At 44.9% G+C, this 115343-nt stretch carries 108 protein-coding genes, 2 tRNA genes, 2 pseudogenes and 1 riboswitch (2 of these 113 running past the window's edge); of the genes and pseudogenes, 55 read left to right on the top strand and 57 right to left on the bottom strand.

Features of this window, described 5'->3' with window-relative positions:
* The 3 genes from Q369_RS0117025 to Q369_RS0117015 all read right to left on the bottom strand — a co-directional run.
* Positions 1–46, bottom strand: the beginning of a protein-coding gene (locus tag Q369_RS0117025; protein ID WP_031528991.1) for a hypothetical protein. It extends 464 nt beyond the left edge of the window; the window shows 46 of its 510 coding nt (coding positions 1–46); it begins with the start codon at positions 44–46; its stop codon lies beyond the left edge, outside the window.
* 89 nt (positions 47–135) lie between these two features.
* Entirely contained in the window at positions 136–933 is a 798-nt protein-coding gene (locus Q369_RS0117020; protein ID WP_031528990.1) for a (Fe-S)-binding protein, read from the bottom strand.
* Between the two features lie 30 nt (positions 934–963).
* On the bottom strand, positions 964–2289 hold the full coding sequence (locus tag Q369_RS0117015; RefSeq protein ID WP_031528989.1) for a 4Fe-4S dicluster domain-containing protein: 1326 nt from the start codon (positions 2287–2289) through the stop codon (positions 964–966).
* 239 nt (positions 2290–2528) lie between these two features.
* On the opposite strand from Q369_RS0117015, the gene Q369_RS0117010 reads away from it, so the two are divergent.
* Together Q369_RS0117010 and Q369_RS0117000 are read left to right on the top strand one after the other, a co-directional pair.
* Positions 2529–2601: transfer RNA gene (locus tag Q369_RS0117010), tRNA-Phe, on the top strand.
* Positions 2602–3001: 400 nt separating this feature from the next.
* Complete coding sequence (locus Q369_RS0117000) at positions 3002–3259, top strand: hypothetical protein (protein ID WP_031528988.1); 258 nt, start codon at positions 3002–3004, stop codon at positions 3257–3259.
* Here Q369_RS0117000 and Q369_RS0116995 read toward each other — a convergent pair.
* Entirely contained in the window at positions 3256–3828 is a 573-nt protein-coding gene (locus tag Q369_RS0116995; protein ID WP_031528987.1) for a hypothetical protein, read from the bottom strand. The genes Q369_RS0117000 and Q369_RS0116995 overlap by 4 nt on opposite strands.
* A complete protein-coding gene (locus Q369_RS0116990) occupies positions 3818–4633 on the bottom strand; it encodes a hypothetical protein (RefSeq protein WP_051664104.1) in 816 nt (271 codons plus the stop codon). Before Q369_RS0116990 ends, Q369_RS0116995 begins: the two co-directional genes overlap by 11 nt.
* Before the next feature lie 155 nt (positions 4634–4788).
* On the opposite strand from Q369_RS0116990, the gene ubiE reads away from it, so the two are divergent.
* The 6 genes from ubiE (at position 4789) to Q369_RS0116960 (ending at position 10829) form a co-directional block, all read left to right on the top strand.
* Entirely contained in the window at positions 4789–5511 is a 723-nt protein-coding gene (gene ubiE / locus Q369_RS0116985) for a bifunctional demethylmenaquinone methyltransferase/2-methoxy-6-polyprenyl-1,4-benzoquinol methylase UbiE (RefSeq protein ID WP_031528985.1), read from the top strand.
* Positions 5460–6194 carry a type IX secretion/gliding motility protein PorT/SprT gene (gene porT, locus Q369_RS0116980; protein ID WP_051664103.1) on the top strand — a complete coding sequence of 245 codons (735 nt, stop codon included), beginning with the start codon at positions 5460–5462 and terminating at the stop codon, positions 6192–6194. The genes ubiE and porT overlap by 52 nt, the downstream gene beginning before the upstream one ends.
* Positions 6195–6301: 107 nt before the next feature.
* A tRNA-Val gene (locus Q369_RS0116975) sits at positions 6302–6379 on the top strand.
* Between the two features lie 734 nt (positions 6380–7113).
* Entirely contained in the window at positions 7114–8289 is a 1176-nt protein-coding gene (locus Q369_RS0116970; protein ID WP_031528983.1) for a DNA-methyltransferase, read from the top strand.
* Complete coding sequence (locus tag Q369_RS0116965) at positions 8279–9241, top strand: CfrBI family restriction endonuclease (protein ID WP_031528982.1); 963 nt, start codon at positions 8279–8281, stop codon at positions 9239–9241. The genes Q369_RS0116970 and Q369_RS0116965 overlap by 11 nt, the downstream gene beginning before the upstream one ends.
* A 52-nt stretch (positions 9242–9293) precedes the next feature.
* Positions 9294–10829: a hypothetical protein gene (locus tag Q369_RS0116960; RefSeq protein WP_031528981.1), complete on the top strand. Its 1536-nt coding sequence runs from the start codon at positions 9294–9296 to the stop codon at positions 10827–10829.
* 201 nt (positions 10830–11030) lie between these two features.
* Here Q369_RS0116960 and Q369_RS0116955 read toward each other — a convergent pair whose 3' ends face one another.
* The 8 genes from Q369_RS0116955 to Q369_RS0116920 all read right to left on the bottom strand — a co-directional run bounded on the left by Q369_RS0116955 (position 11031) and on the right by Q369_RS0116920 (position 18655).
* Positions 11031–11753, bottom strand: coding sequence for a hypothetical protein (locus Q369_RS0116955; RefSeq protein ID WP_157488220.1), 723 nt, complete (start codon positions 11751–11753; stop codon positions 11031–11033).
* 359 nt (positions 11754–12112) lie between these two features.
* Complete coding sequence (locus Q369_RS0116950) at positions 12113–13111, bottom strand: IS110 family RNA-guided transposase (protein ID WP_031528979.1); 999 nt, start codon at positions 13109–13111, stop codon at positions 12113–12115.
* A 224-nt stretch (positions 13112–13335) separates the two neighbouring features.
* Positions 13336–13686 (bottom strand): tetratricopeptide repeat protein, encoded by a 351-nt coding sequence (locus tag Q369_RS29905; protein ID WP_031528978.1) that lies wholly within the window; start codon positions 13684–13686, stop codon positions 13336–13338.
* Complete coding sequence (locus Q369_RS0116940; RefSeq protein WP_031528977.1) at positions 13683–14321, bottom strand: hypothetical protein; 639 nt, start codon at positions 14319–14321, stop codon at positions 13683–13685. Before Q369_RS0116940 ends, Q369_RS29905 begins: the two co-directional genes overlap by 4 nt.
* A gap of 189 nt (positions 14322–14510) precedes the next feature.
* Entirely contained in the window at positions 14511–16025 is a 1515-nt protein-coding gene (locus Q369_RS0116935) for a hypothetical protein (protein ID WP_157488218.1), read from the bottom strand.
* Positions 16026–16036: 11 nt separating this feature from the next.
* Positions 16037–16303 (bottom strand): helix-turn-helix domain-containing protein, encoded by a 267-nt coding sequence (locus tag Q369_RS29900; RefSeq protein ID WP_084165769.1) that lies wholly within the window; start codon positions 16301–16303, stop codon positions 16037–16039.
* 105 nt (positions 16304–16408) lie between these two features.
* The gene (locus tag Q369_RS0116925) at positions 16409–17305 is read right to left on the bottom strand and encodes a hypothetical protein (RefSeq protein ID WP_031528975.1); all 897 of its coding nucleotides are present in this window, start codon (positions 17303–17305) and stop codon (positions 16409–16411) included.
* Between the two features lie 114 nt (positions 17306–17419).
* Entirely contained in the window at positions 17420–18655 is a 1236-nt protein-coding gene (locus Q369_RS0116920) for a site-specific integrase (protein ID WP_031528974.1), read from the bottom strand.
* Between the two features lie 737 nt (positions 18656–19392).
* Between Q369_RS0116920 and Q369_RS0116910 the strand changes: the two genes are divergently transcribed.
* On the top strand, positions 19393–20442 hold the full coding sequence (locus Q369_RS0116910) for an acyltransferase family protein (protein ID WP_084165768.1): 1050 nt from the start codon (positions 19393–19395) through the stop codon (positions 20440–20442).
* A 35-nt stretch (positions 20443–20477) separates the two neighbouring features.
* On the opposite strand, the gene Q369_RS0116905 is transcribed toward Q369_RS0116910, so the two are convergent.
* The 5 genes and pseudogenes from Q369_RS0116905 to Q369_RS29515 form a co-directional block, all read right to left on the bottom strand.
* Positions 20478–20996, bottom strand: coding sequence for a hypothetical protein (locus Q369_RS0116905; protein ID WP_031528971.1), 519 nt, complete (start codon positions 20994–20996; stop codon positions 20478–20480).
* Positions 20997–21118: 122 nt separating this feature from the next.
* Positions 21119–22024, bottom strand: a complete 906-nt coding sequence (locus tag Q369_RS0116900; RefSeq protein WP_229206873.1) for a sugar phosphate isomerase/epimerase family protein — start codon at positions 22022–22024, stop codon at positions 21119–21121.
* A gap of 11 nt (positions 22025–22035) precedes the next feature.
* Positions 22036–22818 (bottom strand): Gfo/Idh/MocA family protein, encoded by a 783-nt coding sequence (locus Q369_RS27800; protein WP_374754356.1) that lies wholly within the window; start codon positions 22816–22818, stop codon positions 22036–22038.
* Positions 22816–22995, bottom strand: a pseudogene (locus tag Q369_RS29685) (Gfo/Idh/MocA family protein); the annotation flags it as partial. The gene Q369_RS27800 and the pseudogene Q369_RS29685, both read right to left, overlap by 3 nt.
* Before the next feature lie 24 nt (positions 22996–23019).
* A complete protein-coding gene (locus tag Q369_RS29515; RefSeq protein WP_229206871.1) occupies positions 23020–23193 on the bottom strand; it encodes a Gfo/Idh/MocA family oxidoreductase in 174 nt (57 codons plus the stop codon).
* Between the two features lie 70 nt (positions 23194–23263).
* Between Q369_RS29515 and Q369_RS0116890 the strand changes: the two genes are divergently transcribed.
* From Q369_RS0116890 to Q369_RS0116860, 7 genes are all read left to right on the top strand, one after another.
* On the top strand, positions 23264–25363 hold the full coding sequence (locus tag Q369_RS0116890; RefSeq protein ID WP_031528969.1) for a bi-domain-containing oxidoreductase: 2100 nt from the start codon (positions 23264–23266) through the stop codon (positions 25361–25363).
* Between the two features lie 233 nt (positions 25364–25596).
* On the top strand, positions 25597–27264 hold the full coding sequence (locus tag Q369_RS0116885; protein WP_169739256.1) for a heparinase II/III family protein: 1668 nt from the start codon (positions 25597–25599) through the stop codon (positions 27262–27264).
* Positions 27265–27266: 2 nt separating this feature from the next.
* Complete coding sequence (locus tag Q369_RS0116880) at positions 27267–28511, top strand: glycosyltransferase family 4 protein (protein WP_031528967.1); 1245 nt, start codon at positions 27267–27269, stop codon at positions 28509–28511.
* A 131-nt stretch (positions 28512–28642) separates the two neighbouring features.
* Positions 28643–29947 carry a 4Fe-4S binding protein gene (locus tag Q369_RS0116875; protein WP_035333593.1) on the top strand — a complete coding sequence of 435 codons (1305 nt, stop codon included), beginning with the start codon at positions 28643–28645 and terminating at the stop codon, positions 29945–29947.
* 27 nt (positions 29948–29974) lie between these two features.
* Positions 29975–30496: an NADH-quinone oxidoreductase subunit J family protein gene (locus tag Q369_RS0116870; protein WP_031528965.1), complete on the top strand. Its 522-nt coding sequence runs from the start codon at positions 29975–29977 to the stop codon at positions 30494–30496.
* Entirely contained in the window at positions 30493–30804 is a 312-nt protein-coding gene (gene nuoK / locus Q369_RS0116865; protein WP_031528964.1) for an NADH-quinone oxidoreductase subunit NuoK, read from the top strand. Before Q369_RS0116870 ends, nuoK begins: the two co-directional genes overlap by 4 nt.
* 39 nt (positions 30805–30843) lie before the next feature.
* On the top strand, positions 30844–31290 hold the full coding sequence (locus tag Q369_RS0116860) for a DMT family transporter (protein WP_031528963.1): 447 nt from the start codon (positions 30844–30846) through the stop codon (positions 31288–31290).
* Positions 31291–31343: 53 nt separating this feature from the next.
* Here Q369_RS0116860 and Q369_RS0116855 read toward each other — a convergent pair whose 3' ends face one another.
* Both Q369_RS0116855 and Q369_RS0116850 read right to left on the bottom strand, forming a co-directional pair.
* Positions 31344–31859: a DUF6265 family protein gene (locus tag Q369_RS0116855; RefSeq protein WP_031528962.1), complete on the bottom strand. Its 516-nt coding sequence runs from the start codon at positions 31857–31859 to the stop codon at positions 31344–31346.
* Between the two features lie 102 nt (positions 31860–31961).
* Positions 31962–33854 carry an amidophosphoribosyltransferase gene (locus tag Q369_RS0116850; protein WP_031528961.1) on the bottom strand — a complete coding sequence of 631 codons (1893 nt, stop codon included), beginning with the start codon at positions 33852–33854 and terminating at the stop codon, positions 31962–31964.
* A gap of 296 nt (positions 33855–34150) precedes the next feature.
* On the opposite strand from Q369_RS0116850, the gene recO reads away from it, so the two are divergent.
* Positions 34151–34846: a DNA repair protein RecO gene (gene recO, locus Q369_RS0116845; protein WP_031528960.1), complete on the top strand. Its 696-nt coding sequence runs from the start codon at positions 34151–34153 to the stop codon at positions 34844–34846.
* Between the two features lie 72 nt (positions 34847–34918).
* Entirely contained in the window at positions 34919–35623 is a 705-nt protein-coding gene (locus tag Q369_RS0116840) for a DUF4488 domain-containing protein (protein WP_031528959.1), read from the top strand.
* A 351-nt stretch (positions 35624–35974) separates the two neighbouring features.
* Here Q369_RS0116840 and lptB read toward each other — a convergent pair whose 3' ends face one another.
* The gene (lptB, locus tag Q369_RS0116830) at positions 35975–36706 is read right to left on the bottom strand and encodes an LPS export ABC transporter ATP-binding protein (RefSeq protein ID WP_031528958.1); all 732 of its coding nucleotides are present in this window, start codon (positions 36704–36706) and stop codon (positions 35975–35977) included.
* A gap of 15 nt (positions 36707–36721) precedes the next feature.
* Entirely contained in the window at positions 36722–38446 is a 1725-nt protein-coding gene (gene recJ, locus Q369_RS0116825) for a single-stranded-DNA-specific exonuclease RecJ (protein ID WP_031528957.1), read from the bottom strand.
* A 115-nt stretch (positions 38447–38561) separates the two neighbouring features.
* Between recJ and ruvX the strand changes: the two genes are divergently transcribed.
* From ruvX to Q369_RS0116810, 3 genes are read left to right on the top strand one after another with little or no spacing between them, the layout of a single operon-like run.
* A complete protein-coding gene (gene ruvX / locus Q369_RS0116820; RefSeq protein WP_031528956.1) occupies positions 38562–38999 on the top strand; it encodes a Holliday junction resolvase RuvX in 438 nt (145 codons plus the stop codon).
* 12 nt (positions 39000–39011) lie between these two features.
* Positions 39012–39593 carry a peptide deformylase gene (gene def, locus Q369_RS0116815; RefSeq protein ID WP_031528955.1) on the top strand — a complete coding sequence of 194 codons (582 nt, stop codon included), beginning with the start codon at positions 39012–39014 and terminating at the stop codon, positions 39591–39593.
* A 38-nt stretch (positions 39594–39631) separates the two neighbouring features.
* The gene (locus Q369_RS0116810) at positions 39632–40423 is read left to right on the top strand and encodes an amidohydrolase (protein WP_031528954.1); all 792 of its coding nucleotides are present in this window, start codon (positions 39632–39634) and stop codon (positions 40421–40423) included.
* A 6-nt stretch (positions 40424–40429) separates the two neighbouring features.
* On the opposite strand, the gene gatC is transcribed toward Q369_RS0116810, so the two are convergent.
* Positions 40430–40717: an Asp-tRNA(Asn)/Glu-tRNA(Gln) amidotransferase subunit GatC gene (gene gatC / locus Q369_RS0116805; protein ID WP_031528953.1), complete on the bottom strand. Its 288-nt coding sequence runs from the start codon at positions 40715–40717 to the stop codon at positions 40430–40432.
* 624 nt (positions 40718–41341) lie between these two features.
* Between gatC and Q369_RS0116795 the strand changes: the two genes are divergently transcribed.
* From Q369_RS0116795 to Q369_RS0116765, 6 genes are all read left to right on the top strand, one after another.
* Positions 41342–42181, top strand: coding sequence for a MotA/TolQ/ExbB proton channel family protein (locus Q369_RS0116795; RefSeq protein ID WP_031528952.1), 840 nt, complete (start codon positions 41342–41344; stop codon positions 42179–42181).
* A gap of 62 nt (positions 42182–42243) precedes the next feature.
* The gene (locus tag Q369_RS0116790; protein WP_031528951.1) at positions 42244–42858 is read left to right on the top strand and encodes an ExbD/TolR family protein; all 615 of its coding nucleotides are present in this window, start codon (positions 42244–42246) and stop codon (positions 42856–42858) included.
* 37 nt (positions 42859–42895) lie between these two features.
* The gene (locus tag Q369_RS0116785; RefSeq protein ID WP_031528950.1) at positions 42896–43477 is read left to right on the top strand and encodes an ExbD/TolR family protein; all 582 of its coding nucleotides are present in this window, start codon (positions 42896–42898) and stop codon (positions 43475–43477) included.
* A gap of 31 nt (positions 43478–43508) precedes the next feature.
* On the top strand, positions 43509–44333 hold the full coding sequence (locus Q369_RS0116780; RefSeq protein ID WP_031528949.1) for an energy transducer TonB: 825 nt from the start codon (positions 43509–43511) through the stop codon (positions 44331–44333).
* Positions 44334–44554: 221 nt separating this feature from the next.
* The gene (locus Q369_RS0116770; RefSeq protein WP_031528947.1) at positions 44555–45511 is read left to right on the top strand and encodes a substrate-binding domain-containing protein; all 957 of its coding nucleotides are present in this window, start codon (positions 44555–44557) and stop codon (positions 45509–45511) included.
* Positions 45512–45599: 88 nt separating this feature from the next.
* Positions 45600–47348: a tetratricopeptide repeat protein gene (locus tag Q369_RS0116765; protein WP_229206870.1), complete on the top strand. Its 1749-nt coding sequence runs from the start codon at positions 45600–45602 to the stop codon at positions 47346–47348.
* Between the two features lie 71 nt (positions 47349–47419).
* On the opposite strand, the gene Q369_RS29510 is transcribed toward Q369_RS0116765, so the two are convergent.
* Positions 47420–47623: a hypothetical protein gene (locus tag Q369_RS29510; protein WP_031528945.1), complete on the bottom strand. Its 204-nt coding sequence runs from the start codon at positions 47621–47623 to the stop codon at positions 47420–47422.
* 113 nt (positions 47624–47736) lie between these two features.
* Here Q369_RS29510 and Q369_RS0116755 point away from each other — a divergent pair, with 113 nt between their 5' ends.
* Complete coding sequence (locus Q369_RS0116755; protein ID WP_229206869.1) at positions 47737–49110, top strand: BatD family protein; 1374 nt, start codon at positions 47737–47739, stop codon at positions 49108–49110.
* A gap of 2 nt (positions 49111–49112) precedes the next feature.
* Positions 49113–50192, top strand: coding sequence for a chorismate synthase (aroC, locus tag Q369_RS0116750; RefSeq protein WP_031528943.1), 1080 nt, complete (start codon positions 49113–49115; stop codon positions 50190–50192).
* Between the two features lie 383 nt (positions 50193–50575).
* Here the strand turns inward: aroC and Q369_RS0116740 are convergent, their stop codons facing one another.
* Both Q369_RS0116740 and Q369_RS0116735 read right to left on the bottom strand, forming a co-directional pair.
* Positions 50576–51919, bottom strand: a complete 1344-nt coding sequence (locus Q369_RS0116740; protein WP_031528942.1) for a Gfo/Idh/MocA family protein — start codon at positions 51917–51919, stop codon at positions 50576–50578.
* Between the two features lie 27 nt (positions 51920–51946).
* Positions 51947–52933 (bottom strand): formylglycine-generating enzyme family protein, encoded by a 987-nt coding sequence (locus Q369_RS0116735; RefSeq protein WP_031528941.1) that lies wholly within the window; start codon positions 52931–52933, stop codon positions 51947–51949.
* Between the two features lie 139 nt (positions 52934–53072).
* On the opposite strand from Q369_RS0116735, the gene Q369_RS0116730 reads away from it, so the two are divergent.
* Both Q369_RS0116730 and Q369_RS0116725 read left to right on the top strand, forming a co-directional pair.
* Positions 53073–54956 (top strand): ABC-F family ATP-binding cassette domain-containing protein, encoded by a 1884-nt coding sequence (locus Q369_RS0116730; RefSeq protein WP_031528940.1) that lies wholly within the window; start codon positions 53073–53075, stop codon positions 54954–54956.
* 51 nt (positions 54957–55007) lie between these two features.
* On the top strand, positions 55008–55643 hold the full coding sequence (locus Q369_RS0116725; RefSeq protein ID WP_031528939.1) for a DedA family protein: 636 nt from the start codon (positions 55008–55010) through the stop codon (positions 55641–55643).
* Here the strand turns inward: Q369_RS0116725 and Q369_RS0116720 are convergent.
* Positions 55640–56161 (bottom strand): gamma carbonic anhydrase family protein, encoded by a 522-nt coding sequence (locus Q369_RS0116720; RefSeq protein WP_031528938.1) that lies wholly within the window; start codon positions 56159–56161, stop codon positions 55640–55642. The two genes, Q369_RS0116725 and Q369_RS0116720, sit on opposite strands and share 4 nt — an antisense overlap.
* A gap of 150 nt (positions 56162–56311) precedes the next feature.
* Here Q369_RS0116720 and Q369_RS0116715 point away from each other — a divergent pair, with 150 nt between their 5' ends.
* A complete protein-coding gene (locus tag Q369_RS0116715; RefSeq protein ID WP_031528937.1) occupies positions 56312–56872 on the top strand; it encodes a YqgE/AlgH family protein in 561 nt (186 codons plus the stop codon).
* Here Q369_RS0116715 and Q369_RS0116710 read toward each other — a convergent pair.
* Positions 56869–57051: a hypothetical protein gene (locus tag Q369_RS0116710; protein WP_035333628.1), complete on the bottom strand. Its 183-nt coding sequence runs from the start codon at positions 57049–57051 to the stop codon at positions 56869–56871. The genes Q369_RS0116715 and Q369_RS0116710 overlap by 4 nt on opposite strands.
* 196 nt (positions 57052–57247) lie before the next feature.
* Between Q369_RS0116710 and Q369_RS0116705 the strand changes: the two genes are divergently transcribed.
* The 3 genes from Q369_RS0116705 (at position 57248) to gcvP (ending at position 61828) form a co-directional block, all read left to right on the top strand.
* Complete coding sequence (locus Q369_RS0116705) at positions 57248–58504, top strand: metallophosphoesterase (protein ID WP_031528935.1); 1257 nt, start codon at positions 57248–57250, stop codon at positions 58502–58504.
* A 93-nt stretch (positions 58505–58597) separates the two neighbouring features.
* Complete coding sequence (locus Q369_RS0116700; protein WP_031528934.1) at positions 58598–58801, top strand: hypothetical protein; 204 nt, start codon at positions 58598–58600, stop codon at positions 58799–58801.
* 132 nt (positions 58802–58933) lie between these two features.
* Entirely contained in the window at positions 58934–61828 is a 2895-nt protein-coding gene (gene gcvP, locus Q369_RS0116695; RefSeq protein WP_031528933.1) for an aminomethyl-transferring glycine dehydrogenase, read from the top strand.
* 79 nt (positions 61829–61907) lie between these two features.
* Here the strand turns inward: gcvP and Q369_RS0116690 are convergent, their stop codons facing one another.
* The 15 genes from Q369_RS0116690 to Q369_RS0116620 all read right to left on the bottom strand — a co-directional run bounded on the left by Q369_RS0116690 (position 61908) and on the right by Q369_RS0116620 (position 78219).
* Positions 61908–62426, bottom strand: a complete 519-nt coding sequence (locus Q369_RS0116690) for an NADH-quinone oxidoreductase subunit J family protein (RefSeq protein WP_031528932.1) — start codon at positions 62424–62426, stop codon at positions 61908–61910.
* A 33-nt stretch (positions 62427–62459) separates the two neighbouring features.
* Entirely contained in the window at positions 62460–63053 is a 594-nt protein-coding gene (locus Q369_RS0116685; RefSeq protein WP_031528931.1) for a NuoI/complex I 23 kDa subunit family protein, read from the bottom strand.
* An 18-nt stretch (positions 63054–63071) separates the two neighbouring features.
* Entirely contained in the window at positions 63072–64151 is a 1080-nt protein-coding gene (nuoH, locus tag Q369_RS0116680) for an NADH-quinone oxidoreductase subunit NuoH (RefSeq protein ID WP_031528930.1), read from the bottom strand.
* Positions 64152–64175: 24 nt separating this feature from the next.
* Positions 64176–65291 carry an NADH-quinone oxidoreductase subunit G gene (locus tag Q369_RS0116675; protein ID WP_031528929.1) on the bottom strand — a complete coding sequence of 372 codons (1116 nt, stop codon included), beginning with the start codon at positions 65289–65291 and terminating at the stop codon, positions 64176–64178.
* A gap of 32 nt (positions 65292–65323) precedes the next feature.
* Positions 65324–66664, bottom strand: a complete 1341-nt coding sequence (gene nuoF, locus Q369_RS0116670; protein WP_031528928.1) for an NADH-quinone oxidoreductase subunit NuoF — start codon at positions 66662–66664, stop codon at positions 65324–65326.
* Between the two features lie 29 nt (positions 66665–66693).
* Positions 66694–67191: an NADH-quinone oxidoreductase subunit NuoE family protein gene (locus tag Q369_RS0116665; protein ID WP_031528927.1), complete on the bottom strand. Its 498-nt coding sequence runs from the start codon at positions 67189–67191 to the stop codon at positions 66694–66696.
* Positions 67192–67220: 29 nt separating this feature from the next.
* On the bottom strand, positions 67221–68447 hold the full coding sequence (gene nuoD / locus Q369_RS0116660) for an NADH dehydrogenase (quinone) subunit D (protein ID WP_031528926.1): 1227 nt from the start codon (positions 68445–68447) through the stop codon (positions 67221–67223).
* An 18-nt stretch (positions 68448–68465) separates the two neighbouring features.
* Positions 68466–68966 (bottom strand): NADH-quinone oxidoreductase subunit C, encoded by a 501-nt coding sequence (locus tag Q369_RS0116655; RefSeq protein WP_031528925.1) that lies wholly within the window; start codon positions 68964–68966, stop codon positions 68466–68468.
* Between the two features lie 5 nt (positions 68967–68971).
* On the bottom strand, positions 68972–69514 hold the full coding sequence (locus Q369_RS0116650; protein ID WP_031528924.1) for an NADH-quinone oxidoreductase subunit B: 543 nt from the start codon (positions 69512–69514) through the stop codon (positions 68972–68974).
* A gap of 26 nt (positions 69515–69540) precedes the next feature.
* Positions 69541–69915, bottom strand: coding sequence for an NADH-quinone oxidoreductase subunit A (locus Q369_RS0116645; RefSeq protein WP_031528923.1), 375 nt, complete (start codon positions 69913–69915; stop codon positions 69541–69543).
* A gap of 196 nt (positions 69916–70111) precedes the next feature.
* The gene (locus Q369_RS0116640; RefSeq protein WP_031528922.1) at positions 70112–72247 is read right to left on the bottom strand and encodes a sialate O-acetylesterase; all 2136 of its coding nucleotides are present in this window, start codon (positions 72245–72247) and stop codon (positions 70112–70114) included.
* Positions 72248–72408: 161 nt separating this feature from the next.
* The gene (locus Q369_RS0116635) at positions 72409–75486 is read right to left on the bottom strand and encodes a T9SS type A sorting domain-containing protein (protein WP_229206868.1); all 3078 of its coding nucleotides are present in this window, start codon (positions 75484–75486) and stop codon (positions 72409–72411) included.
* 171 nt (positions 75487–75657) lie between these two features.
* Positions 75658–76665 carry a GTPase ObgE gene (gene obgE / locus Q369_RS0116630; RefSeq protein ID WP_031528920.1) on the bottom strand — a complete coding sequence of 336 codons (1008 nt, stop codon included), beginning with the start codon at positions 76663–76665 and terminating at the stop codon, positions 75658–75660.
* A 28-nt stretch (positions 76666–76693) separates the two neighbouring features.
* On the bottom strand, positions 76694–77269 hold the full coding sequence (locus Q369_RS0116625; RefSeq protein WP_031528919.1) for an adenylate kinase: 576 nt from the start codon (positions 77267–77269) through the stop codon (positions 76694–76696).
* A 149-nt stretch (positions 77270–77418) separates the two neighbouring features.
* Entirely contained in the window at positions 77419–78219 is an 801-nt protein-coding gene (locus Q369_RS0116620; protein ID WP_229206867.1) for a T9SS type A sorting domain-containing protein, read from the bottom strand.
* A 171-nt stretch (positions 78220–78390) separates the two neighbouring features.
* Between Q369_RS0116620 and Q369_RS0116615 the strand changes: the two genes are divergently transcribed.
* From Q369_RS0116615 to Q369_RS0116600, 4 genes are all read left to right on the top strand, one after another.
* Positions 78391–80208 (top strand): sensor histidine kinase, encoded by a 1818-nt coding sequence (locus tag Q369_RS0116615; protein ID WP_031528917.1) that lies wholly within the window; start codon positions 78391–78393, stop codon positions 80206–80208.
* 75 nt (positions 80209–80283) lie between these two features.
* Positions 80284–82926, top strand: coding sequence for a valine--tRNA ligase (locus Q369_RS0116610; RefSeq protein WP_031528916.1), 2643 nt, complete (start codon positions 80284–80286; stop codon positions 82924–82926).
* A 119-nt stretch (positions 82927–83045) separates the two neighbouring features.
* Positions 83046–84383 carry a DEAD/DEAH box helicase gene (locus Q369_RS0116605; RefSeq protein WP_031528915.1) on the top strand — a complete coding sequence of 446 codons (1338 nt, stop codon included), beginning with the start codon at positions 83046–83048 and terminating at the stop codon, positions 84381–84383.
* Positions 84384–84452: 69 nt separating this feature from the next.
* Positions 84453–85196 carry a tetratricopeptide repeat protein gene (locus tag Q369_RS0116600; protein ID WP_051664099.1) on the top strand — a complete coding sequence of 248 codons (744 nt, stop codon included), beginning with the start codon at positions 84453–84455 and terminating at the stop codon, positions 85194–85196.
* A 73-nt stretch (positions 85197–85269) separates the two neighbouring features.
* On the opposite strand, the gene Q369_RS0116595 is transcribed toward Q369_RS0116600, so the two are convergent.
* Both Q369_RS0116595 and Q369_RS0116590 read right to left on the bottom strand, forming a co-directional pair.
* A complete protein-coding gene (locus Q369_RS0116595; RefSeq protein WP_031528913.1) occupies positions 85270–86349 on the bottom strand; it encodes a DUF5074 domain-containing protein in 1080 nt (359 codons plus the stop codon).
* Positions 86350–86393: 44 nt separating this feature from the next.
* Positions 86394–88307: a TonB-dependent receptor plug domain-containing protein gene (locus Q369_RS0116590; RefSeq protein WP_229206866.1), complete on the bottom strand. Its 1914-nt coding sequence runs from the start codon at positions 88305–88307 to the stop codon at positions 86394–86396.
* 78 nt (positions 88308–88385) lie between these two features.
* A riboswitch (cobalamin riboswitch) is annotated at positions 88386–88585 on the bottom strand.
* A gap of 62 nt (positions 88586–88647) precedes the next feature.
* Here Q369_RS0116590 and Q369_RS0116585 point away from each other — a divergent pair.
* From Q369_RS0116585 to Q369_RS0116570, 4 genes and pseudogenes are all read left to right on the top strand, one after another.
* Positions 88648–89571 (top strand): DMT family transporter, encoded by a 924-nt coding sequence (locus Q369_RS0116585; protein WP_229206865.1) that lies wholly within the window; start codon positions 88648–88650, stop codon positions 89569–89571.
* 43 nt (positions 89572–89614) lie between these two features.
* Entirely contained in the window at positions 89615–90175 is a 561-nt protein-coding gene (locus Q369_RS0116580; protein WP_031528910.1) for a thioredoxin family protein, read from the top strand.
* A 131-nt stretch (positions 90176–90306) separates the two neighbouring features.
* Positions 90307–90471, top strand: a pseudogene (locus Q369_RS29895) (type II toxin-antitoxin system HicA family toxin); the annotation flags it as partial.
* Positions 90468–90860 (top strand): hypothetical protein, encoded by a 393-nt coding sequence (locus Q369_RS0116570; RefSeq protein WP_031528909.1) that lies wholly within the window; start codon positions 90468–90470, stop codon positions 90858–90860. The pseudogene Q369_RS29895 and the gene Q369_RS0116570, both read left to right, overlap by 4 nt.
* A gap of 5 nt (positions 90861–90865) precedes the next feature.
* Here the strand turns inward: Q369_RS0116570 and prfA are convergent, their stop codons facing one another.
* Complete coding sequence (gene prfA, locus Q369_RS0116565; RefSeq protein WP_031528908.1) at positions 90866–91939, bottom strand: peptide chain release factor 1; 1074 nt, start codon at positions 91937–91939, stop codon at positions 90866–90868.
* 117 nt (positions 91940–92056) lie between these two features.
* Here prfA and Q369_RS0116560 point away from each other — a divergent pair, with 117 nt between their 5' ends.
* The gene (locus Q369_RS0116560; RefSeq protein ID WP_031528907.1) at positions 92057–92644 is read left to right on the top strand and encodes a hypothetical protein; all 588 of its coding nucleotides are present in this window, start codon (positions 92057–92059) and stop codon (positions 92642–92644) included.
* Between the two features lie 14 nt (positions 92645–92658).
* Positions 92659–93591, top strand: a complete 933-nt coding sequence (locus Q369_RS0116555) for an SAM hydrolase/SAM-dependent halogenase family protein (protein ID WP_084165765.1) — start codon at positions 92659–92661, stop codon at positions 93589–93591.
* A gap of 10 nt (positions 93592–93601) precedes the next feature.
* Here the strand turns inward: Q369_RS0116555 and Q369_RS0116550 are convergent, their stop codons facing one another.
* Together Q369_RS0116550 and Q369_RS0116545 are read right to left on the bottom strand one after the other, a co-directional pair.
* Complete coding sequence (locus Q369_RS0116550; protein ID WP_031528905.1) at positions 93602–94477, bottom strand: aldo/keto reductase; 876 nt, start codon at positions 94475–94477, stop codon at positions 93602–93604.
* Positions 94478–94508: 31 nt separating this feature from the next.
* Positions 94509–94868 carry a hypothetical protein gene (locus tag Q369_RS0116545; protein ID WP_031528904.1) on the bottom strand — a complete coding sequence of 120 codons (360 nt, stop codon included), beginning with the start codon at positions 94866–94868 and terminating at the stop codon, positions 94509–94511.
* Positions 94869–95101: 233 nt separating this feature from the next.
* On the opposite strand from Q369_RS0116545, the gene Q369_RS0116540 reads away from it, so the two are divergent.
* A complete protein-coding gene (locus tag Q369_RS0116540; RefSeq protein ID WP_031528903.1) occupies positions 95102–95437 on the top strand; it encodes a single-stranded DNA-binding protein in 336 nt (111 codons plus the stop codon).
* Positions 95438–95500: 63 nt separating this feature from the next.
* Here the strand turns inward: Q369_RS0116540 and Q369_RS0116535 are convergent, their stop codons facing one another.
* Positions 95501–96985: a xylulokinase gene (locus tag Q369_RS0116535; protein ID WP_031528902.1), complete on the bottom strand. Its 1485-nt coding sequence runs from the start codon at positions 96983–96985 to the stop codon at positions 95501–95503.
* 316 nt (positions 96986–97301) lie between these two features.
* Between Q369_RS0116535 and Q369_RS0116530 the strand changes: the two genes are divergently transcribed.
* From Q369_RS0116530 to Q369_RS0116520, 3 genes are all read left to right on the top strand, one after another.
* Entirely contained in the window at positions 97302–98765 is a 1464-nt protein-coding gene (locus Q369_RS0116530; protein WP_031528901.1) for a M28 family peptidase, read from the top strand.
* A 10-nt stretch (positions 98766–98775) separates the two neighbouring features.
* Positions 98776–99585 carry a 4-(cytidine 5'-diphospho)-2-C-methyl-D-erythritol kinase gene (ispE, locus tag Q369_RS0116525; RefSeq protein WP_031528900.1) on the top strand — a complete coding sequence of 270 codons (810 nt, stop codon included), beginning with the start codon at positions 98776–98778 and terminating at the stop codon, positions 99583–99585.
* Between the two features lie 81 nt (positions 99586–99666).
* The gene (locus Q369_RS0116520) at positions 99667–100278 is read left to right on the top strand and encodes a cytochrome c oxidase subunit 3 (RefSeq protein ID WP_031528899.1); all 612 of its coding nucleotides are present in this window, start codon (positions 99667–99669) and stop codon (positions 100276–100278) included.
* Here Q369_RS0116520 and Q369_RS0116515 read toward each other — a convergent pair whose 3' ends face one another.
* The 5 genes from Q369_RS0116515 to ettA form a co-directional block, all read right to left on the bottom strand.
* Complete coding sequence (locus Q369_RS0116515) at positions 100279–101490, bottom strand: TCR/Tet family MFS transporter (RefSeq protein ID WP_031528898.1); 1212 nt, start codon at positions 101488–101490, stop codon at positions 100279–100281.
* A gap of 51 nt (positions 101491–101541) precedes the next feature.
* The gene (locus Q369_RS0116510; protein ID WP_031528897.1) at positions 101542–103125 is read right to left on the bottom strand and encodes an OmpA family protein; all 1584 of its coding nucleotides are present in this window, start codon (positions 103123–103125) and stop codon (positions 101542–101544) included.
* 17 nt (positions 103126–103142) lie between these two features.
* A complete protein-coding gene (locus tag Q369_RS0116505; protein ID WP_031528896.1) occupies positions 103143–103739 on the bottom strand; it encodes an LOG family protein in 597 nt (198 codons plus the stop codon).
* 18 nt (positions 103740–103757) lie between these two features.
* Positions 103758–105143: a UDP-N-acetylmuramate--L-alanine ligase gene (locus Q369_RS0116500; RefSeq protein ID WP_031528895.1), complete on the bottom strand. Its 1386-nt coding sequence runs from the start codon at positions 105141–105143 to the stop codon at positions 103758–103760.
* Positions 105144–105311: 168 nt separating this feature from the next.
* Positions 105312–106979, bottom strand: coding sequence for an energy-dependent translational throttle protein EttA (gene ettA / locus Q369_RS0116495; RefSeq protein ID WP_031528894.1), 1668 nt, complete (start codon positions 106977–106979; stop codon positions 105312–105314).
* Positions 106980–107050: 71 nt separating this feature from the next.
* Between ettA and Q369_RS0116490 the strand changes: the two genes are divergently transcribed.
* On the top strand, positions 107051–108331 hold the full coding sequence (locus Q369_RS0116490; protein ID WP_031528893.1) for a DUF349 domain-containing protein: 1281 nt from the start codon (positions 107051–107053) through the stop codon (positions 108329–108331).
* 30 nt (positions 108332–108361) lie between these two features.
* On the opposite strand, the gene Q369_RS0116485 is transcribed toward Q369_RS0116490, so the two are convergent.
* Entirely contained in the window at positions 108362–109381 is a 1020-nt protein-coding gene (locus Q369_RS0116485) for a LacI family DNA-binding transcriptional regulator (RefSeq protein WP_031528892.1), read from the bottom strand.
* 278 nt (positions 109382–109659) lie between these two features.
* On the opposite strand from Q369_RS0116485, the gene Q369_RS0116480 reads away from it, so the two are divergent.
* From Q369_RS0116480 to Q369_RS0116460, 5 genes are all read left to right on the top strand, one after another.
* Positions 109660–110271, top strand: coding sequence for an RNA polymerase sigma-70 factor (locus tag Q369_RS0116480; RefSeq protein ID WP_031528891.1), 612 nt, complete (start codon positions 109660–109662; stop codon positions 110269–110271).
* A gap of 174 nt (positions 110272–110445) precedes the next feature.
* Entirely contained in the window at positions 110446–111651 is a 1206-nt protein-coding gene (gene uxuA / locus Q369_RS0116475) for a mannonate dehydratase (protein ID WP_031528890.1), read from the top strand.
* 1 nt (position 111652) lies between these two features.
* Entirely contained in the window at positions 111653–113077 is a 1425-nt protein-coding gene (uxaC, locus tag Q369_RS0116470) for a glucuronate isomerase (RefSeq protein ID WP_031528889.1), read from the top strand.
* Positions 113078–113225: 148 nt separating this feature from the next.
* A complete protein-coding gene (locus Q369_RS0116465; protein WP_031528888.1) occupies positions 113226–114221 on the top strand; it encodes a sugar kinase in 996 nt (331 codons plus the stop codon).
* Positions 114222–114257: 36 nt separating this feature from the next.
* Entirely contained in the window at positions 114258–114932 is a 675-nt protein-coding gene (locus Q369_RS0116460; RefSeq protein WP_031528887.1) for a bifunctional 4-hydroxy-2-oxoglutarate aldolase/2-dehydro-3-deoxy-phosphogluconate aldolase, read from the top strand.
* On the opposite strand, the gene Q369_RS0116455 is transcribed toward Q369_RS0116460, so the two are convergent.
* A complete protein-coding gene (locus Q369_RS0116455) occupies positions 114898–115173 on the bottom strand; it encodes a Uma2 family endonuclease (RefSeq protein ID WP_051664096.1) in 276 nt (91 codons plus the stop codon). The two genes, Q369_RS0116460 and Q369_RS0116455, sit on opposite strands and share 35 nt — an antisense overlap.
* Positions 115174–115234: 61 nt before the next feature.
* On the bottom strand, positions 115235–115343 hold the end of the coding sequence (locus Q369_RS0116450) for a tagaturonate reductase (RefSeq protein ID WP_035333586.1). Its footprint extends 1388 nt past the window's final position; 109 of the gene's 1497 nt are visible here — the last part of the coding sequence; the start codon falls outside the window, past its right edge; the stop codon is at positions 115235–115237.

Here is a 115343-nt window from a genome sequence, read left to right as displayed (position 1 = left end):
TCCAGATTCTCGCCTTAAGATCTATATCGCTGAATGGAATGTACATGGTTTCACTTCAATTTATGTTCTGACAAATGTCGTCGTCAAATTTCAACAATGAATAATCTTACTAAGTTCTTACAGTAAAAAGGCGCTTTATAGCCCATTTGCCTGTGCTACCAACTCTGCAAGATCATAGATTTTGACAGAATCCTCCCTTTCCTTGTTTTTCAAACCGTCGGTCATCATAATCATACAAAACGGACAAGCTACGGCAATCGTATCTGCGCCGGTTGCAAGTGCTTCTTCAACCCGCTCGATATTGACGTCTTTGTTGCCTTTTTCGGGTTCTTTAAACATCTGGGCACCGCCTGCACCACAGCAAAGTCCCTTGGCGCGCGAGCGTTTCATTTCGGTAAGATCTGCATCGAGCGTTTTAAGAACGTGACGCGGCGCCTCGTAAATGTCGTTGGCACGACCGAGGTAGCAGGAGTCGTGAAAAGTTATTTTCTTCCCTTTGAATGGAAGTCCGTCTTCCGGCCTGATTCTTCCTTCATCTATGAGTTGCTGTAAAAACTGCGAATGGTGTATAACCTCGTAATTCCCTCCGAGCTCCGGGTACTCATTTTTGAGTGTATTGAAGCAATGCGGACAAGCTGTCACAATCTTCTTTACTCCATACATATCCAGAACCTGGATGTTGGACATAGCCAGCATTTGAAAGTTAAATTCGTTACCAGCGCGTCGGGCGGGATCTCCTGTGCAGCTTTCTTCGGTTCCCAACACAGCGAACCTGATCTTCGCTTTGTTCAATATCTTCACGAATGCGACTGTGACCTTTTTATATCGGTCGTCAAAAGAGCCGGCGCAACCCACCCAGAACAGTATCTCGGGCGATTCATTGTTCGCCGCCATTTCCGCCATTGTTGGCACCCGGTATTCTGCTTGTTCCATATTCGGACTTTTTACAATTCCTGATTAAACTTACCGCACAGCATCGGCCCAATTAAACCGATCACCAGGAGAAAATTTCCAGGGCGCCTGGTTGGTTTCCAGATTTTGAAACATCGCATTCCACGAGCCAGGTGCCTGCGCTTCGTCCATTACTTTGTACCTCCTCAGCTGCAATATAATATCGAGTGGGTTAATCAATACAGGACATTCCTGAACACACGCATTGCAGGTTGTACAAGCCAGAATCTCTTCTTCCAAGATGTAATCCCCGATCAGACTCTTGTTATCGGGCACGAATTCACCTTTGTTGGCCTGCATGATCCTGCCTACATCTTCAAGCCGGTCACGCGTGTCCATCATGATCTTGCGAGGCGATAATTTTTTGCCGGTAATATTTGCGGGGCAAGCGGCGGTGCATCTGCCGCATTCTGTACAGGAATATGCGTCCATCAGGTTTTTCCAGGATAGATCAGTCACATCTTTTGCACCAAAACGCTCCGGCACCACGGCATCTGTATTCTGATTTTCAAGGCCCAGCATTACTTTTACCTCGCTTGTAATTTCCGGCATATTATTCATTTCGCCTTTCGGTTTAAGTCGGGCGAAATACGTGTTTGGGAATGCGAGAATAATATGCAGGTGCTTGGAGTAAGTCAGATAAACTGCGAAGCCCAAAATCCCCACGATGTGCAGCCACCAGGCAATACGCTCATAAATCACCAGCGCATCCGTATTCCAGTTTGAAAATATAGGTTGTAAAAGACTGCTTACAAGAAAGTCGCCTGTTGCGGTGTAATGCGAATGTCCGGCTTTCTGCAGAACGCTATCTGCTGCATTCATGGTCAGGATTGCGATCATGAGCACAATTTCGAGGACCAATATCAGCTTACCGTCGAGTTGCGGCCACCCATTCATTTCCCGGTGGCGCGCAGGTTGGAGCCGCTGTACGCCTGGGTTGTATCTGCGGATCAGGAAGATAACGCAGGCGATCAGAACGCCAGTTGCTAGGATCTCGAAAAAACTGATCAGGTAATTGTAAAAGCTGCCTAGCAATGGAGCCAGGATCCTGTGCTTACCCAAAATACCGTCTAAAATAATTTCAAGTACTTCGACATTGATCAAAATGAAGCCGATATAAACTGCAAAGTGAAGAACGCCGATGAGCGGCTTGTCAAACATTTTCTTTTGTCCGAAAGCAATGCGCATCATGGTAGAAAAACGTCTGGAAGGCTGATCGTGCCGATCTTCTTTTTGGCCAATCGATATGGTTTTTCTGATCAGACGAACCCGTCTAGCCAGTATCCAAAAAACGGCGGCTAAAACCAATATGAATGCAACTTGCTGTATTAAGGTCATCTATGCCATCGGATTTAATTCCACTATCAATAGTATGCAAGCATACCATAACAAATATGACAAAAATGTATTTCGATGCAAACGGTTTTGAGAGAAATTATAGTTGTGGAAGTCTAAGTCTCAGGAAATGAGGCAAAAGGCTCTTTTGCGCCCAGTTTCAAAGAAATATTTTTGAAAATAATTTGTAAACCAAAACCAAACTTCTAATTTTGCAGTCCCAAAGGGAACCAATTGAGCCTGGTGATGTAGCTCAGTCGGTAGAGCAAAGGACTGAAAATCCTTGTGTCGGCGGTTCGATTCCGTCCATCACCACAAATTAAAGCCGCTACGAGCAATCGCAGCGGCTTTTTTTTTCTTGGCCTCTGCCGCGCGTACCGAAGGTTTGAATTTTGCCTTCCAGGTCAATGTCCGGCATCGGTTGCCAATTCTAATTTATGTTCTCAGGTTGCGACTGTTGTAATAACCTTAATTAACGCTCCCTGCTTTAAGTTCTTTTTAGTTTAGAAAATCGATTAAATCTAAACTAAAAAGTTTCTTAGTTTAGATTTTATAGTAAAAACTAAACTAAGTAAAGTGTAAGTTTAGTTTTTGGGTATAAGCTAAACTAAGCTCTGTTTCAAATAAATTCTTACGGTACAACTGATCCGTTGTGCACAATCCTATATTACTGATCTACATTCGGAAAAATCTTTTCAGCAACTATATACATCCTATGAACTTTAAAATCATTCATCTCCCTGAAAGACAAACCGAAATCTGCCTCCATCGCGATTGCAATGAAGCAGGGGACGAAGTTGTTTGTATCAAAACATTCGTGACCAATTCTGATGGTATCGAGTTGATGTTGGAAACCCAGGCGAAATTTGCGAATGCAAAATCTGCGGAGTGTTTTGTCAGCGGTTATTCTGAAATGTCAGCGAAGAGTTTTCTACAACATTGTCTGAAACAAGACAAAATCTGGACGAGCTAACCTCCAAAAATCCGCTTATCCGTGACTGCCTCCCGGTGCGTTTCCAGAAATTCACAAAATGACTTAACCTGCATTTCCTGCAATGAAAGATCGAGCCCGTGATCGTAATCTTCCTGGTAAACCTGCTGGAAGTCGGTGATGATGTAGCGCAGGCTGCGTACACCTTTTGCCCTTAATGCAGGGAGATAGAAGTTCTGGTGATTTTGACTGTACTGTCCTGGTTTATAGTTGCTTGTAGTTTTAATGTCCGCCGCAAACATTTTACCCAAAACATCTACATAACCGTAGAGCAGTACATTGTTCAGCTGGTACTCGCAGTAAAATTGGGTCCGTAGCATTGGCCGGGGAAGTAATGCACGCACCTTGTCCAGCACTTCGGGATCAAACATTTCTTCGTCTGTTCCTTTAATAACGGCTTCTTCAAACGAAACCCCTCTTTGCTGCGCTTCTGTTTGCGGCACAGGAATGCGGTTGATCCGGTCAATTAGCTCTTGTTCAGTTAAATGGCCTTTTTCAAACCGGTCGAAACAATTAAGAATAGAGGGATATAGCTTGTAATTAATTGCCATTTTTGCTGCGTTGCTGCTTTTTACTCAGTTTGCCGAAGTGGTAAGTAAGTGAAATTCCCAGAAAACTGAACTTGTCATTCGGAGTGTCGCTGTAAGACTCGCTTTCTTCCGGATTGATCAGCCTTCGTCCCGATGTCGCGTCCATTTTATCTGTTCTCACAAAATAGAAGCGATAGTCGGCACTTATTTTCAATGCAGGCAACAATGCAAATTCCAAAGAAGTGCCCAGCGGAAGCATACCCTCTCTTGTCCTTTTGATACCTGTCGGTCCGCTTGCGGGTCCCCAGCGCAGGAATAGCGGGTTTCGTGCACTTAGCTTGCTGTTGGTAAACCGCAGCAGCTTGCCGTTGTCCAGGTCGTAAGCATTCGCACTGAAATAGATTTGACCGATGCCGCCGTACACCATCCAGTGCAAAGGTCCGGGTTCGAACGTGCTGAACTGTTCTGTTAGATCCCATTTAGCCAGCAGCTCAATGGAGTTGTACTCATTTAAAAAGTACGAGTTGAAAAAGGGCAATTGTTCCCCGCCAATTTTTCCAGCAGTAAAATTGATTACGACCGAAAATTCTTTGGTTAGTGCTTTTCCAATATTCACACCCAGCATACTCCGCATATCCTGTCCATTCAGCTCTCCGAAGAACTGCGTAAGGCCGCTGCCGGCTCCGATGAAAATGTCGCGTTCCTGTTTCCGGTTGTAACTCTTCTTCCCGCTTATCCCATTGGAAGAATAAGGGTGCAAAGGTTTCTGACAGTAAACATCCAGTTGCAGAAAGCAGAGGATCAGGAGCAGATACAAGTGGTGCATGAGAATGGGATTTTAGATGTGAAAAGATTGCGTCCCCATTTAGACGACGGTTTACGCTTTTCGTCAGCCACTTACCGTAAATACAGCACTCCCGTCAACGCGAAACCGCAATTATCTGTTAGTTTTGTTCATAGTTGCATTTATCAGAAAAGAAAATGAGTGTAGTACCTTACAAGGACAAGGAGGGCAGCAAAAGAGAGCAGGTTGCCGAAATGTTCGACAACATCTCGCCAAAATACGATTTGCTTAACCACGTACTCAGCGCGGGCGTGGATATATATTGGAGAAAACGAGCGATCAAACTGCTGAAAAAGCAGCAACCAAAGGTTATACTGGACATTGCCACTGGTACTGGCGACTTCGCTATCGAGGCGCTTTCGCTGAATCCGGAGCGTATTATTGGCGTAGATATCTCGGAAGGAATGCTCGCCGTCGGACGCGAGAAAATTGCCAAAATCGGCAAGCAAAATGTGATCACGCTGCAAAAGGGCGACTCGGAAAGTTTGAGTTTTGCGGACAATTATTTCGACGCAATTATCGTTTCGTTTGGAGTACGGAATTTTCAGAATTTGCTGGCTGGTCTGACAGAAATGAACCGCGTGATGAAGCCGGGAGGAAATTGCGTGGTAGTAGAGTTTTCAAAGCCGCGCAGCTTTCCTTTTAAGCAGTTTTATAATTTTTATTTCAAATACATATTACCAATCATAGGAAAGACCGTCTCAAAGGATAGTTCGGCTTACACATATCTGCCCGAATCGGTCCAGGCGTTTCCCGACGGAGAAGCTTTCCTGGAAATTTATAGAAAAGCAGGTTTTACTAATACCAAATGCATATCACTTACCTTCGGGATTTGTTCAATTTACATCGGGCAAAAGTAATATTAGGAATGCTCATGCTGCTGATCGCGGCGCAGGATTGCATGGCGCAGGGTATAGGTTACAGGAGAAAGCACCTGGAATATTACGACGACAAGCCCATTCATTACGGAATACTGTTCGCGGTACCATTCACTCGCTTTAATATCAGGCACAATAACAATTTTTTGCATAAGGATTCTGCATTTGTCATTCAGTCTCCTACGCAGGCGTCCTTTCGAATGGGATTTATCGTTAATGCATTCCTGACCGACCATTTTGACCTTCGTACAACCCCATCGGTTTCTTTGTATGAGCGACAGGTTAAGTTCAGTTATCCAAATGCTGCGGACCGGATAGAAAAGCGGGAGTCGACCTGGATAGAAGTACCATTGCTTTTGAAATACAAATCGCTGCGTCGGGTCAACTCGCGCATGTATATGCTGGCAGGGGTTACTTTCGGAGTTGAGACCAACGTAAAGCGAAATCGCGGAGGCGGCTCGGGAAAGCTGGACACTAAGTCGACAGACTTCTCGATAGATTATGGAGTAGGTTACGAGCAGTTTTTTGAGTTCTTCAAATTCGCCCCTGAACTGCGATTTTCGCATGGTTTGACAAATATGTTTCAGCCAACTCAAAATTCTGTCGGATCGGGCATAAGTAGAATGTCAACTCACACGGTGACGCTCTATTTGAACTTCGAGTAGGTATATTGATTTTCAATTGCTTGTAAAATTTTTTAAATTTTTTTCTAAAAAAGTTTGCAGACCTAGATTTAGTCGCACATATTTGCACTCCCAAACGACGGGAAAAAGGGAGTTTAGCTCAGTTGGTTCAGAGCATCTGCCTTACAAGCAGAGGGTCGGGGGTTCGAATCCCTCAACTCCCACCAGATAATCAAGCACTTACGAGACAAAACTCCTAAGTGCTTTTTTATTTTCAAACAATTTCACAAACAGAGGCATTTATATCCTTATTGATGTTTTCGAATTTAGGTATAGTAATCTAGATGGTCAAGCATCGATTTGGTTAGAACGATCAGTGTGATTTCTTTTGTCTGGCAGGCTTTTAGCATCCAATCTTGATGCTGCCTTAGCTCGGTTCGTAAAACAGCCGTAGATCGATAGTTTAAGCTGCTCTCACCTACTTTAATAAGCACATTTGCTATAATATTCAGTAAGTTGGTAGGTTTATTTTTCAAAACCTTGTTTGAAAAGTCATTTTATCCGTTACACCAATCTCTTTTCACACAAACCTGGGGGGCACACTCCGATCCGTAAATACTGATGGGGGGTTGTTCATTAAGGGGTACGCCCCTTCATATAGACGCACCCCTCGGCTTATTAGTAGTATGCTCAGCAGCATAAGATTATAGAGTTTGACAAACCCGTAAGAGTCCTTTTAAATACTTTTTATCAATATCACACGCACCTTATGCTGGCACAATTCTATAACTTAGACCCGGAAGTTCTAACATGCGTAAGTATCTGTTGATATTGATGAACATGAGAGCTTATCGTCTTAGCCGCATATCCAATGTATTGATGCGAATGGATCAAAAACCTAACATATTCTTAAATACAAATGGCCTAAAAGCCTCATAGTCAAAATTATATAATCGAATAGATGGCATTAAAGTTTGAAAGAGGCACAACGAACAGAGCTAGGAACATAGCTTTAAAATGGGTGGAGGAAAATTTACCTGAGTATTCTAACTTAATTACAACTGGTTTACCTGAGTATGACGATAGAACAGATCTATGGAGAGTACCCCTAAATACAAAAAATTCCAAGCTTGTCCTTATAGGGGAGGTTTGTATTACCAGAAATGTCGACAGAATAACTGATACTACTCAAAAAGACATTATTGTAGAGCGAGTTAAAGCTCACAAGAACCCTGAAAAGAGCGAAACAGCATCCAAAGATAAAACGAGACTATTTTACCCAGCGCCTGTGCCTAATAAAGTAATTTTAGGAAATAGTATAGACGTGTTAGACGAATTTCCGCCAGATACGGCACAATTAGTATTTACGTCTCCGCCGTACTACAATGCAAAGCCTGAGTATTCAGAATACGTTGATTATCAGGAATACCTCGACTTTTTACGTAGGATATTTCTCCGATGTACCTCCATATTATCTGAAGGTAGGTTTTTTGTTGTAAATATATCTCCCGTTTTGATCAAACGAATATCAAGAAGTACTTCGTCAAAGAGAATGGCGATACCTTTTGATATCCATCGAATTCTAGAAAGTATAGGGCTGGAGTTCGTTGACGACATTTTCTGGGTAAAGCCCGAAGGTGCTGGTTGGAATATTGGAAGAGGAAGACGGTTCGCAGCCGATCGACAACCATTACAATACAAACCCGTACCAGTAACTGAGTATATTTTAGTCTATCGAAAGAAAACCGATAAACTTATCGACTGGAATATCAGGAATCATTATGATCAGAACTTGGTAAAGGACTCCAAAATACTGGGGGAATATGATCGAACAAATATCTGGCATATCCACCCAAGTTTCAATAAATTTCACCCTGCAACTTTTCCAGAGGAGCTTGTTGAAAAGGTTATAAGATACTACTCATTTATTGATGATTTAGTATTGGATCCTTTCGCCGGGTCTGGAACGGTGGGAAAAGTTGCGCTTAAAATGGGGAGAAGGTTTCTATTAGTAGATAGAGAAGTAAAGTACTTTAAATTGATGAAGGACTCAATTTCAAAAGTAAATACCTCAAACATCCGAGTTGATTTCAATATCGATGAGGAGTTTACCGATTTAATCAAAGATGGAATATAACGTTGCTACTTACAAAAGATGGCTTGACGATAATGTAACGCTATCCAACGCCTATTCGAATGGAGCTCTAAGAGAGCTGACCGAGCACATCCTTATGGGAAAAAATTATCGATTACTGACAGAAAAGAACACCAAGGAAAAATTGCTACTCACGTATCTCTGGATAATGGACGTAGTTCAATCTGCCAAGACTCAATTTGGGCAAGGGGCTTGGCAGGAGTCTTTGCTAAAAGACCTTCAGCAAACAAGATCTAAAACCACTGAACAAAAGAATTTAATCTTTTGGCTGTTAGGGATAACAGCTAAAACGTCTACAAATCTTGGGCTATCATCTGCCGAGTATCCAGAAGTATTAAGAAACCTAGCAGCGGACATACAGCTGCTGTTTACAAGAATTGATCGTGAGGATAGTGCAGATCTAGCCTGGCTATTAATGATTGGCGGCGCCGCAACACTTAACATTAGGGGTTCCGATAAATCAAAAGTTGGCAAGCAACTAGAAAAAGTTGTAATAAAATCATTATTAACAATTTTAGGATTTACGGAGGGCGAAAATTTTTGGATTAATATTGGTAGAGATAATGAAGTAGAACGTGAAGCTGATGCTGAGGTAGAGACCAAACGTGGAAGAGTAAGGATCGAGGTTGGGCTGATTGCTGCTGGTAACCAGGAAGTCATAGAAGACAAAATTGGAAGAATGGCCAGAAACGACATTGTGCTATATGATGTGGTGGGGCCGAGGTCAAGAATCCATGAAACTGCCAAAAACGCAAATGTGAATTTGGTTCAAATACGAAATGGTGAGCCACTATTCCAAATTCATAGGCTGCTTAATGGATTGACAAAATTCCCATTAAAAACTCCACCCCGGAACGCCGTCGAAATAAATCAGGCAGTCTTTGCCTTGCCCGATACAATATTTGACATCGCACATCTCGAAGATATCCTATAAGCGTTTCAACGAAGCTTTACCGCTCATAATATAGATTTACATAGCAGCAACGATGACCCTGCGTCAAAAAAAACAGCACTTTGAGTTACTACTTCAGGCTATTTCGATCGAGGAAGACTTGGTGATCTTAAATGAAGTAAAAGTATGCTTTCTCGCTAACGCTAATCGAGCTGCATATATACTTACATGGATTTCTATAATTGAGTTTTTAAGAAGACGAATCGGTGAATATGAAACTCTTGGTGAGGCGAATGCAAAGTCCGCCTATGAAGCAATATTGAGACAGGAGAGCCAGAAAAAATCAGCTGATATGTTGATTGTTGAGAAAGCAAAATTGATTTCAGTAATCTCGGAACTTGAAAATACAGATCTAGAGTACTGTTGGAGTCAACGTTGCATATTTGCACACCCGTACGAATTACAGCCATCCAATGAAGCGGTGCTACACATAATCCGCATTGCTGTAGCAGTTATCTCAAAACCATTATTCTATAAAAAGCCCCACATAACTAAACAGATTTCTGATCTTTCAAACAAAGCATACTTATATCCGTCTGAAATTGCGGGAATTCGCTTGGCAGCCCAACCATTTATTGTTCGTATTGACCCTGCTATACAGCAATGGTCCTTCAACACTCTTTTGTATGAGCTAGGTAAAGATATTGAACCGACAAACCCGTTACTTGAATCAGCTAGCCCTGAAATCGATTTTAATATCGCGAAGAGATTTAGATCCTATCTTATCGAATTACTGATTCATTTAGGCCCTGAAGGATGCGCAAAACTTCCCTTATATAATAAAGCCATTGATTTTCCATTTACAGTCTGGTATGGATGTATAGATGACGAAACCTGGAATCTTTTTGATTCGGAAACTAAGAAAGTGCTAATAAGATACTTTCAATTAAAAAACTGCTTACAGCCCCTTACACTTATAAAAATAGTTCATAAAATTGAATTGAAAGGGTTGCTTGATAAAGAAAGCTCAGAGATATTCCAAGAGAAGCTGAGCGAATTTCCATTGCAAAATGTGTATAGATATTATCCTGATCAAAGTAAGGTTTTTGAAAGAACACGAGCACTCTTAGACACTTCAAGCTATGCTAATAATGGACTGGCAATTGACTTCTTATTGTCAATTGATGTGATTGATTATTTCAAACCACAGCAGAGCTTAGATCTTGGGATACTAATAGGTCAATGCATTCGGAACAATGCTACTCGTGCATCCAACTACGTTAATCACCTAATTGAAACCAATGCTAGTGAATACTTAATTGAAGGAATAGTTACAGCTTTAATTTTTCAAAATAGTAATATTCTATCATTTGATAAAAGGTTTCCAAAGTATTTTGTCAAACTAGCAAATAAATCTGGCTTAGGAGAAAGTCACTTAGTTTCTATTGTACAGAAAGTTAATGATTTTTTTGTGAACGGCGAACACGTCCTTCTTTTTGAGAGTGTCGAGAATCTACGGCAGACACGAGATACAATACAGAAGGAAGTAAATAATCCTCGGTATCTCATTTGGATGAATGAGATTATTCAAACCATCAACGAAAACCGTAGATATCTCGAGGATGATTGAGCGCAGTCTGAAGTAGAAATCAGAAATTGAATGATAACTTGCTAGTGACTTTCAGGATGATAATTTGGTTGTCACAAGTTACATAACTATAAGGTAATTGGCACTGATAGCTGCAATAATCAGATTTAATTAAAAGTAATTAAATCTGATTAATTTGATTATTAATTCAACGATTAAGCCCGTAAGCTTTTATTTCGTTGTTTATTGATCATAGTCATCCCAAGCATCTTTTTGACCATCGAAGGCATCATCAAAAATATCCTTAACCCAATCATTATTTCCGGTCGATGAGTATTCATAAAACTCATTTAACTCATCACGAGAGCGTCTAGAATTTGGAATATAGATATTTTTTTTAGAAGGAGTGTTTGACTGTTCTGGCAAGCCGTCAAAGGACTTTGAGTATCTAATATGGTACTTCTTGACTGCCTTCATCTCCGCTGTATTGACCTTTCCGTTACCTAAACTTTCCCCAACTTTAAAGTACTCCGGGTATAAGAAACATCCGTCAAGGTGATGCTGTAATTGCAGAGGTAAGCCACTATCACGGTTTAGCACAAAATCTGGCATAAAGTATGTATTAACGTCAGTAGACAGCCGAACATTAATTCTACCAAATTTATGAAAGAAACCTACATCGACTATTTTCTCAAAAGGTAAAAGTAAATCCGACTTGGCAATTTTTTGTTTTTCCAGAGAATCCTGGAGCTGAATACTATATATGGGATCTAAAAATTTCATTTTTTCATCAGAATGCGGGTAGGCAATTTTGCCACTTCTATCCACACTGTACGTAACAAACAACCCAGTTAATAATTCCAGCTCATTGACGTTAACGCCAGTTTGTTGCTGCAAAGTCTCCGAAGAGACAACGAGATGCTTGAGTGAATTCAAGTCTAATGAAACGAACATTTTCTTATTCATAAGCAAACATCTTATCCTAACGATTCTGCTCGTTCTAGCGCTGGTGTATATATCTTTCATAGACGTGGTCCTAGACAATAGGGTTTACGATTGAAAATTTAAGGCACTCTTCAAAGAGTTAATATTTAAAAATTTAATTTCACTGAAGGTCGGTATGTAATCTTCTTTCTACCTTCGGTACATTTCAAATATCCGGAGGTTAAAGAGGGTGACCCGCAACTCGATGATTACTGTTAAAGCCCGCAGGTTATACCTATTCTTTTTTATAGTATATCACGTCATCATTGCACTGCGTACGGTAAGCTTATAATAAATCTAGGTTACACCTTCTACCTGTGATAGCAATTCGTACGCATAGGTCACATGTCATTCGTATCTTGAAACATTTGCCCCTTTTCGACACAAGCAAATATTCGATGTATGATCTTGTTCCTGATGGCATTCAGGACGCTCATCCGGTTTTTGCCTTCTGCTGTTTTCCGGAGATAGTATCGTCCTAATGAATACTTATCGCTCCGCGCATAAATCAAGGCAGCGAGATGAAGTAAGCTTTTTAATTCCTTTCCCGCAAGAGGAGATACCTTATTTCTTCCCAACAAGCTTGTCCCTGATTGCCGTTTAAATGGAGCGACTCCACAATACGAGGCAAACTTGCGAGCACTTGTAATTGTTTTGAACTCGTTAGTACTAACTATTATTTCAAGAGCTGTGATCTGCCCTATTCCGGGAACAGATGTTACGATCTCGAACAGCCGACGCAAAGAAAGGTCTTCAGAAATGATTTTTTTTATTTGGACGTTGACCTTATTGATATCATGAGCCACAGCCGTTACCGAATTCTCAGAAAATTCGCGCAACATTCCAGACTGTTCCTTTGGCAAAAAGAAGGTATCTATTTTGTCACTGTTAGTAAGCATTTTAAAAACTTTCTGAAGCCTTTTCCTAATTGTAGACAGCGACTTTAACGATTGAATGCAAGGGCGTGGAGGCTCCCATATTCTCGCATCCTTAAAGTTTCTACGAGCATATCTGGCGATTTGAAGCGCATCATACGCATCTGTTTTAAGCCTTTGAATTCCCAATGAGCGCTTTATGCGCAACGGTGACTCAAGCCACACCGAAAGTGTCTTGTCTTGCGCTACTGCCATTAAGTGCGTCGCATAGACACCCATATCTTCCGCACAAATCAGACATTCCTTAGGTCGGACATTATGCGTCCGATGCAATCCATTGAAAAATTGTTTTATCGTAGAATAATTATTCTCTAGCTTGATTGCTAATAGGCAGTTCTCCGACAAATCTAACAAGGCTAGATCCAAGGAAAGCTTCGAGATATCAATGCCGAGAAAGAACCTCATAACAATGATGATAAACGACGATATTTGACCATTCTAATAAGCTTGCCAGAGCGGAGTGCTTTAATACCCAAAGCTCATCTCACGTTTATGGAGAGCAACATGTCAAAAATAATAATCTATACTGATCTCGACGTCGTTAGGTTAGTCGTAATAAGCAGATTTGCATTTAATGCCCTCATTTGTTCATTCTGAGCGGCGTATCTGCACTTGATCGTTAATTACCATCAATTTAGTTTGCTGATCATGTGCAGGCATTTTTCGATATTACCGTAAGCCCTAACATTAATCGACCTACTCGGTTCAAATTCGACACTTTTTTGAAAGTCCGCTAATGCTTCTGTAAACCTGCCAAGTTGATACTTTACCTCGCCTCTATTATTCCAGAGTTGATAGTGTCTGGGAGCAGATTCCAACCCCTTTGTATACTGATGTATCGCTTGGACATAGTCGCCGTTATCGTGATACTCATTAGCGAGGTTAAACGCGTTCTCCACAGTAACCGTAGATTCATCCAGGTGTTTGTAGTATAGATAGACAGCTATTCCTATCACAGCTATGACTAGAATTGTTATCATGAGATAAGATTTGGTATTTCCATAAAAAGATTAAACATAACTTCTCGGTGAAGAAAGTCGAGCTTTTCAGCAACGACTTGTGCTAACTTATGATTGACTTTATTGGAGTAGTCGTCATTTGGATCTAAGTTCCCTAAATGGCACAAAGGGAAGTAATATGCTAGATATAACGGCTGAAACGGTAAGACACGGCGCGGCCCAAAGAACTCGTTGAAGTAACGTGTATAAAAATAGTCACGCGTTTGAATGAAGACATTGACATCTTCAACTGCTGCATTAATGCTATCGCGATGTTTGGTATCGTTTGCAGTCTTCCTTGATGATTGAAGATCGTATGTTGCGACCCTAAACATCTCACTCCTGCGAATCTTGGCAATCTCGTAATAGGGATGCTTCAGAAATGCGGCACATATTTCTTCTAGATCTGGTATGAAGCCCAATTGGCGAAGCTCCCATAAGGTGAAGTATGATACAAGGAGCCTGATCTCTAATCGAGAATGAAGGACATGATTCTCCTTGAAATCGAACGGCACTGACAATTGCTCTGTCAGTGTCCATAAGTGGTTGGCAACCCGCAAAATGCGATTTCCATCAGAAGGTGGGGGTTGAGGTGAAATTAGTTCTGATAAGCTCATAAAAAACGTGGAACGTTACATTTACTTCGTCCAACACGGCTCTGGTAAGCCTTCACGACAAAAGCAAAGCAACGCCCACGTATATCGTAGGCGCCGAACTTTACTCCCTGTCGTGTCGAAAATTTACCAGATTTTGTTGGACAGGACTTTTAGCTACAAGCGAATAAAAAAATTATATCTTAGTTCATTTCAATCTTTTAAAATCATATCTGGACTCCACATTTCCGTCTTAAGAGCACAGGAAACACCAGTTTTTTCTAATATCACCTCATACATAATGTTCTGCACCTCATCTACGAACTCTTCAAGCGTGATAATGCTGTCATGCAGCGTAAAGATAGGAATATCGCCACATCTTTCAGAAATTCTTGGTAAAATGCAGTCGAGAAAAATGTGCGCTTCTACTCTTTGTAAGAGCATAGGTAGATTGCTTTCTCCGAGTTCGCGCCATCCATTCAATATCGCACCGATAGTCGGATAGCACTCATCAAATAAGGTTTTCTTGAAAAGTATCGAATCTCGAGTTTCGTCTGAACGACAATAAAGAACAAGAAACATTAGGTTTTTGACTTGCTCCCTCGAATAATACACGTCATGGTACTCTGCGAAATGTGTCACCATTGTTTCGTAAAATTTACCACTAGTGACAATATTTGAAAACTCCGCCAACTCCTCTTCAATTGCGGGAGTTTTTAAACTCCCGCACATAATAGAATATAAATACTTATCAGTATTAATATCGAAGAATTTCAAATTATATAAACTCTCTGAGTTTATATTTTTAAACGTTACCAAATTGCTTTCAGTCTCCTCATAGAAATCCAACCTTAAAAGCATTAAAGTTATCAACGCCATAGTGTTTGATAGATCAATCGACACTAGTCTACAGCCTTGATATTTTAGAAAGTGCCTGTACTCACTCTTAATATTTGTCAAGTTGGAGTGTATTCGTCCAGAATAATCATCTCTGCCAATATATATATTCTTGTCAAAAAAATTTTTTATCATCACTAGGAAAGAGTTGTATCTCAGGTGAATAGCCGCATGTTTTTTCTCCTTTGACTTTTCAATTTCAGACGCTCTACAGTCATTTAAATATTGCATAGCTCCAGTGTAATCGAGTTCCAAATTCATTAAGAGATCATATTGGACTTTCAGGGTTGAGTCTACTAGTACATCGTCGCGAAGTTTTCTCGTATCATCAAAGAGGTTCGGTTCATCTATCGGCTGTAATCTTCCGGAAGTTCTGTAAGTACTGGTAAGCCTATATCCTTTTGACTTTCCTCCAACGATATATTGGTTATCACACTCCAAAACTCCAGCATCAATTAGATATTCTAGATACATTTGATAGTTATGGATTTTAGGTTTCAATATTTGAGAGGAAAGTGAAACAAAGCTCAGGTACTCATCTATACCACTCGACCCAATACGTCGGTTTCGCGCATGCATTTCACTTAAAAGTCCTACTAGATAATATAATCGATCGAGTGTTGGCCTAAATCCCTTAGGCTTTATATTCTTAACTAAGCTATCTAGATCTAAATTTTGTGGCACCACCGCGCTTCGCTTCTTAGGGACATTTTCTGACTTCGTCTGATTTACGACTACAGGCGGAACAAACTGACTGTCTCGGCTTGTTCTAAATAATTGGAGAGCTTCTTCAAGCTCTTCGAATCCGTTTCGTGTTCTTTTGTCAAACATACCCTTTTTTGTTAATCTCTTAGACAAGGTCTTGATCCAGCCTTTACCCATTCGAGGAGTGCAGATTCTTCAAAAAGCAGTTTGTTCCCATTTTTGTGATGAGGTATTTTGCGACGAGATACTAATCCATAAACTGTATGGACTGATTTGCAAATTAAATCAGCTGCTTGGTCAATAGTTAGGAGGCGTGTGGAGCTGGACTGAGCTTGGCTAACGGCGCCAACGAGACTTTCTAGAAGTGCCAGAATCTGATCTAGCTTTTGTTCTTCGCTTTGCATAAAACATTTTTAAACACATTCTTCGTTGAATGATGGTTCAAAAATATCCAGCTTTTCAATGTAGGGTTTTTGGTACTTTTGGTGAACTTTTGGTTTCTAAGTAATTCACTGACTTTCATCAAGATAATGGTATCCCTTTGGTTTTGGTTTCGCGAAGTTTTTTGCCAGTACTTCTGGTACTCTTTCTTTCATTTTATCGAAATATGTTTTCAAATACCGAGCTAGGGTGATCCGCATGGTAGGAGTATCATCATTCAATGCTTCCGCTAAAAGTGAAAATGAGTATCTCAGCGATTCGCCCGAGATTCTTGGAGTTTTAAAATTGTATACCTTGGGGGCTTCGTCTCCCGGTAGAATTGTTTTTAGTAACGAGTCTTTAAACTGAAGGTATTCTGCCGGTGTAAGATCGCCAGGTAAGCCGGAGCTTTTTTGGGTTAAATGAGCAAATATTCTGTCAATGTGATGTGACACAATGGTTTCTGTATTGACTGTCGAATAGTTTGATCGAGTTTGCAAAGAAGATTCAGGCTCTGCTCTTAATCCATAGTGTCTCTCCATGAAATTTTCGAAGCTTCTTAAAGTTTCCCATATAATGTCGACATATGGTAAGAAAACTACTTCCGACTGACATCCTACTGCAAGCAGTTTTATATTATGGCATATATAATTGACAAGTTGTTGTTTATACAAATCTGACGCTAAATTTTCGGTGAGTTTATTCTGTGAAATTCTCGTTAACTTCCGAATATGAGTGTTAAGAGTTAATCTTAAAGCTAGTTTTGGTTCAATTGGAGCTTTTGACAGGTAGGTGCGAATTGAGTCTGTGCTGTCCTGCGACGTGGGTATGGATGAGAAATGTTCGGCGTCTTCGATCAGTGCGAGAAGTAAATTGTTTTCATAGTCACTTTCTGCAGTCAGTAGCCACCTTTTGAAGTTGGTAGGAGTAAAAAAGGTGTCAATGTCTTCCAATACCTCATCAATCTCGTTTAACTGAGGTGTCATAATTATAGAGAAGTTAGAGTTACTCACCAAAATCAAGAAACCGAAAATACAAAACACTTTAAGACAAAGTGTGATGCAATTTCCCGTTTCTCGTTTGAGGTATGAAATCTGGTGTCAGAACGCGACAAGAAGCTTGCCATAACGCTCCAATTCTTCTTCTTCGAAGCTGTCAAGATAGTGCTGAGTCGTTTTCCTGTCCTTGTGACCAAGACTTTCGGATATATAATCAATCGAAACCTCATTGCTCCGTTTCAAGACTGTGCTATATGAGTGCCTTGCCACGTAGGTGGTCAATATGCCATCAAAACCAAGTGCCTTGCCTATCCGTGCCATATGCTTGTTCACGTTCCTTGTGACATTCTGAACTATTCGCCTTTCATCAAAAGCATTTCTTGAATCATTCAGGAAAGGAAAGACAAAATTATCCTTAGTATGTTCCAAATTTCCCCATTTGTTAATGATGTCGAATGCTTCCTTTACTGGCTTAACAACGATTTGAGCTAGATTACCTCTTGAGGTACGCTCCGTCTTAGCTCTAATGAAAGTAATTGTAGACTTGTTGATGTCCCGGTATCGCAGTCGGCAAATATCCTTGATATTCATTCCGTTACACAGATAGGAAAACAACCAAATGTCTTTTGCCCTGTCTTCATTTGTCCCCGAGACAGTAGGATAATTGAACAATTTTTCAATTTGGCTGATTTTCAATGCTTTCTTAATATTTCTGCCGCCAGGAATCTGAAATCGAGTCTTTGAAAATGGATAATCGGATCTATGGATATAGCCTGCTTCAATAGCTCTGTTGACAATTGTTCGAAAGCATCGCAGATAGATACTAATCGTTGTTGTAGATTTTCCTTCCCTTAACATATGCTGCATGTATCCTTCGAGAAATTCCTTGTCAATTTGATCATATCGAAGATTTTTTGCGAATGAGCGAAATGAGCCAAGGGAAGTTTGGTAACAGCTGCTGGTGGAGACCTGTTGCTTAGTCTTAAGCTCGCCAATATATTCTTCCATTAAATGGTAGATACTCTGCTTAGCCTTCTGTGTTGTGCCTTCAAATAAAACCTTCTCAAAGTTTTTGAATGAGAAAACAGGGAGTTTTCTGACAATATCATTAGCTTCACTTTCTTTCGCTTGAAGGATAAGACGGGTTTCGCGCAGCCTATCGTTTCGATTTCTACCGCCCACCATTTGCCTAAAATCTTCTTCCGTCAAATCGATTCCTAGTCGATAGTCTTTGTACGTCCTTTGAAAGGTTACTCTAAGTTTAAGAGGGTAGGTGCCGTTTTGCTTGACACGTCTTGTGTCGTGAACGACCTTTGTCGTAACTTTTGATTGTTCCATAGATTTGATATTGATTATTAGGATTTGCAAACGTTTTTACAAACACCGCTTACAACGGATAACTAATATTTGCTATGAAATGTTTGGTTTTTTGATGTTAAGTTACTTGTAATGAGCGAAATAGGCCAATAGTAACTATCGCTGATAAACACTGATAAATACTGAGCCTACGACTTACAAGCAGAGGGTCGGGGGTTCGAATCCCTCAACTCCCACAGATAGAAAAGGCACTAGAAAAGTGCCTTTTTTTGTTTGAAACGGCATTAAGATTTGCCTTCCAAGCAGAGGGTCGGGGACGGTCGGCCGCTGCCGTTCGAATCCCTCAACTCCCACAGATAAAAAAGGCGCTAGCAATAGTGCCTTTTTTTCGTTTGAAACGGCATCAACATTTGCCTTACAAGCAGAGGGCCGGGAACGGGCGGCCGCTGCCGTTCGAATCCCTCAACTCCCATGATTACAAAAGGCGCTAGCAATAGCACCTTTTTTTCGTTTAAAGCCGTGCCAACATTTTTGTTTCTCGCAATCTGATTTCCTGCCTGTAATACAACATTGGAGCCATCGCTGCGGACTGCGCCCATCTCACTTTAATCTTGCAATTCCCGAACTGCAAAAGCCAGTCAAATGCATCTGATTTTGACTTGTACAATCACCTTGATCTTGATGTAGCATTAGGTTGTGTAACTGATATTCAACTTATTTGATATCTTTGAAAAAAGAACCTCCATCAACAATAATACATGCATAAATATCTACACTCATTAGATTATCTGAGAGGTCTGGCAGCGCTTTTGGTGTGCTTTTATCACTTTACAGATAGGGCGGATTTCTTATCAGACACAAACGTGTTGAAAGCTCTTTTTAGGCATGGACATTACGGGGTAGAAATCTTCTTTATCATCTCCGGCCTTGTAATTCCGTATTCAATGGCGAAAGCGTCCTACACATTTAGCCAGGCCTGGACTTTCCTCAAAAAGCGTATTGTCAGAATTGAGCCGCCGTATCTCATTTGCGTGCTACTGGCGTTGTCCCTGAATTACTTAACTACCACTACCCCATTCTATGTAGGAAAGGCATTTTCAATCGACTATGCTCAGGTCTTTGCCCATGTAGGTTATTTGAATGCCTTTGTCGGAAAAGATTGGCTTAATCCTGTTTTCTGGACTTTGGCGGTCGAGTTTCAGTATTATATAGTGATCGCATTGATCTTCCCATTAATCAGCAGCCGGATTCCCGTAGTTTGGATCACTACATTAATCCTGTTCAACGGCCTGTCTTTTTATTTTGATAGAAATTACCTTTTCAACTTTTCGGTTTTTTTCAGTACCGGCATTATCATCTATCGTTTACTTGTCGACAAGCTGACTTTAACCAATTTCGCGATTTGTGGTGCAGTGCTGATTGCATTTACCTTATATAGGTATAGTTACTTTGAAGCGCTGGTAATTCTAGCCACATCAACCCTTATCTTAATACCACTTCGGCCCACATCACTCACCACTTTTTTTGGCAACATTTCCTATTCACTTTACTTGCTTCATTTTTTAGTCGGATTGAGGGTAATTAATATAACCCAGCGGTTTGTTGATAATGAAGTGCTCAGGAGCGCTGCGGTTTTTGCAGCGCTCCTGGTCTCCGTCTTTGCAGCTTATTTATATTACAGGTTAATTGAAAAACCATGTAAAGAAGCTTCCCAAAGCATTAAGTATCAAAAGCGGAACTCTCTGGGCCCAGAGCAGGAGCCGGTAGAATCAGCTACACCTGCAGAAGTATCAGTTGCGAAGGTGTAGGTAAATAATGCTCAGTATTCGTAATTATTGACACTTCAATCAAACTCATACTTCATTTCCAACTTTACATTACTTCTAATTTTCGGTACCAATGAGGTAAAGCCGAACCATTCGCCGCCGCCTGTTGCGCCTCCTTGCCGGCCCGTCACTGTAACTTGTAAGGTATAGTCGCCGTTTGCTGTCTGAGAAAGATTCTGAGCCATTTTGCGGATGTTAACAGGTGAGTTGACCGGCTTACCGAAATCTGCTTTCATACCAATCAGCAGGGAATTTTTGGAGAAATCAATCGCCTGAGGCGTAATCCCGGGCTTACAGCTGAAAAATGCATTGTAGGTTGCCGAGTCGTTAATCACTCTGAAAACAATCGGCTGCTCTTCTTCATAAGTCTTCGCATACCAATGGTCCAGCAGGCACTGGATCTCATTTTCTTGAAATTTAATATTCACCTCATTGAAATACGGCATCTCGAACGTGTCCGGGTCGGGCGGTACCGGAGGGCGGCAGCTACCTGCCAGTATAAGAGTGAAAAAGAGGAAGCAGGTAAGGTTTTTCATGGAGATAAGGTTTTGATCAAGAGGAATTTAATTAGTCAACGAAGGTGCCAACTATTCATTATGTACAATTAAATATTTTTATTGTAATAGATAAATGGCTTGCATCAAAGACAGTCGTACCTCTACTTGCGGTAGCTTTTCAAACCTTCCTGGTCACCAAGTTCACCTAGTATCTTCTTCAATCCTTCCATATTCATCTTCAATCCCTCTTCTGCATCCGGCGCGAATTCTTCGTTGATAATGCCGATTGGACCTTTGTAGCTGCTCTTTTGGATAATCCGCATCATTTCCAGCTCAGAATCGCCCTGGCCGACCGGTACTACTTTCACCGGGTTTCCCTTCTTTAAACCAGCCAGATTAATTGCCAGCAAATGCGGAAGTATCTTGGGGTAAAAGGTTGGGAATGTTTCCAAATCGGCTTCTGCATGGTGGAGGTTGTAAACAATACCGATATTTGGCCTATTAACATACCTGAGCAATTGCAGCTGGTTTTCCGGATCTCCATACCAGCCACCGTGGTTGTACACGCCCACTTTGCAGCCAATCCCGGCCGCTTTGTCCGCTATATAAGCAAGCGGCTTCGCGTGTGCCTGGATTTTTTCCTGTTGCGTCATTTTATCCAGATCCTTAATTCCAGCGATCATAACCCAGATTTCGGTTTTGACATCATGCCCTTTCAGCACGTCAAGAATAATCGGCAAAGTTTTGTCATTCTCCGGATTGGGGCCGGAATACAGCCAGAATGCCTGCAACTTGATGTTGTGACTTTTCAGGGACTCTATTTCTTTGTCAAACTCAGGAATGTGCTTTTCTCGCCAATCGTAGGCAAGCATTGTAATGCCAAGTTTGTTAAGCATTTCTGATCGCTCGACAGGGCCGCGATTTTTACTGTCAAATGGCACAATGCACCAGGCAATCAGATTGTCTTTCCTATAAATGCTTTTTTGTGCCTGCGCCGAACTTGTCAGCAATGCAAGCAGAAGAATGCATTTGGCCAAAATTGAAATGCATTGTTTGTAGCGGTTCATGTTCAGGAATTTTATAAATGAACTTGCTGCCCACTTTCTGCAGACTGAATTCCGGCTTCCAACACGCGCATAATTTTCAAACCGTCGGAGAAATCGGGTTTAATCGCGGTTTTTTCATCCACCGCTTTCAGGAAATCGACTACTGCATGTACAAATGCGTGTTCGTAGCCAATAATGTGCCCCGCAGGCCACCAGTTTCCTACATAAGGATGTGCAGATTCAGTTACAAGTATGTTCCGGAACCCTTGCGCAGTTTCATCATCAGCGCGCGAGAAGTATTGGAGCTCATTCATTTTTTCCAAATCAAAAACGAGACTTCCTTCGCTGCCGTAGATTTCAAATGACAGACGGTTTTTTCTGCCTGTCGCCAGTCTTGTCGCTTCAAATGAACCCACAGCTCCATTCTCAAATCGTACCATCATCAAAGCCGCGTCCTCCACGGTTACTTCCCCTTTTTCAGTCGTGCTGGCTTCTGCTGACAGGTTTCCGGCTGTTCCTTCATTTGCCAGTGGCCGCTCTTTGATAAAATTGGCGGTAAGACAGGAAACAGAAGTGATATCGCCCACTAGGAAGTGCGCCAGATCTACCGCATGCGAATTAAGGTCCCATTGCGGACCAGCTTGCGCGATCTCTTTTTGTAATTGCCAGGTCAATGGGAACTTCGGGTCAACAATCCAATCCTGCTGATAGCAGCACCGCCAATGAAAAATCCGCCCGATTTTACCGGCTTCGATCATTTTTTTTGCCTGTGCAACAGCGGGTACGCGCCGGTAGTTGTGGTTGAGATAATGCACAACTTTGTTGTCTTCGCACACTTTCAGCATTTCTTCCGCTTGCCGGCTGCTCATTGAAAGGGGCTTTTCGCAAAATATGTGCTTGCCTGCTCTGGCTGCGGCAAGTGCAATTTCGTAATGCAGGTTTTGAGGCAATGCAATGTCGATTATGTTAATGTCGTCGCGTTCGATCAGCTTCTTCCAATCTGTCTCAGTCTCCTCCTAGCCCCAATTTTCAGCAAAATCCGTAACCGACGACTGATTTCTTCCGCATGCAGCTTTGAGTACAGGTTTCACGGAAATGTCAAAAAACTGAGGGGCTTTCAGCCACGCATTGCTATGTGCCCGTCCCATAAACTTATAACCAATAATACCGATATTGAGCGCTCTTGTCATTGCTAAAAAGGTCTGTTTACTAATAAAATGTGAGGCTGAAATTTAGGTAATTATTAACACACTATCCACGATGAAACAACTTGCTCTTGACCTGCGCACGGGTAAAGTAATGCTGCACGAAGTCCCGGCGCCGCTTGTCCGCAAGGGTTGTGTGCTGATCAGGACACGCAAAAGCCTGGTTTCCGCGGGTACTGAAAGCATGCTCATCAGTTTCGGAAAAGCCAGTTTGTTGTCAAAGGCGTTCCGCGAACCAGGGAAGTTCAGACTTGCATTGGCTAAGGTCAAATCAGAGGGATTGGTTAACACTTTCTCCCTGATCTCAAATCAACTTAGCCAGCTAGTGCCGCTTGGTTACGCGCAGGCAGGCGAGGTGATTGCAGTCGGTGAAGGTGTTCAAGGGTTTCGCGTGGGAGAGCGGGTAGTAAGTAATGGATGCCACGCCGAGGTGGTTTGTGTGCCGGTGAATCTTGTCGCTAAAATTCCCGCTGGTGTATCCGATGAAGAAGCCGCATTTACTGTGCTGGCTGCGGTGGGCCTGCAATCAATCCGGCTTTTGGTGCCAACTTTAGGTGAGACAATCGTTGTAATGGGATTCGGGTTAATCGGTCTGCTTACTGCGGAGCTGCTGCGGATCAATGGTTGCCACGTTATCTGCATTGAGCCGGATCACCAGCGGCGCGCATTCGCTTCGGAGCGGGGTTTTATGGTTTTTGATAATAGTGTCAAAGATCCTGAATTGGGATTATCGGCATTGAATGATGGTCACGGCGCAGACGGAGTTATCATTGCCACAGCTGCAAAGTCCAGTTCCATTGTCAGTCAGGCGGCGCGCATTTTACGCAAAAAAGGCAGAATTGTGCTGGTAGGTACTGCCGGACTGGATTTGGACAGAAGTGAGTTTTATAAAAAAGAACTGAGCTTCCAGGTCTCCTGTTCGTATGGGCCGGGACGATATGATGAAGTGTATGAAGATCGCGGCATTGATTACCCGTTTCCCCACGTCCGCTGGACTGAAAACAGGAATTTTCAGGCAGTATTACGACTGTTACAAGAAGGGAAGTTAGAAGTAAAATCGTTGATTTCTAAAACGATCGATTTGCAGGATATCCCAGCTTTTTACGATCGAAACGATAAGGGGAACCTGGCTACGATGATCAGTTATCCTACTCGCATTGATGAGCAGCAACGCGAGGAACTGAAAACTTTCAAATGCAAATCATCGACTCCTGTGATCGGCATTATAGGTGCGGGAAACTTTGTGAGGATGACGCTTCTGCCAAATCTGAAAGGCGCTACCATTAAATATATCGCGAGTGCGGGTGGATTGAGCGCCTATAATCTGGCCAAACAATACAGAGTTGCGAATCCGATATCCGACTATCAACAAATTCTGGCTGATCCTGACGTCAATGTAGTAATCATCGCTACCCGGCACAATCTGCATGGAACATTGGTGATAAAAGCGCTGGAAGCGGGCAAGCAGGTATTCGTCGAAAAGCCGCTGACCATTTACCCGAAAGAGCTTGATCGGATTATTGAAGCGCAGCAGAAAGCTGAATTGAGCCTTTCAATGGGATTTAACCGCCGGTACTCGCCTTATGTGAGCAGAATGCTGGAATTGTTGGCAGGTGCGCAAATGAATGTGACGGTAACAGTAAATGCGGGCAGCTTGCCAGCCGGTTCCTGGTTGAAAGATCCGGCAATTGGTGGCGGGAGAATATTGGGTGAAGCCTGCCATTTTATCGATCTGGTCACCTGTCTGACAAACAGTCGCGTGACGGCCGTGTGCAGCAATGCAATGCTAGCCTCACCGGGTCAGGATTGTGAAAATGTCAGTATCCTGCTCAGGTATTTGAATGGATCGACGGGTGTTGTCAACTATTTTTCAAACGGCAGCAGCCATTATCAGAAGGAGCGCGTTGAAGTATTTTCCGGTGGCAGCACGCTGGTACTCGATGATTTCAGATGTTTGGTCGGTTATGGTTTCAAAAATTTCGGTAAACTAAGTTTAGGTAAAGACAAAGGTCACAAACGTCAATTCTCCAAATTCCTGCAGTTCAAAAAAGACCTAAATCTGCCGGAAATCAGCATAGAAGAAATTGTTAATACAACACGAGCAACGTTCGCCGCTGTAGAGAGCTTGAAAGTGGGTCAATGGGTTGAGGTATGATGAAAATCCTTCGAAACATACTTCTATATCAGGCTTTTCTCAGGGAAATGGGCCCTCGCTACGTAGCTTTTCGTAGTATCTACGAAATTTGCCGTAAACTCGGTGTGCTACGCTTGCGCTTTCCAGATCGGTATAAATTAAGATCTTCTGTTACCCTCGCCGATTGGCGGAAGTTGAAAGTACCCTTTTTCCTGTCAACGAAAATGGAAGAGAAGTGCATAAGCAAGTTGGATTTGCAGAAAAAAGTACACAGGATTTTACAAGGAAAGCAACTATTCTTTTCCAATAAATGGATTTTGGTAAAAGATTGGCATACGAATCCTACGACTCAATTTACCTATCGCAAAGATCAACATTGGACGCGAATTCCAACCTTATCTGCTGCAGCGGGAGATATCAAATATGTTTGGGAAAAGGCAAGATTTACCTTTTTGTACGATCTAATCCGGTTTGATTTTCATGGTGGGGCAAGCCAGTCGAAGTTTGTTTTAGCTTGCCTTGAGGATTGGATTGATCAAAATCCTGTTAACCGCGGGCCGCATTGGGTGTGTAGTCAGGAAATTTCGTTGCGTGTGCTCAATTGGATCTTCGCGCTGCATCATTATAAATATTCGCCCGAGCTGAGCAATGCCATTTTCGACAGAATTATAAGAAGCATATATGCCCAAATGCGGCATGTAGCTGCGCATTTTACGTATTCGCGACTTGTCCTGCACAACAACCACACACTTACCGAAGCACTTGCATTGTATTCAGTCGGCTTGCTTTTTCCGTTTTTCCCGGAAAGCAGTACCTGGCGGCAAGGAGGTAAGAAGTGGTTTCAGGCTGAAATCGCTACTCAGATCTTTGAAGACGGGACTTACATTCAATTCTCAATGAACTATCACCGAGTAGCAGTGCAGTTGCTGACCTGGGCGCTCCGCTTGGGTGAGTTGAACGGCGATCGATTTGATGATAAAACTTACCAGAAAGCCGGCGAGACCGCAAAATTTCTTCAAATGTGCCAGGATGAAAAAAGTGGACAACTCGCAAACTTGGGTAACAACGACGGCGCCTTATTTTTTCCTTTGACCGAATGCCATTATCGTGACTTTCGGCCACAGTTAAATGCATTGGCGACGCTCTTGAATATGCCTGATCGATATGGTACCGGTATTTGGGATGAGGAGGCACACTGGTTTGGTCTTGAACGGACGCCGGCTGTAGCTAAAACTTCCTGCGCTCTTGCGCCGTCAATGCATCACTTTGAAGCAGGAGGGTATTACGTGTTGCTCGACGATCAGAGTGTCACTTTACTTCGTTGTGCCTCTTATTGTGACCGCCCTTTTCAGGCTGATAACCTCCATCTGGATATCTGGGTTGACGGACGGAATATTCTTCGGGATGCCGGTACTTATTCCTATAACACCGAGGGAAAGTGGATGGCCTATTTCGCTGGTACAACGTCACATAACACGGTTGTGCCGGGCGGGTATGATCAAATGCAAAAAGGGCCGGGATTTACCTGGTCGCAATGGGTTCGCACTGCAAATGGCGGGAGCTTCCTGAGCGAAGAAAACGGCGTTTTGGAAGGTGAATTCATAGGTTTTACTTTTCTGAGAAAACCCATTACCCATCGAAGAAGAGTCACAAAAGCAGTTGGCCGGCTGCATTGGATTGTGGAAGACTGGCTCGAAAATGCGCCTGAAAGTTTGGAGTCAAAACAGTATTGGCACCCCGATGAGGCATTTTTGGAACATTACCAGATTACTGCATTTGATACAAAAAAGGAGCGCATTGCTCCCAAAAAGCAAACAGGGTACTTCTCCGAATATTACGGCAGCAAAACAGAATGCATTGAACTGTCATTCTCATTTACAGGGAGCTACATACGGACAGAAATTGCTAAACTCACTGACTGACCATGCACATTCTATTGATACACCAGTTTTTTCTAAGAGACAACGAAGGTGGCGGATCGAGGTGGAATGAAATGAGCAGGATCTGGATTGAGCAAGGCCACCGGGTGACAGTACTGGCCGGCAATGTGCATTATATGAGTTCAGGAAGTACTTCGCGAGCAAATTGGTTTACAGATACAACCAATGCGGCAGGTGTGCGGGTACTTCGTTGTTATGTTTCTGAAAAGTATCATAAGGGCTTCTCCGGCAGGTTGATGGGTTATTTCTCGTTTGTATTATCGGCAATTTTCGCCGGGATTTTTTACGCGAGAGAACGATACGATGCAGTATTGGTAACATCTCCGCCGCTTTTCATCGGGTTTTCGGGCTGGCTGCTCGCCTGCTTGAAGCGCATCCCTTTTTTAATGGAAGTAAGGGATTTGTGGCCGGAATCGGCGATAGATACCGGTCTTTTGACAAGCAAATGGTTGATCCGCTTTTCATATTGGTTTGAAAGTTTTTTGTACAGAAAGGCGCAGATGATCAACGTACTTACGCCCGCATTCCGGGAGGTTTTAATTTATCAAAAGCATGTAGACAAGGAGAAAATATGTTTTATTCCAAATGCGGCTGACTTTGCATTGTCGGAAAAAATTAACCTCAACTTTGACAAAGATGCGTTCAGGCAACAATTGGGGCTTAAAGATGCTTTTGTGCTGGTTTACGTCGGTGCTCATGGTGTGGCGAATTGCCTGACGCAAATCATTGAAGCGGCGGAGTTGCTCGCCGATACCCGCGCCCATTTCGTATTGGTAGGTGACGGCGCTGAAAAACAGATGCTGGTGAATGAGGTCCAAAAAAGAGAATTAAAGAATGTAACCTTCATTCCGCAAGTACCAAAAAGTGAAGTGTTTAAGTACATTCTTGCGGCAGATGCGGGCTTGTCGGTGTTGAAGCAGGCGGAGATTTTCAAGACCGTTTACAGTAACAAAACATTCGATTATTTCGCTTGTAAAAAGCCGGTGTTAATCGCTATCGATGGGATATCGAGGGAACTGGTGGAGCAAGCCGGAGCAGGTACATTCGCTGAACCTGAGCATCCCGAAGATCTGGCAGCGAAGGTGCATTTGTATCTCAAAAAACCGGAATTTGCTAAGCAGCAGGGAAACAATGGCTATTTATACGCCAAAGAGCATTTCGACAGGAAACAATTAGCTGATAGGTACCTGTTGGTTATTCAAAAAACCCTGCATTTAAATCTTAGATAAATGTCTGTAAAGACGAAGTTTACAGGAAAATGAATGAACTGAAATCGTGATCCGCAAGTTTTATAAAGGTCTGTTTTCATTCACTTACTCTATCTTTGCAATAGGGTATAATCCCAATAATCAAAAACGACTTGTCGACTTACTTTAAAAATATATCAGAAGGAATTACCACCACAATGACGGGATTGCGGCTGACGCTCCGGCATTTGTGGGGGGCGAGAAATAGGAGGAAGCAGGTGGATATCCGTTCTGGTGATTTTTATTCACAGCAGGACGGAATGGTTACCATCCAATATCCGCTCGAAACTATTCCTATTCCCGATAATGGGCGCTACCGGCTTCACAATGAAATAGACGATTGCATTGTCTGTGATAAATGCGTGAAAGTATGTCCGGTGGATTGCATTGAAATTGAGCCTATCCGGGCAATTGAGGAGGTTGGGCGCGCTTCGGACGGATCGCCGATCCGGTTGTATGCTGCCAAGTTTGACATTGATATGGCTAAATGCTGCTACTGCGGCCTTTGCACGACGGTTTGCCCCACGGAATGTCTCACAATGACTAAAACGTTTGATTATAGTGAGTTTGATGTGCGGGATATGGTTTACAATTATTCCAATCTTACACCTGAGCAGGCCGATGAGAAACGGGCGCTTTTGGAACAATTTCAAAAGGAAAAGGAAGCTGCAAAAGCTGCTGCCAAGCCTGTGGAAGCCAAGCAGCAGACAGAGCCGACAGCGCCACGCCCAGCATTCAAACCTACTATCAAGCCTAAATCACAGGTTGAAGAAAAGCCGGTACAAACGGAAACAAATGCGGAAGAGCCAAAGCCAGCACGACCGGTTTTCAAACCTAAAAAGCCTGTTGATAGTGCTATTATCAGTGAAAATACAGCTGTTGAGCCTGACGCACCACAAGCGCCAAAACTAGTTTTTCGCCCAACATTGAAGCCGAAAGCTGTTCCTGACGAGCATGCGGAAAAGCCAGTTTCAGAAACACCGACCGAAGCGCCTGCACCTGCAAAGCCTGCATTCAGACCAACGATGAAGCCGAAAGCTGCGGCAGATGAGCATGCGGAAAAGCCGGTTACGGAAACGGCCGCAGAGGCGCCTGCACCGGCTAAGCCTGCATTCAAACCAACAATGAAGCCGAAAGTTGCGGCAGATGAGAATGCGGAAAAGCCGGTTACGGAAACGGCGGCAGAGGCGCCTGCACCGGCTAAGCCTGCATTCAAACCAACAATGAAGCCGAAAGCTGTTGCTGACGAGCATGTGGAAAAGCCAGTTTCAGAAACACCGACCGAAGCTACACCTGCTAAGCCTGCATTCAAACCAACAATGAAGCCGAAAGCTGCGGCAGATGAGCCGGCGGAAACTCCTGCGCCAGCCAAGCCTGCATTCAGACCAACAATGAAGCCGAAGCCGCCAAAAGAGTAGGTGCTTGTGATTTAATTTGATAACAATATGGAAGCAGCAGCATTTTACGGCTTTTCCCTCATCGCGATTTTGGCCGCGCTCTTTATTCTTTTTTCGAGAAATCTGATTTATGGTGCATTTGCGCTTTTTCTGGCATTTCTGGGAGTAGGTGCATTGTTCATTCTTGCAGGTGCCGATTTTCTAGGTGTGTCTCAGATTATGATTTATGTGGGAGGGATTTTGGTACTGATTATTTTTGGTATCATGCTTACGCAAAAGGCTGTCAAGAACAGCGATCCTACCAGGCACAATCGTGTTGAGGTACCGATTACACGCAAGCTCGCGGGGATAACAGCAAGTGTCGGTATCGGATTGGTATTACTCAGAATAATCTTCTCAGCGAACTTCAGAATGGCCGGCGAAGCGGTTGAAAACCGATCCACTATCAAGACGATCGGAGTTGAATTGATGACGAGCCATTTGTTACCTTTTGAAATTACGGCTATTTTGCTGCTGGTAGCGCTTGTGGGCGCCGCCTACCTCGCTATGAACCGAAATCCTGCCAAATGACTTCCATTACGATTTACCATTACCTGATAGTTGGCGCGATATTGTTTTCAGTGGGATTAGGCATTGCTGTTACCAAACGCCATTTTATCGGAATGCTCCTGGGCATCGAGTTAATGCTCAATGCAGTGAATGTCAATTTGGTTGCATTTAGCAGGTATGACGGGGAGCGATTAAGCGGACAATTGTTTGCATTGTTCGTCATGGTGGTTGCTGCCGCAGAGGTTACAGTAGCACTCGCGATTATTTTGCGTGTGTACGGTCACTTCAAAACCGTTGATCCCGATGATCTTAATGAGCTGCAACAATAAAGTGGCGGGCTTCCTAATATGTTTATCAAAATCTCGAAAATGAACTGGATTTTTCTGGTCCTGGCATTCCTGATCGGCATTTCGAATGCTGTACAATCGGGCGTCAATGTGCAGCTTCGCGAGTCTATCAACAATCCGATCCTGGCGGCTATTGTATCGTTCTTGGTGGGCTTGATAGTTCTGTTAATTGCTTATGCCTGTTTTAATCAAAATCCCGTTCCGTCGATCGGCGAGATTAAACAAGTGCCGTGGACACGGTTTATGGGTGGCGTATTAGGCGCTTTTTATGTGTTGACGGTAATAATGATCATTCGTCACATTGGTTCAGCAAATATGATCTGCCTGGTAGTGGCGGGACAAATGGCGGCTGTGATGGCAATTGACCATTTTGGTTTGCAGGGTTTTGCTGTTCACCAGATTTCATTGCCAAGAATCCTGGGAGCTGTTTTATTAGTCGCGGGAGTTTATCTGATTATTAAAAACTAAAAAAGGTGACAGCTGCCTGGCAACTATCACCTTTTCTCCGGAGGTATTACAAGTTAAGGGATGCGGTTAAATACAAAAAGGTCGACGAATTCCCATTTATTGTTCTCCATCTTTCCTCTTTGAATTACCAGCTGATTTTGTGAGCGTCTTTCGTAGATGATTCTGACAGACACATCATCTTTCTCAAACAAAGCCTGGTTCTTTTTAGCTTCGATAAAGTTGTAAGTATCTGAAACATTCTTCTCTTCCAGCGCGATCAATCCTGGCTTGAAATGTTTCACTCTGGCAATTGGGCCTTTTTCGCCTTGTTCAAATGCAAATACTTCATAAAGTGCAGGCTTATCGTCCTTGATCATGCGGATATAGCCCATAATGTTGTTGCCGGCAGGTGCAGTCCACGAAGCTTCGATAGGGCCGCCATTGTAAGTGCCGAGCCAGTGACCTTCCAGAAAAGCAAGGTCATTTAGAGTTCCTGTGGTTGTTTGTGCCTGGGAGATTGTGCCCACAAGCAGGAATGCAATCAGAAAAGAGTTGATCTTTACAGATCGGATCAGGTTAAATTTCATCATTGGTTATAGGTTTATTTTGGCCGGCAATTTAGGCGAATGCAGCGTTTAAAAAAAATAAGCCGCCCTGTTTCCGGAGCGGCTTATCTGTAATGTATTGCTGAATTAGTATGCTCTTTCCAGCTTTCCTTCGTAAGAATTAGCGAATGCTTTGTTTACCACCTTGTTACCTCCCTGAGTGGGGTAGTTTCCGGTAAAGTACCAGTCTCCCAGGTGATCAGGGCATGCTTTGTGCAGGTTTTCAACTGTTTGGAAAACCACGGAAAGCTCTGCGTTCAGGTCTTTCGGGCGAATGCTTTCTGCGATTTTCTGAGATATTTCCTCGTCCGTAAATGGCTCATAAAGTGCCTTTACAAAGTTGGTATGATACGGATTTTTGGTCGCAATAGACGTTACACTTTGTGTGTAAACATCTTCCAGCAAGTATTCGAGATCTCTCTCTTCCAGCAACTTGAGAACTGCACGGAATGCGACAAAATCTTTCATTTTCGACATATCAATACCGTAGCAATCTGGGAAACGTATCTGCGGTGCCGACGAAGCCACTACGATTTTCTTTGGTTTCAGCCTATCAAGCATTGTTAATATGCTCTTTTCCAATGTAGTTCCACGTACGATAGAGTCGTCGATGATCACGACAGTATCCACATTCTTACGAACTACCTCAAAAGTTGTATCGTAAACACTGGATACCATATCGTCCCTCAGCGCGTCGGCGGTAATGAAAGTTCTTGATTTTACATCTTTTGTTACCAGCTTTTCGATTCTCGGCCGGAAAGAGAGTACTTTTTCCAGGTCTTCTTCGAAGAGAATTCCCTCCATAATCGCCTGCTTGCGCTTTTTCGCAAGATATTCTTCCAAACCTTCAATCATTCCAAGGAATGCAGTTTCAGCCGTGTTTGGAATGTAGGAGAAAATGGTGTTTTCGAGATCGTAATTGATCTCTTTCAGGATCTGCGGAATCAGCAATTTACCCAGCTGCTTGCGCTCGTAATAAATATCCGGATCAGTTCCTCTTGAGAAATAAATCCGCTCGAAGCTGCACGACCGTTTTTCAAGACGGGGCAGGATCGGAAACTCGTTATATTCTCCGTTTTTATCGACGATTAATGCAGAGCCTGGCGTGATCTCTGTAATCTGATCATAGTCTACATTGAATGCAGCTTTAATAGCCTGCTTTTCAGAAGCAACTACAACAACTTCATCGTCAGCATAGTAGAATGCGGGCCGAATACCGGCAGGGTCACGGATCACGAATGAAGCGCCATAGCCTGTTAATCCGCACATCGCATAACCTCCGTCAAAATCGCGGCACGAGCGATAGAGTACGCGCTGAAGATCTATGTTGTCTTCAATCACATCGGAAAGTGTCGGATTTTCATATATTCCCTTGAATCTTTCGAACACGCGCTGGTTCTCTTCATCCAGAAAATGTCCAATTTTCTCCATTACGGTTACTGTGTCCACTTTCTCTTTCGGATGCTGGCCCAGTGAGACCAGTTTTCCAAAAAGTTCGTCCACATTCGTCATGTTGAAGTTACCCGCCATCACCAGGTTCCGGCTTCTCCAGTTACTCTGACGAAGCATTGGATGACAGTTTTCAACCTCATTGGTGCCGTGCGTACCGTAGCGAAGATGTCCAAGCCACACTTCCCCAGTAAATGCAAGATTTTCCTGAAGCCATTTAGCATCCATGGAACGGTCTCTGTGGTTCTTAAGACCTTTGCGAAATTTCTTGTGGATTTTGGAGAAAATGTCCGTAAGTGGCTGAGGTTCTACGGATCTGTATCTGCTAATGTATCTTTTCCCGGGCGGTACTTCGATTTTAATGTTGGCTACTCCGGCTCCGTCTTGTCCCCGGTTTACCTGTTTTTCCATCATCACCGAAAGCTTGTGTACTGCGTACAGGGGCGTTTCGTATTTGTCGATGTAGTATTGATAGGGCTTTCTAAGACGGATAAGTGCTATGCCGCACTCATGCTTAATGGCGTCGCTCATAGGAAGAGGAATGCTTTACAAATATGAATGTTTGCAGCTACGCAAAGCGTATTACCTTAATGTTAACTTGAACGAATTTAAACTGTAGTTTAGTTCGCTACTTCTTACAAAGGTACAAATCCTTTAGCTCAAAAAATTTCAAACTCCAGCGATTTTTAGAGAGTTGAAGTCTCTGCTAAAGGGCTGACAGGTTTAGCACAATTACAACGGCGGATAATTATATGGTAGCGTCGCTGAGGTTGCAATAAAACCTATCTAACAGAAAGATAAGTATTTTTGATCAAAAAGAATCTGGTATGCTTCATAAAACCCGAGGAATTGCGCTGAGCTACATTCGCTACCGGGAATCCTCCATTATCTCAAAGATCTACACGGAAGCATTTGGGATACAGACCTACATTGTGAACGGGGTGAGGAGTTCGAAATCAAAGTCTAACCGAATTGCTTTATTTCAGCCACTTACATTGCTGGATATGGTGGTTTATCATAAAAGTAAAGAGGATACCATTCACAGGTTGTCGGAGCTGAAATGCTATGCGCCGTTTCATAGTATTCCATTTGACGTGATCAAGTCGAGTCTCGCGCTATTTGTTACTGAAATTCTTGGAAAAACTTTGCGAGAAGAGGAGCACAATGAATTTCTGTTCCACTTTATACAGAATGCGGTACTGTACCTCGACAATGCGGAAGGTAGCTTTGAAAATTTTCACATTCAGTTTCTCCTGCAGCTCGCATCTTTTCTGGGATTTGGTATAGAGACCATTGAAGACCTGGAAAATGAATTAAAGGAAAATAATTACCCGCATTCGGCTGATACTGTCGAGCATGCGGCTTCTGAGCAGCTATTGTATTCAGACTTTGGCACGCGCATTGTACTGGATCGGAACCGGCGGCTCAGAATTCTTGAAAAGCTTATCTTTTTTTACAAAATACATTTAGACGGGTTGGGAGAAATCAAGTCTCTTGAAGTGTTGAAAGAAATCCTGAGGTAGCTTACAGCCGATTGGCACAGAGTTTGGCATAATTTTGATGACGTATATAGTACTTACCAAAACCGATTAATAATGAAGCACATACTTACAACCACTCTTGTCCTGATGTCAATAGTTGCTTTCGCGCAGGTACCCAAAGGTGCATGGAAATCGCAGGAACCTACTGGCAGCGCGTCGACGCTGATTGTTGCAGACAATTACATGGTAATTGCCTCTTACAGTGTAGGTAACAAATATTTTGAGCGTACCGAAGGCGGCCCGTTCACAATGAGCGGGGATCAAATGACTTATACGCCCGAATTCAATTCCGCGGATACTTCTAAAATAGGGATTCCCATTGTGTTCACAGTAACAGTCAAAGACGATATTCTAACATTGAAGTACGAAGAAGCAATGGTTTGGATGCGTGTCGATAACGCTGCGAACGTACCTATGGCCGGTGCCTGGCACATTACCGAGCGGGCAAACGGCGGTCAGGGAGATCTTGTTAAAATACATCAGGAAGGTACCCGTAAAACGTTGAAGCTATTGTCGGCAACCCGGTTCCAGTGGTTTGCGATTGATCCGGGTGTCAAAGGTTTTTATGCAACAGGTGGTGGTACTTACACGGCTAAAAACGGGAAATACACCGAAAACATCCAATTCTTTTCAAAAGATAATAATCGCGTTGGTACCTCACTCAGCTTCGATTTTAAACTCGAGAATGGCAGGTGGGACCACAGTGGAAAAAGCAGCGAAGGAAAACCGATCCATGAGATCTGGGAGAAAATTAAGTAGCCGAATGAACCTATTTAGATTTGTTCAAAATAATTTTGGTAAAAATTTGAATCATTCTAAATAGCTGTTACATTTGCCCGGGTTATAACTGTCAACAGGATGAGCGTTTTTGTATTAAATGAGTGCAGTATGTTTTCGGAGCAAAGCGATGTGTGGATGAAATCGGTGATAGGAGAATCCGAGTGCGTCTTTAAAAAGTGCTGTGAGAAGTATAAGAAGAAGGGAAAGCACTGCAAGAAATGCCCCAAGAAATAATGGACAGTTAGCCTTAACAGCTAGCAATACAGTTCATGGTGAATAATTATAAGAGAGGGAATGCCAGGTAGCGTTCCCTTTTCTATTTTGTATCTGTTAAACTTTGCGCTTTAATTCAAAGTGCTGACCCAGGTAAACGCGCCTTACTACTTCATCTTCCGCTAATTCCTCTGCAGTTCCCTGTTTCAAAATTTTGCCTTCAAACAACAAGTAAGCACGATCGGTGATTGAAAGTGTTTCGTTTACATTGTGGTCGGTAATCAGGATACCTATGTTTTTATGTTTTAATTTGGCAACAATGCTCTGAATATCTTCCACGGCAATGGGGTCAACTCCGGCGAACGGTTCATCGAGCAGAATGAATTTTGGATCTACGGCAAGTGAGCGGGCAATTTCGGTGCGCCTTCTTTCGCCTCCCGACAATACCATTCCTTTGCTTTTTCGAACGTGCCCCAGGTGGAATTCTTCAATGAGTTCTTCTACTTTCAGCTTCTGATCATTTCGCGACAGATCAGTCATTTCGAGCACAGCTTTGATATTTTCCTCCACAGTAAGTGTCCGGAAAACGGAAGCTTCCTGCGCCAGATAGCCCAGCCCAAGTCTTGCCCGCTTGTACATTGGCAGGCTTGTAATATCCTTATCATCCAGAAATACTTTACCGCTGTTGGGTTTCACCAATCCCACAGCCATATAAAACGAAGTAGTCTTGCCAGCGCCATTTGGTCCCAGCAACCCTACGATTTCGCCTTGTTCTACCTGATAGCTTACATTATTATTGACGAGTCGCGCGCCGTATTTTTTAACCAGGTTCTCGGTTTTCAGTATCATGTCCGTCAATTCAGATTACTGCTCGTTCTCGTGCAGCTTAATGTCTTTCAAAGAGAGTTGTAACGTTTTTTTGTCGCGAAAGTTATTTTCTTCCAGCGAATAGCAGATTGAAAACGGTGTACCCGAGATAAGATCCGGATAAAACCGGGCCAAGCCGAAGCCTACTGCGCAGTAAACCTGGGAATTCCCTTGCTTCACATCGAACTTGATGTGCTTTTCTTTCATAATGCTCGGCCTGCTCGCCAGAGTCACCAATCTGGATTCAAAAACGGGCGTCATATTACCGGGGCCAAACGGTCCCATTTGCCGGATAATATTATAGAATTTCGGAGAAATCGATTCGAGATGGAGCAGTGTGTCGATGTTAATCATCGGCACCATCTGGTCCGGAAGAATCCTGCTGCTCACGATTTCATTGAAGCGCGATCTGAATGCTTCGATGTTTTGGAGAGGCAATGTAAGTCCTGCCGCAAAAGTATGCCCGCCGTATTGTTCAAGCAGGTCTGCGCATTCTTCGATTGCTTCATATACATCAAATCCCGGCACCGACCTGGCAGATCCGGCGGCTTTTCCGTGTGAATGCGTAAGTATGATCGTAGGACGGTGATATTTTTCAATGCAGCGGCTGGCCACAATCCCAATTACACCTTTGTGCCAGTCTTCCTTATAAAGCACGGTACTTTTGGCTGTGGTAAACCAATCGTCGTTTTCGATCATATAAAGTGCCTGCTCGGTAATGCTGGAATCAAATGTCCGCCGCTCGGTATTGTGCTTGTTGATCTCCATAGCAAATTCCATTGCCTCTTCATCCAGCTCGGAAAGCAACAGTCTCACAGCCTCTTTGGCATGCTTGATCCTGCCGGCAGCGTTGATGCGGGGGCTTAACCCAAAGACAACATTGGTGATATCTAAATGTCCGGTCATTCCCGAAACTTGGATCAATGCTTTGATACCGGTTCTTGGGGATGCATTTAATCTCTTCAAACCGTAAAATGCGAGTACCCTGTTCTCTCCGGTAATAGGTACGATATCTGCGGCTATGCTGACGACAAGTAAATCGAGGTATTCGAACAACAATTCGATATCAATATGCTGCTTAATGCAAAAAGCCTGTAAAAGCTTGAATCCGACGCCGCAGCCTGTCAGCTCTTTATAGGGATATTCACAATCCTCGCGCTTCGGATCAAGTACAGCCGCTGCTTTGGGTAGTTCAGGGCCGGGGCGGTGGTGGTCACAGATGATAAAATCGATGCCTTTTTCGGTTGCTGCTTCAACCTTATCAACAGATTTTACGCCGCAGTCGAGTGTGACTATCAAAGAAAACCCATGCTCGCTTGCCCAATTAATGCTCTGCCAGGAAACGCCATAGCCTTCTTCATAGCGGTCGGGGATGTAGTAGTCCAGATTTGCATAAAATCTTTTTAAAAACCCATAGAACAATGCTACTGAGGTGGTTCCATCAACGTCGTAATCTCCATATACCAGGATCTTCTCGCCTCTGTCAATTGCTTCAATAAGCCTCTCCACTGCCAGATCCATATCTTTCATCAGGAATGGATCGTGAATGTGGGAAAGTTCGGGGCGGAAAAAGTTTCTGGATTGTTCAAAGTCTAGTATGCCCCGACGTACCAGCAAAGCAGCTAGTGAAGGGTTCAGGTTCAGGGCAGCGGCAAGGTCTGCAACAGTCTGCTGCTGCTCAGATGTAAATTCAGGATGGTGTATCCAACGCTTGTCAATCATGCCGCAAATATAACTGGATTCTGTGACCCCTGTTCATAACGGATTATCCGTTCGTACATCGGGAAAAGCTAGTTGAAAGGTCTTATCTTTGCAACCTGTTAACAATCTTTAAGAAATGGCGCGATTACTTGCAATTGACTTTGGATCCAAACGCAGCGGAATTGCAGTGACAGACCCATTGCAGATCATTGCCACAGCGCTGGATACGGTACCAACGCATGATTTACGGACTTTCCTGAAAAAATATATTTCACAGGAGCAAGTCGAAGCATTTGTAGTTGGAATGCCCAAAAAGATGGATAACACAGATAGTGAAAACGCTGCGAGAGTTCAGACATTTATCAAGTTGATCCAAAAAGACTTTCCTGAAATACCTGTGCACACGCACGATGAAAGATTTACCTCTTACATGGCGCTGCAATCTATGATTTCGGCCGGATCTAAGAAGAGCGACAGGAGAGAGAAAGGAAATATAGATAAGGTAAGCGCCACTATCATTCTGCAGTCATTTATGGAAGGCAGGGGCAATGCAAGAAATTTTACTAGTCAATAAAGTTAAAAACCAATGATTTACCCGATTGTAGCTTACGGTGACCCGATTTTAAGAAAGCCAACCAGATTTGTCGAAAAAGACGAAATGGATTTAAAAAAGCTTTCTGAAGATATGTTTGAAACAATGCATTCTGCGAATGGAGTTGGATTGGCTGCACCGCAGATTGGTTTGAATGTGAGGGTTTTCGTAGTAGATGCAACACCTTTTGCTGAGAAGGAAGACGAGGATGATGAGCCGGATTTGTCACTGGCAGATTTTAAGAAAACCTTTATCAATCCCGAAATCCTGGAAGAGACTGGCAAAGAGTGGGCGTTTGAGGAAGGTTGCCTGAGCATACCCGGGATCAGGGGAGATGTGTACCGTCCTGAAACAGTACGCATCAGGTACCGCGATATTGAGTGGAATGAATATGAGGAAGTATATTCAGGTATGGCGGCACGTGTAATACAGCACGAATATGACCACTTGCTCGGTAAGTTGTTCGTCGACTATTTACCGACTTTGAAAAGACAGTTTATCAAAAAGAAGTTGACTGATATCTCGAAAGGGAATGTCGATGCAGACTACCGGATGCGCTTCCCCGGCCGACGGTAGGTACATATATATATAGCCACTTTTGTCAGAGGGTAACTATGCCTCAGGTTCATTCGGATTCATTATCGGTTGCGCTGGTACAAACCGACCTTTATTGGGAGGATATTACCTCTAATCTGGCCTCACTTGAAGAAAAGATTGCCGAGATCGCCGAAGCAGTGGATGTAATTGTGCTGCCGGAAATGTTTAATACCGGCTTTACGATGAACACCAATCTTGCAGAACCTGTGAATTTGACCACTACCAGGTGGATGAAGCAAATTGCTGCGCAAACGAATGCATTGCTGATCGGAAGCTTTGCTGTTAAAGAAGGCGGGAATTTCTATAACCGGGTATTTTGTGTGAAACCGGACGCTTCATTCGTATTCAGTGACAAGCGTCATCTTTTTACAATGGGAAAGGAGAATCTATCGTATAAGCCAGGGGACACAAGGCTCACCCTAATCTGGAAAGATTGGAAGATCACACCGCTCATTTGTTATGATCTCCGGTTTCCGGTATGGAGCCGAAACAACGTTACTGATCCTTTCGACATACTTATATACGTAGCAAACTGGCCCGCGAAAAGAGCTCACGCCTGGAATACGCTATTGAAAGCGCGGGCCATTGAGAACCAGTGCTATGTTGTGGGCGTGAACAGGGTGGGAGAAGACCCAAATGGCTTGAGTTACCAGGGAGACTCTGTTGCGCTGGACTATCTGGGAGAGCCGGCCTGCATACTTGGCGACAAGGAAGTGATCAAGATCGTACGCTTTTCAAAGAGCGAGCTCGAAGGATACCGTAACAAATTTCCTGCACTATCTGACGCCGATCCTTTTACATTGCATTGAGCACTGCTATTCAATCACCTTCGGTACCATAATGTAACGCTCATTTTTAGAAGGGGCATTTGCAAGCGCATCTTCCCTGCTCAGAGTATTGGCGGCCTCGTCGGTGCGCCAGCTGTTTACTTCGTCGAGAATGTGCGTAAGCGGCTCTACTCCTTCAGTGTCAATCTCATTGAGCTGATCCATCCAGTTTAGTACGGAATCCATACTTTTCAACGTAGCTTCCTCTTCCTCAGGACGTATTTCGAGGCGGGCCAGGTGGGCTACCTTGTAAAGTGCGTCGCGATCGATTTTCATGGTATTAAGAATTTGTTAAGTTGCAGTAGTAACTACTGACGGAATGTCAAAATTACCTCATTTTTGCCAAACCGCTACTGCGACGTGGGGATTGGGACGGATAATGTCTCGGGTAGCATTAAAAAAGTTGGTCTTCGTTCATGTTGATTTTTGTCAAAAACGGAATGAATCAGACGAACAGCAAGGAGGCAATTGTAAAATTGTTGTTAAGACACTTAGTAGGAGAAAAATAATATTTGCTTTTCTAAGTTATTCTTGAAATATTTTGAAATACAATTATCGGCTTTAAAAAACATGTATGAAGGCTTTGGCGCAAAGAGTACAATTAAGTAACGTATATAAGCTTATGATATTTGGTTCTTAATCAGTACTAAACTTAGATTTTTTAAGAAAATAGTGGGCGAGGCGATCTTTAAAATATTCAATTTTTCAGCTTCCAGTTGAAATCAGAAATAAAAAATCTGACCAAAAGCTTGCTTTTTTTTAAAAGGAAAACTCATACTTTTGTAGATGTCGATAATTGAAAAAAGCAATCGAAATTTTATTTTACCAAAACCAGTTTTTACCGAAAATTTTATTTAATTCACAACCAAAATCTCAATTTAACCTTTAAAAGTAAGTCTGATGGAAAAGAAAGCTACAAGTCCGGCACCTGCTCCAAAGCCTGCTGCGGCGGCAACAAAAGGCAAAGGCGGTTTAAACCCGGCATTGGTAATCCCTCTACTATTTGCGATTGCATTATGCGTGTACATTTTCGTTCTGGGAGCCCCGGAACACTTTAAAGATGGTGATCACGAAAAAGGTCCAATCGACGGAGATTACTATGGAATCGTTTACAAAGGCGGTCCTATCGTACCAATTTTGATGACCTGTTTCCTTATTGTATTAACTTTCACGATCGAGCGTTTGATCACTTTGAGCAAAGCGTCAGGATCTGGAAGCATTGATTCTTTTGTTCGTAAAGTGAGAAGCCTTTTGGACAAAAACCAAATTGACGAAGCAATCAAAGAATGTGACAGACAAAAAGGATCTGTTGGTAATGTAATCAAAGCAGGTCTTCTGAAATACAAGCAGCTTACTACTGAGACTGCTCTTGACAAAGAACAAAAGCTGGCAGCTCTTCAGAAAGAAATCGAAGAAGCTACTACGCTTGAACTTCCAATGCTGCAGAAAAACCTTACTATTATCGCTACACTTGCGGGTGCATCTACACTTCTTGCACTTCTTGGAACGGTAATCGGTATGATTAAAGCGTTCGCGGCTCTTGGTACATCAGGTTCACCTGACTCAGCGGCTCTTGCGACTGGTATCTCTGAGGCCCTTATCAATACCGCACTTGGTATCGGTACGTCGGCAATTGCTACTATCTCATACGCTTACCTGAACAGCCGTGTTGACGATCTTACTTACAGCATTGACGAAATCGGCATGAGCCTACAGTCAAACTTTGCTGCACATTATTGATAGTTCTTTGAACTATTTTATAGTGTAGTTTCGTTAATATAAAAAAAACTTATATATTTGATATGGCAAAGGTAAGACCTAAGAAGCACGCCCCGCATACGGATATGACGGCGATGACTGATGTAGCGTTCTTACTATTGACCTTCTTCATTATGACTGCGACTTTTAAGTCGAACGATGCTGAGATTACTACTCCATCTTCGATTTCTCAGATCAAGGTTCCGGATGATGATATCATGGTCATTAGTATCGACAAAGCAGGTAAAGTGTTCTTTGGCGTGGATGCTCAGCCAGTGAGAGCGGCGATGTTGGAAAACATCGGGCAATCAAAAGGGATCACATTCACTGATACTGAAAAGGCCAAGTTCGCTGTGCAGTCCAGTTTTGGGTTTCCTTTGAATCAATTGAAACCTTGGCTGAATATGCCGAAAGAGCAAATGTCCCAAGTTAAACAGCCTGGTATCCCTGTTGACTCAACTGGTGCCAGTGAACTTGCTGACTGGGTTTATGCAGCTCGTAAAGCAAACAACCGGCTTCGTATCGCACTGAAAGGTGATAATCTGTCGAAGTTCCCTGTTTTCAAGGATGTGCTGTCTAATTTACAGTCGCAGAACATTAATAAGTTCAACCTGATAACAGGTAGTGAGCAAGCGCCTGCCGGCTACACAAACGATTAGGGTGTTATTAAGTAATTCATTTTAATTAAAGCAAGAAATGGCAGCAATTGAAGAATCGGGTGGTGGTGGCAAAGGCGACGGTAAGGTTCGGGGTAAGAAAATGTCTACCCGTGTAGACATGACACCAATGGTGGACTTAGGATTTTTGCTTATCACGTTTTTTATGCTTGCAACAACCATGTCGAAGCCTACTTCGATGTCGTTAGCGGTACCCGATAAAACTGACAAGGAAGATCAGGAGAAAACCGAACCTTTAAAAGCATCAAAGGTGTTGACCCTTTTCATGGGTGCCAATGATGATGTGTACTATCTGGACGGAGTAGCTGCGGATGACGATAAGGCAGAAGCGTCTTTGAAGACAACGCGTTACGGATTTGATTTGCGAAGTGTAATTTTTGCATCTCAGAAACGTATCAATGCTGCTAACCCGAAAGACGAAAAAGGGAACGATCCTTTTGTAGTTGTAATCAAGCCAACCCAGGTATCAACCTACAAGAACATGGTTGACGTATTGGATGAGATGGCAATTACGAAATCCAAAAGGTACGCGCTTGTGGAAACTTTGACGGATTCTGAAAAGAAGCTGTTGGGTGACAAGATTGTTCCGAAAGACCAATAATTTTTATCTAACCTATTAACTAATACGCGCCATGGCAGAACTAGGCCCGAATGCAACACTGGATGACATAGTGTTTGCTGATCGTAATAAGGCGTACGGTGCATTTGAACTTCGTAAAGGCTATCGTGCTGATGTTACGAAGGCCACTCTGATCGGAGCTGCACTTTTTGTTCTTGCAATGTTTACTCCGTCTATCATCAATAGACTGACAGCAGGGCAGGAAGAAGAGGAAGTAATGGTTGAAGTGGATTTAATGAAAATACCACCGCCGCCAATTGACCCGGCAGAACCGCCACCGCCACCGCCGCCTCCAGTAGAGCAGCCTAAGGTGAATACGGTGAAGTTCTTGCCTCCTGAGGTAAAAAAGGATGAAGAAGTTCCTGAAGAGGTACCACCTCCAACAGTTGAAGAGATCAAAGAGGCTGTTGTTGCTGATAAGACCATTGAAGGAGATCCTAACGCAAACGAAATCATTGTAGCTCCTGAAGCTGTCGCTGCCCCAAGTAAGGGAACGGTAGTTGAAGCTGCACCTGAGCCTGAGAAGGTCTTTACAGTGGTTGAGCAGCAGCCTGAATTTCCAGGTGGTACTGCGGAAATGTACAAATACTTAGGTAAAAATATCAAGTATCCAAGTGCAGCATCTCGTGCTAACGTTTCCGGAAGGGTTTTTATGTCATTCGTTGTTAATACGGATGGAAGTATCCAGGATGTGTCAGTGTTAAAAGGATTGGGTTTTGGTTGCGACGAAGAAGCTATCCGCGTTGTGAAAGCAATGCCGAAGTGGAAACCAGGGAAGCAGTCAGGACGTGCAGTTCGTGTTAAATACAACCTGCCAATTAATTTCCAACTGGAGTAACTCATGACGGAAAAACCATTGCATGAGAAGATCGCTGATCTGACCTCTGTGTTGATGGCTTTGACATACATAGGAGGAGGGGTCTTTTTGATCCTCTCCTCCTTGTCTTTTAGGTTGTTACCAGTTGGAAGCGTACCCAGGTACGCGTTTGCTGGCACACTTATTTTGTATGGCGCTTACAGAGGATACAGGGTCTGGCGGAGAAGAAATCAGGAGGAACTATGAAATTCAGGTTATTAGGACTGGCAGTATTAGGTGTCTGCGGAGTGTTTGGCTTGCTGAACTGCGGGTCTGGAAACAGTGATTTGGATAATCCCCGACAGGGTACGATTACAGTTGCTTCTGATGAGTCTTTCAAGCCGTTGGTTAGCGCGCTTACGAATGCTTACGAGGGAATTTATCCAAATGCGCATTTTAAAGTTGATTACAAACCTGAGCAAGAGGCTATAAGACAATTGCTGAACGACAGTGCGCGTATTGTCTTCTCGACGAGGCAATTGAATGAGAAGGAGTTGGAGATTATAAGAAGACAAAAGAGCAGTCAGAAATACCAGCATATTGCAACCGATGGGCTCGCTCTTGTTGTGAGTAAGGCTAATACCGACAGCCTGATTACAATGGCCGAAGTACAGGCTATCATGGAAGGCAAGTTGAAGGATTGGTCTCAACTTAAAGGTGGAAACCAAAAGGGGCCGATCACCTTGGTATTTGACAATGCGAATGCAAGTAACCTCAATTATATTCTTGAGAAATTTAAGGTCAAAGACATCAGAAATTTGAGGATAATTTCCTCAGGTTCTAATGAGAAGGTAATTGAGCAGATCAGGAAGAATCCTTTATACCTCGGATTTATTGGTGTAAGCTGGATTAGCGACGGTCATTCTCTTGCATCCGAGGAACTTTCACAAGGTATACACGTGTTGGGAGTCTCCAAGAAGACAAATCCCGATTCTTTGTCGGATTACATACAGCCCTTTCAAAGTGGGTTGGAATTTAAAAGATATCCCTTGCATAGGGACCTATATATTCTCAGTCGTGAAGGCTACTCAGGTTTAGGTGGTGGATTGATGACTTATATAGCCAGGGACGTAGGAGGATTGATTATTCAGAAGATGGGATTGCTTCCTACGGTACCTTACCCGCGTGAACTCGAGATCACTACCGGGGCAAACTTTTAAAGTACAGAATTTTAATAGATTTGGATTTGTTATTGAAAAAGCCAAATTTTTTATCACTATTTTAACCCGGTAAAAAATGAACAGAAACATGAAAGTAAAGTTAGTAGCACTGGTATTTGGATTATTAGCCTTTGTGCAATTACACGCCCAAACGGTGCAGGATGGCTTGGCATTGATACACGGAGAACGTTACAATGAGGCGGGCGAGGTATTCAAAAAGCTCGCAGAGGGCAGCCCTTCGGCCGATAACCAGTACTATCTGGGATATTACTATATAAAGACTGACCAGTTGGATGAAGCGCAGAAAGCGTTTGAAAAAGGTTTGCAGGTTGATGATAAATCTTATTTGAACAAAGTCGGTCTGGGAACCGTGGCGCTTGGAAAGGGTGACCGTGCAAAAGCAAAGGAACTCTTCGACGAAGCTGAAAAGAAGAAGAAAAAGGATGCAGAGGTTCTTTACCGTATTGGGGAGGCTTACACGCTATTTGAAAAGCAAAACGATCCAGCAGAAGCTATCCGGTTATTGGATGAAGCAGTAAAGAGAGATAAGAATCTCGCTGATGCTTACATTGCAAAAGGTGATGCTTTGATGTTACGTAATGAAGGTGGTAATGCTGTAACTGCTTATGAATATGCGTTGACAGCTAAGCCTAACTATGCAGTAGCCCACAATCGTATTGGTCAGATTTACCTGCGTGGTAAAAACTACAACCTGGCTCTGGAAAACTACAAGAAGGCGATTGAAGCTGATGCCAACTTTGCACCTGCTTACAAGGATCTTGCCGAATTGTATTTCTTTGCTCAGAAATACAAGCAAGCTGCTGAGAACTTCGACATGTACATTCAGAAAAGCGGTACTACTGACCCTGAGATGAAATTGCGTGCAGCTCAGTTTGCTTTCACTGCTGACGATTATGCTAAGTCGCTGCAGTTGCTGGAAGAGATCAAAGGTAAAATCAATAACCCGATTACGCTACGTATGTACGGTTGGTCTTACTTTAAACAAAACGATCCGGATAAAGCAATTGAGAACCTGAATGAGTTCATGAAAGTTGCTCCTGATAAGATCATCGGTGATGATTACAAATATTTGGGACGCGCATACAACCAGAAGAATGGTGGTGAAAAAGGTTATGACTCAACTGGCGTGCTTTACATCCTGAAAGGTGCTGATATGGATACCAGCAAAACGGAAGCGGCTACTACCTATAAAGAGGTTGCTGCCTTGTACTACGCTGCCAAAGACTATCCTAACGCTGCCGCTGCTTATGAAAAAGGTATTGCCCTTGACACTGCAAAAGCGAGCGCCAACGATTATTACTACACAGGTTTGGCGAACTTCCAGACAGCATCCAGCTTCACTGTACCAACAGCAGCGGATTCAAACTTCGCTGATAGCGCGAGGATCGCGATGGATAAAAAGAATCTGTATCTGAAAGCAGATTCCATCTTTGCGATCGTTACAGAGAAGCTGCCTGAGTGGCCTTATGGATACTATTGGAGAGCTAGTACGCTTTACAATGCTTACGACAGACAGGAAAACATAGACAAGGGTATCTCTGCTCCATACTATGCGAAACTGGCAGAGCTGGCTGAAAAAGATCCGGACCCATCCAAGTACAAATCATATTTGAGACTTGCATATGGATACCTGGCATTTTACAGCCAAACCACTGAGAAGGATCCTGCGAAAGCAAAGGAATATTGGGAGAAGCTCCTGAAAGTTGATCCGGATAACGCATCAGCTAAGGAAGCCCTGGGTCTTGCAGTAGCATCGCCTGAGGCTGGACAAACAGGAGGAAAGGCTAAAACGGCCGCAACTCCAAAGAAGAAGTAACCAGACTATTATAAAAGTAAGAGCCGCCTGGAAAATCCAGGCGGCTCTTACTTTTATAAAACAAAAAAATACTAAGACGGTGTAACCCGCGCAAAGCAGGTATTCAGAACAGGAAGATGCACTGAAGCATAATGATCGTAGCACCATTGCTTTAAACGCTTAACCTCAGCTGGCATCAACATACGAATCGCTTTTTTAAGCTCTTTCTCGAACAATCTGCGATCGAAGCTAACTTTTTGCAGAATAATTTTAATGTATTCAAGCATCGAGGCCATATGATTACTTAATTTTGTGGTTTAGGGACGCGGAATGTACATTCCGACATAGCAATTGCTAATAAAGATAACGAAATATTTAAATGAGATTATATGCGTTATTAAATATTTTTTTGTGTTATTCTCTTATTTGCACTGCGCAAGTTCAGAATGCTGATGCTACTGTGGAGCTTGGGCCTAAAAATCTGACACTCAGCCAACCCTTTACTATTTCCGTTGTTCTAAGAGATGCTGAAACACGGCCGGCCGTAACATTCCCCGACATTCGTGACCTGGAAAAGCGCAGCAAATCAGCAACAAGCTCCATTAGTACTGTTGACGGTAAGAAGGTTGTAATACAGACCATCACGCAGGAGTACTATGCTTCGAAGGCCGGCAGCTACCTGATTCCTGAATTTACACTTACAATAAATGGTCAGAAACTAAGGTCAGAAGAGACAATGGCGGTATTTTCGGCGTCACAGGATACAGAGGAGAATACAGTGCAGGCAGTCGCAGACCCACCCGAAGCCGAAATCGAGAATTATAATGAAGCTGTTTTTCTTGCGGTTCAAACAGATAAAAAGCGCGTCTTTATACGTGAGGGCTTTGCATTGAAAATATCGCTTTATATCGCTGAAAATGCGCCTGTCGATATGGAGTTCTATCGCTTCAATGAGCAATTTCAATCCATCTTAAAGACATTAAGACCAGCTAATTGTTGGGAAGAGAATGTAGGTATTGAAGAGATTATTAAAAGAAGAATTACAATCAAAGGAAAGCGCTACACCGAATATAATATGTACCAGGCGAGACTTTTCCCTATTACCACGGAGAAAATTGTATTTCCCGCCATTCGGCTCGATATGTTGGTGACGGATAATAGCGCGGCAGTAAATGTGGATAAAAAGGTCGTGAAACCCTTCCGGTCTAAGGTGGTTGCTGTGGAAGTGAAACAATTGCCCGAACATCCGCTGCGGGACCAGGTGGCAGTTGGCCAGTATAGTTTGAGAGAATCGTTGTCGGCTGCGCTTGTTTATCCAGGCGAGAGCATTCGTTATATGTTTAAGGTGGAGGGCGTGGGGAACATTGCAGCTTTGCCAACACCCCTTGTTCTAAGCAATTCCAATCTAGACATTTATCCGCCTGAGGTAAGTCAGATAATCAAGAGAAGCTATCAGAATGTTATTGGAGAAAAGACTTTCGACTACTTTGTTGTGCCCCGTAAAGATGGTACATTTCCGCTCGGGAGGTATTTTCAATGGATTTACTTCAATTCGCATCTTGCAAAATATGATACATTGAGATCCTCCAAATCATTGGAAGTTAAAGGAGAGGATTACAAAATAGCCAATCTTTCTCTGTCCGGTTCTTCCGGTCTTTATGATAACATCGAGAGTCTCGACAGCAGCAAGCAGGGAACAGATTACAAGAAAATATTAAAAGAAGTAACCAATGCGATTGTCATCATTTTGCTGGCTACGCTGATATGGGTTTTTAGAAAATAGTTATGGGAAGTACCTACGGAAAGATATTTAAGATAGCCACTTTCGGCGAGTCACACGGAGTTGGGATCGGTGTAGTCATTGAAGGCTGTCCGGCCGGACTGGAATTTGATTCCGATTTCATTCAAAGCGAGCTCACCCGGCGTAAGCCAGGACAATCGAGAATAACCACACAGCGTAAGGAAGCTGACGAATTTGAGGTTCTTTCTGGCGTTTTTGAGGGTAAAACGACCGGAACTCCCATTGCATTGATCATTCGTAATGAAGATCAGCGAAGCAAGGACTATTCTCACATTGCGACGCAATTCCGGCCCTCGCACGCTGATTACACCTACCAGGAAAAATATGGAGCGAGAGACTACCGGGGCGGAGGCAGAAGCTCAGCCCGGGAAACCGCTGCAAGAGTAGCTGCCGGCGCAGTCGCTAAATTGTTTCTGGCAAAAATGAACATCAACATTACGGGCTACGTATCGCAGGTTGGTCAAATGAAGCTGCAAAAGTCATATAATGAGCTGGATCTTTCCCTAGCAGAAGAGAATGCGGTCCGCTGCCCGGATCCGGAAATGGCCGCTCAGATGTTTGATTATATCGACAATGTGCGTAAGTCAGGCGATTCTATCGGCGGAATAGTAAGCTGTGTAGTTACGGGTACTCCTGTGGGACTAGGTGAGCCCGTGTTTGACAAACTTCACGCGGAACTTGGTAAGGCAATGTTGAGTATCAATGCAGTAAAAGGCTTTGAATACGGAAGCGGGTTCGAAGGTGTTAAACTACTTGGATCACAGCACAACGACGCCTTTTTCGTGGACGAAAATGAGAAAGTACACACCAGAACAAATCACTCAGGTGGTGTACAGGGTGGTATTTCCAATGGTCAGGATATTTACTTCAATGTAGCGTTCAAGCCAGTGGCCACGATCATGCAGGATCAGGAAAGTGTGGATCAGAATGGAAACGTCGTGGTCGTGCAGGGAAAAGGGCGTCACGATCCTTGTGTTGTGCCCCGTGCTGTACCTATCGTAGAGGCGATGGCAGCGTTGGTGCTGGCTGATTTTTACCTTAGGAACAAATCAAGCAAAATTTAATTCATAGCCGGTGTTTTCTGCGGCGCTGATTGAGGCTCAGAACTAGCCAGATCGTTCCCAGAAATTCGATTATAAGGCCAGCAAGGATAATGGGATTACTTACTTGTGTTTGAGAGGTGTTGAGGAATACACCGGTAAGTATTGTCATCATACCGGTGAGCAGAATAAGTGCAGCGTTTCCTAGTCCAAGTTTCACTGACCATTTGTTTCGTTCCACATTAAGATCGTAAAAGATCTCTTACCGAATGTAAAAAATTGTTTCGGCAAATGCTACTTACCGCATTAACTTTTCTGTCGCTTATTGATGGGAGATACCAGGGAATGGAAACAAAAAATGGCTCGTCATGAGCCATTTTTTGTTTGTAATATTTGAATGGAAAAGATCAGATAACCTGACTTTTACCAGGCACCGCCACAGGATAAAGTCCATCCGGGCCAGGCATAATTTTCGGAGAAGCATCCCACGCAAGTTTATCAGGGAACAAATTAATGTCTGAGTTCAGCGCTTCGTCCCACTTCACCATTTTACCGGAGTAAGTAGCCATTCTGCCCATAATCGCGGTCATTGTACTTTTTGCGCCATTCTCTGCGTCAGCAAACTTGTATTCGCCTTTCGCAATAGCAGCAAACAATTCGTCGTGCTCTACCTGATATGGATTCTTGTCGGCTTTACCATCATGCTGATAGATAACGCCGCCTTTGTAGTCTTTTAATGCTGTTTTCTTGCCGTCGAAGCTGTCAATGCGGCCTTTCGTTCCTACAAACGCTTCATCAACGCGGTTCCACGTTCCTTCGAACTGGCGGCACTGGCTGGAAATAACTGTTCCGTCTGCATAAACCAGGTCGAGTGTGTGGTGATCGTAAATTTCACCGTAAGCTTTCCCGGTACGCACCTGACGTCCGCCTGTTCCCTGGATTTCGACAGGGTAACCCTTTTTCACCCAGTTGGCTACGTCAATGTTGTGAACGTGCTGCTCCGAGATATGGTCGCCGCAAAGCCAGTTGAAGTAATACCAGTTTCTCATTTGGTATTCCATTTCAGTCTGGTTTGGCTGGCGCTCCTTCATCCAGGGGCTGTTTCCTACCCAGTATACCTGTCCGCCAACGATATCACCGATTGCGCCATCGTGGATTCTTTTGATTGCCTCAATGTAATTTGCCTGATAGTGACGCTGCAAACCTACTACTACATTCAATTTCTTCTTTTTAGCCTGCTCAGCGATTTCCAGCACCTTACGGATACCTGGCGCGTCAGTAGCAACTGGCTTCTCCATAAAGATATGCTTGTCATTTTTGACAGCCTCCTCGAAGTGCGATGGACGGAAGCCCGGAGGTGTTGCCAAAATCACCACATCTACATCTTTCAATGCGATGGCTTTCTTGAATGCATCAAAACCGACGAATTTACGGTCGTCAGGCACATTAACCTTGGTAGCAGTATCAACAGCTTTTCCAGTTGCGTCTTTGTATTTCTTTGCAGTAAGGTTTTTGTATGCATCATCCAGACGATCTTTAAATGCATCGGCCATTGCTACGATCTGAACGTTTTGAGATGTGCTCAAAGCTTGTGCAGCAGCTCCAGTCCCTCTACCTCCGCAGCCTATCAGCGCTACTCTGATCGTTTCGTTTACAGAACTATTGAAGCCGTATCCTGTCAGCGGATTCAATATCGCACCGCCGGCGATGAGGCCCGATGCTTTTAAGAAATTACGTCTGTTTTGTTCCATTATTCAAGAATTAAGAGTTATAGTTGATCAATAGTCTTCAATTAATTTAGGGCTGTAATAAGCCTGGATTTCCTCCGGAGATGGTGTTTTAAGAGGTCTGACAACTCTAAAACCAACAAATGAAGCACTTGTCAGCCACCACTCGCTTTTTGGCAATTGCGGATCAAGGATCTTCCAATCTGCCTTTGACGGTATTCTTGCCGCGCTTCTCAATTCCGAAGGCTCATCATCCCACGATCCCCCACGAACTGAATTTGGGTAAAGCTCAGTCACCGGCGCATACTTTTCACCGGCTGGCTTTTTAGCATAGTAATCCGGGATATATTGGTCCAGGGTCCATTCCATTACATTTCCATGCATATCATGCAGTCCGAATGCATTTGGTTTTTTCTGACCTACCTTTTTGTAAGCTGCGTCGCTGTTGCCACGGAACCATGCATATTCTCCCAATTTGGAAGCATCGTCGCCGAATGAATAAGCAGTTTTCGATCCGGCGCGGCAGGCATATTCCCATTCAGCTTCTGTTGGCAACCGGTAGAAAACACCCGTTTTTTCGTAAAGCCATTTGCAAAAATGGATAGCCGCATATTGCGTCATATTGATAGCCGGATATCCCTCGCGACCCATACCAAATGACATATCTACATAAGGTGGGCTGGGGCGGGTACTTGCATCTGTTTTTTGTACTGATTTGTCAGGATCCGGGTGGCGGGCCGCCATTTCTTTCTCCATGTTTTTGAAGGAATACAGATCGTATATATCCCAGATTACTTCAAATTTTCCCATCCAGAAAGGTTCGATTTTCACCTTGTGCTGGGGACCTTCGTCGGCTTTGTGGCCTTTTTCGCTGGCAGGGCTTCCCATCATGAACTCGCCGCCTGGAATAGCGACCATTTCATATACCTTTGGGCTGCCCCCGATTTTTTGTGTGTAATTTTTAAAGTTAGCGTCTTGGGCTATTGCGTTGAAACAAAATAGGAGTGTTGAGATTAAGAAAAGAGATTGTTTAGACATAATAATAAAACGAGTCGGTTGGAACCATCTAACTGAATATAAGTGGCAATATTAGCCTATTTACCCTATCAAAACGAATTTTTTCTAAGTTGTTTGATATCTGTTCTAACTTTGCAGACATTGAATTTTAGCTTTAATCATGAATTATCTTTCAGCAGAAAATATAGCAAAGTCATTTGCCGACAAATGGCTTTTTAAAAACATCAGTTTTGGTATCAGCAGAGGCGATAAAGTAGCCTTAATTGGAAAAAACGGAACGGGGAAGACGACATTTCTAAACATTCTTACAGGTAAGATACCCCCAGACGAAGGCGAAGTCAGTTTCAGAAAGGACATTCGCATTGGTTACCTTGATCAAAGTCCTGCATTCGACGAAAGCCTGCCCGTGTTGGAAGTGATTTTTTCATCCAACAATCCCGTGGCGCAAGTGGTGAAACGGTACGAACACGCCATTGAAACCGATAATCACGACGAACTGGCAGAGGTAATGGAGGACATGGACAAGTACAATGCGTGGGATTTTGAATATCGCACGAAGGAAGTGCTCGGCAGGCTTGGCATTCACCATACAGATACTCCTTACGGCGCACTTTCAGGAGGCCAGCGTAAAAGGGTGGCGATGGCGAAGGTTTTGCTCGAAGATCCCGATTTGTTGATCCTCGATGAGCCTACCAACCACCTTGACCTGGACACCGTAGAATGGCTGGAAAATTACCTGAATACGTCAAATACTACTTTGCTGGTAGTCACGCACGACAGGTACTTCCTCGACACAGTTTGTAATCAAATGCTCGAACTCGACCACGGTTCGGCTTATCCGTATAAAGGTAACTACTCCTATTTCCTCGAAAAGAAGGCAGAAAGAGAGGAAATGGAAGCAGCCGGCATTGACAAAGCCAGAAACCTCATGCGGAAAGAACTGGACTGGATCCGGAGACAGCCGAAAGCGCGGGGTACCAAAGCAAAATACCGGGTTGATGCTTTTGAAGAACTGAAAGAAAAAGCCAGTCAGAAGAAGTTTGATACCAAAATGGAGCTGAATGTCCGCACTTCCAGGTTAGGCAGCAAAATTATCGAGCTTGAAAAGGTAAGTAAAGGTTTTGGCGACCGGCAGTTGATCAAGGATTTTGAATATACTTTCCGTAAAGGGGACAGGATAGGGATTGTTGGTAAGAATGGAATGGGTAAGTCGACGCTCCTGAATATGATTACCGGTGAGCTGACTCCCGATCAAGGTTCAATTGTAAAGGGAGAAACCGTTCAATTTGGCTATTACAAGCAGTCAGACCTCGTTTTTAATGAAAATCAGCGGGTAATTGATATCGTGAAGGATGTTGCCGAGGTAGTTCAGCTCGGAACCGGCGAATCGGTTACAGTCGGTAAGTTGCTCGAAGCATTCCTTTTTTCTCCATCCAAACAATACGATTTTATCTCGAAGCTGAGCGGAGGTGAAAAACGGAGATTGCAATTGTTGCTGATCCTGATCAAGCAGCCCAACTTCCTGATCCTCGATGAGCCGACCAACGATCTGGACATTGCGAGCCTGAATGTACTGGAAGACTTTCTGATGAACTTCCCCGGCTGTCTGATGATCGTTTCCCACGACCGTTATTTTCTTGACAGGCTGGTGGAGCACATATTTGTTTTTGAAGGCGAAGGTAAAATCAGCGACTTCCCAGGAAACTATACCGAGCTGCGGGACTATCAGGATGAGCAGGAAGCAGAGAAAAAAATTGCAGGATCCAAGCCTGCGCCGGTTGCAGCTCCTGAGCCGGTAAAGGAAAGTGTTTCTGTTGCAAATGCGCCTGCCAGGAAAAAGCTGAGCTATAAAGAGCAAAAGGAAATGGAGCAGCTTGAAGCAGAAATAGCGAAAATGGAAAAGCAAAAGGCTGTTCTGGTCGAAAAGTTAAATAGCGGCGGCTCGCACGATGAGCTGGCAAGCTGGTCGAAGGAAATCGAAGAATTGACCGACAGTCAGGCTGACAAAGAAATGCGCTGGCTCGAACTATCGGAAAATGCTTAAATTTGGACAGCTCCATAGCAAGTATGGAGCCTGTTCCTATATCCTGACGTTATGAATTCAATTACCGAATTTTTCCAATATATACTCAACTCCGAGGAGATCATCCGTACGGGAGGTCTGCTGGTTATTACTTTCATAGTTTTCGCAGAGAACGGATTGTTTTTCGCATTCTTTCTCCCCGGCGATTACCTGGTTTTCCTGGCCGGCGTATTCTGCGGAACGGGCATTCTGGATGTACCGATCGGAATTTTGCTTTTATGCATGTTTACAGCAGCAGTACTGGGTTCTTTGTTGGGTTATATTTTTGGCAAATATTTCGGTGATATGTTCGAGAACAGGCCAGACTCCTTCTTTTTCAAGAAGAAGCACATTGAAACTACACGTAACTACTTTGAACGTTACGGTAGCCGCACGCTCATTATCAGCCGGTTCCTGCCTGTTGTAAGAACTTTCGCCCCGATACTCGCGGGATTGGTAAAAATGCCGTTTGTATCATTCCTGGTTAACAATGTAGCTGGCGGCGCGATCTGGATAGGTTCCTTGACAGGGGGCGGATATCTCTTCGGCGAGCGCTTTCCGTGGATCGTGGACTACGTGCAGTACATTATCCTTTTCTTCCTCGCGATTACCACGTTTACAGTGATCAAAGGTTATCTGAATGCGAGAAAGGAAATGGGTGAGGGCTAATCCTCTGTTTCCCTGAACCAGCCTGAATAGGTAATGTAGTTGTTCGCAGTTCTGTCGATAGCCGCATTCAGCTCGGGCGAAACATCTTTCAGGTACCTGGCTGGATTACCTGCATAAATGGTACCCGGCGGAATTTTCGTACCCTGCGTTACAATCGCACCAGCTGCAACGATGGAGCCTGTGCCTACTACCGCTCCGTCCATTACAATCGCGCCCATTCCGATCAGCACATGATCTTCGATTGTACAGCCGTGCACAATTGCATTGTGCGCGACAGATACGTAATTGCCAATTGTGGTGGAAAAGCGCTGGTAAGTGCAGTGAATCACTGCTCCGTCCTGCACATTTGAATGGTGCCCGATCCGTATACTGTTCACATCGCCGCGGATTACCGCATTAAACCAAACCGTACAATTTTCGCCCATTTGCACATCGCCTACGATCGTTGCATTTTCAGCAAACCAGCAATTTTCGCCGAATGCCGGCTGGTATCCCCGCACGGATTTAATTAGTGCCATAATCTTGTTCTTGTTGGTTTCGCAATCAAGTGGTATGCTTTTTGGTTTGCAAGGAAAATTGTCAAAAACCCGCCGGAATTTGAATATTCAGGGGTTAATGTTACCAGAATTTAAAATATATTCGTTCAGCATAAAAAGTTTCGTCAGAATATGTCTACAAGCATGAATGTCTCGAAGGGAAGCCTGCTCATTGCCAAACCATTTTTGGGCGATCCAAATTTTGAGAGAGGTGTGATCCTGATGTGTGAGCATAACGATCAGGGTAGCTTTGGTTTTGTGCTGAATCAAACCACGGAGCTGTTTCTCGGCGATGTGCTTGAAGAAACAATTTACCAGGACATCACGCTGCATCTGGGCGGCCCGGTAGAAAAGAACACGCTCCATTTCATCCACAGGCGCCCGGACCTGATTAGTGGCGGTGCTGAAATCATGAGTGATGTATATTGGGGTGGAGATTTCACAACCGTGAAAACACTGCTTAATCTGAATACGCTCAATCAGGACGATATCCGCTTTTTTATAGGTTACTCAGGCTGGGGTGAAGGGCAGCTCGCTGAGGAGCTCAGTCAGGATTCCTGGATTATTACCAACACCAATTCAGAATTTCTCTTTACAACTCCGCCAGGAAATTTTTGGCGGGAGGTACTGCGCAACATGGGTGGTGAGTACCGCTCCATTGCGCATTATCCCATTGATCCGCGCCTTAATTAATTAGGGCGGTTTAACCCTTTTACCGACTCGTAATCCGATTTGATCCGGCCCACTTCTTTTGTCAGAAAGTACTGCAATTCTTCATTGAAGACTTTCTTTTCGTCTTCCGGAAGGGAGTTATACAGGTCTTTCAGCTCTTGGTTGATTTGCGCGCGCTCCTCTGCGGAACCAGCATTCATTGATCTGATATGAAATCTTTTGAAATCGAAATTGCCCATTTGTTTTTATTAAGTATTTGAAACCATTAAGCCGGCGATTTTTGCCTCCGGAAGTTCGGTTGGAACCTTTGCTGTACAAACCTGAACAATCTCCCGAGATAACCGAACGAGAAAATTAGGTCAAACGTTTACATGCAATATGAAAACGCCATTTAAAATGCCCAGAACAGTTGTTTTTTTGTTATTGACCTTTATTCTTTTAGCGATAGATTTTTATGTGTGGCAAGGTTTACGATTTGCTACCCGCAATTTATCCCAGGTTTCCCAAAGGTGGATCGGAGGTATTTACTGGGGTTTTACGATCATCACTTTGCTGGCGTACATTGCCATGCAGCTAATGCCGCCCGATTATTTTAAAGGTACTACGCGGACCTTCGTTATTGCATTTATCGCCATTCCCTATTTATCCAAATTACTGGCCGTGTTCATCCTGCTGATCGACGATGTGCGCCGCTTTCTGCAATGGATTGTGAGCTACTTTTATCCGGGCGCAGCTACTCCGTCCCCGGAAACAGGCGAGCCTACTATCCCGAGATCACAGTTTTTGGCGACAACTGCGGTAGTTGCCGGCACCAGTTTAATGGGAACTTTCGCTTTCGGGATCATATCTGGCGCGCACGATTATCGGGTGAGAAGAGTAAAGGTACCATTGAAGAATCTGCCACGTGCTTTTCACGGAATGAAAATTGCACAATTGTCAGATATTCACTCGGGAAGCTTTTTTAACAAAACTGCTGTAAAAGGTGGTGTGGAGATGTTGTTAAAGGAAAAACCCGATATCGCTTTTTTTACAGGAGATCTGGTCAATGACAGAGCATTGGAGGTAAAAGATTATATCAACATTTTCGACAAAGTGAAGGCCCCGCTGGGTGTGCATTCTGTGCTGGGAAATCACGACTACGGCGATTACTATCAGTGGCCCGACCTGAAAGCAAAAACGAACAACCTTGCTGATCTGCAAAGAGCGCATAAGTTGCTGGGATGGAACCTGATGCTTGACGAGCATAGACCGATCCGTGTTGACGGTGAAGAAATTGGATTAATAGGTATTCAAAACTGGGGCGCCGGTAACTTTGCAAAATATGGTGATCTCGCCAAAGCATATCAGAATACAGGCGACTATCCTGTCAAAATACTACTTTCCCACGACCCAAGCCATTGGGATCAGCAGGTACTGCCAACGTACAAAGACATTGACCTTGCATTAGCCGGGCACACGCACGGAATGCAGTTTGGCGTCGAAATAGGTAAACTGAAATGGAGTCCGGTTCAATACAGGTACAAGCGCTGGGCAGGATTGTATGAAGAAAACGACCAGTACCTTTATGTAAACAGGGGTTTTGGTTACCTTGGCTATCCTGGAAGAGTAGGTATCCTCCCGGAAATTACTATCCTAGAATTGATCAAGGCCTGAGTTTATAAAATACGGGATTAATAATAAATTGGCATACAGCTTTTTGCATTCCCGGCGTTGAATATCCGACATTGTTTTTACTGCTACATAATCATGAAGAAAATCGTCCCCTACATACTGATACTCGGCCTGACACTTGGCTTCTCCGGCATTGAACAGCTCAAAGCAAAGCCTGTGGCCTCCAAAATGGAATTAATGGGGAAGAAGAAAAAGAACAGGGGTTACAAGAAGCCGAGGTCGAAAAAGATTCTTGGTATTTTCAAGCGTAAATCCGACTGCGGCTGCCCCAAACATTGATTTGCACGGGTACCGTAAATTTGTACATAATCAAGAGTAAGCATTGAGATCATTCTCCAAAAGTTTGGTCGGATTTGCTTACTTTTGTGTTTTAAAACTAGTAATCACGAACGTTTTTTGGTCCAAAACTGAATGAAAATTAACCTTCGAAATCAAGATAAATTTGAAAACCGGCACCACGGCAAAGATGCTCAGGAATTGCAGGAAATGCTGAATACGATTGGTGCCGCGTCATTGGACGAACTGATAGATCAAACACTTCCCTCAGCGATACGTTTACAGAAGCCGCTTAATCTTCCAAAGCCAAAATCGGAGCAGGAGTTTTTGGAAGGGATCAAGAGAACTGCCAGTAAAAATGCAGTACTGAAATCCTACATCGGGACAGGCTACTATGATACGATCACGCCAAAGGTAATCCTTCGTAACATTCTTGAAAATCCTGCGTGGTATACCGCCTATACTCCTTACCAGGCAGAAATAGCACAAGGTCGTCTTGAAATGCTGCTGAACTTTCAAACCGTAGTCACCGACCTGACCGGAATGGAGATCGCGAATGCGTCTTTACTTGACGAAGCAACCGCAGCCGCCGAAGCAATGACGATGCTTTACAGCCTGCGCGCCGGCAGCCGGAAAAAGGCGAACACTTTCTTCGTGTCCGAGCTTTGTCACCCGCAAACCATCGACCTGATTTTTACCCGCGCAAGACCAATCGGTATTGAAGTGGTAGTCGGAAATCACGCAACTTTTGATCTGACAGACGAGAACATTTACGCGGTTTTGGTACAATATCCTGCTACAAACGGTGATGTAATAGATTACACTGATTTCATTGCAGCCGCGCACGAGCTCAACATTTCAGTAGCAGTAGCGGCTGATTTGCTGTCACTTGCATTGCTGAAATCGCCAGGTGAGATGGGCGCAGATGTAGTGGTAGGTTCGTCGCAACGATTTGGCGTTCCAATGGGCTACGGCGGCCCGCACGCGGCTTTTTTTGCAACCAAAGAATCATTCAAGAGAAATATTCCTGGTCGTATCATCGGAGTGTCGGTGGACGAAGAAGGTAACCGTGCATTGAGAATGGCGCTGCAAACCCGTGAGCAGCACATTCGGCGCGAAAAAGCTACTTCTAATATTTGTACAGCCCAGGTTCTTCTGGCTGTAATTGCCGGTGCTTATTCCGTATATCACGGGCCTGAGGGTATCAGGTCCATTGCAGCCCGTGTTCACGGGCTGGCGAAGCTTTTCGTCGATACGATCAAGAAGTTCAACTATGAGGTGGTAACAGAAGAGTTTTTTGATACTGTTACCATTAAAACGCCTCTGACCAGGAAAGTACGTGAGACTGCTTTGAAGTGGGGGATTAACCTGCGTTATAACAAAGACGAAAGTATTACCATCGCATTTGACGAAGCAAAATCATTCGACGATGTAATTGCATTGCTGAATGTGTTTGCCGAGGTTTCTGGTTTCCAGGGTGAGATGGTTATCGATGAAGAATTCGAATTTGCTTTCCCTGAAAATCTGGCGCGTGTCTCTGATTATCTGACACATCCTGTTTTCAACACGCACCATACCGAGCACGAAATGCTGCGTTACCTGAAATCATTGGAAAGCAAAGACCTTTCGCTGGTGCATTCAATGATCTCGTTGGGCAGCTGTACGATGAAGCTGAATGCAACATCGGAAATGATCCCGCTTACCTGGCCGGAATTCGGACAAATACATCCATTTGCGCCTACCAATCAGGTTGGCGGATACGCGCAGCTGGTGAGTGAGCTAAATACCTGGCTTTGTGAGATTACCGGGTTTGCTGCCATGTCTTTCCAGCCTAATTCAGGCGCACAGGGAGAATATGCGGGCTTAATGGCGATCCGTGCTTATCACGCCAGCCGCGGCGATCATCACCGGAATGTGGCGCTGATACCTTCGTCGGCACACGGGACAAACCCTGCGTCTGCTGTAATGGCAGGAATGAAAGTGGTTGTTACCAAATGTGATGAAAGAGGAAATATAGACGTAGCAGATCTAAAAGCAAAAGCCGAACAGTACAGCAATGATTTGTCCTGTTTGATGGTAACTTATCCATCTACGCACGGCGTTTACGAGGAGAGTATCATTGAAATCTGCGAAATGATCCATTCATTCGGCGGTCAGGTTTATATGGATGGTGCCAATATGAATGCACAGGTTGGTCTGACAAGTCCTGCCAGCATTGGTGCTGATGTTTGCCATTTAAATCTGCATAAAACATTTTGCATTCCTCACGGCGGCGGCGGCCCTGGTGTAGGTCCGATTGGCGTTGCAGAGCATTTGATGCCGTTTTTACCTGGTCACGTCAATTTTAATGTACAAGGCGAGCATCTTCCCGATGGCGAAGCGGGAGCTGTGTCGGCGGCGCCTTACGGAAGCGCAAGTATTCTGACGATCTCCTACGCTTACATCGCGATGATGGGCGGAGAAGGTTTGACAAATGCCACAAAATACGCGATCCTGAATGCCAATTATATCAAAGAACGTTTGAGCGGGCATTATGAAGTGCTTTATACAGGTACAAATGGCCACTGTGCGCATGAAATGATCCTGGATTGCCGCTCGTTCAAAGCAGCTGGCGTAGAGGCTGAGGATCTTGCAAAACGCCTGATGGATTACGGCTTTCACGCACCGACATTGTCGTTCCCGGTTGCGGGAACACTGATGATCGAACCGACTGAATCAGAATCAAAGGCAGAGCTGGACCGTTTTTGTGATGCGATGATCTCAATCCGCAAGGAAATTCAGGAAATAGAAGAAGGCACCGCGGATCGTACGGATAATGTTCTGAAAAATGCGCCGCATACTTCCAGAGTTTTGCTCAGCGAAGAATGGAGCCGTTCTTATAGCAGGGAAAAAGCTGCATTCCCGCTCCCATACCTGCGCTTTAATAAGTTCTGGCCTAGTGTGAGCCGCGTTGACAGTGCTTACGGTGACCGAAACCTAATCTGCTCGTGCATTCCGGTGGAAGCTTACACCGACGCAGAGGTTAATTAATATATTAGGAGCTGAAAAAGCAGAAAGGGGAGACACTCAGTTGTGTTTCCCCTTTCTGCTTTAATGATATGTTCCAAATTTAAAAATGTCTTTCTCCTATCTCGCGTTTTCCCAACATCACAGCACCAACCATCGCAACAAGCAGCAGAATGGACGCCAGCTCGAATGGAAGAAGGTAATCCCGGAAAAGCATATGTCCTAGGCTTTCGATCATTCCCACCTGAGAGTCGAAGTTTTCAGGATTAAAAGCAGGTATAGCTGTTTTGCGGTAAGCACCGAAAAGGATTACAAATACAGTACCGCCAACGATTGTGGCCGCTATCTTGGTCAAATTTGTCTTCGATTCCTCATGATCCTGTTTCATGTTCAGGAACATAATTACAAACAGGAAGAGTACCATGATCGCTCCGGCGTAGACAATGATGTTCACTGCGGCCAGAAACTGCGCATTCAAGAGAATGTAGTGACCCGAAAGCGTAAAGAATGTCAGGATCAGGTAAAGAACGCTGTGAATCGGGTTACGTGACACTACGACCATTACTGCACTTAGTATGGTCAAGAAAGACAAGAAATAGAAAAAAGAAACAGATGGATTCATGATATGAAACTGCTGAACAGCCTGGATAATGGATCAGGGTATAGCTCGTGGAACAACATTTGTAACTTCGCCGGCTGCTCTCTTTGCATCGATCGCGCGGGCTTCTTCTTTGGTCCAGGCTTCTCTGGTGTACCGGTTAGTCATATCCTCAACCAATAAATCTTTACCCCAGATCACCTGATCTCTTTCGGTAAATACCGGCACAAACTCATCGTGGCGCAAATAAACTGCTTGTTTAGGGCAAGCTTCTTCGCAAAGCCCGCAGAAGATGCAGCGTAGCATATTTACTTCGTAAACAGCCGCGTACTTTTCTTCCCGATACAGATTTTCTTCGCCTTTCTCTCTCTCGGCAGCAACCATTTGAATCGCCTCTGCCGGACAAGCTACCGCGCACAAGCCGCAAGCTGTACAACGTTCGCGGCCTTCTTCGTCTCTCTTTAAAATATGTCTGCCCCTGAATACCGGTCCGAGGTATCTCTTCACCTCCGGGTATTCAATTGTAACTTTCTTAGCAAAGAAGTGCTTAATGGTGATACCCAAACCCGTCACAATTGCCGGGATATAGGCACGTTCCATAAACGTCATTTCTTTATTGCTAACCTGCTTGGAGCGATTTGTCAACTGCATAGCAATGTAATTTTAATATTAATTCAACCAGGCGGTAATCGCCGGCTTCAAAAAGAGCACGGCCGCACCTGTGATAATGATGTTGAAAATAGCCAAAGGAATCAGCTTTTTCCAGCCCAGGTTCATCAATTGGTCATACCGGAAACGAGGGATTGTCCAACGTACCCACATATAGAAGAATATGAAGAACAATGCTTTCCCGAAGAAAACGGCAGTACCAATTAGTGTCGCAATGTTATGTCCCGTCTCAGTGCCCAAAGCGCTGGTCAGCTGGCTGTAAACCCAGTCCATTCCCGGATAGTTATATCCGCCGAAATACAGTACTGAGATAATCGCTGAGGAAATAAACATATTGATGTATTCAGCAAAAAGGTAGAAACCCAGCTTCATACTTCCGTATTCGGTGTGGTACCCTCCAACCAGCTCAGTCTCGCATTCAGGTAAGTCAAACGGCACCCGGTTGCATTCAGCAAACGAGCAGGTTATGAAAATTAGAAACCCGAGTGGCTGATAGAAGATATTCCAGTTCATTCCGTGCTGCTGCGCTACGATTTCGCCTAACGAAAGCGAGCTGCTCATCATCAGAATGGCGATCAGCGACAAACCCATTGCCACTTCATAGCTAATGTTCTGAGAAGCTGCGCGGATTGCACCTAAAAGCGAAAACTTGTTATTGGAAGCCCAGCCTCCAACCATGATCCCGTAAACTCCCAATGCTACTACACCAAAAACGTAGAGGATACCAATGTTGGACTCCACACCTTGCAGTACCACTTCCTGTCCATTAATCCGGAAAGTACTTCCAAAAGGAATAACCGCACTCGCCAGTAATGCAGTAAGCATTGCCAAGCTCGGCCCCGCAATGAAAAGCCATTTGTTGGCCAATGCAGGTATAAAATCCTCTTTGAAAAACATCTTACCCGCATCTGCAAGCGGCTGTAACAAACCTCCCCACCCGGCACGGTTCGGTCCCATCCGGTCCTGAATGAAACCCGCTACTTTTCGCTCTGCCCATGTTGAATACATCGCGATGACCAGCGTCAGTACAAAAACAACGAAGATCGTTGCTGTCTTAACTAAAAACTCGGTTAACTCCATTTATATGCGATATTGAACAGCTTGTTAATTGTTTTTTGCCAGCAACGAACGGTGGTTTGCCTTATCGTTGTTTTCAATGCTTTGCTGACGGATAGTTTCCTCGTCTGTCACAAAAGCGCGTGAATCGTCAATCGGCTTGAACTGAGACGCCGCCAGTTTTAATGCGAAATCAGGTTTTTTAACCAGGTCTGACCGGTATTTATTAGCTGAGATCACAGAGCTGCGTTTCACCTTCGTAGGTCCTTCTAACACCCAGTCACTTGTTTTCTTCTTATCAAAACGGCAGGTATTGCAAATAAAGTCGTTCACTTCTCCCCACGTGTTTTTGCGGGCAGTTACGCGGAGAACTTCATCGCCACGGTACCACAATGTGACTTTGCCGCAGCATTTATCACAGTCGCGGTGCGCATCTTCCGGCTTGGTAAACCAAACTCTCTGTTTAAAGCGGAAGGTTCTGTCTGTCAATGCACCTACCGGGCAAACGTCAATTACATTTCCTGAAAAGTCGTTATCAATCGCTTTTTCAATGTAGGTACTGATCTCGGAAGCATCTCCGCGGTTCATGACGCCGTGAACACGTTTGTTGGTGATCTGGTCGGCTGTGTAAACGCAGCGATAGCAAAGAATGCAGCGCGTCATGTGCAGTTGCACGTACGGGCCAATATCTATTTTATCGAAAGTCCGTCTTTCTTCCTCGTATCTCGTCTTTACAGATCCGTGCTCAAATGCAAAATCCTGCAAGTGACATTCGCCTGCCTGGTCGCAGATAGGGCAGTCGAGCGGGTGGTTGATCAAAAGAAATTCCACGATGCTCTTGCGCGTATCCAGCACGCCCTGATTGGTCGTGTTTTCAACTACCATACCTTCCTGTACCTGTGTAATGCAAGACGGGACCAGTTTCGGCATTGGGCGCGGATCTTTCGCGGATCCCTGTGCAACCTTTACCAGACAGGCCCGGCATTTTCCGCCGGAAGCGTTAAGTGGTTTATAATAGCACATTGCCGGCGGAACCAGTGAAGCCTGACTTTCATCAGCCTCCGCGATTTTTCGTGCCGCCTGCATGATAGTAGTACCAGGTTCTACCTCGACCTCAATTCCGTCGAAGGTAATTTTTATCAATTGGGGTTTTATTTCTTCCATGCGAAACAATGTTCAAAAATCTCAATCAGCTATTACGCCAGCTCCATTTCACCGCGGTAAACGGCGCCGGGCTGAGTAGCTTCATGCGGGTTTGTTATATGCCAAACAAATTCGTCCCTGAAATGACGAATTGCACTGGCTACTGGCCAGGCTGCTGCGTCTCCGAGCGGACAAATTGTATTTCCTTCAATTTTCTTAGATATATCCACCAGCAAATCTACGTCGTGCATACTGCCATGACCGTGTTCAATGCGGTGTAAAACTTTCTCCATCCAGCCGGTACCTTCACGGCATGGACTGCACTGACCACAGGATTCGTGGTGGTAAAAGCGGGAGAAATTCCAGGTATTTCTTACAATGCAGGCAGTTTCGTCAAAAACGATAAAGCCACCTGAACCGAGCATGGTACCAGTTGCAAAGCCGCCGTCAGAGAGTGATTCATAGGTCATTAACCTGTCTTCACCATTCGCCGTTTTCATAATGAGATTAGCGGGCAGAATGGGTACAGACGAACCGCCTGCTACCAGAGCTTTCAAATGGTGACCTTTACGGATACCACCACAATATTCATCCGAATTCAAAAACTCCTCTACACTTACCCCCAGCTCAATCTCATAAACGCCCGGTTTCTGAATGTGCCCCGATGCAGAAATGAGCTTTGTGCCCGTACTCCGGCCTACACCGATTGCCGCGTATGCATCACCGCCATTGTTGATGATCCAGGGCATATTAGAGATAGACTCAACGTTGTTAACTACCGTTGGGCTCTGGTAAAGTCCTTTTACAGCTGGGAATGGCGGCTTGTTCCGAGGATTACCGCGTTTCCCTTCCAGAGATTCCAGCAATGCAGTTTCTTCGCCACAGATATAAGCGCCTCCCCCAGGCTGAACAACCAGTTCCAGGTCATAGCCTGAACCTAGGATGTTTTTGCCAAGAAACCCCTGTGCTTTTGCTTCTTCAATTGCTTTTTCGAGAATGCGGATCACGTACATCAATTCGCCACGTACATAGATAAAGGATTTGTTCGCACCTAGTGCAAAGCTTGATATGATCATTCCCTCGATCAATAAATGAGGGATGGATTTCATCAGGTGGTGATCCTTGAATGTACCAGGCTCTGACTCATCTGCATTGCAGACCAGGTAACGGGGTACTCCTTCCGGTTTGGCCAGAAAGCCCCATTTCATTCCCATCGGAAAACCCGCTCCACCTCTTCCTCTCACACCGGATTTTTTCGCCTCTTCCACAACCTCTTCGGGTGTCATGGTCTTAATAGCCTTTTCAACGGCAGTATATCCACCTTGCTTCCGATATACGTCGAAGGTTTCTATCCCAGGTACATTGATGTGCTCCGTTAATATTTTCTTAGCCATTTTTCAGGATACTATTTTAAGCCGAAAGCCTATTTGCTTAAATCTTCAATAATTTGGTCAACCTTCTCATTCGTAAGGTTCATATAAAACTGCTCGCGGATCTGGAAAACGGGTCCCCAGCCACAAGCCGCCAGGCATTCAACTTCCTTCAAAGTAAAAAGTCCGTCCGCAGTTGTTTGTCCGGCTTCTACGCCAAGCTTTTGCTTCAGATATCCGTAAACATCTTCCCCGCCCATCAGACAGCAAGGTCCTGTCCTGCAATATTCAATCACGTGCTTGCCTACAGGGTCAAGGTGGTACATGGTGTAAAATGTCGCTACCTCATATACTTCGACAGGTTCAATGCTCAAAATGCCTGCAACGTAGTCCATTACCTCGCTGCTCAACCAACCCCACTGCTCCTGCGCCACGTGCAAAACAGGTAAAAGGGCCGATTTTTGGCGGCCTTCAGGATACCGTGCAATGATTTCTTTTACTTTTTCAAGCCGCTCAGGGGTAAAGGCTACGAAATTGGGTGTTTCGGTCATTTCTTAAATGTAATCTGTTTTAGAAAAACTCAGGCGTCCAGTTCGCCGGCTATCACGTTGAGGCTACTCATCGTCAAAATGGCGTCGGAAAGCGTGCTTCCTTTGCACATCTCAGGATAAGCCTGATAGTAAATGAAGCTTGGCCGCCGGAAGTGTAAACGATAAGGGGCTCTACCACCATCGCTGATCAGGTAAAAGCCCAACTCTCCATTTCCACCTTCGACTGCGTGATAAACTTCGCCAGCCGGTGCATCAATCTCTCCCATCACAATTTTGAAGTGATAGATCAATGCTTCCATGTTTCTGTACACTTCGTTTTTCGGAGGAAGGTAATATTCAGGTGCATCCGCGTAGTACGGACCTTCCGGCAAGTTGTTAATTGCTTGTTCTACAATCTTCAAACTCTGCCACATTTCCTCATTCCGGACCATATAACGATCAAAAGTATCTCCGGACTGGCCGATAGGTACGTCAAAGTCGAAATCTTGATAAGAAGAGTAGGGATTCATTACACGCACATCGTAGTCTACACCGGCAGCACGCAGGTTAGGACCAGTAAAGCCGTATGACAAAGCTCTTTCCGCTGAAATAGGACCAACGTTAATGGTACGGTCCATGAATATCCGGTTACGGTTGAGCAGCTTTTCCAACTCGCGCAGCACAGCCGGGAATGATTTAATGAATTCGTGGATTTTGCGGATAGCCGTATTGGAAAGATCTCTCTCCATTCCACCGAGGCGACCCATATTCGTAGTGAGACGGGCGCCGCATACTTCTTCGTATATCTCGTAAACTTCCTCGCGCTTTTGCATTACATACAAAAAGCCTGTAAAAGCTCCGGTATCTACGCCGAGGATACTGTTACAAATAATATGGTCCGTTATCCGGGCCAGCTCCATCATGATAACTCGGATATATTGCGCCCTTTTAGGCACTTCCACACCCAGTAACTTTTCAACAGTCATGTGCCACCCCAGGTTATTGATAGGGGAAGAGCAATAGTTCATGCGGTCAGTAAGCGTCGTGATTTGATAAAACGGCCTTCTTTCAGCAATTTTTTCAAATGCACGATGTATATATCCGATCGTCTGCTCACCTGACACGATCTTTTCTCCATCCATTTTCAGGACATTCTGAAAAATACCGTGAGTTGCTGGGTGAGTAGGGCCGAGGTTAAGGGTTGTTAATTCTTCAACCAGTTCAGGCAGCTCGGTTTGAGAAGGGACGTTATGAGGTAATAATTCAATATCTGCCATATTTTACTTAATATAAGGTCAACGGCCGAAAAGGGCATCAGTTTTGTCTTCACGCGTGGCATCTTCCATCGGAAATTCTTTCCGCATAGGAAAATAGTCCATTTCTTCAATATTCAGGATCCTGATCAGGTTAGGATGTCCGTCAAACAAAATGCCGAAAAAGTCATAAGTCTCACGCTCCATCCAGTTGGCACATGCAAAAAGCCCGGTTGCGCTCGGAATATGCAAATCCGACTCAGCCAGTGAAACCTTAATCCTCACGCGGAAATTGTGCACAAAGCTGTGCATGTGGTACACTACCTGAAATTCTTTGTTTTTGCTTTCAGGAAAATGTATTCCTGTCAAATCAGTTAAGAATATAACCTGGTAGTTCTTATGATCCCGGAGAAATTCCATCAGCGGCAAAATCTCCTCGCGGGTTGTAGAAAGTGTCAGAAGCCCGTATGGTTCTTCAAAATCAAAAACCTGGTCACCAAATTTTTCCAAAAGTGCCTCAGCAACTTCCTGGTTAGTCAGCATATGGGTTATTGAATGTTATAAGATGCTAATAATTCCTGGTATTCGTCGGTATTACGGCGGCGCAGTTTTTCATTCTGTGCCAGGTACTGGATCTGCATTAATCCGTCAATGATCTGTTCTGGTCTTGGCGGGCAGCCCGGCACATATACGTCAACCGGGATAATGCGATCAATCCCTTGCAACACACTGTAAGTATCAAAAATACCACCGCTTGTAGCACAGGCACCTACTGCCATTACCCAGCGCGGCTCAGCCATTTGCAGATATACCTGCTTCACAACCGGCGCCATTTTCTTGGCAATTGTTCCCATTACCATCAGCAAATCTGCCTGACGGGGTGAAAAGCTCGGCCTTTCTGAACCAAAGCGGGAAATATCATAATGCGCGCCCATTGTTGCCATGAACTCAATCCCGCAACAAGAGGTAGCAAACGGCAAAGGCCACAGCGAATAGCTGCGGGCCAAACCAATAGCTTCATCAAATGAAGTTGCAAAAAAACCGGAACCACTGTGTCCTTGCGGAGCCTCCACGATCGTTACTTCTTTCATAATTTCCTGTATATCTAATGTTCAGGCTACTCTTCCCAGTTAAGTACACCCTTGCGGATCACGTAGTAGAAACCGGACAATAGTAAAGCCATAAACAACAACATCTCAATAAAACCAAACATTCCAAGTCCCTTAAAATTAACTGCCCAGGGATACATAAAGATTACTTCCACATCAAACAAAACGAACAGAATCGCAACCAGAAAGTACTTCACAGAAATAGGAGTACGGGCATCACCTACCGACTCGATACCGCATTCAAACGGATCATCTTTCAGTTTGCTCTTGCGGCTAGGACCAATCAGGTGGGTTACAATCATTGTTCCACCTATGAAAGCGGCAGCCAGAAAAAACTGGACCAGAATGGGAAGATAATCCGATGGGAGATAAGTGTTTTTCATTGCACAAGTGCTATACTGAATTCTTCAAGATTCTTTTAAAAAAACGTACAAGGTGGTATCCTGTCGTTTATCTCAAAATTAGCCTTTGCAAGTTTATCAATCAAATTCTTGAGTTTTTCTTTTGTTTAATTAGGATCATACTAAATAAGCCCCGTGTTGGCGGGGCTTATTTGGTTGATACCGGCAAGAAAAATGATTATCTGATTACAATCTGCTTGGTTAGACTTTGTCCTTGACCGGTCACGCGAAGAATGTATTTGCCGGTTGGAAGATATCCGAGATTAACCTGCATTCGGCTGTCGAGCAACCTTGGGCTGGTCGTTTTGATCACGCGCCCATAAAGATCGAAAATAGTTACAACCGCTTCTGCTATGTTGTCGCGGGACTCAATGTAGATGAAGTTACCCTCACTTGGATTTGGGTAAATGACAACATCATTTTGCTCATTTGTCTTAAACTCCTGAGATGCAGTATCTGAGTAGCAGGTAATGCTGTTATTGTCATTGATTGTGAAAACCACTTGTGCTCGGGTAGAGTAAACACCCGTTTTCAGGATTTTAACGATGTCTGTAATTGTATCGGTCTCGGTCTCAGGTCTTCTCCATGCAAATTGCTCGTTCAAGCCAGTTTCGCTGATGCTGGCGGTAATACTGAATGGACCGGAAGCTGCAATCACTGGTTTCGAGATCTGCGGCCTGATGATGAGCGAAGAGTTTGCAGAATTTTCGGAGACACAACCAAATATATTTTCAGCTCTCACGAAGTATTCACCACTTTCAGCAATTTTGGCGGTCGGGCCGGTTGCCAGCGGAGTTGTTGAACCTTGCTTGTACCAGCTGTAAATATCGCTGCCTTCCGCTACCGAAAACTGAAAAGAAGAATCTGCGCAAGCCTGCTGTTGCCCTTGTTGTAAAATACTCGGACGGGAAGGTTTGGCTTCGTGGTCCAGAACTACAACCGACGAAAGAAGCGAATTTCCAGCTCCATCCTTTACAGTAGCACGGTAGGTGCCGGCGGCTGAAACGGTAATGCTGCTGCTCTTTTCGCCTGTGCTCCATTCGTAAGACTGGTAACCTGTCGGCAGGGATATTCTTACGGCGTTGTTTTCAGTTACGCAAGCTGCCTCTACCGTCGGGATCGGAGCGGGTGCACTTGGTGTTACCGTCGCGAAAAAGTTTGCATCCAGGGTTTCATTCCATGCATTTGCAAGAATAGTCAATGCTTCTGTGCCTACGAAGTGGATACCATCCGGGCGGTTAGGCACGAGCGGATCAGTTTCTGGGCCGGGGTAAGTCGGATTAAAATCGGTGGCCAGCACTGCATTCTGTGCGGCGATAATCTGTGGGTAAACCTTTGATGGAACTCTGCTGTCCAGTGAAGCCCGGCTTGTTCTGGCAATTACCCAGGTAATCCGCTTATTCGTATCGCTGCTCAGCTGATTGATGATCTGCTGCATGTTAGCCTGATAAAATGAGGCTGTAGTTCCAAAAGCGCCGTCTGTTTCACCCTGCATCCAGAGAATCGCTCTTACTCCGTATTGATTTCCATAGTTACGCGCAGCGATACGGAGATTGGCGTAAGGCATTTGAGGAGCGTAGTGATAACCATAGTAGCTGTCCGTTGGCAATCCCTGAGAGCTGCGGGCCCAGTTTTCCACAGCTGTACCTTCCCAGGCTGTGTTGATGAACATTACCGGCATATTCAGCTTTTGTACGAGCAAATCACCAAGTATACCCCAACACCACGGCGTTTGTCCACGCGGTGACATTGTTTTAAGACCGGTAGTTACTTTTGAGAAAACTGGCGCAACAGGATCAGTCAGCAGATCCTTGTACATTCCCAATTCATCATTCTCGTAATTAGATACGTAAATGACGCGGTCGTCATTAGCTCCCGGACCCGGATACTCTTTCAAGCCTTGTGCATTGGATTGGCCTGCAATAATGAAAACCTCTCCGATACCGAAGCGGGAAAGAACATCCCTTGCAACGATTTTACCGTCCGAGACGCCTCTTACTTCCAAAGTATACCAACCTTGAAAAAGCTTCAGGTTTCCTGAAAAGACGCCGCCTTTTGGTGCTACTTCAAGATCCTGCCAGGGTGCATCAACTCCTTGTCCCTGAACAACGGGCACAGCTCGCACCTCTACTTTGTCCATAGGAACGGTAAATGTACCTGTAACCGTAATTTCGCGCTGGCCAGTTACATCTCTTTGATAAACTGACTGAAGTGAGGGAGAAGTGATTCTGATCTGAGAGAATGCTGCAGACGTAATGATACAGATCAACAGCAGTGCCTTCGCTACTACCTGGAGGATAATTCTATAATGCATTGGGAATTCTTATACGGGTAAAGTTTCTATCTCCGAACAATCTGAGTTTATTGGATTTTTCTAACGTATTAAATCGCAAAACGGACACAAATGTAAATGATTATTTTGGCTAAAATATAACCACTTGCTTTTTTTGATTGGCCGTTTTTTCTAAACCCGATTTACTGCACTATTATAAGTTTCTGAGTTGCATTAAAACTTGTAGAAACGATACGGACGATGTAAATACCACTGGAAAGTCCTGATAAATTGAAGAAGTGCTGGCGATCAAATTTCGCCACCTTGAATTTTTTGTGGATTACACCCCTGCTGTCAATGATTTGCACTTCTGCATTGACCACATCCGTGATTGTTTCAACAGTAAGTCTGCCGGTTGAATTCGGATTTGGAAATGCTATAAAACCCGGATTGTCATTGTCAGCGTAAAAGGTAAAAGGTGCTGAGAAATCAGAAAAACAGGTGAGCGTCGGGCTGTAAACGATCGTATTGTTAACCACATAGGTCCCTGACCTGATTGCTTTCAAAGTCGCGCTATTTTCTGGCAATATAGTTTCATTTAGCTTCCAAACGTGGTCACCGGTATTCAGGTTGTTTTCTGCAAACAACGTAAATGGTCCGAGCTGCCTGATCTCAGGTGCACTGGGGGAAGGTTTCACGTCAATAGCGACAGCCGCTGAGTACGGTGAAAAGCAGCCTTGTTCATCTTTAACCCGTGCAGCATAGCTCCCCGATTTAAATACCGATATATTTTGCCCTTCCTCCTCGTTGTTCCAGAAAAATAAGCTGCCATTCCTCGCCTGTAAAGTAATCGTATCACCATCGCAGAAAGTAGTTGCACTAAGTGCTTGTACAATTGGGGAAGGGGGTAATGCAAGTGTCGTTGTGGTAATTCTGTTACTTGGATCAGAGTAGCATTGAAATTCATTGATCGTCTGAACAGAATATTCGCCAGCCTGGGTTACTTTCAAAGTCTGTGTTGCGGCGCCATTGCTCCATAGAAATCCTGCCGCTTGTGTCGATTGCAGGTTTACACTCAGATCGGCACAGAAGGTAGTCGGGCCGTCGGCTTTAATCACGGGCGTTTGAGGTAGCGGATTTTTTATAACCTGGACAGCTGCTGATGCTGGCGACACGCACCCTTTTTCATCTTTGGCAGCGATGGTAAAGTTACCGGACTCCCGGATTTCGACATCGCGGCCAGTTTCGCCATTGCTCCACAGGTATGAAAATGCTTCGCTGCTTCTCAGTGTAGTAAAATCGCGCTCGCAGAAAGTGGTTGGCCGCAGTGCAGTGATCTGTGGGGTAGCAGGCAGCGGGTTTACTTTCACAGCAACAGCGTCAGAAGTAGATTCGCAACCATTGGCGTCACGCTGTTTGAGTGTGAAGTTTCCGGTTGTTGTAATAGAAATCGACCTTGTAGTTGCTTCGGTACTCCAGATGTTCCCGGTTTCATAGTTGGAAGTCAAGGCGACGTTTCCACCTGCACAAAACTCTGTATTGCCGCTGGCCGATATCACCGGCTTCTCCGGCAATGGATTTACCTTTACGTCAACTGCATCGGAAGCAGGAGAGTAGCAGCCAACCTCGTCGAGTGCGCGAACTGTATAAGCGCCGGAGGATTTTACAACAATACTTGATTCCTGGCCTCCATTAGACCAGACATTCTTTTCCTTCGAATCGGAAGTTAATCTTACTTCACCGCCGTCACAGAACGTAAGTACACCGGAAGCAGCGATTTTTGGTTTTGCAGGAAGTGGCGAGTTCAGGACTCTCATGTTAATCTTCTCGGACGACGCCTCGCATCCGTATACATTCGTGGTAGTCACGAAATAGTCACCGCCGGTGGTCACATTCAGGCGGTCACCTGTGAATCCATTGCTCCATCTTATATTTTCTGAGGTACTGGAGATTAATACTGCCGTGTTGCCCAGACAAACGGGATTGCTCCCTTCGATTGAAATCGTTGGCTGGTTCGGCTGAATGCTTTCATAAACACGGATTTCAGGTGAGTAGATGAAGTTGCCGCGGCCGTCCCTTGCATAAGCACGATAACTGCCGTTTCCAACCTGAATGCTGTTTGAGCTCTGGCCATTGTTCCAGCTGAAAGAATTGACGTTCCCATTTTCGACGGTAAGTGTAAGATTCCCATTTCCCGCACAGGAACTGTTGATACGCAGCGGGCTCTCGCTCTTATATGGTTCTGAATTGGCGAAAAAATTATCATTCAACTGCTGTGTCCATGCGTCAGCAAGCTGTGTTAAACCTTCGTTCATAAAGTGAACACCATCAGGATCAATGCGCGGAGTCTGGATCTGATCGGTGGAAGGACCTTCAAATACATTCCCTACATTGTTGATCACCCTGCGCTGACCTTCAATTACCTGCTGGTCTGATCCATTCCTATTGTTGTAGGATGTAAGTGAAACCACCCACGAGATATTGTGCCCCGATTCATTTCTGATGCTTTCGATTACAGTTTTAAGATCGTTCGCATAGCTGTCGGTAGAGGTGTTCACGTCATTATCAGCTTCTCCCTGTAACCACAAAATCCCCCTTAACCCGGTGATCGGCGCATATCTTTGTATAACCGCGCGCATATTCCCGTAAGGCATGCCACTGGGATCAATGGGAACACCTGTGTAAACTGAGTAACCGGTTCCGTTAATGCTTTCACGCCATGTTTTCACAGCAGTACCATACCAACCTGCATTATAGAAAAGGATAGGTACATTGAGGCGCGCCGCAAGATTATCGCCGAGCTTGCCCCAGCACCAGGCCGAGTAGCCGCGAGGCGCAATCTCCGAATCTGAGTTAAGGTGCTCGAAACTCGGGTATGGTAGATTTTCATATAGGCGGGGAGGCAGTGTGTTGTTGTATCGGATAGAGTTAACCCTGTCGTCCTGAGCGCCGGGAGCGCCCATGTTCTGGTATCCCTGTGCGTTGGATTGTCCTGCGACCAGGAAAACTTCTCCGACACCAACGTGGTCGATCTGGGACGAGCCAACAATCTGATCGCCTTTCCAGGCTCTTACTTCCAGGATGTACCAGCCTCCACTCGCGTCCAAACTGCCTGAGTAGAAACCGCCTTTAGGATCAGGCTTAATGGTTTTCCAATCATCTCTGGAGCCTGGTCCGTCGTTTCGCGGGGTGAGCTTTGCTTCTATTCTATCAACAACTTTGGTATAACTTCCCGAGATGTAAATAGTCGCTGAAAGGTTTTTATCACGTTGAAAGACCATGCGGTCCGACGGATAATCGATACTAATTTGTCCAAAAGTATTGAATGATAAAAAACTGATTCCTACCCAAAATAAGTATGGTAGATAGTGTTTCATAGTGGCTGTATATTCTTTTACGTAACTTACCGGACACACAATATGCGTCAGTTGGTTGCTTGTTTCAAGAAATTATTATTTTACGGGAAACGGCGAATTGATAAGCTCCCATACTTTATCTTTTAATTGTTCAATTCCTTCTTGAGTTATTGCTGAAATTAAAATGGTAGGGATGTTGTGAGGGAGCTGGCCTTTTAACTCAACTTTCTCTTCGTCAGTTAAAACGTCAGTCTTAGAAACGGCGAGGATGCGATTTTTATCTAGGAGAGAGGGATTATAAATCTTCAACTCTTGTAGCAACGTCTGATACTCAGCGGCAATGTCCTCGCTGTCAGCGGGTACCATAAATAGCAGAATGGAGTTCCTTTCAATGTGGCGGAGAAATCTTAGCCCGAGACCTTTACCCTGCGAAGCACCTTCGATGATACCCGGAATGTCGGCCATAACGAAAGATTTATAATCGCGGTACGACACTACACCAAGGTTAGGGACCAGCGTAGTAAAAGGATAATCAGCAATTTCAGGCCGTGCGGCAGATACTACGGAAAGCAGTGTCGATTTTCCTGCATTCGGAAAACCTACCAGACCTACGTCGGCGAGTACTTTAAGTTCGAGGATAATCCATGCTTCCAGGCCGGGTTCGCCGGGCTGTGCATGTTGGGGAGTCTGGTTGGTAGCGGATTTGAAATGGTCATTTCCCATTCCGCCGCGGCCGCCTCTGAGCAGGATTACTTCCTGTCCATCTTCGGTGATTTCAAAAAGTTCTTCGCCCGTTTCGCCGTTTTTGGCTATCGTCCCAAGCGGGACCTCCAAAATAATGTCTTTACCGATTGCGCCTGTCCTTCTTCCTCCTTCGCCGCCTTTTCCGTCAAAGGCTTTGACGTGTTTGGTATACTTAAGGTGAAGCAATGTCCAGAGCTGCGCATTGCCTTTCAGGATCACGTGGCCGCCGCGACCGCCATCGCCGCCGTCGGGACCACCTTTTTCAACGTGTTTTTCACGACGGAAATGAAGAGAACCAGCACCGCCTGCGCCCGATCGGGCATTTATTTTTACGTAGTCAATGAAGTTGGATGAAGCCATGTGTAGTATAGTGTAATGTCAGAACCGGTTACTGCAGACTTGAAATGCTGGCAGTTATCTCACTGAAAATGTGTTCGATCTCACCGATTCCGTCTATGGCTACAAACTTACCCTGTTCCTCATAGTAATCGGCCACAGGTCTTGTTTTATTATTGTATTCCTGAATGCGCTTGCTGATCAGCTCCACATTCTGATCATCTGGGCGGCCGGAGGTTTTACCACGGTTTAGCAAGCGCGCAAGCAGCTCGTCGTCACTTACCGACAATGCTACCATTACCGAAATGCTCTCATTGTAAGTTGCCAGCAGCTGATCCAGCGCTTCTGCCTGCTTTACAGTCCTCGGGAAACCGTCGAAAATAAAACCGGCAGCATCTTTATGTTCTTTGAGCTTATTATCGATCATTCCGATCACTACTTCATCCGGAACCAGAATGCCCTGGTCCATTAACGTTTTGGCCCTCAGCCCCAGCTCAGATCCCGCCTGTATTTCGGAACGGAGCAAATCGCCGGTTGAAAGGTGGATCAGATTGTACTTGGCAATGATTTTTTCACTCTGGGTACCTTTACCCGCGCCGGGAGGGCCAAACAGTATAAGATTCAGCATGTTGCTCTGGAAATTGATGTCGCAGTCTGTGGGATTTTAGGCAAATTTACAATTCTTACTAAATGTCAGCCTAATTGTCTAATAATTTTTACAAATAAAAAATCCCCTCAATGGTTGTTTTGAGGGGATTACAGGGGTCGATTACCTGATCAGGGAATTACAATGCGCTTTACGGCACCGTCTTCATTTTGTACAACTGTGACAAACAAGGTGCCTTTTGTATTCTTTTTAAGTTCAACCTGACCTACAAATTCGCCTTCAAAATCTTTGATCTCCTTGCTGCCAACTTCTTTGCCTTTGGTGTCTGTTACCACTACTTTCACGTCGCCTTTTACAGGCACATCGAAGCGTAAGTTGAGTATTCCGTTGTCGGGATTATTGGCATAAACCTGCAATGCACGCACGCTAGCCGGTTTTACAGATTCCTTCTCCCATATACCACCCATGCTTTTTCCAAAATCCTCCATATCCCGCATGAACACCTTCGCTTTCGGAGTAATTGCTCTTTCGAAAGTGCGGAAGTTGTTGCGGAATTTTTCTGAATCAAAGTCGTAAGAAAAGTCGTTGTTCCAGTGAAAAGCAAGCGGCTCCCGATCGTCGCGGTGGTCGATGATTGTTTTCCTGCGTTTTTTGGTGATTGTATTGTCGGCTCCGTCGTCCATTGTGATTGAGATCGTCTGCTTTTTCTTTTTGTCTACATTCAGGGAGTCGAGTACCTTTTCAACAAACCGATCCTTTTCCTCCCGCGTCATTGCGCCTACTTCATAGTCTTTTTCAATTCTCTTCAATTCACCATTATCATCTTCGGTAACCTGAATGTGAATCCTCGACTTTTTGCCTTTTTCTTCGGGTGTCCGTTCTTCTTTGGACTGGGCAAATAATGCATTCCCGATCACAGCGGAAATCAATAGCATTGAAAAGGTGAGCTTTTGGATAAATACAGCTTTCATAGGTTGCATTTGGTTATGTGTATGAATGGATTGTGCTCGTATAAAGTCCAGGATTTCACAGTTGTTAAATAATGTTAAAAGCAAATGCGGCAGAACCTGATACCTTAAATTTGTTACAGCAAGAATGTCGGTGAAGTGGAGGAAGGTGTTGCACCGGCGAAATGAAATTTTATGACAAAGCGGAAAATTCAGATTATAGTTGGTTTGATGTGCATTGCATTGATCGGCCTGATCGGGTTTCAGTGGTACTGGATCCGGGAAGCTATCGCGATCCGTAATGACCAGTTTAACCAGAAAGTGTCCGAATCGGTGCAGGAAGTGGTACACCGGCTTGAAAAGCAGGAAATGATGTATCTCCTGCAAAGGAGGATTGAAGCAGAGCAGCAGAAAAGCAAGCTCGACCGCATTGCCCAGCTCAGGAATATGCCCATGAAACGGGTTACTCCGCCAAACAGCCAGCCGCGGCCGGAACAAACCAGGGCTGTACAGCCCAAGCTCGAAATCGCGATTGGCCCGAACGGAGAGGAAATCCATTACCAGATTATCACCGAGGCGGTACCTACCGATGTGTTAAGCCCCAACTTCCGCATCATGGTAGATCATCAGCAGCGCATTATGGAGGAGTTTTTCCAGGCCCAGCAATATGGTATGGCGGGTATAGATGAGTTTATGCGCCGCCGGCTGGATGATGAAAAGAGACTTGGCAATGCATTCAGGGGTGTTTATGATACCGAGGCTACGAAGAATGGCGCACGTTCACATGCTAACCGCGACTCGGTATCGGGCGGGGCCGCAAACCGGAAGGTAGCGCTGCCAAATAGTAAAGCGGGCAGGAAATCCGGAATTACCATGAATGTAGGCGAGCCCGACCGCGCTGAGCTGCTGAAAGAGGTAATGAAGGATTTTATTTATACCAAAAGACCAATTGAACAACGCGTCAACCGCTTTTTACTGGATACTTTGCTTAAAAAGCAATTGGTGCAGAATGGGATTACCCTGCCTTATGAATTCGCCGTGCGCGGACAGGCGGGCGACAGCCTGATCTTTTCGACCGCCAGCCTGCGGCCGGGTGAATGGGAACAGAAATCCTACAAAGCTTCTCTTTTTCCCAGTGAAACTTTGAATGCACAGAGCGCCTTATATGTTTTTTTCCCCGATCAGCAGCGTTACATTTTGAGCAATATGGGTGTGATGTTTGGCGGATCCGGTATTCTGATCCTGGTGATACTGGCTTGCTTTTACATGGCAGTCACCACAATCCTTCGTCAGAAAAAGCTTTCAGATGTTAAAAACGATTTCATCAATAACATGACCCACGAGTTTAAAACGCCCATTTCCACTATCGCGTTGGCAGCGGAAATGGCGCATGAGAACTCGGCCAAGCTTCCCCAGAGCAACAATCCGCGGCTCGACAGGTACCTGGGCATAATCCGGGAAGAGAACAAGCGGCTCGGAACGCACGTGGAGAAAGTACTGCAAATGGCGTTGCTCGATAAAGGTCATGTTAAGCTTAAAATCAGTGAAGCCAATATGCACGATCTGATTGGAAAAGCATTGAACGGGCAAAGCGTACAGATAGAGCAGCAGGACGGGGAAGTGGATCTTGATTTTGAAGCAACCGACGAGATTGTAGCCGCGGACGAGGTACATATTTCCAATATCCTGAACAACCTGATCGATAATGCAATCAAGTACTCGCCTGATAAACTGCACATTGCGATAAGGACCTGGAACGAAAACGAGGGAATAGCCATTTCCATCGCAGACAAAGGTATCGGAATGACGCGTGAGCAGCAGCAGCGCATTTTCGACACATTCTACCGCGTGCCTACGGGGAATGTGCACGATGTAAAAGGTTTTGGGCTGGGATTAAGTTATGTCAAGAAAATGGTGGAGGCGCATGAGGGTACTGTAAAAGTACAGAGCAAACCTGGCGAAGGCAGCGTATTTACGGTTTGGCTGCCGCTAACCAAAGCGGCGATTTCTTAGAAATATCGGCCGCAAATCCTAACTTGCCTGCTTTTAATGCGCAATCGCCAGTTTAGGTAAATTTCTGACTACACAATGATTTCCAAAACATACGCTCCCCAGGAAATTGAGGACAAATGGTATTCTTATTGGATAGATAACCGTTTTTTTAACTCAAAACCCAATCCTGATAAAGAGCCTTACACGATCGTAATCCCACCTCCCAATGTGACAGGTGTACTGCACATGGGCCACATGCTTAATAATACAATTCAGGATATCCTCATCCGGAAAGCCAGAATGGAAGGCAAAGAGGCTTGCTGGGTGCCTGGTACCGACCATGCTTCCATTGCTACCGAAGCTAAAGTAGTGGCAATGCTCAGGGAAAAGGGGATTAACAAGCAGGATCTTACGCGCGAGGAATTCCTTGATTATTGCTGGGAATGGACGCACAAATACGGCGGTATCATCCTCAAGCAGCTCCGCAAGATTGGCGCTTCCTGCGATTGGGACCGTACGCGCTTCACGATGGAGCCGGACTTGTACGATTCGGTGATCGACGTTTTTATTGACCTATATAATAAAGGTGATATTTACCGCGGCCACAGAATGGTCAACTGGGACCCGCAGGCGCGGACTACCGTTTCTGACGAGGAAGTGATCATGAAAGAGGTGAATCAGAAACTGGTTTATCTCAAATACCCGCTTTTGGAGGACAATGGAAAGGGAAGCACGAAAGAAGGCGTTGTGATCGCTACTACCCGGCCGGAGACCATTATGGCGGATGTGGCGATTTGTGTGAATCCTGCTGACGAGCGTTACCAGCACTTAATTGGTAAACAAGTACTGATCCCGCTCATTGACCGTGCTATTCCAATTATCGCAGATGAATATGTAGAAATGGAATTTGGTACAGGCGCGCTGAAAGTAACGCCGGCGCACGATACCAATGATTATGAGCTGGGAAAAAAGCATAACCTGCAAATCATTGACCTGCTCAATGAAGATGGGACGTTGAATGGAAAAGCGCAGATATTGATAGGCGAAGATCGTTTTACAGCGCGTAAAAAGATCATTAAAATGCTCGAAGAATCAGGCAACCTCGTCAAAACGGAGGAGTATAAATCCAATGTAGGTCACTCTGAGCGTACGAATTCAGTTATCGAGCCGCGTCTTTCGGAGCAGTGGTTTTTGAAGATGGAGAAGATCAGCAAGCCTGCATTCGAGAATGTAATGAACGATACTGTTCAGCTGCTTCCTCCCAAATTCAAAAATACCTACCGCCACTGGATGGAGAATGTGCGTGACTGGAATATCAGCCGCCAGCTTTGGTGGGGCCACCGCATTCCGGCTTACTACCTGAAAGACGGTACGATCATTATTGCCAAATCCAAACGCGAAGCTTTGCGAAAGGCGCAGCATGAATACCAGCTTTTTGCATTGACAGAAGAAGATATCACCCAGGATCCCGACGTACTCGATACTTGGTTTTCATCATGGCTGTGGCCAATTTCTGTTTTCAATGGGATCAAAGAGCCCGATAATGAAGAGGTTAACTACTACTATCCTACAAATGATCTGGTTACGGCGCCTGAGATCCTGTTCTTCTGGGTTGCGCGCATGATCATTGCAGGTTACGAGTACCGCGGTCAGTATCCTTTTAAAAATGTGTATCTGACTGGCATTGTACGTGACAAGCTTGGTCGGAAAATGTCCAAGTCACTTGGTAACTCGCCTGATCCGATCGATTTAATCGAACAATATGGTGCCGATAGTATCCGTACCGGAATGCTTTTCAGCTCGCAGGCGGGAAATGATTTGCCTTATGACGAAAAGCTGGTGGAGCAAGGCAGGAACTTTGGAAATAAGATCTGGAATGCATTCAGGCTTGTAAAAGGCTGGACTGTTGATGCTCAGATTGCAAGTCCCGAAGGTTCGTTGCTGGCGGTTCGCTGGTTTGAAAGCAAGCTGAACCAGGCTTTGGCAGAGGTACACGATCATTTTTCCAAATTCCGTATTTCCGACGCGCTGAATTCGGTTTATAAATTGATCTGGGACGATTTCTGTGCACAGTACCTGGAAATGATTAAGCCGGGTTTCGAGCAGCCGATCGACGCGGAGATATACAATGCGACGCTCGACTTTTTTGATCGCTTAATGCGGATCCTGCATCCGTTTATGCCTTTCATTTCGGAAGAGATCTGGCAGAATATCATTGAGCGGGCGCAAAATGATTCGATTTGCATTGCTCCGTACCCGCAAGCAAAAGAAAGCGATCAGGCTTTGCTGACTGATTTTGAGATACTTTTTGAGCTCGTCTCAGCTGTTCGCAATATCCGGAATACCAAAGGGATCAGTCCGAAAATTGAGCTTCCATTGGCAATCCGCACCGATGCTGCTGAACGCTACAATCGACTGGAAAGTCTAATTCGGAAGCTCGCAAATGTGGAAGCTGTTCAATACGTGACCGAAGAAGGCGAAGGAACTTCATTCCGCGTGAAATCGGATGAATTTTTTGTCAATCTGGCTGATGAGGTGGACGCGGAATCGGAGCGCGAAAATTTGCAGAAAGAACTGGAATACACGCAGGGTTTCCTCGATGCTGTTTTGAAAAAGCTTTCGAATGAGCGCTTTGTCCAGAATGCAAAAGGGGATATTGTCGAGAAGGAGCGGCAAAAGCAGGCTGACGCGGAAGCCAAGATTGAAACTCTGAAAGAAGCGCTGGCCCGGTTAGGTTGATATTCTTACTAAATACAATAAGAAAAAGCATAGTGTAAACGCACTGTGCTTTTCTTGCTTTGAGGCAGTAGTAAGTGCCTGAAAGCCCGCTGCTGTCTTAGTTTTCGTAACTTTGCAGAATGCAGACTACGCAAAACAAATTTGAGCAGTTCAAGCTCAACCGCCAATTACTGAATGCAATTGAAGAAGCGGGTTACACAGAACCTACACCGATTCAAGAGCAGGCGATCCCGCTGGCATTGGCCGGACAAGACATACTAGGTATTGCGCAAACCGGTACCGGGAAAACAGCCGCTTATACTTTGCCGCTTCTGATGCGCATTAAATTCGCACAGGGTGAACATCCGCGTGCATTGATCATGGCGCCAACGCGGGAACTCGCAATGCAAATCTCTGAGGCCATTCACGTATTGTCCAAGTATACAGATATCCGCACGGTAGTGTTGTATGGCGGAGTTGGCCCTAAAACGCAGATCGAGAATTTGCGTAAAGGTGTCGATATCATCGTTGCGACTCCCGGCCGTTTCATGGATTTATACTTTCAGGAAGAGATCGTGGTAAAGCACCTAAATGTGATGGTGCTCGATGAGGCGGATAAAATGATGGATATGGGCTTTATGCCGCAGATCAGGAAGCTACTGGAAATTATTCCGAGAAAAAGGCAGAATATGCTTTTCTCAGCTACTTTTTCCGAAAAAGTAGAGCGGCTATCGCACGAATTCCTTGAATTCCCAACGCGTATCGAAGTTACTCCGCAGGCCACAACTGCTGAAATGGTATCGCAGACTTTATACGAGGTGCCCAACTTTCGTACAAAAATTAACCTGCTCTCATACTTTCTGAAAACGAGGGACGATTTTAACCGCGTCCTGGTATTTACCAGAAGTCGGGAAGTCGCAGGTTTGGTACACGATAACCTCCTCAATCGGGTAGTAAGAGAAAATGAATTGAAAGTAATTCACGCCAATAAAGGCCAGAATACACGTATCAATGCAATGGAAGCTTTCCGTTCAGGCTCTGTGCGCGTAATGGTAGCCACAGACGTGGTGTCGCGTGGGATAGATATCACCGAAGTAAGCCACGTGATCAACTTCGATGTTCCGCTCATTTATGAAGATTATGTGCACCGGATCGGTCGCACCGGACGGGCAAATAAGATAGGAGAGGCGATCACATTTATGACAATGGCCGACGAATACCACATCCGGAAGATCGAACAGATTATCCGAATGGAAATTCCGCGGGAGGAGCTGCCCGAAGATCTGGATATCGCGCCGACACCCATTCCTGAGCGCCAGGATATGCTCCGCGAAATCGATAATCAGAAACGCAGAGAAGATCCAACCTTCCTAGGCGCATTTCACGAGAAGAAGAAAACCTACCACAGCAAACCCAAAGATCTTTCAAAAGGCGGGCAAAAGCGGAGGGGTTCCGGGGGGAGAAGTAAACGGAAATAATGCAATACATTCCCGATAAAACCGTTTAACTTGGACAATAGAAAACCTGTTTCTCTATTTAAGTAATATATGAAAGAATCTGTTTTTGTTTGGCTTGCGGTTCTTATACCTGTCTTTGGCCTTGCGCAAAACACGCATCTTGCAAGCGCCAGCGCCGCCACCTCAGGTACGAATACGACGCAGAAGAAACCCCTGGAATTAAAAGAAAGACGCATTCTTCCGCTGTTTGGTGAGGTAAGTAAAACCTCCGAGCAGATTGACGAAGAAATCAAGTTCCTGAGTGAATGCGACAAGTCTTTTCCAAGTCGTACAGAAGCCAGCAGCTTTTTTGCTGCCCGTGCGTGGGAGTACCTGCAAGAGGGTTCGCTGGATACTGCCTGCTATCGTTTCAATCTTGCGCAGCTGCTCAACGATAAGAATGTGGAAGCTTACTGGGGATTGGGGGTAGTGTCTTACCAGCGTGAAAATTGGGTGGATGCGAAGCGGATGCTGAGTAAGGGAGTTAGTCTGCAGGGAGATAATGTTCCGCTATTGGTGGACCTTTCAACTGTCGACCTGAAACTTTATGCGATTACCAGCCGGAAAGAAGAACTGGATGAAGCCGCCGAGCTCCTGAAACATGCTACTGCGGTGGATTCAACTTACGCACTCGGACAGTACAATTTGTCGCTTTTACATTATAACCTCAATGAACTCGATAAATCCTGGGAGCATTTACATAAAGGCCGGCTGCTGGATTTGTCACAAATGAATTTTGAATTTGTGGAACTGCTGAAAGCCAAAATGCCTGATCCGCAAGGTTTTTTCAAGTAATTTTTTTCATAAGTATTTAAATGCAAAAAGCGCCCCTGAATGTCAGAGGCTCTTTTTGCATTTGATTTAAAACCTATTGAAAGAAGAATCCTGTCGGCGCAACATTTACTCTCACAGAATCAACAAGCGAGCCGTCGGCGCGGTAGCGGACTGCATACCCTGCCTGCGCGTAAGAAGGTGTTACTCCTGCGTAGATCAAACCTTGTGACGGATCAATTGCCAAACCCGTGAAAACCCTTTTGATAAGCGGGGTAGCCAGACTGATCTGCGCATCGTTGATGCCGAATTTGTAGGTTTCTCCGTGTGAAACGTAGTTGGCGTCGTAATGTGACAATGTGAAAACAATGGATCTCAGGTCATTGGTCAATGCAAAATTACCTGCTGATTTCTTTGCATCAGTACCAATCGGCAAAGTTGTTTCAATCGCATAAGAAGCCGGATCAATCCTCACTGCCTTAATACCAGCACCAGCCCACAATTTTCCATTCGCATCAATGCCGATAGGCGTAGGTGTACCGTCCACGTTGATCGTTTTTGTTACCGCTTCGGCATTTGTATCTACTACATACAGCGTTTTGCCTCCTGTGTTGGAGGTTGTTCCTACAAACAACTTACCTGTCGTAAATACCAGGTTTTCCGGTCCGTCGGCAATCGCAATTTTCTTGGTTACCTTTCTTGTGTTCAGGTCGATCACGGCAATGTAGCCAGTTGTGTAGTTGTAGTCGGCATTGGTACCCCAGCAAGAAACGTAAGCGCGGTTTCCAGCAACTACAACTTCTCTTGGGTTCTCGATGTCCGGCGCACCAATTGTACCTTGTCTTTGAAAAGTATATGCATTTACAAACTCAACCTTGTCCATTCCGGCTTTGGAATTATCAACCAGGATGATACCGTACTCTCCCGACGCAGCATAACCCTGTACGCCGCCTGTCAGGCCGGAACCATTTACTTTGGAGAAAATATCGGTTTCGGCAGTGGTATTTTCGCGTTTTAAGAATGAGATAGCGCCATTATTCTGATCGAAATTACCCTCATTCACCACGAAAACGCCTCTTGCAAAATCCCCTTTCGGCTCGGGATCACTTTGGTTACATGAGGAGACTGCTGCTGAGAATGCGATGAAGTAAAGTACTCTTGATAATCGTTGTTTCATCTTGATTTTGATTTATATAAAAAGTGTTATTCAAACTTAAAAGGTCAATTCCGCGGCGTTTTTGCATTTGAGTCAAAGGCTGCGATCAGGTTGATCGCGAAGCTTCTGCCGGGCAGTGCATTATTTTGTACGCTCAGATAAAACGTATTTGTCACATTGTTGATCTGTCCCTGCATCCGCAAATATACTTTGCCAAACGAAAAGGAGGTTTCTGCAATCAAATGGAGCAGTGCATATTCTTTCAGGAAAGTGGTATTGTCAAAAGTAGTAAACCGCTTGCCCGCAAATTGCAGCTGACCTGTGAGCTTGGTATTTCGATATTGCGCAAATGCATTCAGCCCGGCTGTATGGAGTGGCACAAAACGCAGCTGTTTTCCGATGACATCAGCAGAATATGCATCATAGGCTCTCTCCTGAATGCTTTTGTTATATGCGTAGGTCAGGTTCGTTCCCAGTTGGGTTACATCTATGCTGCCGCGCCACCCTGCCTGGATTTCCAGTCCGCGAGCAAGTACCTGCTGTAAATTTTCAATGCGATAATTTTTGGCCGGATTCCAGTAAGTCCAATCCCTGATCCGGTTGTGATAAGCTGTTATAGTTACATTTAACAGGCTTTTAGGTGAAATAACGAGGGTTTGCTCGATTCCGGCTTCCTTGTTCCAGCCATTCTCAGGCTTGATATGGGGATCGCCAAGTACTGCCCAATAGCGTTCATTTAGAGTAGGCACACGGTAACTTCTCGCAACCGAGCTTTCGAGCCTTAACTTATAATCTGGTAAATTAATCAGCTGGTATTCGGCGCCCAGTGATGGGGTAAATGGCGGATTATACCCTGTTGTCAGCGCCTGACGAAGATTGAGGGATACCACTAATGGTGCATTGGCCTGCCAGCGGGTAAGGAGGAAAAGGTCGCCGCGGTTTTCCGTAATCACAGGAGTTTCGTAGCCAGCTACTTTGGCCCGGTAATGCGTCCATTCCGCTCCTGCCTTTATCGAGATATTGCTGCCACTTTGATTCAGTGCGAAGTCAAAATCCTTTTCAATGCGATTTGAAAATTTATCGGTTACAGCATGGTCGAGCTGGCGGTAATTGCCTTTTGCGTAATCAATGATATCGCGCACCCAGGCTGCACGTGCTGTAAAATCGTGAAAATTATATCGCAGCATCGCCCGGTAGGCTTTGGTTAAAGTGAGCTCGCGGCCCGCAGTATCAGCCGGCGAAGTGGTCAGTTTGTTGCTGGTAAGCCAGGCATGCGCAGAGATTTCCTGATTGTTTTTACCAATAAGAAAAATATCCTGAACCACTCCGCGCTGGAATGTTTCCGAAGGTAGCAATGCATATTCCCGCCGCTGCCGGTAGGGAAAGTGGTTGTTCATCCGGTTATCGTAAAAACTGGTTTTCCCGGAAACCCGCCAGCTGTTCCGTAGCGTCGATCCATAGCGGGTAGCAAGTTGCTTCTGATAATTGTGAAAACTTTCGACCTGATTTCCCAATAGCACTTTGAACCCATTCTCCGCCGCAGCACTATTCAGCAAAATGCTCCCGCCAACTGCGTCAGTTCCCACAATGCTCGCAGCTGAACCATATTGAATTGACAATGCATCGAACCCGGCGACTGGTATGGTTGAAAAGTCAGTTTGTCCCAAAATGGGCGAATTGATATTCAATCCATTCCAGAGTACAGCCGTGTGGTTAGCCGATGTTCCCCGGAAGAATGCGGTGGTAAGCTGTCCCGGGCCATATTTGTTGAATGAGATCGGGGTATGAATGGACAGCAGTTCACTGATGTTCTGAAACTGAAATGTAAGCAGACTGGCTGAGTCGATTTGCTGCACTTTCAGGCCGCTCATAAACTTTTCAGGCACAAAACCTTTGATATTGACCGGCTGCAAAGCAATAGAGTCCGTTTGTGCATGGGTTAGTACCGGAAGACAAGTCCCTGCCGCAATACCTGCCAAAATCAAAATCCGCTTTACAAAAGTCACCTGGGTATTCTCTGGATAGTAACAGGCCCGCTGCTTTTCCTCCGAAAGCGTTGTAGCACGAATGATCTGGCAGGTCTCCTGGCTCGCCTTTTGGCCCGGTGCCTTCCCGTTTTTCAACAGTGGCTTAGAAGATCGGGTCAATGGAACAGACTTACAGTTGCGGGGACAGCTTCCGGTTTTAACGAAATTCCCTATTAAGCCACGAAAAGCAGTATTGAAGTTGCTACGGGCACCAAACGGCCGCAAAGGTAGCTAATTGCATTCGTTTTATGACCGAATGCCCAATCGCTTATCTTTGTCCAAAATCTAAAAGGTGGCTTCTTCCGCAGACATTCCTCGCAACGCATCCCATAAAGGCATTTACTTAATGCTCGGGGCGGCATTTTTCTTTTCGCTAACTTCCGCACTATCCAAATGGCTGGGCCGTGATTTTCACATTGTACAATTGGTGTTTTTCCGGAATATTGTCGGGGTTGTTTTTGTGCTCAGCAGCATCCGCCAGCGACCGCTTGTTCAGCGCGGCGGGAAGCTGGGTTTGTTGATTTTCAGAGGAGTAGTGGGGACACTGTCACTGTATATGCTTTTTTATGCCATTCAAACACTCGGACTGGGCCGCGCTTCAACCTACCAGTACACTTACCCGATTTTCCTCGCATTACTTTCCTGGCTGTTGATCGGCGAAACGCTGAATGAAGGTGAGTGGGCGGCAATTTTTATAGGCTTTACCGGTATTTTGCTGGTGTTCAGGCCGGATCTTTCCACTTCCCTGCGCGACAATGCGCTCGGACTTGGCAATGCACTTTTAACTGCAGTCTCTTATCTGTCTATCCGGCAGCTCGGGCTGGTTTATGATACCCGCGCTATCATCCTGTCTTTCATGCTAAGCGGGATTGTAATGCCGATCGTTTCAATGCTGATAGGCACTTACTATCCTATTGAGCACCTTGATTTTCTCATCGGTACATTCAAATGGCCCGAAAGCTCGTGGCAGTGGCTGGGATTTCTTGCCCTCGGACTAACCGCATTGATGGGGCAGAAAATGCTGACACAGTCTTTTACATTTGACAAAGCAGGGCGGGTCGCAGCGATTGGTTATTCCAATATCCTCTTTTCGGTACTGATTGGATTTTTAATGGGCGAGTCGATACCTTCCGTTTCGATGCTGGCCGGAATGCTGCTGATTGTGGCGGGTGGGATCCTTATTTCATTTGCTAAATCCAAAACCGCAGCGAAATAAATCGGCGGTAATTCTTGTTCTTTGGTTAGAAAACAAAATTTGTATGAAAAACCTCATTTTGAGCAACCTGATCGTCGCAGCTGTTGCATTTATTTTAACAAGTTTCAAGTCCGATACTGAAAAAAAGGAAACCGCGCAGATCCAATGGATGACGATTGAAGAGGCTTATGCCAAAATCCAGCAGGAGCCGCGGAAGGTTATGATAGACCTTTATACCGACTGGTGCGGCTGGTGTAAAGTAATGGACCGTGAAACTTTCAAGAACAAGGCGGTTGTCGATTACGTCAACAAGACATACTATGCTGTGAAGCTGGACGCAGAGCAAAAAGAGACAATTACATTGGGAGACAAAAAATTCCAGTACCTGGCGCAAGGTAGCAAGGGTATCAACGAAATCGCATTGGCGTTGACCAACAATCAGCCAAGTTATCCTACGACGGTATTTTTAGACGATAAATTCAACATGATCCAGCCGCTCGCAGGTTATCTGAAACCAAAGGAATTTCACGAGGTCATTACCTTTATAGGCGGCGATTTTTACAAAAAAGAAGAGTTCGACAGCTACAAAGCCAAAACTTACAAGGAAAAATATCAGGCGAAATAAAGCCTTCTTCGATATCATCACTCGACTTCCTACATAAAGTTTTTCAATAAGTTGCTCGCAGCAAGAGATCTGCGCGGGTAATAGATTTATTACTTTTGTATGAAATGCAGTGAACTTCAAGATTACTTGCAAAAGACGGATGGTTCCATGTTCGACAAAACGGCAGCCACATTGTTATGCAGCATCCTAGCAAAAACCGGCAATTAATTGTTCCCGATCATGGCCCGAAAGAAGTTAAAAAAGGCCTGTTGGTATCGATACTGAAAATGGCTGGGATTAAAACAACTAAGCGATGAAGAAGCCAACTTTAACAATTAACATCATCAAAGAAGAGGTAGGATACAGTGCTACTTCTTCGGCAGGTAGGAAGCTTATTGCTACTCAGGGAGATGACTTTGAAGACTTAAAGAAGAATATCGTTGATGCAGTTAACCTGGCTTTTGAAGATCTTGGGTTTAAGTATAATATCGATGAATTGGTACTGAGGCCTGATTTACAAAGTTTCTTTAATTTCTATAAAGTAATCAATGTGAATGCGTTGAGCAAGAGAATCAATATGAATCAGAGCCTGTTGGCACAATACATAAATGGTACTAAGAAGCCCTCTTCGTCACAAACGCGTCGTATCCTGGAAGGTGTACAGCAGGTCGGCCGCGAACTTTCAGCTATTCAGTTTCTGATCTGAAAAGCTTAAACCGTTTCTCCCTCCTGCATTCTTTCTGCATTTTCGGCAATCCTCAACCGCTCGATAAATTCCGCGATATCTCCTTCCATGACGGCCGGGAGGTTATAAACCGTGTAACCAATGCGGTGATCAGTAATGCGGCTTTGGGGATAGTTGTAAGTTCGGATCTTGTCAGAACGGTCGCCGCTGCCGACCATGGACTTGCGTTGCGAACTGATTGCGTCATTGTGCTTTTTCAGCTCAATCTCGTAAAGCCTGGAACGAAGTACGCCCAATGCCCGGTCTTTGTTTTTGAGCTGCGATCGTTCATCCTGACAGCTTACTACCAGACCAGACGGAATGTGTGTTAATCGAACCGCCGAATAAGTAGTGTTTACCGATTGTCCACCCGCGCCTGACGATTGAAAAGTATCTACACGCACATCATTCATATTGATCTGCACATCCACTTCTTCTGCTTCGGGCAACACAGCCACAGAGGCTGCCGAAGTGTGGATCCTGCCCTGAGATTCGGTTTGAGGAACGCGTTGAACCCGGTGTACACCTGATTCGAACTTCATCTTCCCATAAACATCTTCGCCTTCTACCTTACAGATGATTTCTTTGTAGCCGCCATTGGTGCCTTCCGTAAAGTCCATAATAGAAGAGCGCCAGCCCATTTTCTCGAAAAAGCGCTGGTACATCCTGAACAAATCGCCTGCAAAAATAGCAGCTTCATCACCGCCGGTACCGCCCCGGATTTCCAGGATAATGTTCCGGCTGTCATTGGGATCTTTCGGGATCAGCAATTCTTTGATAACCTGCTCTAACTCTTCCAGTTTGGGAGTGAGCTCATCGAGCTCCTCTTTGGCCATTTCACGCAACTCTTCGTCTTTTTCGGTCGCAATGAGCTCCTTCGTGCCAGCGATATCCTTCTGCAGTTTCTGATAAAGCTCATAATGCTCCACAATTCTGCCAAGATCCTTGTATTCCTTGCTTAATTTGGAATACCGGCTGGAATCAGATACGATCTCCGGTTGTATGATTTGCTGAGAAACCTCTTCGAAGCGTTCTTTTATGGCTGCTAACTTATCGATCATCTTTATTGAATATCTTTGGCACGCTGTATTTGGGGCACAAAGATACGAATTTTAGCCGGAATGAACCGTTGGGACAATGATCACTACTTAGGGCAAATACAAAAGATTGATAGGTTTATGAGACAGACTATATACATTTTAATGGCAGGAGTATTGCTGGCTGCCTGTAATTCAAACAACAGGATCGAGCAAACCAAAGAGTTGAAAAGCGAGATCAAATCTGTTGAGATTAAACGTGTTACAAACACACAACTCGTTTATTCAGCCAATGAATGGGGTAAAAAAATTGCTCAGATCACAGAAAAGTCACTCAGGAAAGAGCTGGAAAACGATCCCGCGAATGGCAAGCAGCTTTGCGAAGCCTTGGACCAAATTCCTGTCGTGGCCGCATTACAGAAAGAGTATGGAGTAAAAATTGAGTTACTGGGTGCAAGTGACTTGAACAACGCGCGCCTTGATCCGAAAGAGCGTGAATTGCTCAGTGCCTATTTGTACAGTGCTAAAAACAAAGCCGAAGCGGGGGATAATTTGCAGCGGCTTGGCGATACTTTAATGGTATACAATGCGCCGGTTGCCGTGGAAAGCCCGGTATGTAAAACTTGCTCAGACAATCCCGCTCAGCCTTTTGCAGTTTGGAGACTACTCTTTAACAAAAAAGACATTATCAGGAAACTGGATGCTAAGCAGCTGAGAAAACAGGACTAACAAACTCAAAAGCGATGGAAGCAGGTTCTAGTGTTTTGTTAAAAATCATCCGCGTGTTTCTGTTTACAATTGGGGCTTTTTTGTTCATCCAATGCAGGTCAGACAATGCTGCCCCTAACCATATACTCGTTTTCCAATCTGATTTTGGTTTGAAAGATGGGGCTGTTGCAGCAATGAAAGGCGTGGCTGCTGGCGTATCGAAAGATGTGCGGATCTACGATGTCACGCACGAAATTCCTGCTTTTAATATTTGGGAAGCCTCTTACCGGCTTGTTCAAACTGCTCCTTACTGGCCAACAGGTACCGTTTTCGTCTCCGTTGTGGATCCGGGAGTCGGCACTGACCGAAAATCAGTTGCATTGCTCACGAACTCGGGACATTATTTCGTCACACCCGATAATGGAACACTTACGCTCGTGGCCGAGCAAATGGGAATCCGCGAGATCCGAGAGATTGATGAAGCTAAAAACCGCCGGCAAAACTCGAATGAATCTTACACTTTTCACGGTCGCGACGTGTATGCATTTACCGGCGCACGGCTGGCATCAGGAGCTATTTCGTTTGAGGAAGTAGGTCCGAAACTACCAAGTCAGGTGGTCAGGATACCTTATCAGAAAGCCAGGTTTGAAGGCGGAAAAGTAATGGGAAGTATCCCGGTGCTGGATGTACAGTATGGGAATGTCTGGACCAACATTGATAAAAAAACATTTAATCAGCTGCACGTCAAAGTCGGCGACGACATTCATGTCACCATCCAGAAAAAGGATTCAACAGTATTTCAGGGGAAAGTACGGTACGTGAATACTTTTGGTGAAGTACCCGAGGGTGCGCTGGTGGGCTACTTCAACAGTCTTCTGCAATTCTCGCTCGGTATCAACATGGGGGACTTTGCAAAAGAAAAACGGGTAAGCAGCGGCAATGAATGGCGCATTCTGCTTACCCGATAGCAGTAACCAATTATTTTCCGGAAGCGTGGTATATTTCGTACCAGTCTTCCCGGCTCAAATCAATATCTGACGCACTTGCTGCATTTCTGATCCGCGCTTCGGACAAAGAGCCGATAATGGGCAGAGTTCCCAGTTTCATCAACCAGGCCACGGCAGTTTGCTCGATGTTTGCATTGTATTTCCTACCAATTTCTTCCAGTTTTGCCCTCAGGCGCACTGCTCTTTCTTCGGTGCCATTCAATATTTTTCCCCCGGCAAGTGGCGCCCAGGCAAGTGGCTTGCTGAAACTTTGCTTGATGAAGTCAATGCGGCCGTCTTCAATTGCCGAAGTGTTCATCAAATTGAGCTCGATATGGTTAGTTACAATGGGAATGCGAAGATATGACGCCAGCAGCTGGTGCTGAAAAACCGTAAAGTTCGCCACACCAATATGCTTGGTCTTACCGGATTTAACTATTTCGGCCAGTGCAGTTGCAGTTTCCTCCGGATCTGACAGGAAATCGCTCTGATGCAGCAGAAAAATGTCGAGATAATCTGTTCGCAGCCTCTTTAAAGAGCCATTGATACTTTCGATGATATGTTCTCGCGAGGTGTCGTAATACTTCGAGTACCTGTTACCGGAATGCCTGATGCCGCATTTGCTGAATAGGACAATATCTTCTCGCTTGAAAGATTTATTGTGAATGATTTTGCCGAAATGTTCTTCAATTGTCTGATCTCCGTAAATATCCGCGTGGTCAAAAGTATTAATACCCAGTTCCAGACAGAGGTTAACTGTTTTTTCGATTTGTGAGGTGGTCGCAGTACCTTCATCCGCCCACCTCCAGAAGCCGTAAATTGCTTCTGATACTTTTGGACCGGAGTCGCTCAGGCTTACTTTTTTCATTCCGGGGATTTTTGATTCGGTGCAAAAATATTTATTTCTCCAGACGTTTGTCTTTCACGATGAGATAAAAATCGTTTTCGAGTTCAAGATAGCCATAATCGTAAACGAAATGGTAAATACTGCCTTTCAGGGTGGGACGTATACTTGTGATCAGATTGAAGTCAAAACCTTTGCCCAGCAATGCACTTTTGGTAGTCTTTGATTTATCCTCCGGGCAAAATTCTTCCAGTATTCTCCTGTTCTTCCGGAGCTGGTTGTTCATATTTCTTACCACATTGTAAGAATCTGAATTGAGCCGGTTGTTGTAGCTGTTCCGGCACATATCGGAGCAGAATTTCTTATCTACTCTCCCCATTAACGGTTTTTCGCATTCAAGGCAATTCTTCATCATTCAAAATTTTGCTCAGGTCCCGACGGATCTGTTACAGTGTGCATACCTCTCTGCTCGCAATATAGTAAAATTCATTTGACACCAATAAACGCGTTTTTCCACGTGCAAATGGCTGCAAATGTTTTCATATGCTTATAAATGATTAACAACCGAATCAATTTTTTGCTTGAACACAACTTTGCATTGTCGCCTGATCGACAGTAAATAATATCCAATTCTAAACATCAATTACCATGAACTCAGTAAAACTGATCGGAAACGTAGGACGTGAAATCAATGTAAAAGATTTTGAAGGAGGTAAAATGGCCACCTTTTCGCTTGCTACTAACGAGGTATATACGAATAAGAATAAGGAGGAAGTTAAAACAACAGCATGGCATTCAATCGTAGCGTGGGGACAGCTGGCGCAAAGGTGTGAATCGTTGCTGGAAAAAGGGAAAATGGTAACTGTGGAAGGTAAGATAAATTACCGCCAGTATCAGAATAAAGATGATCACACGGTGAAAGTTGCCGAAATAGTAGCCTTCAAAATCGAAGAATACGTAAAAAGCACGGAAGTTACCGCCTGATCGGATTGCGCCTAAATAGCATTTTGCTGGTCTCACAGAGAATAAGTGAGACCAGCGAAAGAATCAAAGGCTTTCTTCGAGTGCCTGCTTCCATTTAGCATAAGCATCTTTGGTCGCTGCGCTATGTTCAGCATTCGGTTCAATGGTCTGCAATGCACTGAGTCCGTTGAAAGCATCCGCGCGATTTTTGTAATAACCGAGCCCAAAGCCAGCGGCACGGGCTGCTCCCTGCGCGCCGTCTGTGTTGTATAGCTCTACCGTAGCCCCTGAAACGTTTGCGAAAGTCTCCCGGAAAACAGGGCTCAGGAACATATTGGCTTCCCCGGCGCGAATATTTTTGAGAGAAACGCCGACCGTTTCCATGATTTCCATTCCATAGTAAAGGGCGAAAACAATTCCTTCCTGAGAAGCACGCGTATAATGCGGCAAGCCGTGGCGGCTGAATTGCAGACCCTTGAATGTACTTCCCGGATCCTGGTTTTCAAGCATACGTTCTGCGCCGTTTCCGAATGGAAGACAGTACAGTCCATCTGCTCCTATAGGTGCTTCTGACGCAAGCTGGTTCATCTGCGGGTAGCTGATATTACCCTGGAAAAGTGAGTTTCTGAGCCAGCCATTCAGGCTGCCGGTACCATTTACGCAAAGAAGAACACCATAGCGGTCCACTTCCGAAATGGGGTTTACATGCAGGAAAGTATTTACCCTCGATTTCGGATCGAATTTGATTTGTTCACTCACACCATAAACAACGCCGGAGGTACCCGCAGTAGCAGCTACTTCCCCGGGTTCCAGCACATTGAGCGAGAATCCATTGTTGGGCTGGTCGCCTGCTCGGTATGTTACAGGTGTGCCTGCTTTGAGTCCCAGCGCTTCTGCTGCTTTAGCAGTAATGTGGCCCTGATCAGAGAATGTGGGTAGGACAGTGGGGATAAGACCGGAGTCGAATCCGAAGTGGCTAAACAGGAAATCGGCGGGACGTTTGTTCACGAAATCCCAGAAGATGCCTTCTGAAAGTCCCGACGGGGTAGTAACAACTTCACCGGTCATTCGCATGGCGAGATAGTCCCCGGGAAGCATGAACTTGTAGACTTTTGCGTAAACATCAGGTTCATTCTGCTTCACCCAGCCGAGTTTTGCGGCGGTAAAATTGCCCGGAGAATTTAGCAAGTGAGGAAGGACATATTCCTCGCCGAGTTCCTGCATTGCGGTATTACCCACTTCAACAGCCCGGCTGTCACACCAGATTATCGACGGGCGGAGTACGTTTAAATTTTTATCAACTACCACAAGGCCATGCATCTGATAAGAAATCCCGATCGCAGCAACTTCCTCCGGCTTGATTCCAGCCTTGCCGACAACTGCCTTAGAAGCAAGACATGCATTTTTCCACCAATTTTCAGGCTGTTGTTCTGCAAAACCAGGCCTAGGCGCGTCAATTGTCATTTCACGCTCCGGAAAAAAAGCGGCGGCTGCCACTGCGCCGGTATCGGCATGTACCAAACTTGCTTTAACAGAAGAACTGCCCAGATCGAATCCAAGAAAATACATTATGTAGGAGTATTAATTGATTGCTAATGCTGATAAACTATGCTATAACTGCTGAAAAGTACAAAAATGTTCACTTAAAATCACAAAGCAATGTAGTTAAGTGTAATGTTTACAATTAAAGTTTAGTCCGCAGGATAAATGTCACTTTTTCAATACGCTGTAAAAAATCCCTTGTAGAAAAAATTCTCTATATTGAACTCGCATATGAAACCAGACTGAGCAAATTGTAGTTTGATCTGTGTTAATCTTGCATAAGCTCAAATATCAGTGGGATATTTGTATTCTAATCAGTTGAATACATCCTTTATCAGGAACTATGAAAAAAATTGTACGGATCTTTTTGGTGAGCAGTTGTATTGTGTCGTTGCTCGGATCAAGTCCGGGTGAAAGGAAGTGGGATAAGTCTTTTGCAAAGATTGAAAATGAAGTCAGAAAAAACAGCAAGGCTTACGTCACACTTGAAAGTGCCACCAAAACAATCGGTCACCGCCTTACAGGCAGCGCAAATGGGGAAAAGGCCGAGGAATATGCATTTAAGTTGCTGAAAAGCTACGGCTTTACTGACGTAAAATACCAGCCTTTCGAGGTAGAAGCATGGATGAGAGATACAGTTACCCTGTCTATCGCACCTGGAAGCTCCGACAATTTCAGGGATGTACCAGTAGTTTCGCTGGCACACTCTCCGGTAGAATCTAATTTGCAGGGCGAGATCGTCGACGTAGGTAATGGACTGGAAGAGGATTTTGAAGCAGTAAAGGATAAAGTAAAAGGCAAAGTAGCACTCGCAAATATCAATCTCGTGGGTGTTACAGGCAAAAAGAACCTTCACCGGTCAGAGAAAACGGCACTGGCTATCAAGTACGGAGCTACTGGCGTGATCATGGTCAATGGAGCACCTGGTAAGATATTACTTACAGGAACAGCTTCCGTCACAGGTGCGATTATCTCCATTCCGGCAGTCTGCATTTCCAGCGAGAGCGGCTTTGAAGTCCGCAAATGGATGAAAGAAGAAGGGCCTCTGGAAGCGCACATCGAAATGCACAATACCTCCAAACAGATCAAAGCGCGGAATGTAATTGCAACGCTGAAAGGGAAATCCGACGAGCGAGTTATCATTGGCGGGCATTTGGATTCCTGGGATCTGGCCACTGGAGCGATCGATAATGGAATCGGTTCGTTCGCGGTAATGGATATTGCCAGAACCTTTAAAGCTTTGAAAGTAAAACCGGAACGAACAATTCAGTTCGTACTGTTTATGGGCGAAGAGCAGGGACTGCTTGGTTCAAAGCACTTTGTAAGCGAGTTGAAAAAATCGGGGGAGATCAATAAAGTAAGCTACATGATGAACCTGGATATGACCAATGATCCCAAAGGGGTGAATGCATTTGGCCGGGACGAAATGAGCGAATTCTTTGCGAATGTGGGTAATGCAATCCATTCGGTAGATCCCAACTTTAAAAACGAGATTATCAACCGTGCAGGTTTGCACAGCGATCATCAGCCGTTTATGCTGGAAGGAGTACCCATTGCAGGTTTGTCAGGACATTTGGACCCCAATGTACTGCAATGCTACCACGCCGATTGTGATGATTTTAGTCTTGTGAACAAAGAACAGCTTGAAACCACAGTTCGCATTGGTGCTATGTACTTATTCGCACTTTCGAATGCCAATAACATAACAGTTAAAAAATTGTCAGATCAGAAAACCCGCGATTTTCTTATTTCCCAGGGATTGAAAGAAGAGCTGGTGATTGGACAGGAATGGCGCTGGGAGCACTAAACGGATTGAAATGCTTGTTTTTCCAAATGCAAAAATTAATATCGGCCTGAATATTGTTGAAAAACGTCCTGATGGTTTTCACAACATTGAGTCCTGCTTTTACCCTGTCGGCTGGAAGGATGCATTAGAAATTACGCGTTCAGAATCCTTTTCGGCAGAATTCGATGGCATCTCGATACCAGGCAACGAAGCAGATAATATTTGCGTAAAGGCTTATCAGCAACTTGCGGCGGATTATGATCTGCCGCCTGTTAAAATTCATTTGCTGAAAGGTATTCCGATCGGAGCAGGTTTGGGTGGCGGCTCAGCAGATGCGGCTTTCACAATCAAAGCATTAAATGAATTTTTTGATCTGAATATTTCTTTTGAAAAACAACTTTCTTACGCACGTAGATTAGGTAGTGACTGTGCTTTTTTCATTCTCAATCAGCCAGCCTATTGTTTTGGTAAGGGAGACGAGTTCGAACCTATTGACATCAAACTCAAAGGAAAGTGGATCGTGCTGGTCAATCCGGGAATTCATATTTCGACAGTAGAAGCGTATTCGGGGATAAAACCCCAGAGGAGCGATGCAGATCTTAGATCGTTACTCAGCAAGCCGATAGGAACGTGGAAAGATCACGTGAAAAATGATTTTGAAGCAACGCTTTTCCCGAAATATGCTCTTTTAAGTGAGATCAAAGAGGAATTGTATAAACAGGGAGCATTGTACGCATCAATGAGTGGTTCAGGGTCTACTATATTCGGGATTTTTGAACAGGAAGCAGATCTGGCTAATGATTTTAGTCAGTTCAAAATTTGGCAGGGAATACTTGGTTAAATAATTCCCTTCGAGCTATGTGCAACACCATTTCGCCAGCGTTATACTTTAATAAAATGTAAGACTGAAAATCGACAGAAGATGAGCTCAAGACCTACCACCAAATTGAAGGAAAGTCCCTTCACAAAGCGCCGCGAACCACTCGGGTTCATGCTTTGGCTGTGCGTAGCCGGAAGCTCGCTGCTTTTTTTATCGATTTTTGTCATCTTCTTTGTCAATCTCCGCCAGGAAGCCGGACAGCTTGACTCGTTGCCGGATATGTTCTGGCTAAGTACATTGGTTATTCTTTTCAGCAGTATCACGCTGCACGAAGCAAATCTGGCATTTGCAAACGAAAGATTCCTGCATTATCGTGTCTTCCTGTGCGCGACGATGTTCCTGGGCTTTATGTTCATCGCATTGCAGGTAGGTGGCTGGTTTGAAATGGTAAACACTCAGATATTCAGTAATCTGAGTAATTCAAAAGGATTCATATATCTCCTTACAGGTTTGCACCTCATGCACATGTTAGGTGGAGTAGGGTATCTCGTGTACCTGTTCAGAAAGGCAGTCAAGAACCGCTCTTATGTAGATTCGTTTGTCTACAGCGTGAACCCGCCAAACCGGCTCCGCATTAAGCTATTTACAACATACTGGCATTTTACCGGCGCGCTCTGGCTCGTTGTCTTTGTTGTTTTGATCCTTCTTTATTAATCAGAAATTCTTCTTGAGACTGTTCCGCGCTAAGAACGTGGCAAGTAAAGTGAGTATGGCAGCCATAATCATCGGAGCACCAGGTAAGTAAATCGGTGCAGACGATTTCGTAAAAGCGGAGAAAAGATTCGTCATCAATGGCGGACCGATGATAGAGGTAAGGCTTTGCAGGCTTGTTAATGCACCTTGTATCTCGCCCTGCTCATTCGCTGCGACCTGCGTTGAGATAATCCCCTGCAAAGATGGGCCGGCAATTCCTCCCAGAATGTAAGGGACTGTGAACACGTACATCATCCAGCCCTCAGTGGCAAAAGCATAGAGCAGAAACCCGATTGCATAAAGCAGCAAACCCAGGTATACACCACGTTTCTGGCCAACTTTTGGAATAATCAGCCGGATAAGATATCCCTGCACAAATGCACTCAGCACCCCCACAACACCAAGCGAATAGCCGATCTCTGCTTCACTCCATTTGAATTTCTCAATCACATAGAAAGACCAGTTGCTGTGGACAGCATGCATGGCGATATAAATCAGTCCAAGTGAGAAAATTAGTCCGTAGATAACAGGGTAGCGTTTCAGGTTTTTTAATGAGCCAATTGGATTTGCACGGCTCCATTCGAACTTCCGTCTGTTTTCAGGCTTTAATGATTCAGGTAAAATAAAGTACCCGTAGAGCCAGTTAAGAAGTGAAAATCCGGCGGCTGCCATAAACGGAACGCGCGTACCAAACTGTCCAAGCAAGCCTCCCAGAACTGGCCCAATGATAAAACCCAACCCGAATGCTGCACCCAGTAAACCAAAATTCTGGGCTCGTTTTTCAGGCGTACTGATATCTGCTATATAGGCAGCGCCAGTGGTAAAGCTCGCGCCCATGATTCCCGCAATGACGCGCCCTACATAAAGCCAGCCCAGCGAAGGGGCGAAAGCAAGGAAAATGTAATCTATTCCGAAACCAAAAAGAGAGGCGAGCAGAACAGGCCGCCTGCCGAACTGGTCGCTAATCCCGCCAATTACAGGTGCACAGATAAACTGCATTGCTGCGTAGGCAAACAAGAGCCAGCCTCCATCTTGTGAAGCCTGGCTGATCGTATCACCTGTAAGCTCGCTGATCAGCTTGGGCATTACAGGGATGATAATCCCGAGCCCAATCACATCTATAAGGAGCGTGACGAAAATGAAACCTATCGCGGGGGAGCGGTTTGCAGACATGATGATGCAGTTTTAGGCGTTGACACCTTAAATTTTAATGCCTGCGTTTTCTTATTTTGTCAAAATCTTGAACTCTACCCGGCGGTTGAGCTGCTGACCTTCCGGTGTGTCATTTTTAGCAACAGGAACAGTTTCGCCGTACCCTTTGCTTGCAATCCGGTCAGGTTCAATGCCCTTACCGATCAGGTATTCACGTACCGTGTCGGCGCGCTCCTGCGACAATTGCAGGTTGAATGCTGCGCTTCCCGTATCATCCGTGTGGCCGCCGAGTTCAATGGTAAGTGTCTTGTTTTCAGTCATAGAAAGAGAAATCCTGTCGAGCTCAGGATAGGATTCTTTGTTCAATTTGGACTTACCGGTAGCAAAGAAAATATTGTTCAGCCTGACGATCTGCCCCTCCTCAATCGGGATCAGCTTCAAAGACTTGTTTGCAATCTCACGAAAGTTCTTGCCTGATCCATTGGTTGTAGAATCTGTCAGATCCACGTTTTCACCTTCTGCTATAAAATTAGGAGCCACAGCGCGCATGCTGTATTTGTGTCCATAGGGGAGGACGATCTTGTATTCGCCGGTTGTCGGGTTGGTAGTAGCAGTGCCTACTTCTTCTCCGTCCGCCAGATTTTCGTATACAATTGTTGCCTCAACAGGCTTGCCCGTTTTAGAATCAATCACTTTTCCGCTGATCATCACGACCGGATCAGCCGATGGAATATTCGCAATGGGAGCTTCGGAAGTTGTGTCGCCGGGAGCTGTTTTCGGGCGGAGGTCAAATCTCACAACGTCGCCTTTACCCTCCGTGTTCTTGAACGAGACCATATACGCATAATCACCGAGCGCTGAAATGGTGTAGTAAGCATCGTAACCATCGGTGTTAATGGCAGGACCAAGGTTAACTGGCCGGCTCCATCTTTTCCAGGATTTGTCAATGCGTTTGCTGTAATAAATATCATTGCTTCCCTGCCCGCCTTTGCGATCGCTCGAAAAATAGAGCGTAACCCCATCCGGGGCGAGGAATGGTGTAGTTTCTGTGAATTCGTCGGTATTAATTTCCGGGCCCAGATCCATTGGCTTAGTCCATGTACCGTTTTTCTGTTTAAAACTGACGTACATATTATCGACTTTGCTGTTCTTTTTTTCACTAAAAGACATAACCAGCGTTTTTCCGTCTGTTGACAGGTACCCGCAATCAAACTGTCCCTTACTGATCTTGGCATAACCCGGAATTTCAATCTTGTTTGGTGCAGACCAGCCACGGGCCGTTTTCTTGCTTGTTGAAAAACCGCGGGTCTCGTAAACGCCGTTTTTGTAAGCACCTTTCACCAAAAGGGTATTTCCGTCGGGCGTAATGCTGTATAACGAGTTATAATCTTCCTTGTTCAATGGAGAAGGAAGCCGCCTCGCTTGGGTCCATTTATCGTTTTTCAGTTCAGAATACCAGATATCCTGGCTGCCTTTTGCACCGTGCGTATTTTGGGGGTGACTTACCCGGGAAAAATAAATGGTTTTTCCATCCGGAGAGATAATGGGGCTTATCTCATTGTATTCTGTGTTAACAGTTTTTCCTAGATTTTCCAGTTGCGCGAAAGAACTGAAAGATATCAGGCATACAGAAAGACTTAAAATTGAAATACGCATCATGCAGGGAAGGCGAACTAGTTGTTATCTACATATAACGAGCTATCAAGAGGCTTATTTTCCGGGTTTTCGCGTCGGAATATCTCCATTTTTTCTAATAGTTCAGCAGGATCGTTAGCCACTACCAGCAACTGATGATTCAGCGGATGTAAAAAGCCTTCTTCTACCATTCTTTCCAACTGAAGCAGCAGCAAATCGTAGTAGCCATTTACATTCAGCAGACCGACAGGCCCATGAAAAATCCGGAGCTGTGCCCAGGTTAGTATCTCAAATAGTTCGTCAAAAGTACCATAGCCGCCCGGCATGGCGATCACACCGTCGGAAAGTGAGACCATCTTGGCCTTCCGCTCGTGCATTGTATCTACGAAATGCAGCTCCGAAAGTGTTTTATGCGCGTTTTCAAGTTTGGCAAGAAAGTTGGGTATAATTCCCGTGACAAAACCGTCATGGTCTATTGCGCCGTCGGCAACCCGGCCCATTAATCCCATATTTCCGCCTCCGTAAATAAGCTTGATGTTCCTTTTAGCCAGTTCTTGCCCAAGTTCGTAGGCAGCTTCTGCATAAACAGGTTTTTTACCGGGGTTCGAACCGCAATAAACTACAATGGATTGCATGAGTATCAGTTTTGTGGATTATTGTTCAAGAATTGACTGGCTCAATGTCTTCAAATCGAGGTCGCCGAAGGTACCTGAGCTCATCAGCAGCAGATTTGCATTCTCCCAGGTGAGCGATTTCAGGAATGCTTCCATTTGCGCCGAGTCAGTGAAAATTTTCAAATCATCCCTCTTGAATGCAGTCCGGATATCTTCTTCCGAAAGCGCTTCAAGCCGCTTGTGTTCTACGGTTTGAGGATTGTAATAGATTACCGCTACATCAGCTGCTTTCAGTTTTCTTCTGTATTGTGTCAAAAAAGCTTTGTTCAAGCTGCTGAAAGTGTGCAGTTCGGCACAGGCTACCAGTTGTCGGTCAGGGAATTGCTCTTTCAATGCGGCAGTGGTCGCTTCTACTTTGGAAGGCGCGTGCGCAAAGTCGCGGTAAACGCTGACGGAATCCGAGCTGCCCAACAGTTCAAGTCGTTTAGATGCGCCTTTGAATGTTTGAATGGCATTGTAAAATTCTTCATCGGTAATGCCTAGCCGCTCGCACACAGCCTTCGCGCCGCTAATGTTTTTCATGTTATGGTTACCAAAAACCAAAACGGGTACTTCACCTTGCTCAGCAGTCAGTAAAATCGTCCTGCCGTTTTCTATCTTGTTAGGATGTACATTATAGGGGATATTAGCAACATCCGGCCGCTCTTTCTGGCCGATCACATTGAGCATGTCATCCGTTTCATCAAAAATGATAGCACCTGCCTTCGGCAGAGAGTCTGCTAAAAGCTCGAACTGCTTCACATAGGATTCCCAGGTTGGGAATACATTAAAATGATCCCACGCAATGCCGCTGATCAATGCGATATGCGGCTGATAATGCATGAATTTCGGGGTAGGATCGAGGGGAGAAGTGAAGTATTCATCGCCTTCAACAATGATCACCGGCGCATTTTCTGATAGCTTCACCATATTATCAAAACCTTCGATCTGCGCACCTACCAGGTAGTTGAATATCCGGTTATTGTACTTCAAAACGTGGAGCACCATTGAAGTTGTGGTGGTTTTGCCGTGACTTCCGGCAATTACCACGCGCTGTTTGCTCTGGCTTTGCTCAAAAATATATTCAGGATAGGAGTACACTTTAATCCCCAGCTCCCGCGCACGGGCAAGTTCCGGGTTATCCTGGCGCGCGTGCATCCCGAGAATAACAGATTGAAGATCAGTAGTGATTTTTTCGGGAAACCAGCCGGTAACAGCAGGCAAAAGATCGTATTGTGCAAGCCGACTGGCCGAAGGTTCATATATCTCATCGTCTGACCCTGTAACGATATATCCTTTCAGATGGAGCTCGATGGCAAGATTATGCATGACGCTGCCACCTATTGAGATGAAATGTATTTTAGGCAAAGACGAATTTGGACTCATTGATTGGAAAAACTGATTTGTCCGAAAGTTAGCAAGAATTGATCTTTGAGCCAATCAAGCGCTCAGTAACGTTCAGCCACCTTGTATGTTTTTGTCACTGCCTATGTTTTTGTCACGTTGAGCGCAGTCGCGTTTCGACTGCGCTCAACGTGACAAGTAATTTAAACGCTAAGCCAATTTTTTATACTTAATCCGCTTTGGAGTGGCATCGCCACCGAGTCTTTTCCGTCTGTTTTCCTCATATTCCGAGAAATTTCCTTCAAACCAGTACACCTGCGAGTCGCCTTCGAATGCAAGTATGTGCGTAGCAACGCGGTCGAGGAACCACCGGTCGTGGGAAATGATTACTGCGCAACCTGCGAAGTTTTCCAGACCTTCTTCCAATGCGCGTAATGTATTTACGTCCAAATCGTTGGTCGGCTCATCGAGCAGCAGCAGGTTACCGCCTTCTTTGAGCGTCATAGCGAGGTGTACGCGGTTTCTTTCACCGCCGGACAGGTTCCCTACTTTCTTTTCCTGGTCGCCGCCGCCGAAGTTGAAGCGGCTCACATAAGCGCGGGCATTTGACTGCTTGCCGCCGATCATAATCCAGTCATTTCCGTCGGCAATGCTTTGGTATACCGTTTTGGCAGGATCAAGGTTGTCGTGTTCCTGGTCAACATAAGCCAGCTCAACCGTCTCGCCCACATCAAAGTGACCTGTAAGTGGTTTTAGCTGGCCGGTGATCAGTTTGAAAAGTGTTGTTTTACCGGCACCGTTTGGTCCGATAATGCCGACTATACCATTTGGAGGCAATGCAAAATTGAGATTTTCGTAAAGTAATCTGTCACCAAAGCCCATTGAAACATTGTGTGCCTCAATTACTTTGTTACCCAACCTTGGACCGGCAGGTATGAAGATCTCCAATTTCTCTTCTTTCTCCCGTCCTTCCTCTCCAAGTAATCTTTCGTATGCGCCTAAACGTGCTTTTGACTTCGCCTGACGGCCTTTTGCCCCCATTCGAACCCATTCCAGCTCACGTTGCAGCGTTTTCTGGCGTTTTGATTCTGTTTTCTCTTCTTTTTTCAATCGCTCCTGCTTTTGCTCCAGCCAGGACGAATAGTTGCCTTTCCATGGAATACCTTCGCCGCGGTCCAGTTCCAGGATCCAGCCGGCTACATTATCCAGGAAGTACCGGTCGTGGGTCACTGCGATTACAGTGCCTTTATATTGTCTCAAATGCTCTTCCAGCCAGAGTACCGACTCAGCGTCGAGGTGGTTGGTCGGTTCATCCAGCAACAGAACATCAGGCTGGCGGAGCAGTAACCGGCACAATGCGACCCTGCGTTTTTCACCACCCGAAAGTGTCGATACCAGCACATCCGAAGGCGGGCAGCGCAATGCATCCATTGCAATTTCGAGGCGGTTGTCTAGATTCCACGCGTCGGCAGCGTCCAGCTTTTCCTGAACCTCACCTTGTCTTTCAAGTAATTTGTCAAAATCCGCATCTTCCGCACCGAAGGCTTCATTGATCTGGTCAAACTCTTTTAAGAGATCAACAATCTCCTGAACACCTTCTTCAACTACTTCTCTGACGGTCTTTGTGGGATCGAGCTTGGGTTCCTGTTCAAGCATTCCGACGGAATAACCGGGCGAAAAAACGACGTCTCCCTGGATGTCTTTATCGATTCCGGCAATAACCCGCAGCAGCGTTGATTTCCCTGAACCATTTAATCCAAGAACCCCGATTTTTGCACCATAAAAAAAGGATAAATAGATATTTTTAATAATATGCCTGTTGGGAGGAATGATTTTGTTGACCCCAGACATTGAGAAAATAATGGTTTCGTTACTCATTTTTTGTTTAATTTGTGCGTAACAAATATCGTTATATATCCCTACACTTAGCAGATAAAAAAATTGGAAGAATGGAAAATGCCACATTGAATGATGAATACGGCTATGTTAAAGACAGCAAGGTATTTTTAAAGGGGTATTTGGATTTCCCCGACCGGCAAATTGGAGAAGTTAAAAGGACAGAGCAGGAGGCGATAGATTATTTTAAAAATCGATTTAATATCGTCCTGAACAAAGTCGAGCAATTGGAAAAGGAAATAGATGAAGCCCTCAACAAAGGCTCTTATTTGACCAAACTGATCCAGCTGCAACGTAAGCTTAAAGGTTTTGACGCACTGGGGGACTTTGTTCCTTTGTTGCAGCGACTGGAAGAGAAAGAGGAGTATCTGAAAGGCTTGATTGAAGTTAACCAGCTCAAAAATCTTGAAATAAAACGCGCACTGATCGAAGATGTTAAAGTCGCTGCCGCTATTGGAGACTATGCTGCTGCAACAGATCAGATACAGGAAATAAAAGCCAAATGGATCCGCACAGGGCCGGTTGAAAAAGAGTATCAGGAGGAAGTGGAAAGCACTTTTCAGCAGATACTCGACGATTTCTTCCAGCGCCGCCGCGACTATTTCGACGAGCAGAACAAGATTAACCAGCAACGCATTGAAGAGTACGAAAAGCTGATTAAGATTACGAAAACACTCAGCTATTCACGCGATCTGGACGATGCCTATGCCAAAGCGCGCGATGTACGCAATGCGTGGAACAATGTAGGGGAAGTACCGCCAAAGCGTTTTTTCAAAGTCAACAAGGCTTACAGGCATTTCCTGAAATTGTTTTATGACAAATACAATCTCGCAAAAGGCATTGAACCAAAAGTGCGCGTAGACCCGCGGATTTTGGAACAACAGAAATTACTGGCACAGGCCGAAACGCTGTTGCGCTCGCAGGATATCGTGGAAGCTTCGCAGGAAGCGAAAGTGCTGCTCAGCAAGTGGAAGGAGATTAAAATACCATTCAAGATGGCTGACAAAGAGCTTGCCGAGCGTTTCAGAATGGTCTGTGATAAAATATTCGAGCTAAGTTATCTGGCGCGTGTCATCAGCAGAAAGTACCCTGCATTTGAACTGAAAAGTCAGGAAGAGCAGCTTCGCACCAAGTACCGGGAGCTGGAATGGCTGGCAAAACGCGAAAAAAGCGATCTGGAATTTGCAATCCTTGAATTTGACAGAACAGCCACCGGTGACCCTGAATTGGATAAGCAGGCAGCTGGCCGCATCAACATTCAGAAGCGTAAGGTTCAGATGAAAGAACGCATTCTGGCAGAGTTTGACAGAAAGCTTAAAACGATTACGGGGTAACCTTTACCGGGTGACGCTCACAGGTTAATATTACTTCATAGAAGACTTGTTGATCACCAAATTGGAAGGCAATACCCTGGTCTCATATTCGGCCGGGGTATTTTTGCTTTCTATCAGATCCAATAGCAACGAAGTGGCTTGCTGGCCCATTTCGAAGGAAGGCTGGGTAATGGAGCTCACCGGTGGGTCAAGCAGCGACGACATAGCGAGGTCGCAAAAGCCCACCACCGCCACATCGTCGGGCATCCGGTAGCCCAGCTGTCGCAATGCACAGTGTACACCCATTGTAATCCGGTCGCTTGCGCCAAATATCGCATCTGGCCGCTCACGCAATGCCATAAGCTGGTAAGTTCTTTCAGTGCCGCCTGCCTGCGTTACCTCACTATGCAAAACCCACTCGTCCTGAAATGCGATATCATGTTTCCGCAAAGCATCTTTGTAGCCTTCGAGCCGGAAGCGAGTAATAGAGAGTGGTTTCGGACCTGCTATGTGAGCAATCCGGCGACAGCCTTCGCTAATCAAATGTTCTGTGGCCTCAAATGCTCCTTTGTAATCATCCACCCGCACCCGATGTGTTTGCATTGCATCGCTTACCCTATCGAAAAATACAACCGGAATTCCCTGTTCCTGCAAGGAAACGAAATGGTCGATATCCTCAGACTGGCTTGAAATAGCGACTACCAAACCGTCGACGCGCCGGGACGCAATGTGCCGGGAGGCCGAACGCTCTCTTTCGAGCTGTTCGTGACTCTGGTAGATCATCGTATGGTAGCCCCTGCTGTAAGCAATATCCTCAACACCTCCGATTGCCGATGAATAGAAACGGTTGGCAATATCCGGCACAATCACACCGATTGTCTGCGTGCGGTTTTTTAGCAAACTGATCGCGATCGGGTTGGGATAATAGTTGAGCTGCTCTGCCAGGTTGATCACTTTTTTCTTGGTTTCTTCGCTGATCTCGCTGCTGTCCCTCAATGCCCGTGACACGGTGGATTTGGAAATATTCAGCTGCCGCGCAATCTCTTTAATTGTAATGGAAACCTTTTTCATCGAGGATATGGGAATAATGCAATCTTAATATAAAACCTATGAAATGCACCAAAGTTGGATAGGTGCACAATTTACCGAACTAAGTCAGAAGTTCCGGGGAAAGTTCCGGGAACGGGAACGGTTCCGGGAACGGTTGCGTAAAATAATTGCTTTTTTTCAAGATTTATTTTTGTGTATCACTGAATCAATGGTTAAACTCGGTTCAATGTTGACGAAGATCAGCTACTGCACACCATTACCAATCGCGGAAATTTTCTAAACCAATCCAGTCTGAATACATGGAAGCAAAACCGTTTACCTGTACAACACCTTCTGCCACGAATCAGAAAAGTTTGTTGGAAAACCTGTTCGGCAAAGTAGTGGCGAACGGGGACTACCATGCTTTCCGGGAGCTTTTCAATCACCATTACAGATCGCTTTGCAACTATGCAATGCGCGTAGTAATCACCCGCGAGATCGCCGAGGAAGTAGTTTCGGATGTGTTTGTGAAACTTTGGAAAAATCGCGAGCAGATTGAGGTGCATACTTCTTTTCAGGCTTACATTTACCGGGCAGTTCGCAATCAGGCACTGGATTATCTCAAACTGAGGATACACCGCCAAAATGAACGCGAATCGCTCGAATCTGTGCAATGGAACATGACCCACGCGGACCATTTTTCACCTTGCGAGGAGTTGTCTTTCAATGAGTTTTACGAGCACGTTGAAGATTGCATTCAGGCACTTCCCAGGCAGTGCCAGCTTATTTTCCGGCTAAGCCGCGAAGAAGGTTTGCGTTACCGGGATATAGCCGAAAAGCTCGCTATCTCAGTAAAAACGGTCGAAACTCAAATGAGCCGCGCACTGAAGGTATTGAGAGAGCGCGTACCTGAGCATAGGTTGGTAGCTTGAAGACTTCGGCTGTCGGCTTTCGGCAATTTAGGAACTTCGGCTGTCGGCAATCGGCAATCGGCTTTTTTTGAAATACCAATAACAATCACTTTTGCTGACAGATCATTCTGAAAAGCATTTAACTAAACTGCTAAAGCTGACGGCCGACAGCCGAAAGCCGACAGCCCCTTAAAAATGTCCCTAGAACAAACTTGGCGGTGGTTTGGACCCAATGATCCTGTTTCTCTGCAGGATATCAGACAAGCGGGCGCCACCGGAATCGTAACTGCATTGCACCACATCCCAAACGGTCAGATCTGGGAGGTTGATGAGATCTTAGCAAGAAAAGAAATGATCGAGCAAGCCGGGCTTACCTGGTCTGTGGTCGAAAGCGTGCCCGTTCATGAAACCATCAAGACGCGCACAGGCGACTTTGCAAAGTATATCCTTAACTATCAGCAGAGCCTACGCAACCTCGGAGCCTGTGGGATTGATACGGTCTGCTACAACTTCATGCCGATCCTCGACTGGACAAGAACAGACCTGGACGCACCTATGAAAGACGGTTCGACGGGATTACGGTTTGATGCCGCGCAATTTGCCGCATTTGACCTTTATCTCCTGAACAGACCGGAGGCGCAGGAATTGTATACTGACGAACAAAAAACAAAAGCTAAAAAGTGGCTAGACGGAGCTGCGGAGGAAGACGTGCAGCGATTGGTCCGTAATATCATAGCAGGCTTGCCAGGTTCCGAAGAGAGTTTTACAATTGAAGAGTTCAGGAAAGTACTTGATACCTATAAAGAGATCGGCGACCTGGAATTGCGTACCCATTTGTACCAGTTCATTCAGGCAATTGGGCCGGTTGCTGCAGAAGCAGGTATCAGGCTGGCTATTCACCCCGACGATCCGCCGTATCCTATTTTGGGTCTTCCGCGTGTGGTAAGTACTGAAAACGACGCGATGATGCTGCTCGGGGCTTATGATAACCAGGCTAATGGCATCTGCTTCTGCACCGGATCTTATGGCGTGAGAGCAGATAATGACCTGGCCGGGATGGTGGAGAGACTTGGTAGCAGAATCCATTTCATCCATTTACGTGCAACCAAAAGAGAGCACGACGGAAGCTTCTACGAGGCCGATCATCTGGACGGAGATGTAGATATGTATAGCGTCATGAAGGGTCTTGTTTTGGAGCAAAAAAGGAGAAAAGAAGAGGGGAGAACAGACCTGCGAATGCCTTTTCGACCAGATCACGGACACCGTATGCTCGATGATCTGACAAGCGGAAAACGGACAAACCCTGGTTATACGGCAATCGGACGATTACGTGGCCTCGCGGAATTGCGGGGACTGGAATATGGAATTGAAAGAGGGATAAACAAAGAAAAAGCTCGCTAAAATGACTTCAATAGCTACCGCTCAAAAGACTTTTATCAGTGAAGATTTTCTCCTTCGCTCAGAGACGGCACGTGTTCTTTACCATGAATACGCGAAAGAAATGCCGATTATAGATTATCACTGCCACCTGCCGCCCGACCAGATTGCGGCGGACCGGCAGTTTGAAAATCTTACGCAGATATGGTTGTACGGTGACCATTATAAATGGCGGGCAATGCGTGCCAACGGCATCAATGAGCGATACTGTACGGGAGATGCAAGTGACTGGGAGAAATTTGAGCAATGGGGAGCTACGGTACCTTATACCATGCGCAATCCGCTCTACCATTGGACTCACCTTGAATTGCTCAGGTATTTCGATGTAGATATTTTGCTTAATAAGGATACTGCGCGGGAGATTTATGAAGAGTGCTCTGCAAAGTTGAAGCAGCCTGAATTTTCAGTTCAAAGCCTGCTGAACAAAATGAATGTGAAGGTGATCTGTACCACGGACGATCCGACAGATTCTCTGGAATATCACAAGCTTATAGAAGAAAGCGGGTTTAATATAAAAGTATTGCCCACCTTCCGGCCAGACAAAGCAATGCTCCTGATCGATAGCCCGGAAGAGTTCAATGCTTACCTGGACAAACTTGCGGCAAGTTCCGGGAAGTCTCAGATTTCAGATTATAACGAACTTTTAGAGGCACTTCAAAACCGCCACGACTTTTTCGCTTCCATGGGTGGCCGGCTTTCCGATCATGGATTAGAGCATATTTACGCAAGTTTTGATGAAGAAGCAGCTAAAAATGCATTCGCGCAGACCAGATCTGGCCAGCTTGCCAGTGACGCAGACCGCATTGCATTCAAGTCAATGCTGCTGTTTGATCTTGCCAAAATGGACCATGCCAAATCGTGGACGCAACAATTCCATTTAGGTGCATTGCGGAATAACAATGCACGCATGCTCCGTGAACTTGGTCCTGATACAGGCTGGGACTCGATTGGAGATTATAGCCAGGCACAGGCGTTATCGAAGTTCCTGAACAAGCTGGATTCAACCGATCAGCTTGCCAAAACGGTACTTTATAACCTTAATCCTGCCGATAACGAAGTGCTGGCTACCATGACGGGGAACTATAACGACGGTACTGTTGCCGGTAAAATGCAGTTCGGTTCGGGCTGGTGGTTTTTGGATCAAAAAGATGGAATGGAGCGGCAGATGAATGCATTATCGAATATGGGACTGCTAAGTCGCTTCGTCGGTATGCTGACAGATTCGCGCAGCTTCCTGTCCTACCCGCGCCACGAGTATTTCAGAAGGATATTGTGTAACCTGATCGGGAACGATGTGGACAATGGTGAGTTGCCAAACGATATTCCGTGGTTGGGTAAAATGGTGCAGGATATCTCTTATCACAATGCCAGCAAGTATTTTGATTTTTGAAAAAACTAGATTCTCATAAAAATGTAATTAGATAGCCCAGACTCTTAGTTGTGGGCTATTTTGATGTTTAAAATGTTATTTTTGATCAATTCTTAACCTTACCAAAGCCTTTCTTGTGCTGCGTTGTACGAAAGGCATTATCTAAAATATGGCTCAAATAGTTTCCTTCGGTGAAGTCCTGATGCGGCTTTCTACTCCCGGTTTTTCCCGTTTTGAACAGGCCCGTCAACTCAATGTTACTTATGCAGGCGGCGAGGCGAATGTATCTACTGCCCTTGCTTACTGGGGGCATCATACCGCACACGTAACGCGCTTTCCCGATTCCCCGATCGGCAGGGCTGCTGCACAGTATTTGCAATTTCATGGAGTCGACATATCTCATATCATTTATGGCGGACCGAGAATGGCTGTGTATTTTCTGGAAATGGGAGCTGCGTTGCGGGGGAGCCAGATCGTGTATGACCGGGCTAATTCTTCGCTGGCTGAAATTGATCCGAAGGAGATAGATTGGGATAGTATTTTGAAAGATGCCAAATGGTTTCACTGGGCGGGTATCACACCTGCATTGTCGCAAGGTGCGGCGGATGCATTACTGGACGGGATTAAAGTAGCAAGAAAGTACGGACTTACTGTTTCCGGCGATATATTTTATCGGGCCAATTTGTGGAAGTACGGTAAAAAGCCTTCTGAAATTTTACCTGAACTTACTGCCGGAACTGATCTTGTAATTGCCAATAAAGAGAATATCAAAGAGATTTTCGGCATTGATGGAAACGAATTCCAGGAATCCTGTGTCAACTTACAAGCAGCTTATCCACAGGTTAGTTCAATTGTTGATACAAAAAGAACCTCAATCAGCGCGTCCCACAATCTTTTAAGAGCTTATTTGTGGAACGGGAGCCAGCTGCTGGAAACCGAAGATATTGAGATAAACCCGATCATTGACAGGGTAGGTGGCGGCGATGCTTTTATCGCTGGTTTGATCCACGGATTAATTACTTTCAACGACCAGCAAAAAGCACTGGAGTTCGGTGTTGCAGCTTCTGCATTGAAGCACACAATTGAAGGAGATGCATTGATTTCAACCATTGACGAAGTGGAAGCGATCAGGCAGGGAGAAACTTCGGGAAGAATTAAAAGATAGATAAAGTACCCGTTACACAGGTTTACTCACATCATTATGGATAAAGAAACAACATTGGTACTATTGAACGAAGTGGGCATTGTGCCCCTTTTCTACCATGCTGATATAGAAGTCGCCAAAGAGATTGTCAACGCAAGCTATCGCGGCGGTGCAAGAGCTATTGAATTTACAAATCGCGGGGATAATGCATTCACTGTATTCACCGAACTTTTGGCCTATACAAAGGAAAGCCTGCCCGGACTTTCACTCGGGATCGGCACCATTTATGATGCTGACACGGCGCAGAAATTCATAGATGCGGGAACAGATTTCATTGTGACGCCTTGCCTTAATCCGGCCGTTGGAAATGCTTGCTTGCGGGCAAATATCCCCTGGATACCCGGAGTAGCTACGCTTACAGAGATATACAATGCGCAGCAGGCGGGTGCAGAAGTCGTAAAATTGTTCCCGGGAGATGTAGTAGGATCGGCCTTTGTCAGAGCGATTCGCGGACCGATGCCTAAGGTGAAGATCATGGTAACAGGCGGAGTACAGCCTACGCGCGAAAGTATCAGTGAGTGGTTTGGTGCGGGCGTTTATGCAGTAGGATTGGGTTCTAACCTCTTTCCAAAAGACATTATCGCAGAAGGGAACTATCCCTGGATTGAGCAAAAAGTAGCAGAAAGTATCGCACTTGTTAAAGAGTTTCGGCAGAACAGCCAGGCAGTTTGATTTGATATTCTAAAATATCACTCAGGCGGACTGAAAATTCAGGAAGTACAGCTCCGCCTGAGAGTGTTTCTTCAAAGTTCCAGGATACTACCTGTTTTCCTGGTTCGTACGTGTAGGTGATTTGACTGTCTGTGCAGATCAACCATGTCAGTCTTACGCCATTTTTGATCCATTTGTCCATTTTGCCTTGCAAATCCGCCAGGCTATCTGTTTCTGATTTTAGGTTCAATGGGACAATCATAATGCAGTGTTTTACCAAATATAAGCATACAAGTGGTTTAATGGAAAAACCGTTTGCTGCGTTAATTCTTCGGAATAATCGTCAGCACTTCCACTTTTTCAACCATATTTTCCTTTACTGCATTGGCGAAGCCCGGGAGCAATGTAAGGTCAGTATCCCACAGGTCTGTA

The organism is Dyadobacter crusticola DSM 16708 (assembly GCF_000701505.1).
In the GTDB taxonomy this organism is placed as follows: domain Bacteria; phylum Bacteroidota; class Bacteroidia; order Cytophagales; family Spirosomataceae; genus Dyadobacter; species Dyadobacter crusticola.
This window is presented reverse-complemented; position numbering and strand designations above follow the sequence as displayed.

Bases quoted from the DNA above. Each gene is read 5' to 3' on its own strand.
- Q369_RS0117020 (WP_031528990.1), bottom strand. From the start codon at position 933: ATGGAACAAGCAGAATACCGGGTGCCAACAATGGCGGAAATGGCGGCG.
- Q369_RS0117015 (WP_031528989.1), bottom strand. From the start codon at position 2,289: ATGACCTTAATACAGCAAGTTGCATTCATATTGGTTTTAGCCGCCGTT.
- Q369_RS0117000 (WP_031528988.1), top strand. From the start codon at position 3,002: ATGAACTTTAAAATCATTCATCTCCCTGAAAGACAAACCGAAATCTGC.
- Q369_RS0116995 (WP_031528987.1), bottom strand. From the start codon at position 3,828: ATGGCAATTAATTACAAGCTATATCCCTCTATTCTTAATTGTTTCGAC.
- Q369_RS0116990 (WP_051664104.1), bottom strand. From the start codon at position 4,633: ATGCACCACTTGTATCTGCTCCTGATCCTCTGCTTTCTGCAACTGGAT.
- ubiE (WP_031528985.1), top strand. From the start codon at position 4,789: ATGAGTGTAGTACCTTACAAGGACAAGGAGGGCAGCAAAAGAGAGCAG.
- porT (WP_051664103.1), top strand. From the start codon at position 5,460: ATGCATATCACTTACCTTCGGGATTTGTTCAATTTACATCGGGCAAAA.
- Q369_RS0116970 (WP_031528983.1), top strand. From the start codon at position 7,114: ATGGCATTAAAGTTTGAAAGAGGCACAACGAACAGAGCTAGGAACATA.
- Q369_RS0116965 (WP_031528982.1), top strand. From the start codon at position 8,279: ATGGAATATAACGTTGCTACTTACAAAAGATGGCTTGACGATAATGTA.
- Q369_RS0116960 (WP_031528981.1), top strand. From the start codon at position 9,294: ATGACCCTGCGTCAAAAAAAACAGCACTTTGAGTTACTACTTCAGGCT.
- Q369_RS0116955 (WP_157488220.1), bottom strand. From the start codon at position 11,753: ATGAATAAGAAAATGTTCGTTTCATTAGACTTGAATTCACTCAAGCAT.
- Q369_RS0116950 (WP_031528979.1), bottom strand. From the start codon at position 13,111: ATGAGGTTCTTTCTCGGCATTGATATCTCGAAGCTTTCCTTGGATCTA.
- Q369_RS29905 (WP_031528978.1), bottom strand. From the start codon at position 13,686: ATGATAACAATTCTAGTCATAGCTGTGATAGGAATAGCTGTCTATCTA.
- Q369_RS0116940 (WP_031528977.1), bottom strand. From the start codon at position 14,321: ATGAGCTTATCAGAACTAATTTCACCTCAACCCCCACCTTCTGATGGA.
- Q369_RS0116935 (WP_157488218.1), bottom strand. From the start codon at position 16,025: ATGTTTGACAAAAGAACACGAAACGGATTCGAAGAGCTTGAAGAAGCT.
- Q369_RS29900 (WP_084165769.1), bottom strand. From the start codon at position 16,303: ATGCAAAGCGAAGAACAAAAGCTAGATCAGATTCTGGCACTTCTAGAA.
- Q369_RS0116925 (WP_031528975.1), bottom strand. From the start codon at position 17,305: ATGACACCTCAGTTAAACGAGATTGATGAGGTATTGGAAGACATTGAC.
- Q369_RS0116920 (WP_031528974.1), bottom strand. From the start codon at position 18,655: ATGGAACAATCAAAAGTTACGACAAAGGTCGTTCACGACACAAGACGT.
- Q369_RS0116910 (WP_084165768.1), top strand. From the start codon at position 19,393: ATGCATAAATATCTACACTCATTAGATTATCTGAGAGGTCTGGCAGCG.
- Q369_RS0116905 (WP_031528971.1), bottom strand. From the start codon at position 20,996: ATGAAAAACCTTACCTGCTTCCTCTTTTTCACTCTTATACTGGCAGGT.
- Q369_RS0116900 (WP_229206873.1), bottom strand. From the start codon at position 22,024: ATGAACCGCTACAAACAATGCATTTCAATTTTGGCCAAATGCATTCTT.
- Q369_RS29515 (WP_229206871.1), bottom strand. From the start codon at position 23,193: ATGACAAGAGCGCTCAATATCGGTATTATTGGTTATAAGTTTATGGGA.
- Q369_RS0116890 (WP_031528969.1), top strand. From the start codon at position 23,264: ATGAAACAACTTGCTCTTGACCTGCGCACGGGTAAAGTAATGCTGCAC.
- Q369_RS0116880 (WP_031528967.1), top strand. From the start codon at position 27,267: ATGCACATTCTATTGATACACCAGTTTTTTCTAAGAGACAACGAAGGT.
- Q369_RS0116870 (WP_031528965.1), top strand. From the start codon at position 29,975: ATGGAAGCAGCAGCATTTTACGGCTTTTCCCTCATCGCGATTTTGGCC.
- nuoK (WP_031528964.1), top strand. From the start codon at position 30,493: ATGACTTCCATTACGATTTACCATTACCTGATAGTTGGCGCGATATTG.
- Q369_RS0116860 (WP_031528963.1), top strand. From the start codon at position 30,844: ATGAACTGGATTTTTCTGGTCCTGGCATTCCTGATCGGCATTTCGAAT.
- Q369_RS0116855 (WP_031528962.1), bottom strand. From the start codon at position 31,859: ATGATGAAATTTAACCTGATCCGATCTGTAAAGATCAACTCTTTTCTG.
- Q369_RS0116850 (WP_031528961.1), bottom strand. From the start codon at position 33,854: ATGAGCGACGCCATTAAGCATGAGTGCGGCATAGCACTTATCCGTCTT.
- recO (WP_031528960.1), top strand. From the start codon at position 34,151: ATGCTTCATAAAACCCGAGGAATTGCGCTGAGCTACATTCGCTACCGG.
- Q369_RS0116840 (WP_031528959.1), top strand. From the start codon at position 34,919: ATGAAGCACATACTTACAACCACTCTTGTCCTGATGTCAATAGTTGCT.
- lptB (WP_031528958.1), bottom strand. From the start codon at position 36,706: ATGATACTGAAAACCGAGAACCTGGTTAAAAAATACGGCGCGCGACTC.
- recJ (WP_031528957.1), bottom strand. From the start codon at position 38,446: ATGATTGACAAGCGTTGGATACACCATCCTGAATTTACATCTGAGCAG.
- ruvX (WP_031528956.1), top strand. From the start codon at position 38,562: ATGGCGCGATTACTTGCAATTGACTTTGGATCCAAACGCAGCGGAATT.
- def (WP_031528955.1), top strand. From the start codon at position 39,012: ATGATTTACCCGATTGTAGCTTACGGTGACCCGATTTTAAGAAAGCCA.
- Q369_RS0116810 (WP_031528954.1), top strand. From the start codon at position 39,632: ATGCCTCAGGTTCATTCGGATTCATTATCGGTTGCGCTGGTACAAACC.
- gatC (WP_031528953.1), bottom strand. From the start codon at position 40,717: ATGAAAATCGATCGCGACGCACTTTACAAGGTAGCCCACCTGGCCCGC.
- Q369_RS0116795 (WP_031528952.1), top strand. From the start codon at position 41,342: ATGGAAAAGAAAGCTACAAGTCCGGCACCTGCTCCAAAGCCTGCTGCG.
- Q369_RS0116790 (WP_031528951.1), top strand. From the start codon at position 42,244: ATGGCAAAGGTAAGACCTAAGAAGCACGCCCCGCATACGGATATGACG.
- Q369_RS0116785 (WP_031528950.1), top strand. From the start codon at position 42,896: ATGGCAGCAATTGAAGAATCGGGTGGTGGTGGCAAAGGCGACGGTAAG.
- Q369_RS0116780 (WP_031528949.1), top strand. From the start codon at position 43,509: ATGGCAGAACTAGGCCCGAATGCAACACTGGATGACATAGTGTTTGCT.
- Q369_RS0116770 (WP_031528947.1), top strand. From the start codon at position 44,555: ATGAAATTCAGGTTATTAGGACTGGCAGTATTAGGTGTCTGCGGAGTG.
- Q369_RS0116765 (WP_229206870.1), top strand. From the start codon at position 45,600: ATGAAAGTAAAGTTAGTAGCACTGGTATTTGGATTATTAGCCTTTGTG.
- Q369_RS29510 (WP_031528945.1), bottom strand. From the start codon at position 47,623: ATGGCCTCGATGCTTGAATACATTAAAATTATTCTGCAAAAAGTTAGC.
- aroC (WP_031528943.1), top strand. From the start codon at position 49,113: ATGGGAAGTACCTACGGAAAGATATTTAAGATAGCCACTTTCGGCGAG.
- Q369_RS0116740 (WP_031528942.1), bottom strand. From the start codon at position 51,919: ATGGAACAAAACAGACGTAATTTCTTAAAAGCATCGGGCCTCATCGCC.
- Q369_RS0116735 (WP_031528941.1), bottom strand. From the start codon at position 52,933: ATGTCTAAACAATCTCTTTTCTTAATCTCAACACTCCTATTTTGTTTC.
- Q369_RS0116730 (WP_031528940.1), top strand. From the start codon at position 53,073: ATGAATTATCTTTCAGCAGAAAATATAGCAAAGTCATTTGCCGACAAA.
- Q369_RS0116725 (WP_031528939.1), top strand. From the start codon at position 55,008: ATGAATTCAATTACCGAATTTTTCCAATATATACTCAACTCCGAGGAG.
- Q369_RS0116720 (WP_031528938.1), bottom strand. From the start codon at position 56,161: ATGGCACTAATTAAATCCGTGCGGGGATACCAGCCGGCATTCGGCGAA.
- Q369_RS0116715 (WP_031528937.1), top strand. From the start codon at position 56,312: ATGTCTACAAGCATGAATGTCTCGAAGGGAAGCCTGCTCATTGCCAAA.
- Q369_RS0116710 (WP_035333628.1), bottom strand. From the start codon at position 57,051: ATGAATGCTGGTTCCGCAGAGGAGCGCGCGCAAATCAACCAAGAGCTG.
- Q369_RS0116705 (WP_031528935.1), top strand. From the start codon at position 57,248: ATGCCCAGAACAGTTGTTTTTTTGTTATTGACCTTTATTCTTTTAGCG.
- Q369_RS0116700 (WP_031528934.1), top strand. From the start codon at position 58,598: ATGAAGAAAATCGTCCCCTACATACTGATACTCGGCCTGACACTTGGC.
- gcvP (WP_031528933.1), top strand. From the start codon at position 58,934: ATGAAAATTAACCTTCGAAATCAAGATAAATTTGAAAACCGGCACCAC.
- Q369_RS0116690 (WP_031528932.1), bottom strand. From the start codon at position 62,426: ATGAATCCATCTGTTTCTTTTTTCTATTTCTTGTCTTTCTTGACCATA.
- Q369_RS0116685 (WP_031528931.1), bottom strand. From the start codon at position 63,053: ATGCAGTTGACAAATCGCTCCAAGCAGGTTAGCAATAAAGAAATGACG.
- nuoH (WP_031528930.1), bottom strand. From the start codon at position 64,151: ATGGAGTTAACCGAGTTTTTAGTTAAGACAGCAACGATCTTCGTTGTT.
- Q369_RS0116675 (WP_031528929.1), bottom strand. From the start codon at position 65,291: ATGGAAGAAATAAAACCCCAATTGATAAAAATTACCTTCGACGGAATT.
- nuoF (WP_031528928.1), bottom strand. From the start codon at position 66,664: ATGGCTAAGAAAATATTAACGGAGCACATCAATGTACCTGGGATAGAA.
- Q369_RS0116665 (WP_031528927.1), bottom strand. From the start codon at position 67,191: ATGACCGAAACACCCAATTTCGTAGCCTTTACCCCTGAGCGGCTTGAA.
- nuoD (WP_031528926.1), bottom strand. From the start codon at position 68,447: ATGGCAGATATTGAATTATTACCTCATAACGTCCCTTCTCAAACCGAG.
- Q369_RS0116655 (WP_031528925.1), bottom strand. From the start codon at position 68,966: ATGCTGACTAACCAGGAAGTTGCTGAGGCACTTTTGGAAAAATTTGGT.
- Q369_RS0116650 (WP_031528924.1), bottom strand. From the start codon at position 69,514: ATGAAAGAAGTAACGATCGTGGAGGCTCCGCAAGGACACAGTGGTTCC.
- Q369_RS0116645 (WP_031528923.1), bottom strand. From the start codon at position 69,915: ATGAAAAACACTTATCTCCCATCGGATTATCTTCCCATTCTGGTCCAG.
- Q369_RS0116640 (WP_031528922.1), bottom strand. From the start codon at position 72,247: ATGCATTATAGAATTATCCTCCAGGTAGTAGCGAAGGCACTGCTGTTG.
- Q369_RS0116635 (WP_229206868.1), bottom strand. From the start codon at position 75,486: ATGGTCTTTCAACGTGATAAAAACCTTTCAGCGACTATTTACATCTCG.
- obgE (WP_031528920.1), bottom strand. From the start codon at position 76,665: ATGGCTTCATCCAACTTCATTGACTACGTAAAAATAAATGCCCGATCG.
- Q369_RS0116625 (WP_031528919.1), bottom strand. From the start codon at position 77,269: ATGCTGAATCTTATACTGTTTGGCCCTCCCGGCGCGGGTAAAGGTACC.
- Q369_RS0116620 (WP_229206867.1), bottom strand. From the start codon at position 78,219: ATGAAAGCTGTATTTATCCAAAAGCTCACCTTTTCAATGCTATTGATT.
- Q369_RS0116615 (WP_031528917.1), top strand. From the start codon at position 78,391: ATGACAAAGCGGAAAATTCAGATTATAGTTGGTTTGATGTGCATTGCA.
- Q369_RS0116610 (WP_031528916.1), top strand. From the start codon at position 80,284: ATGATTTCCAAAACATACGCTCCCCAGGAAATTGAGGACAAATGGTAT.
- Q369_RS0116605 (WP_031528915.1), top strand. From the start codon at position 83,046: ATGCAGACTACGCAAAACAAATTTGAGCAGTTCAAGCTCAACCGCCAA.
- Q369_RS0116600 (WP_051664099.1), top strand. From the start codon at position 84,453: ATGAAAGAATCTGTTTTTGTTTGGCTTGCGGTTCTTATACCTGTCTTT.
- Q369_RS0116595 (WP_031528913.1), bottom strand. From the start codon at position 86,349: ATGAAACAACGATTATCAAGAGTACTTTACTTCATCGCATTCTCAGCA.
- Q369_RS0116580 (WP_031528910.1), top strand. From the start codon at position 89,615: ATGAAAAACCTCATTTTGAGCAACCTGATCGTCGCAGCTGTTGCATTT.
- Q369_RS0116570 (WP_031528909.1), top strand. From the start codon at position 90,468: ATGAAGAAGCCAACTTTAACAATTAACATCATCAAAGAAGAGGTAGGA.
- prfA (WP_031528908.1), bottom strand. From the start codon at position 91,939: ATGATCGATAAGTTAGCAGCCATAAAAGAACGCTTCGAAGAGGTTTCT.
- Q369_RS0116560 (WP_031528907.1), top strand. From the start codon at position 92,057: ATGAGACAGACTATATACATTTTAATGGCAGGAGTATTGCTGGCTGCC.
- Q369_RS0116555 (WP_084165765.1), top strand. From the start codon at position 92,659: ATGGAAGCAGGTTCTAGTGTTTTGTTAAAAATCATCCGCGTGTTTCTG.
- Q369_RS0116550 (WP_031528905.1), bottom strand. From the start codon at position 94,477: ATGAAAAAAGTAAGCCTGAGCGACTCCGGTCCAAAAGTATCAGAAGCA.
- Q369_RS0116545 (WP_031528904.1), bottom strand. From the start codon at position 94,868: ATGATGAAGAATTGCCTTGAATGCGAAAAACCGTTAATGGGGAGAGTA.
- Q369_RS0116540 (WP_031528903.1), top strand. From the start codon at position 95,102: ATGAACTCAGTAAAACTGATCGGAAACGTAGGACGTGAAATCAATGTA.
- Q369_RS0116535 (WP_031528902.1), bottom strand. From the start codon at position 96,985: ATGTATTTTCTTGGATTCGATCTGGGCAGTTCTTCTGTTAAAGCAAGT.
- Q369_RS0116530 (WP_031528901.1), top strand. From the start codon at position 97,302: ATGAAAAAAATTGTACGGATCTTTTTGGTGAGCAGTTGTATTGTGTCG.
- ispE (WP_031528900.1), top strand. From the start codon at position 98,776: ATGCTTGTTTTTCCAAATGCAAAAATTAATATCGGCCTGAATATTGTT.
- Q369_RS0116520 (WP_031528899.1), top strand. From the start codon at position 99,667: ATGAGCTCAAGACCTACCACCAAATTGAAGGAAAGTCCCTTCACAAAG.
- Q369_RS0116515 (WP_031528898.1), bottom strand. From the start codon at position 101,490: ATGTCTGCAAACCGCTCCCCCGCGATAGGTTTCATTTTCGTCACGCTC.
- Q369_RS0116510 (WP_031528897.1), bottom strand. From the start codon at position 103,125: ATGCGTATTTCAATTTTAAGTCTTTCTGTATGCCTGATATCTTTCAGT.
- Q369_RS0116505 (WP_031528896.1), bottom strand. From the start codon at position 103,739: ATGCAATCCATTGTAGTTTATTGCGGTTCGAACCCCGGTAAAAAACCT.
- Q369_RS0116500 (WP_031528895.1), bottom strand. From the start codon at position 105,143: ATGAGTCCAAATTCGTCTTTGCCTAAAATACATTTCATCTCAATAGGT.
- ettA (WP_031528894.1), bottom strand. From the start codon at position 106,979: ATGAGTAACGAAACCATTATTTTCTCAATGTCTGGGGTCAACAAAATC.
- Q369_RS0116490 (WP_031528893.1), top strand. From the start codon at position 107,051: ATGGAAAATGCCACATTGAATGATGAATACGGCTATGTTAAAGACAGC.
- Q369_RS0116485 (WP_031528892.1), bottom strand. From the start codon at position 109,381: ATGAAAAAGGTTTCCATTACAATTAAAGAGATTGCGCGGCAGCTGAAT.
- Q369_RS0116480 (WP_031528891.1), top strand. From the start codon at position 109,660: ATGGAAGCAAAACCGTTTACCTGTACAACACCTTCTGCCACGAATCAG.
- uxuA (WP_031528890.1), top strand. From the start codon at position 110,446: ATGTCCCTAGAACAAACTTGGCGGTGGTTTGGACCCAATGATCCTGTT.
- uxaC (WP_031528889.1), top strand. From the start codon at position 111,653: ATGACTTCAATAGCTACCGCTCAAAAGACTTTTATCAGTGAAGATTTT.
- Q369_RS0116465 (WP_031528888.1), top strand. From the start codon at position 113,226: ATGGCTCAAATAGTTTCCTTCGGTGAAGTCCTGATGCGGCTTTCTACT.
- Q369_RS0116460 (WP_031528887.1), top strand. From the start codon at position 114,258: ATGGATAAAGAAACAACATTGGTACTATTGAACGAAGTGGGCATTGTG.
- Q369_RS0116455 (WP_051664096.1), bottom strand. From the start codon at position 115,173: ATGATTGTCCCATTGAACCTAAAATCAGAAACAGATAGCCTGGCGGAT.